Annotated in this window: 113 protein-coding genes (1 of these 113 running past the window's edge); 89 read left to right on the top strand and 24 right to left on the bottom strand. The window is 55.0% G+C overall.

Translation table 11 applies throughout. From position 1 onward, the window contains the following. Positions 1 to 961: 961 nt before the first annotated feature. Positions 962 to 2,047: an AI-2E family transporter gene (locus ACE6ED_RS05790; protein WP_410826145.1), complete on the bottom strand. Its 1,086-nt coding sequence runs from the start codon at positions 2,045 to 2,047 to the stop codon at positions 962 to 964. 169 nt (positions 2,048 to 2,216) lie between these two features. Between ACE6ED_RS05790 and ACE6ED_RS05785 the strand changes: the two genes are divergently transcribed. Next, complete coding sequence (locus ACE6ED_RS05785) at positions 2,217 to 2,693, top strand: general stress protein (RefSeq protein WP_410826144.1); 477 nt, start codon at positions 2,217 to 2,219, stop codon at positions 2,691 to 2,693. Between the two features lie 121 nt (positions 2,694 to 2,814). Here the strand turns inward: ACE6ED_RS05785 and ACE6ED_RS05780 are convergent, their stop codons facing one another. After that, the gene (locus ACE6ED_RS05780; RefSeq protein WP_410826143.1) at positions 2,815 to 2,979 is read right to left on the bottom strand and encodes a hypothetical protein; all 165 of its coding nucleotides are present in this window, start codon (positions 2,977 to 2,979) and stop codon (positions 2,815 to 2,817) included. A gap of 204 nt (positions 2,980 to 3,183) precedes the next feature. Between ACE6ED_RS05780 and ACE6ED_RS05775 the strand changes: the two genes are divergently transcribed. Both ACE6ED_RS05775 and ACE6ED_RS05770 read left to right on the top strand, forming a co-directional pair. Further along, positions 3,184 to 3,684, top strand: a complete 501-nt coding sequence (locus ACE6ED_RS05775; RefSeq protein WP_410826142.1) for a Crp/Fnr family transcriptional regulator — start codon at positions 3,184 to 3,186, stop codon at positions 3,682 to 3,684. Between the two features lie 357 nt (positions 3,685 to 4,041). Further along, on the top strand, positions 4,042 to 4,731 hold the full coding sequence (locus ACE6ED_RS05770) for a YitT family protein (RefSeq protein WP_410826141.1): 690 nt from the start codon (positions 4,042 to 4,044) through the stop codon (positions 4,729 to 4,731). 159 nt (positions 4,732 to 4,890) lie between these two features. Here ACE6ED_RS05770 and ACE6ED_RS05765 read toward each other — a convergent pair whose 3' ends face one another. Continuing rightward, positions 4,891 to 5,904, bottom strand: a complete 1,014-nt coding sequence (locus ACE6ED_RS05765) for a hypothetical protein (protein WP_410826140.1) — start codon at positions 5,902 to 5,904, stop codon at positions 4,891 to 4,893. 400 nt (positions 5,905 to 6,304) lie between these two features. On the opposite strand from ACE6ED_RS05765, the gene ACE6ED_RS05760 reads away from it, so the two are divergent. The 9 genes from ACE6ED_RS05760 to ACE6ED_RS05720 all read left to right on the top strand — a co-directional run bounded on the left by ACE6ED_RS05760 (position 6,305) and on the right by ACE6ED_RS05720 (position 17,960). Further along, positions 6,305 to 7,099 carry a TIGR00266 family protein gene (locus tag ACE6ED_RS05760; RefSeq protein ID WP_410826139.1) on the top strand — a complete coding sequence of 265 codons (795 nt, stop codon included), beginning with the start codon at positions 6,305 to 6,307 and terminating at the stop codon, positions 7,097 to 7,099. Positions 7,100 to 7,303: 204 nt separating this feature from the next. Next, positions 7,304 to 8,005, top strand: a complete 702-nt coding sequence (locus ACE6ED_RS05755) for a response regulator transcription factor (RefSeq protein WP_410826138.1) — start codon at positions 7,304 to 7,306, stop codon at positions 8,003 to 8,005. Next, positions 8,002 to 8,970, top strand: coding sequence for a sensor histidine kinase (locus ACE6ED_RS05750; RefSeq protein ID WP_410826137.1), 969 nt, complete (start codon positions 8,002 to 8,004; stop codon positions 8,968 to 8,970). The genes ACE6ED_RS05755 and ACE6ED_RS05750 overlap by 4 nt, the downstream gene beginning before the upstream one ends. Before the next feature lie 328 nt (positions 8,971 to 9,298). Beyond that, positions 9,299 to 10,069: an ABC transporter ATP-binding protein gene (locus tag ACE6ED_RS05745; RefSeq protein WP_410826136.1), complete on the top strand. Its 771-nt coding sequence runs from the start codon at positions 9,299 to 9,301 to the stop codon at positions 10,067 to 10,069. Beyond that, positions 10,044 to 11,996: an FtsX-like permease family protein gene (locus ACE6ED_RS05740; RefSeq protein ID WP_410826135.1), complete on the top strand. Its 1,953-nt coding sequence runs from the start codon at positions 10,044 to 10,046 to the stop codon at positions 11,994 to 11,996. Before ACE6ED_RS05745 ends, ACE6ED_RS05740 begins: the two co-directional genes overlap by 26 nt. Before the next feature lie 9 nt (positions 11,997 to 12,005). Continuing rightward, the gene (locus ACE6ED_RS05735) at positions 12,006 to 12,626 is read left to right on the top strand and encodes a DedA family protein (protein ID WP_410826134.1); all 621 of its coding nucleotides are present in this window, start codon (positions 12,006 to 12,008) and stop codon (positions 12,624 to 12,626) included. 179 nt (positions 12,627 to 12,805) lie between these two features. Further along, positions 12,806 to 13,666: an undecaprenyl-diphosphate phosphatase gene (locus ACE6ED_RS05730; RefSeq protein WP_410826133.1), complete on the top strand. Its 861-nt coding sequence runs from the start codon at positions 12,806 to 12,808 to the stop codon at positions 13,664 to 13,666. 279 nt (positions 13,667 to 13,945) lie between these two features. Beyond that, complete coding sequence (metE, locus tag ACE6ED_RS05725; protein WP_410826132.1) at positions 13,946 to 16,321, top strand: 5-methyltetrahydropteroyltriglutamate--homocysteine S-methyltransferase; 2,376 nt, start codon at positions 13,946 to 13,948, stop codon at positions 16,319 to 16,321. 169 nt (positions 16,322 to 16,490) lie between these two features. After that, a complete protein-coding gene (locus ACE6ED_RS05720; protein WP_410826131.1) occupies positions 16,491 to 17,960 on the top strand; it encodes a DUF4349 domain-containing protein in 1,470 nt (489 codons plus the stop codon). A 514-nt stretch (positions 17,961 to 18,474) separates the two neighbouring features. Here the strand turns inward: ACE6ED_RS05720 and msrA are convergent. Further along, positions 18,475 to 19,455, bottom strand: a complete 981-nt coding sequence (gene msrA / locus ACE6ED_RS05715; protein WP_410826130.1) for a peptide-methionine (S)-S-oxide reductase MsrA — start codon at positions 19,453 to 19,455, stop codon at positions 18,475 to 18,477. 313 nt (positions 19,456 to 19,768) lie between these two features. Next, positions 19,769 to 20,395, bottom strand: coding sequence for a TVP38/TMEM64 family protein (locus tag ACE6ED_RS05710; protein ID WP_410826129.1), 627 nt, complete (start codon positions 20,393 to 20,395; stop codon positions 19,769 to 19,771). Between the two features lie 342 nt (positions 20,396 to 20,737). On the opposite strand from ACE6ED_RS05710, the gene ACE6ED_RS05705 reads away from it, so the two are divergent. The 9 genes from ACE6ED_RS05705 to ACE6ED_RS05665 all read left to right on the top strand — a co-directional run bounded on the left by ACE6ED_RS05705 (position 20,738) and on the right by ACE6ED_RS05665 (position 29,030). Then, complete coding sequence (locus ACE6ED_RS05705; protein ID WP_410826128.1) at positions 20,738 to 21,676, top strand: Gfo/Idh/MocA family protein; 939 nt, start codon at positions 20,738 to 20,740, stop codon at positions 21,674 to 21,676. Beyond that, positions 21,669 to 21,983, top strand: coding sequence for a hypothetical protein (locus tag ACE6ED_RS05700; protein WP_410826127.1), 315 nt, complete (start codon positions 21,669 to 21,671; stop codon positions 21,981 to 21,983). Before ACE6ED_RS05705 ends, ACE6ED_RS05700 begins: the two co-directional genes overlap by 8 nt. Positions 21,984 to 22,241: 258 nt before the next feature. Continuing rightward, positions 22,242 to 22,562, top strand: coding sequence for a winged helix-turn-helix transcriptional regulator (locus ACE6ED_RS05695; RefSeq protein ID WP_410826126.1), 321 nt, complete (start codon positions 22,242 to 22,244; stop codon positions 22,560 to 22,562). A gap of 270 nt (positions 22,563 to 22,832) precedes the next feature. Next, a complete protein-coding gene (locus ACE6ED_RS05690) occupies positions 22,833 to 23,573 on the top strand; it encodes a hypothetical protein (protein ID WP_410826125.1) in 741 nt (246 codons plus the stop codon). Positions 23,574 to 23,668: 95 nt separating this feature from the next. Continuing rightward, on the top strand, positions 23,669 to 24,373 hold the full coding sequence (gene ric, locus ACE6ED_RS05685; RefSeq protein ID WP_410826124.1) for an iron-sulfur cluster repair di-iron protein: 705 nt from the start codon (positions 23,669 to 23,671) through the stop codon (positions 24,371 to 24,373). A 138-nt stretch (positions 24,374 to 24,511) separates the two neighbouring features. Beyond that, complete coding sequence (locus ACE6ED_RS05680; protein WP_410826123.1) at positions 24,512 to 25,222, top strand: hypothetical protein; 711 nt, start codon at positions 24,512 to 24,514, stop codon at positions 25,220 to 25,222. 206 nt (positions 25,223 to 25,428) lie between these two features. Continuing rightward, positions 25,429 to 27,852: a nitrite reductase large subunit NirB gene (gene nirB, locus ACE6ED_RS05675; RefSeq protein WP_410826122.1), complete on the top strand. Its 2,424-nt coding sequence runs from the start codon at positions 25,429 to 25,431 to the stop codon at positions 27,850 to 27,852. A gap of 31 nt (positions 27,853 to 27,883) precedes the next feature. Further along, positions 27,884 to 28,204, top strand: a complete 321-nt coding sequence (gene nirD / locus ACE6ED_RS05670) for a nitrite reductase small subunit NirD (protein ID WP_410826154.1) — start codon at positions 27,884 to 27,886, stop codon at positions 28,202 to 28,204. Between the two features lie 37 nt (positions 28,205 to 28,241). Further along, positions 28,242 to 29,030 (top strand): formate/nitrite transporter family protein, encoded by a 789-nt coding sequence (locus tag ACE6ED_RS05665; RefSeq protein WP_410826121.1) that lies wholly within the window; start codon positions 28,242 to 28,244, stop codon positions 29,028 to 29,030. A 252-nt stretch (positions 29,031 to 29,282) separates the two neighbouring features. Here the strand turns inward: ACE6ED_RS05665 and ACE6ED_RS05660 are convergent, their stop codons facing one another. After that, positions 29,283 to 29,999: a Crp/Fnr family transcriptional regulator gene (locus tag ACE6ED_RS05660; protein ID WP_410826120.1), complete on the bottom strand. Its 717-nt coding sequence runs from the start codon at positions 29,997 to 29,999 to the stop codon at positions 29,283 to 29,285. A gap of 313 nt (positions 30,000 to 30,312) precedes the next feature. Between ACE6ED_RS05660 and ACE6ED_RS05655 the strand changes: the two genes are divergently transcribed. The 5 genes from ACE6ED_RS05655 to pflA all read left to right on the top strand — a co-directional run bounded on the left by ACE6ED_RS05655 (position 30,313) and on the right by pflA (position 38,939). Next, positions 30,313 to 31,107, top strand: coding sequence for an alpha/beta hydrolase (locus ACE6ED_RS05655; RefSeq protein ID WP_410826119.1), 795 nt, complete (start codon positions 30,313 to 30,315; stop codon positions 31,105 to 31,107). Between the two features lie 198 nt (positions 31,108 to 31,305). Further along, positions 31,306 to 32,625, top strand: a complete 1,320-nt coding sequence (locus tag ACE6ED_RS05650; protein WP_410826118.1) for an outer membrane protein assembly factor BamB family protein — start codon at positions 31,306 to 31,308, stop codon at positions 32,623 to 32,625. A 257-nt stretch (positions 32,626 to 32,882) separates the two neighbouring features. Next, positions 32,883 to 35,504, top strand: coding sequence for a bifunctional acetaldehyde-CoA/alcohol dehydrogenase (gene adhE / locus ACE6ED_RS05645; RefSeq protein WP_410826117.1), 2,622 nt, complete (start codon positions 32,883 to 32,885; stop codon positions 35,502 to 35,504). Positions 35,505 to 35,758: 254 nt separating this feature from the next. Beyond that, complete coding sequence (gene pflB / locus ACE6ED_RS05640; RefSeq protein WP_410826116.1) at positions 35,759 to 38,020, top strand: formate C-acetyltransferase; 2,262 nt, start codon at positions 35,759 to 35,761, stop codon at positions 38,018 to 38,020. A gap of 181 nt (positions 38,021 to 38,201) precedes the next feature. Continuing rightward, the gene (pflA, locus tag ACE6ED_RS05635; RefSeq protein ID WP_410826115.1) at positions 38,202 to 38,939 is read left to right on the top strand and encodes a pyruvate formate-lyase-activating protein; all 738 of its coding nucleotides are present in this window, start codon (positions 38,202 to 38,204) and stop codon (positions 38,937 to 38,939) included. A gap of 203 nt (positions 38,940 to 39,142) precedes the next feature. Here pflA and tlp read toward each other — a convergent pair whose 3' ends face one another. Next, positions 39,143 to 39,379 carry a small acid-soluble spore protein Tlp gene (tlp, locus tag ACE6ED_RS05630; RefSeq protein WP_410826114.1) on the bottom strand — a complete coding sequence of 79 codons (237 nt, stop codon included), beginning with the start codon at positions 39,377 to 39,379 and terminating at the stop codon, positions 39,143 to 39,145. 338 nt (positions 39,380 to 39,717) lie between these two features. Here tlp and ACE6ED_RS05625 point away from each other — a divergent pair, with 338 nt between their 5' ends. From ACE6ED_RS05625 to ACE6ED_RS05590, 8 genes are all read left to right on the top strand, one after another. Continuing rightward, positions 39,718 to 42,000, top strand: coding sequence for a copper amine oxidase N-terminal domain-containing protein (locus tag ACE6ED_RS05625; RefSeq protein ID WP_410826113.1), 2,283 nt, complete (start codon positions 39,718 to 39,720; stop codon positions 41,998 to 42,000). 139 nt (positions 42,001 to 42,139) lie between these two features. Further along, complete coding sequence (locus ACE6ED_RS05620; RefSeq protein ID WP_410826112.1) at positions 42,140 to 42,604, top strand: Fur family transcriptional regulator; 465 nt, start codon at positions 42,140 to 42,142, stop codon at positions 42,602 to 42,604. After that, complete coding sequence (gene yidD, locus ACE6ED_RS05615) at positions 42,604 to 42,867, top strand: membrane protein insertion efficiency factor YidD (RefSeq protein ID WP_410826111.1); 264 nt, start codon at positions 42,604 to 42,606, stop codon at positions 42,865 to 42,867. The genes ACE6ED_RS05620 and yidD overlap by 1 nt, the downstream gene beginning before the upstream one ends. 406 nt (positions 42,868 to 43,273) lie before the next feature. Continuing rightward, on the top strand, positions 43,274 to 45,298 hold the full coding sequence (gene metG, locus ACE6ED_RS05610; protein ID WP_410826110.1) for a methionine--tRNA ligase: 2,025 nt from the start codon (positions 43,274 to 43,276) through the stop codon (positions 45,296 to 45,298). A 311-nt stretch (positions 45,299 to 45,609) separates the two neighbouring features. Next, the gene (locus ACE6ED_RS05605) at positions 45,610 to 46,713 is read left to right on the top strand and encodes a metal ABC transporter solute-binding protein, Zn/Mn family (RefSeq protein ID WP_410826109.1); all 1,104 of its coding nucleotides are present in this window, start codon (positions 45,610 to 45,612) and stop codon (positions 46,711 to 46,713) included. A 33-nt stretch (positions 46,714 to 46,746) separates the two neighbouring features. Further along, positions 46,747 to 47,496, top strand: a complete 750-nt coding sequence (locus ACE6ED_RS05600) for a metal ABC transporter ATP-binding protein (RefSeq protein WP_410826108.1) — start codon at positions 46,747 to 46,749, stop codon at positions 47,494 to 47,496. Positions 47,497 to 47,511: 15 nt separating this feature from the next. Further along, positions 47,512 to 48,315, top strand: a complete 804-nt coding sequence (locus tag ACE6ED_RS05595; protein WP_410826107.1) for a metal ABC transporter permease — start codon at positions 47,512 to 47,514, stop codon at positions 48,313 to 48,315. Between the two features lie 155 nt (positions 48,316 to 48,470). Beyond that, the gene (locus tag ACE6ED_RS05590; protein ID WP_410826106.1) at positions 48,471 to 49,184 is read left to right on the top strand and encodes a cytochrome c biogenesis CcdA family protein; all 714 of its coding nucleotides are present in this window, start codon (positions 48,471 to 48,473) and stop codon (positions 49,182 to 49,184) included. 18 nt (positions 49,185 to 49,202) lie between these two features. On the opposite strand, the gene splB is transcribed toward ACE6ED_RS05590, so the two are convergent. Continuing rightward, on the bottom strand, positions 49,203 to 50,273 hold the full coding sequence (gene splB, locus ACE6ED_RS05585; RefSeq protein ID WP_410826105.1) for a spore photoproduct lyase: 1,071 nt from the start codon (positions 50,271 to 50,273) through the stop codon (positions 49,203 to 49,205). 325 nt (positions 50,274 to 50,598) lie between these two features. Between splB and mntR the strand changes: the two genes are divergently transcribed. The 3 genes from mntR to ACE6ED_RS05570 all read left to right on the top strand — a co-directional run bounded on the left by mntR (position 50,599) and on the right by ACE6ED_RS05570 (position 53,886). Further along, entirely contained in the window at positions 50,599 to 51,024 is a 426-nt protein-coding gene (gene mntR, locus ACE6ED_RS05580; protein WP_410826104.1) for a transcriptional regulator MntR, read from the top strand. Between the two features lie 168 nt (positions 51,025 to 51,192). Beyond that, positions 51,193 to 52,884, top strand: coding sequence for a family 10 glycosylhydrolase (locus tag ACE6ED_RS05575; protein WP_410826103.1), 1,692 nt, complete (start codon positions 51,193 to 51,195; stop codon positions 52,882 to 52,884). Between the two features lie 75 nt (positions 52,885 to 52,959). After that, complete coding sequence (locus ACE6ED_RS05570; RefSeq protein WP_410826102.1) at positions 52,960 to 53,886, top strand: patatin-like phospholipase family protein; 927 nt, start codon at positions 52,960 to 52,962, stop codon at positions 53,884 to 53,886. A 63-nt stretch (positions 53,887 to 53,949) separates the two neighbouring features. Here the strand turns inward: ACE6ED_RS05570 and ACE6ED_RS05565 are convergent, their stop codons facing one another. Both ACE6ED_RS05565 and ACE6ED_RS05560 read right to left on the bottom strand, forming a co-directional pair. Then, positions 53,950 to 54,294, bottom strand: coding sequence for a hypothetical protein (locus tag ACE6ED_RS05565; RefSeq protein WP_410826101.1), 345 nt, complete (start codon positions 54,292 to 54,294; stop codon positions 53,950 to 53,952). Positions 54,295 to 54,301: 7 nt separating this feature from the next. Then, positions 54,302 to 55,249 (bottom strand): DUF1385 domain-containing protein, encoded by a 948-nt coding sequence (locus ACE6ED_RS05560; RefSeq protein WP_410826153.1) that lies wholly within the window; start codon positions 55,247 to 55,249, stop codon positions 54,302 to 54,304. A 213-nt stretch (positions 55,250 to 55,462) separates the two neighbouring features. Between ACE6ED_RS05560 and ACE6ED_RS05555 the strand changes: the two genes are divergently transcribed. The 5 genes from ACE6ED_RS05555 to ACE6ED_RS05535 all read left to right on the top strand — a co-directional run bounded on the left by ACE6ED_RS05555 (position 55,463) and on the right by ACE6ED_RS05535 (position 59,993). Then, complete coding sequence (locus tag ACE6ED_RS05555) at positions 55,463 to 55,951, top strand: YqhR family membrane protein (protein WP_410826100.1); 489 nt, start codon at positions 55,463 to 55,465, stop codon at positions 55,949 to 55,951. 225 nt (positions 55,952 to 56,176) lie between these two features. Then, positions 56,177 to 57,241, top strand: a complete 1,065-nt coding sequence (locus tag ACE6ED_RS05550) for a M24 family metallopeptidase (RefSeq protein WP_410826099.1) — start codon at positions 56,177 to 56,179, stop codon at positions 57,239 to 57,241. 151 nt (positions 57,242 to 57,392) lie between these two features. Then, the gene (efp, locus tag ACE6ED_RS05545; protein ID WP_410826098.1) at positions 57,393 to 57,950 is read left to right on the top strand and encodes an elongation factor P; all 558 of its coding nucleotides are present in this window, start codon (positions 57,393 to 57,395) and stop codon (positions 57,948 to 57,950) included. Between the two features lie 213 nt (positions 57,951 to 58,163). Continuing rightward, positions 58,164 to 58,532, top strand: coding sequence for a four-helix bundle copper-binding protein (locus ACE6ED_RS05540; protein ID WP_410826097.1), 369 nt, complete (start codon positions 58,164 to 58,166; stop codon positions 58,530 to 58,532). Between the two features lie 207 nt (positions 58,533 to 58,739). After that, positions 58,740 to 59,993 (top strand): aspartate kinase, encoded by a 1,254-nt coding sequence (locus ACE6ED_RS05535; protein WP_410826096.1) that lies wholly within the window; start codon positions 58,740 to 58,742, stop codon positions 59,991 to 59,993. A gap of 192 nt (positions 59,994 to 60,185) precedes the next feature. Here ACE6ED_RS05535 and ACE6ED_RS05530 read toward each other — a convergent pair whose 3' ends face one another. Next, positions 60,186 to 61,052 carry a YitT family protein gene (locus ACE6ED_RS05530; protein ID WP_410826095.1) on the bottom strand — a complete coding sequence of 289 codons (867 nt, stop codon included), beginning with the start codon at positions 61,050 to 61,052 and terminating at the stop codon, positions 60,186 to 60,188. Between the two features lie 337 nt (positions 61,053 to 61,389). Here ACE6ED_RS05530 and ACE6ED_RS05525 point away from each other — a divergent pair, with 337 nt between their 5' ends. The 28 genes from ACE6ED_RS05525 to ACE6ED_RS05390 all read left to right on the top strand — a co-directional run bounded on the left by ACE6ED_RS05525 (position 61,390) and on the right by ACE6ED_RS05390 (position 86,642). Continuing rightward, complete coding sequence (locus ACE6ED_RS05525) at positions 61,390 to 61,653, top strand: YqhV family protein (RefSeq protein ID WP_410826094.1); 264 nt, start codon at positions 61,390 to 61,392, stop codon at positions 61,651 to 61,653. Between the two features lie 82 nt (positions 61,654 to 61,735). After that, positions 61,736 to 62,731 (top strand): stage III sporulation protein AA, encoded by a 996-nt coding sequence (gene spoIIIAA / locus ACE6ED_RS05520; RefSeq protein WP_410826093.1) that lies wholly within the window; start codon positions 61,736 to 61,738, stop codon positions 62,729 to 62,731. Beyond that, positions 62,724 to 63,242, top strand: a complete 519-nt coding sequence (spoIIIAB, locus tag ACE6ED_RS05515) for a stage III sporulation protein SpoIIIAB (protein WP_410826092.1) — start codon at positions 62,724 to 62,726, stop codon at positions 63,240 to 63,242. Before spoIIIAA ends, spoIIIAB begins: the two co-directional genes overlap by 8 nt. 13 nt (positions 63,243 to 63,255) lie before the next feature. After that, positions 63,256 to 63,459 carry a stage III sporulation protein AC gene (spoIIIAC, locus tag ACE6ED_RS05510; RefSeq protein WP_410514690.1) on the top strand — a complete coding sequence of 68 codons (204 nt, stop codon included), beginning with the start codon at positions 63,256 to 63,258 and terminating at the stop codon, positions 63,457 to 63,459. A 7-nt stretch (positions 63,460 to 63,466) separates the two neighbouring features. Then, on the top strand, positions 63,467 to 63,856 hold the full coding sequence (spoIIIAD, locus tag ACE6ED_RS05505; RefSeq protein WP_410826091.1) for a stage III sporulation protein AD: 390 nt from the start codon (positions 63,467 to 63,469) through the stop codon (positions 63,854 to 63,856). A 165-nt stretch (positions 63,857 to 64,021) separates the two neighbouring features. Continuing rightward, positions 64,022 to 65,218 carry a stage III sporulation protein AE gene (spoIIIAE, locus tag ACE6ED_RS05500; protein WP_410826090.1) on the top strand — a complete coding sequence of 399 codons (1,197 nt, stop codon included), beginning with the start codon at positions 64,022 to 64,024 and terminating at the stop codon, positions 65,216 to 65,218. A gap of 19 nt (positions 65,219 to 65,237) precedes the next feature. Next, complete coding sequence (gene spoIIIAF, locus ACE6ED_RS05495; protein WP_410826089.1) at positions 65,238 to 65,978, top strand: stage III sporulation protein AF; 741 nt, start codon at positions 65,238 to 65,240, stop codon at positions 65,976 to 65,978. Positions 65,979 to 66,021: 43 nt separating this feature from the next. After that, positions 66,022 to 66,672: a stage III sporulation protein AG gene (spoIIIAG, locus tag ACE6ED_RS05490; RefSeq protein ID WP_410826088.1), complete on the top strand. Its 651-nt coding sequence runs from the start codon at positions 66,022 to 66,024 to the stop codon at positions 66,670 to 66,672. Positions 66,673 to 66,707: 35 nt separating this feature from the next. Continuing rightward, positions 66,708 to 67,658 carry a SpoIIIAH-like family protein gene (locus ACE6ED_RS05485; RefSeq protein ID WP_410826087.1) on the top strand — a complete coding sequence of 317 codons (951 nt, stop codon included), beginning with the start codon at positions 66,708 to 66,710 and terminating at the stop codon, positions 67,656 to 67,658. Between the two features lie 171 nt (positions 67,659 to 67,829). After that, positions 67,830 to 68,345: an acetyl-CoA carboxylase biotin carboxyl carrier protein gene (accB, locus tag ACE6ED_RS05480; RefSeq protein ID WP_410826086.1), complete on the top strand. Its 516-nt coding sequence runs from the start codon at positions 67,830 to 67,832 to the stop codon at positions 68,343 to 68,345. A 109-nt stretch (positions 68,346 to 68,454) separates the two neighbouring features. Next, a complete protein-coding gene (gene accC / locus ACE6ED_RS05475; RefSeq protein ID WP_410826085.1) occupies positions 68,455 to 69,798 on the top strand; it encodes an acetyl-CoA carboxylase biotin carboxylase subunit in 1,344 nt (447 codons plus the stop codon). Between the two features lie 110 nt (positions 69,799 to 69,908). Further along, a complete protein-coding gene (locus ACE6ED_RS05470) occupies positions 69,909 to 70,316 on the top strand; it encodes an Asp23/Gls24 family envelope stress response protein (RefSeq protein ID WP_410826084.1) in 408 nt (135 codons plus the stop codon). Between the two features lie 77 nt (positions 70,317 to 70,393). After that, a complete protein-coding gene (gene amaP / locus ACE6ED_RS05465) occupies positions 70,394 to 70,939 on the top strand; it encodes an alkaline shock response membrane anchor protein AmaP (protein ID WP_410826083.1) in 546 nt (181 codons plus the stop codon). Positions 70,940 to 70,953: 14 nt separating this feature from the next. Continuing rightward, a complete protein-coding gene (locus ACE6ED_RS05460; protein WP_410826082.1) occupies positions 70,954 to 71,187 on the top strand; it encodes a DUF2273 domain-containing protein in 234 nt (77 codons plus the stop codon). Between the two features lie 649 nt (positions 71,188 to 71,836). Continuing rightward, positions 71,837 to 72,292: a transcription antitermination factor NusB gene (gene nusB, locus ACE6ED_RS05455; protein ID WP_410826081.1), complete on the top strand. Its 456-nt coding sequence runs from the start codon at positions 71,837 to 71,839 to the stop codon at positions 72,290 to 72,292. A 99-nt stretch (positions 72,293 to 72,391) separates the two neighbouring features. Continuing rightward, positions 72,392 to 73,249 carry a bifunctional methylenetetrahydrofolate dehydrogenase/methenyltetrahydrofolate cyclohydrolase FolD gene (folD, locus tag ACE6ED_RS05450; RefSeq protein ID WP_410826080.1) on the top strand — a complete coding sequence of 286 codons (858 nt, stop codon included), beginning with the start codon at positions 72,392 to 72,394 and terminating at the stop codon, positions 73,247 to 73,249. Positions 73,250 to 73,256: 7 nt separating this feature from the next. After that, entirely contained in the window at positions 73,257 to 74,636 is a 1,380-nt protein-coding gene (gene xseA, locus ACE6ED_RS05445; protein ID WP_410826079.1) for an exodeoxyribonuclease VII large subunit, read from the top strand. Next, on the top strand, positions 74,614 to 74,874 hold the full coding sequence (gene xseB, locus ACE6ED_RS05440; protein WP_410826078.1) for an exodeoxyribonuclease VII small subunit: 261 nt from the start codon (positions 74,614 to 74,616) through the stop codon (positions 74,872 to 74,874). The genes xseA and xseB overlap by 23 nt, the downstream gene beginning before the upstream one ends. Before the next feature lie 37 nt (positions 74,875 to 74,911). After that, positions 74,912 to 75,787: a polyprenyl synthetase family protein gene (locus tag ACE6ED_RS05435; RefSeq protein ID WP_410826152.1), complete on the top strand. Its 876-nt coding sequence runs from the start codon at positions 74,912 to 74,914 to the stop codon at positions 75,785 to 75,787. Positions 75,788 to 76,170: 383 nt separating this feature from the next. After that, positions 76,171 to 78,075: a 1-deoxy-D-xylulose-5-phosphate synthase gene (gene dxs / locus ACE6ED_RS05430; RefSeq protein ID WP_410826077.1), complete on the top strand. Its 1,905-nt coding sequence runs from the start codon at positions 76,171 to 76,173 to the stop codon at positions 78,073 to 78,075. Between the two features lie 130 nt (positions 78,076 to 78,205). Then, positions 78,206 to 79,084 (top strand): TlyA family RNA methyltransferase, encoded by an 879-nt coding sequence (locus ACE6ED_RS05425; protein WP_410826076.1) that lies wholly within the window; start codon positions 78,206 to 78,208, stop codon positions 79,082 to 79,084. Positions 79,085 to 79,151: 67 nt separating this feature from the next. Continuing rightward, positions 79,152 to 79,625 carry a hypothetical protein gene (locus tag ACE6ED_RS05420; protein ID WP_410826075.1) on the top strand — a complete coding sequence of 158 codons (474 nt, stop codon included), beginning with the start codon at positions 79,152 to 79,154 and terminating at the stop codon, positions 79,623 to 79,625. Positions 79,626 to 79,687: 62 nt separating this feature from the next. Beyond that, positions 79,688 to 80,137 (top strand): transcriptional regulator AhrC/ArgR, encoded by a 450-nt coding sequence (gene ahrC, locus ACE6ED_RS05415; RefSeq protein ID WP_410826074.1) that lies wholly within the window; start codon positions 79,688 to 79,690, stop codon positions 80,135 to 80,137. 57 nt (positions 80,138 to 80,194) lie between these two features. Next, positions 80,195 to 81,931, top strand: coding sequence for a DNA repair protein RecN (gene recN / locus ACE6ED_RS05410; RefSeq protein ID WP_410826073.1), 1,737 nt, complete (start codon positions 80,195 to 80,197; stop codon positions 81,929 to 81,931). A gap of 104 nt (positions 81,932 to 82,035) precedes the next feature. Next, positions 82,036 to 83,193, top strand: coding sequence for a SpoIVB peptidase (spoIVB, locus tag ACE6ED_RS05405; protein ID WP_410826072.1), 1,158 nt, complete (start codon positions 82,036 to 82,038; stop codon positions 83,191 to 83,193). A 181-nt stretch (positions 83,194 to 83,374) separates the two neighbouring features. Beyond that, a complete protein-coding gene (spo0A, locus tag ACE6ED_RS05400) occupies positions 83,375 to 84,193 on the top strand; it encodes a sporulation transcription factor Spo0A (RefSeq protein WP_410826071.1) in 819 nt (272 codons plus the stop codon). A gap of 413 nt (positions 84,194 to 84,606) precedes the next feature. Beyond that, complete coding sequence (locus ACE6ED_RS05395) at positions 84,607 to 85,050, top strand: hypothetical protein (protein WP_410826070.1); 444 nt, start codon at positions 84,607 to 84,609, stop codon at positions 85,048 to 85,050. Positions 85,051 to 85,208: 158 nt separating this feature from the next. Next, a complete protein-coding gene (locus ACE6ED_RS05390; protein ID WP_410826069.1) occupies positions 85,209 to 86,642 on the top strand; it encodes a glycoside hydrolase family 1 protein in 1,434 nt (477 codons plus the stop codon). Between the two features lie 100 nt (positions 86,643 to 86,742). Here the strand turns inward: ACE6ED_RS05390 and ACE6ED_RS05385 are convergent, their stop codons facing one another. After that, a complete protein-coding gene (locus tag ACE6ED_RS05385) occupies positions 86,743 to 87,630 on the bottom strand; it encodes a LysR family transcriptional regulator (RefSeq protein WP_410826068.1) in 888 nt (295 codons plus the stop codon). 138 nt (positions 87,631 to 87,768) lie between these two features. Between ACE6ED_RS05385 and ACE6ED_RS05380 the strand changes: the two genes are divergently transcribed. Continuing rightward, the gene (locus ACE6ED_RS05380) at positions 87,769 to 88,359 is read left to right on the top strand and encodes a LysE family translocator (protein ID WP_410826067.1); all 591 of its coding nucleotides are present in this window, start codon (positions 87,769 to 87,771) and stop codon (positions 88,357 to 88,359) included. A 143-nt stretch (positions 88,360 to 88,502) separates the two neighbouring features. Here the strand turns inward: ACE6ED_RS05380 and ACE6ED_RS05375 are convergent, their stop codons facing one another. Continuing rightward, positions 88,503 to 89,027 carry a hypothetical protein gene (locus ACE6ED_RS05375; RefSeq protein ID WP_410826066.1) on the bottom strand — a complete coding sequence of 175 codons (525 nt, stop codon included), beginning with the start codon at positions 89,025 to 89,027 and terminating at the stop codon, positions 88,503 to 88,505. 216 nt (positions 89,028 to 89,243) lie between these two features. On the opposite strand from ACE6ED_RS05375, the gene ACE6ED_RS05370 reads away from it, so the two are divergent. Further along, positions 89,244 to 89,699, top strand: coding sequence for a GNAT family N-acetyltransferase (locus ACE6ED_RS05370; RefSeq protein ID WP_410826065.1), 456 nt, complete (start codon positions 89,244 to 89,246; stop codon positions 89,697 to 89,699). A 510-nt stretch (positions 89,700 to 90,209) separates the two neighbouring features. Here the strand turns inward: ACE6ED_RS05370 and ACE6ED_RS05365 are convergent. From ACE6ED_RS05365 to ACE6ED_RS05340, 6 genes are all read right to left on the bottom strand, one after another. Continuing rightward, positions 90,210 to 90,386 carry a YjfB family protein gene (locus ACE6ED_RS05365; RefSeq protein WP_410826064.1) on the bottom strand — a complete coding sequence of 59 codons (177 nt, stop codon included), beginning with the start codon at positions 90,384 to 90,386 and terminating at the stop codon, positions 90,210 to 90,212. A 152-nt stretch (positions 90,387 to 90,538) separates the two neighbouring features. Then, entirely contained in the window at positions 90,539 to 90,715 is a 177-nt protein-coding gene (gene sda / locus ACE6ED_RS05360; RefSeq protein ID WP_410826063.1) for a sporulation histidine kinase inhibitor Sda, read from the bottom strand. 308 nt (positions 90,716 to 91,023) lie between these two features. After that, positions 91,024 to 91,701: a deoxyribonuclease V gene (gene nfi / locus ACE6ED_RS05355; protein ID WP_410826062.1), complete on the bottom strand. Its 678-nt coding sequence runs from the start codon at positions 91,699 to 91,701 to the stop codon at positions 91,024 to 91,026. Positions 91,702 to 91,958: 257 nt separating this feature from the next. After that, positions 91,959 to 92,321: a LytTR family DNA-binding domain-containing protein gene (locus ACE6ED_RS05350; RefSeq protein WP_410826061.1), complete on the bottom strand. Its 363-nt coding sequence runs from the start codon at positions 92,319 to 92,321 to the stop codon at positions 91,959 to 91,961. Between the two features lie 137 nt (positions 92,322 to 92,458). Continuing rightward, positions 92,459 to 92,983 carry an accessory gene regulator ArgB-like protein gene (locus ACE6ED_RS05345; RefSeq protein WP_410826060.1) on the bottom strand — a complete coding sequence of 175 codons (525 nt, stop codon included), beginning with the start codon at positions 92,981 to 92,983 and terminating at the stop codon, positions 92,459 to 92,461. Then, complete coding sequence (locus ACE6ED_RS05340; RefSeq protein WP_410826059.1) at positions 92,964 to 93,632, bottom strand: hypothetical protein; 669 nt, start codon at positions 93,630 to 93,632, stop codon at positions 92,964 to 92,966. The genes ACE6ED_RS05345 and ACE6ED_RS05340 overlap by 20 nt, the downstream gene beginning before the upstream one ends. Here ACE6ED_RS05340 and ACE6ED_RS05335 point away from each other — a divergent pair. Then, complete coding sequence (locus ACE6ED_RS05335; RefSeq protein WP_410826058.1) at positions 93,631 to 94,299, top strand: DinB family protein; 669 nt, start codon at positions 93,631 to 93,633, stop codon at positions 94,297 to 94,299. The genes ACE6ED_RS05340 and ACE6ED_RS05335 overlap by 2 nt on opposite strands. A gap of 181 nt (positions 94,300 to 94,480) precedes the next feature. Here ACE6ED_RS05335 and ACE6ED_RS05330 read toward each other — a convergent pair whose 3' ends face one another. Beyond that, entirely contained in the window at positions 94,481 to 95,050 is a 570-nt protein-coding gene (locus tag ACE6ED_RS05330; RefSeq protein WP_410826057.1) for a thymidine kinase, read from the bottom strand. Between the two features lie 343 nt (positions 95,051 to 95,393). On the opposite strand from ACE6ED_RS05330, the gene ACE6ED_RS05325 reads away from it, so the two are divergent. The 3 genes from ACE6ED_RS05325 to ACE6ED_RS05315 all read left to right on the top strand — a co-directional run bounded on the left by ACE6ED_RS05325 (position 95,394) and on the right by ACE6ED_RS05315 (position 99,356). Beyond that, entirely contained in the window at positions 95,394 to 95,600 is a 207-nt protein-coding gene (locus ACE6ED_RS05325; protein WP_410826056.1) for a hypothetical protein, read from the top strand. Between the two features lie 155 nt (positions 95,601 to 95,755). Next, positions 95,756 to 97,516 (top strand): ABC transporter ATP-binding protein, encoded by a 1,761-nt coding sequence (locus ACE6ED_RS05320; RefSeq protein WP_410826055.1) that lies wholly within the window; start codon positions 95,756 to 95,758, stop codon positions 97,514 to 97,516. After that, complete coding sequence (locus tag ACE6ED_RS05315; protein WP_410826054.1) at positions 97,497 to 99,356, top strand: ABC transporter ATP-binding protein; 1,860 nt, start codon at positions 97,497 to 97,499, stop codon at positions 99,354 to 99,356. Before ACE6ED_RS05320 ends, ACE6ED_RS05315 begins: the two co-directional genes overlap by 20 nt. Positions 99,357 to 99,583: 227 nt before the next feature. Here ACE6ED_RS05315 and ACE6ED_RS05310 read toward each other — a convergent pair whose 3' ends face one another. Beyond that, positions 99,584 to 99,889 carry a DUF2627 family protein gene (locus tag ACE6ED_RS05310; RefSeq protein WP_410826053.1) on the bottom strand — a complete coding sequence of 102 codons (306 nt, stop codon included), beginning with the start codon at positions 99,887 to 99,889 and terminating at the stop codon, positions 99,584 to 99,586. A gap of 167 nt (positions 99,890 to 100,056) precedes the next feature. Here ACE6ED_RS05310 and lpdA point away from each other — a divergent pair, with 167 nt between their 5' ends. The 4 genes from lpdA (at position 100,057) to ACE6ED_RS05290 (ending at position 105,225) form a co-directional block, all read left to right on the top strand. Then, positions 100,057 to 101,478 (top strand): dihydrolipoyl dehydrogenase, encoded by a 1,422-nt coding sequence (gene lpdA, locus ACE6ED_RS05305; protein ID WP_410826052.1) that lies wholly within the window; start codon positions 100,057 to 100,059, stop codon positions 101,476 to 101,478. Positions 101,479 to 101,655: 177 nt separating this feature from the next. Continuing rightward, positions 101,656 to 102,681 carry a thiamine pyrophosphate-dependent dehydrogenase E1 component subunit alpha gene (locus ACE6ED_RS05300; protein WP_410826051.1) on the top strand — a complete coding sequence of 342 codons (1,026 nt, stop codon included), beginning with the start codon at positions 101,656 to 101,658 and terminating at the stop codon, positions 102,679 to 102,681. Positions 102,682 to 102,684: 3 nt separating this feature from the next. Next, complete coding sequence (locus ACE6ED_RS05295; RefSeq protein WP_410826050.1) at positions 102,685 to 103,671, top strand: alpha-ketoacid dehydrogenase subunit beta; 987 nt, start codon at positions 102,685 to 102,687, stop codon at positions 103,669 to 103,671. Between the two features lie 54 nt (positions 103,672 to 103,725). Next, entirely contained in the window at positions 103,726 to 105,225 is a 1,500-nt protein-coding gene (locus ACE6ED_RS05290; protein WP_410826049.1) for a dihydrolipoamide acetyltransferase family protein, read from the top strand. A 423-nt stretch (positions 105,226 to 105,648) separates the two neighbouring features. Here the strand turns inward: ACE6ED_RS05290 and prli42 are convergent, their stop codons facing one another. Beyond that, positions 105,649 to 105,750, bottom strand: a complete 102-nt coding sequence (prli42, locus tag ACE6ED_RS05285) for a stressosome-associated protein Prli42 (RefSeq protein WP_410826048.1) — start codon at positions 105,748 to 105,750, stop codon at positions 105,649 to 105,651. Between the two features lie 97 nt (positions 105,751 to 105,847). On the opposite strand from prli42, the gene ACE6ED_RS05280 reads away from it, so the two are divergent. Beyond that, positions 105,848 to 106,978, top strand: coding sequence for a tripeptidase T (locus ACE6ED_RS05280; RefSeq protein ID WP_410826047.1), 1,131 nt, complete (start codon positions 105,848 to 105,850; stop codon positions 106,976 to 106,978). A gap of 206 nt (positions 106,979 to 107,184) precedes the next feature. On the opposite strand, the gene ACE6ED_RS05275 is transcribed toward ACE6ED_RS05280, so the two are convergent. Continuing rightward, positions 107,185 to 107,430, bottom strand: a complete 246-nt coding sequence (locus ACE6ED_RS05275; RefSeq protein WP_410826045.1) for a hypothetical protein — start codon at positions 107,428 to 107,430, stop codon at positions 107,185 to 107,187. Positions 107,431 to 107,506: 76 nt separating this feature from the next. Between ACE6ED_RS05275 and ACE6ED_RS05270 the strand changes: the two genes are divergently transcribed. From ACE6ED_RS05270 to spoIIM, 3 genes are all read left to right on the top strand, one after another. Continuing rightward, positions 107,507 to 108,079, top strand: a complete 573-nt coding sequence (locus ACE6ED_RS05270; RefSeq protein WP_410826044.1) for an NUDIX domain-containing protein — start codon at positions 107,507 to 107,509, stop codon at positions 108,077 to 108,079. Next, positions 108,070 to 109,332, top strand: coding sequence for an endonuclease Q family protein (locus ACE6ED_RS05265; protein ID WP_410826042.1), 1,263 nt, complete (start codon positions 108,070 to 108,072; stop codon positions 109,330 to 109,332). The genes ACE6ED_RS05270 and ACE6ED_RS05265 overlap by 10 nt, the downstream gene beginning before the upstream one ends. Positions 109,333 to 109,452: 120 nt before the next feature. Continuing rightward, on the top strand, positions 109,453 to 110,079 hold the full coding sequence (gene spoIIM / locus ACE6ED_RS05260) for a stage II sporulation protein M (protein WP_410826041.1): 627 nt from the start codon (positions 109,453 to 109,455) through the stop codon (positions 110,077 to 110,079). A 139-nt stretch (positions 110,080 to 110,218) separates the two neighbouring features. Here the strand turns inward: spoIIM and ACE6ED_RS05255 are convergent, their stop codons facing one another. Then, on the bottom strand, positions 110,219 to 110,635 hold the full coding sequence (locus ACE6ED_RS05255; RefSeq protein ID WP_410826039.1) for a GNAT family N-acetyltransferase: 417 nt from the start codon (positions 110,633 to 110,635) through the stop codon (positions 110,219 to 110,221). 210 nt (positions 110,636 to 110,845) lie between these two features. On the opposite strand from ACE6ED_RS05255, the gene fur reads away from it, so the two are divergent. The 5 genes from fur to ACE6ED_RS05230 all read left to right on the top strand — a co-directional run. Then, the gene (gene fur, locus ACE6ED_RS05250; RefSeq protein ID WP_410826037.1) at positions 110,846 to 111,313 is read left to right on the top strand and encodes a ferric iron uptake transcriptional regulator; all 468 of its coding nucleotides are present in this window, start codon (positions 110,846 to 110,848) and stop codon (positions 111,311 to 111,313) included. A 168-nt stretch (positions 111,314 to 111,481) separates the two neighbouring features. Then, positions 111,482 to 111,724, top strand: coding sequence for a DUF4227 family protein (locus ACE6ED_RS05245; RefSeq protein ID WP_410826036.1), 243 nt, complete (start codon positions 111,482 to 111,484; stop codon positions 111,722 to 111,724). A gap of 140 nt (positions 111,725 to 111,864) precedes the next feature. Next, positions 111,865 to 112,755 (top strand): site-specific tyrosine recombinase XerD, encoded by an 891-nt coding sequence (gene xerD / locus ACE6ED_RS05240; RefSeq protein ID WP_410826034.1) that lies wholly within the window; start codon positions 111,865 to 111,867, stop codon positions 112,753 to 112,755. A 95-nt stretch (positions 112,756 to 112,850) separates the two neighbouring features. Further along, positions 112,851 to 114,041, top strand: a complete 1,191-nt coding sequence (deoB, locus tag ACE6ED_RS05235) for a phosphopentomutase (RefSeq protein WP_410826033.1) — start codon at positions 112,851 to 112,853, stop codon at positions 114,039 to 114,041. A gap of 4 nt (positions 114,042 to 114,045) precedes the next feature. After that, positions 114,046 to 114,112, top strand: the start of a protein-coding gene (locus ACE6ED_RS05230) for a purine-nucleoside phosphorylase (protein WP_410826032.1). 758 nt of this gene lie beyond the right edge of the window; 67 of the gene's 825 nt are visible here — the first part of the coding sequence; it begins with the start codon at positions 114,046 to 114,048; the stop codon falls past the right edge of the window.

The raw sequence follows: 114,112 nt of genomic DNA, 5'->3' as shown, positions 1-114,112 counted from the left end.
ACCCAACCCAACCCAACCCAACCCAACCCAACCCAACCCAACCCAACCCAACCCAACCCAACTCAACTCCAAACCGGTCAAACCCAGCCTCCCAGCAACTTTATCTCCCCACAAAAAAACGGCCCCGCCGCGATCTGCGGAGGAACCGTTTAACTGTTGAGCTAACTGAAAGTTAACTACTCAACTTTCGCAGCTATATAGATTGAATTAAAGAAGGACAGGTGGGGCGGAGCCTCCACTGCGGCCAATTGGAGACTTCCGGCCCGCTGTTATTATCGGAGTTTTTGACTGGAAGTCTCCTCTCCGTTAACGGGAGAACTCCGAAAATAAAGCAAGAAAACTAAAACATAAGGAGGGAGGCAAACGCGTTCGCTCCTCCATCTCCACATTGCCTCCGCTTGTGTTTCCTCTTTCCTGTCATTCAATGATTCAGTCTATGTAGAAAATTGACATAGACCCTTGGGTGAGCAAGAAAAATTCAATGGATTTACTTGTATGGACAAAAAACACCTCACTTGTTTGGTATCATGGTAATGCGACCAACCATGCCAACTAGAAAGGTGCGTAACTCTGTTGTTACAGCAACATTCCCTGCCTGAACACCGTCTCAATTTTTCAAACTTTGGAGGCCTTTTGAAGCAGCTCAACATTGACCTCCTCTTTGACTTTCTCACCGACTCAGAAGGCCTCCCTCTGTTTATTTGCTGATGTTCCGTATTTTGGCAAAGTGGCGGACTCAGATTCCCTTATTTGCTGATTATTCCGTGTTTTGGCAAAGTGACGGACTCAGATTCCCTTATTTAAGCGGAAAATCCATCGTTTGGATGTTTTCGGTACGAATAACGGATCTGTAGTCCGCAAGGCAACCCAAAAACCCAGGAATTTCAGAAATAACGTCCTCTGAGTCCGGAAAGACCTGGGTATCGCGTGCTGTGGTACACTGGCCACAGATAACCAAACCTCAGCCCGCGGCTTCTTCCTCTTTTTCGGCAATGATCCGTTCGTATACATGCATGAAGGTAATTTTGAGGATCATATAGACCGGCAGCGCAATCAGGACACCGACAATGCCGTAAAAATCGCCGCCCACCAATACAAGCACCACTGTTGTTAGCGGATGCACGTCCAGGGACCGCCCATATACAATTGGAGACAGCAGGTTGTCCTGGATTTGCTGCGCAATAAAAATTACAACCACCGACCACAAGGCAGTCATCGGCGATTCGATGAATCCGACAATGACAACCGGAATAGCGGCCAGAATGGAACCTACATACGGAATGAAGTTCAGCGGAATGGAGATCAGTGCGAGCAGCAGGGAATAAGGCAGTCCGATAATTAAAAAACCGATATAAAGCAGCACGCCCAGCGCCACATTCAACAGCACCCGGGTTACAATAAAGCTGCTCAGCGCGCTGTCGATTTCCTTCAGCGTCTCCAGCCCTTCTTTTTTGAACCGGCGGGGCAGCAGGCCCAAGAGGATAGGCGGGAGTTTATGCCCGTCTTTCAGCATGTAGTACAGGATAATCGGCAGCGTGGCAAGTACGATAAAAATATTTGAGATCACGCCGATCAGATTGCTCATCGAGTCCGTTACCCAGGTCACCGCATTGTTCAAGTAGGCGTATATGCGGGTCGACAGATCGGACTCCTGTCCGAGAAACCGCTCAAAGGACGGATTTTGTCTAAGGCTGTTGAACTGCTCCTGCAGGTCCCGTACGAGAAACGGTGCGTTCCGGACAAAATTCTCAACCTGCTCCCGCAGCGTCGGCCACACCAGCACGGCAAAAAGGGCGATCAGTCCAGCAAATACGAGATAGATCAGCAGAATGGAAAGCATCCGGTTCAGTTTGCGTTTTTCCAGGAAATCGACGAGCGGCCGAAGCAGGTAATAAAAAAATCCCCCAAGCATCATCGGCACAATCAGCAGATTGATCACCGACCAGACTGGCCGGAACAGGAACATTACTTTTGAACCGAGATAAAGGATAAGCAGGAAGGCGATAATTCCCAGGCTGGTCCGAAAATATTTATGCTGCATAAGCATGGCGGTCCCTCCCTATTCAACTTTGTTTATGTATCGAAACGGCCTACAAGTATAGTAAACTCGATTTTGTGTTTATAACCTGACCGTATGAAATAGAGCGGTCGAAACCTCCAAATCGGGTTAATAACTTTATATTGCAGGAACGGCAGGAGAAGAGGAGGGCGCACAAATGGCGAAACTGATGGCAGGATTATTTGGACATGAATCGGACGCGAGCCTTGCGGTAGAGGCCTTGAAGGAAGCCGGGGTTGATAAAAAACGCATCGCCGTCGTATCCAAACATAGGCTGGCGGTAAACGAGATCGCACGGGAAAATGAACTCGGCGAGGCCGAAGAGGGACTCGCGAGCGAAGGCTTGTTCGGCACCGCCAAAGCGCTGGCCGCCGCCTTGGACCTGGAGCCGGAACGGGTCTCCGCCGCGGGAGGCGGAGCCGCCAGACTGGCCGGCGCGTGGATCGGCGGAGCAAAAGGTGAAGACGGCGTGTCGGTCACGCTTATCGGCATGGGCATTCCCGAAGAGGATGCCAAACGATACGCGGAGCAGGTGGAACACGGCCGGATTCTGGTGCTGGCGGAGCTGAAGGAGCGAGAGCAGAGCGGCGCAGAGGCGGCGTTCGTGCAGCATGGCGCACTCCCTCTGGAATAAGAGGATGAACGGCGGGCGGTTCTAGCGGAGAACGGACCTTCCGGAGTCCCGCGGACCTCCTGCGGACTTCCTGCGGACTTCCTACGGACTTCCTACGGACTTCCTACGGACTTGCTTTGCCTCAGCCGGATCCGCTCCCGTCATCTTCTTCTTCGTTTCTGGCCTTCACCAGCGCCAATAAAGCGAAGAAGTCGCCAAGTGTGGTTAGAGCAGCGCCTAAAATGGCGTAGTCATCGGCACTAAGCTCATCTTTTTGCTTGTTGGCCGGTTGTTTTTTGCGTGCCATAGCTTCACCCGCTTCACAGATTGGTGTCGTTACCATAATCTATGACAGAACCTCCATGGCCGCCCTAGGCGGACCGGAGGGAATTCCTACATGCCAAAAAATCCGGTAACCCGCGTGCTTCTTTCGCAGGCCGGGTTTCTTTTTGTATAATGGATAGACGGGCTTGATCCGCCTGTTCATGTACGGAGTAAAGGAGAGGGCGTTATGATGTTGCACAAAGGGGAGGTTCTGTTTCGCCAGGGGGACGCTTGCCACACGCTGTATCATGTGAAAAGCGGGCTGTTTAAGGTGACCAGACTTCATGAGAACGGCAATATGGTGCTGTTCAACATTTTGTATCCGGGGGAGACGGTTCCCCATCATTCCCTGATTACGCCAAAAGAAACACATGGTACGGCGACCGCAATGGTCCGGAGCGAGGTGGAGACGATTCCCGCCGCCGAATGGTACCGCCAGCTGCAGGAGGAACCCGGCAAAGCGCTGGAGATTGCGATGCTGCTGCAGGAGAAGGTGCGTTTTATGCAGACTCGCATCGACCATTTGACCGCAGGCACGCCGGGGGAACGGCTGGAGCTGCTCACGCGCTGGATGAACGAATATTCGCACGGCGTACCGCTGACGGAAATGCTAACCCAGGAGGAAATTGGACAGCTGATCGGTGTCCGCCGGGAGACGGTTAACCGGCTGCTTCGCGCGCCTTCGTAAACCCTTTGGAATGGGACGTCCCCGGACGAAATACACTATTACAGAAGAAAAGAATCCCGGCCGGATTCTTGCCTGTTTAGAAATATCGTTCGGCGTGGTATAATAGTATTGGAACTTATCCAATAAAAGAAAGGATCAGGATACCATGAGTCCCCGAAGGACGAATCCCCAAAGGACGATCTGGAAACGTTATGATCTCTCTTATACTTAGCTTCCCCGTAGATGGTGCGTGCTGTCGCTAGGACTACTACCGCCACTACGAAGGAAGGGAAAGATATGCGAAGGACCAACTCAGGTTCTTCCCGTCGTAGCGGCTGGTGGGACGTCTAGCCCGCCAATACGATAAGGGGAATCTGTATGAGAACGAAAACCGGCGTCCCGACGATGCCGCTGAAACAACTGTCGATTATTTTGTTTGGAACGTTTCTGCTGTCATTTGCTTATTATCACATCAACTATCAGAACCATCTAACCGAGGGCGGATTTGTAGGCTTGTCCCTCCTGGGCAAGTATGTTCTCGGGCTGTCTCCTTCACTGACGGTTCTGCTGCTGGATCTTCCGGTACTGCTGATTGCCCTCTGGCTGAAAGGCAAGGCGTTTGTTCTGAACACCTTCATCTCCGCCGGAGCCTTCACCGTCTTCTACGGACTGATGGAACGCTATTCGCCGCTTGTCGTCGATCTGCGTGACAATCTGGCCGTGGCTGCGCTTCTTTCCGGACTGCTGACCGGTCTTGGACTTGGTCTGGTGCTTCGGGCCGGCGGCGCAAGCGGCGGCGACGATATTTTGTCGCTGCTGATCAGTGAATGGAAGGGAATCAAGGTCGGCACCGTTGTCTTCCTGATGGATGTTGTCGTCTTGGGAATTTCGCTTCTGTATATGCCGCTAAAAGAAACGCTGTACACCGTGATGGCCGTCGCCGTTGCCGGACAAATCATTACGCTTACGACTTCTTACGGCAAGCGCCCTGCTGCGCCGAAAACGCGCCGTGCAGCCCGCGCCGCCGTAGCCGTGGAACTCGAGAAGCGCAAAGCCAGCATGTCATAATGCGCAAATATCAGCAGGAATGTATTAGCGTTGTTGATCTGAGAAAAAGACGACACCGATTCGGTTCCTCCGAATGGGTGTCGTCTTTTTGATATGTGTTTGTACTTTTTCTAAAAAGGCTAGTTTTTCAGTGGCCTCCATACTTGGAAGGGAGTTCTTTCACTTAATATCTATACTCCATTGCCCATCGGCCTGAATGGAAAATACATGCGGACCATCATATTCTATAGTTTCAGCAACAGATCCGGTATAGTTTCCAATTTCATTAACTAATGAACTCTCCTCATTTAAGCGAACTATAAAGTTCGATTCTCCCGTATGTTTAAAACTGAATCGTGTGAGTTTTGATTGAAGATTTACAAACACGACATCATTTCCTTTTCCGCTTATCTTTGTAGGAGCAGTTGAAATGTTCTCGGGCACTGACTGAGAGATAGAGAACTTCCATTTTCCTTCAGACTGCAGGTTAAGTAAGTACTCCCCATCCTTCGGAATTACAACTATACTTTTCCCTTTATAAGGCCCAATCTCGTTAACTACAGAGTCTTCATATTCCCCTGATTCGTCTAATATGTGAACTATGAAATTGGAGTCACCTGTGTCGGATGCCTCAATGACGGCAAATCCTGAATGAAGTGAAAAAAATTCTGTTGCGGTGTCTCCTGTCCCGTTTATTACAATTGGTTTTTCAGGTTCGGGCTTAGATGTTGGAGATGGCGAAGGTATTGGCGATGGTGAGGAGGAAGGCACGCTTGATGGTAAATTATTAGCTCTAAATGTAGGAAGAATTCCTCCAAGTTCGCTGAAAATCAGGCTAGCTTTTTTAATGTCTTCTTTTTCGATAAATTCAATTAATGCGAGAATGTCAGTCTTTTGCTCCCCATCATATTGTTTAGATAATTCGCGTATAGCATCGGCTGTTTCCTTCGATCTTTCTGTATTCCAGTAGTTTGTTCCGTAGGATTTAAGAAAACTTTCTGCTTCTTTTAGTATCTTATCTTTTTCACTTTGTTTCTTATCCTGGCTTGTTGTTTTAGAGGTAGGTACACTTGTTGCGGAAGCAAAATTTTGTTTTGTTTGAGTTGAGTCACTTGATGATGAGGTACAACCTACCAAAGCAGAAAAAGCTAGAAATACACAAGATGCTGTTAGGCCTATAGGCTTAATTTTCATTTCCTTACTCCTCCATTAACAATAATAAACAGGACCAGTTTATCAGAATTAGGGAATATTTACTATTAAAATCGAAAAATGATAAATTGTGTCTTATTCAGCACCTTTTCGTCAAAGTTTAGAATTGACTTGTTATACAATGTGCAGGACTAGTGGAAAACCGATCAGATATCTATTGATCAGTCTCTTCCTGGAAAAGCGGATCCATAGGCGGATATGATGAACGAGACGAAAAAAGCATGCTTCTATGTCACCCTGCCGGTCACGACTCCGGCTCAGTAATTCTTCTTTCTAGAACAAGATTTTTCCTGATATAATGCAGATACCGGCAGTCGATTCAGGTGCCGCAAGATAGGCAATGTACATACTTTAGAGGAATGATCACGGGGAGGATAACCTAATGAACGCGCATGAAATTGATTACACAATTCTGGGCGAAGAAATGCAGTGTGTTGAGATTCAGCTCGATCCAAGCGAAAGTGTCGTAGCCGAAGCGGGCAGCTTTATGATGATGGACCCCGAGATCAAAATGGAAACGATTTTTGGCGACGGCAGCGGTCCAAGCGGCGGCGGCGGACTGATGGGCAAGCTGATGGGCGCGGGCAAACGGCTGTTGACTGGTGAAAGCCTGTTTATGACCGTATTTACGCACGGCGGCCACCATGGCAAGCGGAGTGTTACCTTTGCCGCCCCTTACGCGGGACGGATTATCCCCATGGATTTGTACCAATACGGAGGCAAAATTATCTGTCAAAAGGACTCGTTCCTGTGCGCGGCCAAAGGCGTCTCGGTTGGCATTGAGTTCCAGCGGAAGCTGGGCGTGGGCTTTTTCGGCGGAGAAGGCTTTATTATGCAGAAGCTGGAGGGTGACGGACTGGCGTTTGTTCACGCCGGCGGTCTGGTGCTGGAGCGGACGCTGCAGCCCGGCGAAGTGATCCGGCTGGATACCGGCTGTCTCGTGGCGATGACCTCCTCTGTAGATTACAATATTGAAATGGTGAAAGGTGTAAAAAGCGCGCTGTTTGGCGGCGAAGGCCTGTTCTTCGCTACACTGCGCGGGCCGGGCAAGGTATGGGTGCAGTCACTGCCGTTCAGCCGGCTGGCCGACAAGGTGCTGTCCGCCGCAGGCGGATCAGGCAGAAAAGAAGAAGGCAGCATTCTCGGCGGTCTCGGCAATCTGCTGGACGGGAAATAAGCCGCCCGCGCCTGGAGTGATATGCGCCTAAACGGCCCGAGCCGCTCTATATCGCAGCACTTTTTGAATCCTTATTACACCGCGTGTGCATACCAAATGCTAAACCATCCCCCTTCGGGTACGGAGGGGGATTTGACGTTGCCCGTGCCCGCTGTTTATAGTAGGGGCAAGCCGTAAGAAGACGGATTTCGGGGGAATGAGGGTATGTTCAAAATTTTTATCGTGGAAGACGACCGGACGCTGGTCCGGCTGCTTCAGGATTATTTGCATAAATTCGGATATGAGACACGGAGTGTAGAGCAGTTTGACCGGGTGAGGGAGGAATTTGCGGCATTTGATCCTCACCTCGTGCTGCTGGATATCAACCTGCCTAAATATGACGGATATTACTGGTGCAGACAAATTCGGACCGTATCCACTTGTCCGGTTTTGTTTATCTCCGCGCGTGACGGCAAAATGGACCAGGTTATGGCGCTGGAAAACGGAGCAGACGACTATGTGACGAAGCCGTTCGACTACGAGATCGTGGCGGCCAAAATCAAAAGCCAGCTGCGCAGAGCGTACGGCTCATACGCGGCTCAAGGCTCCGACCGCACTGTAACCGTAGGGGGATTGCTGCTGGATACGGAGCGGCTGCAGCTGACACGGGGCGGAGAACGGCTGGAGCTTAGCCTGACGGAGGTCAAAATTCTGGACGAGCTGCTGCAGCGGGCGGAGACGGTGGTCAGCCGGGACCGGCTGCTGGAGAAGATTTGGGACGACCAGGCTTTTGTGGACGACAACACGCTGAACGTTTATATGGCGCGAGTGCGCAAAAAGCTGGCCCAGCTCGGCATCGAAGACGGCCTGCAGACGGTCAGGGGACAAGGCTACCGCCTGACGCTGAACTGGGGGGAGACAGAATGAAGCTGTTTTTCCGTGAGCAGCAGCCGCTGATTTGGGTGTATCTGGCCCAGCTTGCGACTGTGACGCTTGTGTACAGGCTGGACGGGCACCAAGATTTGTCAGTCAATCTATACGCGGCAATTTTGAGCGGAGCGCTGCTGGCCGGTTATCTGGTGTACCGGTACGCGACCAACCGTTCGTTTTATAGACGGATGGAGAAGGCGCCGGAGTCACTGGATGAAGGAGGCCCGGCTCAGCGCTCGCCGCTTGCTGATAGCCTGCGCCGGCTGCTCACCGCGACCTCCCGGCTCTACAAAAACGACCTGCACAATTACCGCAGCAAGCTGGAGGAGCATATTCATTTTATCAATCAGTGGGTGCATCAGATGAAAACGCCGCTGTCGGTGATCCACCTGATGATTCAGGACAAAGACGGCCCTCCCTTCAGCGCCATCGCGGACGAGCTCGACCGGATGAAAAAAGGGCTGGAAACGGTGCTGTATGCCGCAAGGCTCGATACGTTTGAGCATGATTTGTATGTGGAGCGGCTTGGGCTGGAGCAGGTGGTCCGGTCGGTCGCTTCCGAGCAGAAACGGCTGTTCATCCGCTCCAAGGTATATCCCGCAATAGAAGTTCCGCCAGAGCTGAACGTCGTATCCGACGAAAAATGGCTGTCCTTTGTGCTATCCCAACTGATCACCAACGCGGTGCGCTACACGGCGGAGCCTGGACGGAACATCCGCTTTACCGGCGGCGAGCGGAACGGCAGAACGTTGCTGGAGGTGCGGGATGAGGGCATCGGTATTCCGTCCGGCGACCTGCCCCGGGTATTTGACGCCTTTTTTACCGGGGTGAACGGACGCAGTTATCAGGAATCGACGGGCATGGGGCTGTACCTGGTGAAGCAGATTTGCGGCAAGCTTGGGCATGAGGTCGAAATTGAATCGGAGATGGGGAAAGGAACTACGGTGCGGATTTTGTTTTAGTATGGTTTATCAGTTATCTCTGCAAAATAAAATACGCTTACGGTCCCGGAGCGCAGCGCTTCGGGTTTTTTAGGTTTTGGCCGTTCGGCGGACACCGTTCCTCCATGGCCAACCTCCCATTGGCAACTTCTTTCCTCCACTACCAACCACCCATTGGAACTTTCCATTGTCAAACTCACGTAGTAACCTCCCCTCAGGCGATCTCCCCTTGTCAACCTTTCCCGGCTTACAAACCTGTAAGGTAGCTGTAAGTTTCAGAAATTGTTGGCAGTGTGTATCCTTCTGTATAATGAAAACGATCAAACCCGGTGAAAGGAGCGGCAGAACGTTGACTGTGCTGGAAGTGAACCATTTGTCCAAAATTTATGAAGGCCTTGTCTCCACACAGGCGTTGAAGCCGATCCGCTTTCGGGTGGAGAAGGGCGAATTTGTCGGAATTATGGGCCCTTCAGGCAGCGGAAAAACAACGCTGCTCAACCTGATCTCCACCGCGGACGAGCCGACATCGGGCGAGCTGCTGATTAACGGCCAGAATCCGGCCCTGCTCAGCAGTGAAAACAAAGCGCTGTTCAGGCGCCACCGGCTCGGCTTTGTGTTCCAGCAGTTTCAACTGCTGGATTCGATGACTATCGAAGAAAATATCATTCTTCCGCTCGCACTGGCCGGAACACCGGTCCGGGAGATGGAACGCCGGCTCGGGGAGCTGGCGGATCGGCTGGGTCTTACGCCTCTGCTCGCCAAACGCCCCTATGAGCTGTCCGGCGGACAGCAGCAGACGGCCGCCATCGCCCGCGCGGTCATCCACCGCCCGGCGCTGATCCTGGCCGACGAGCCGACCGGCAGTCTCGACTCGGGTTCAGCCGAGGGCATCATGCGCCTCCTGGAGGATCTTAACCAGGAGGATGGCGCGACGCTGCTCATGGCGACCCACGACCCTGTGGCGGCAAGCTTTTGCAGCCGCGTCATTTTTATTAAAGACGGACGATTTGTAAATGAGATGTACCGTGGGGACAACCGGATGGCTTTTTTTGCGAATATTATCGACATGCTGTCATTGATCGGAGGGGCCGGTCATGACACTGCGGCGGCTCGCTATTAAGAATGTGACGCGCAGCCTCCGGAAGTACGCCGCCTTTTACCTGAGCAGCGCGTTTTCGGTAATGGTCTGCTTTTTGTGCGCCCTGCTGATTTTTCACCCTGAGCTGTCTGACGGCGATGTGGTTGGAAGGGTGGCGAAGCAGACGCTGTCGGCGGCGGTTGGAATCGTCTATCTGTTCTGCTGGCTGTTTGTGCTGTTTTCGGTCGCTTCATTCCTGCAGTCCCGCCGCCGCGAAATCGGCATTCTGCTGACCCAGGGGATGACGCCGCGGCAGCTGAAGCAAATGCTGTTTATGGAGAACATGCTGATCGGCACCGGCTCGATTGTGACCGGGCTTGGAGCGGGTCTATTGCTTGGCAAGCTGTTCCTGATGATCTTTGCGGAATGGATTGATCTGCCGGTTTTGCCGTTTTACGTGCCTTGGCGGGCGGCGGGGTTGACCGCGGTATTGTTTGCGTTTCTGTTTGCGCCAATCTCCGCGCTGGCCTTCCGCTGGGCGGAGCGGACGCCAGCCTTGGGGCTGGTTCAGGGCCGGCACCGGAGCGGACCGGCGGCAGGCGCATCGCGCGCAGGCGCCGCGGCTTCAGCGGTGCTGCTGCTGACGGCTTACGTATTGTCGGCGACAGCCAAAGCCGCAGCCGTACCGGTCCGGATGGTGCCGGTCGTGCTGATTACACTCGCCGGAACGTATCTGTTCTACACGCATCTCAGCGTGTATGCGGCTGAGCTGCTGCAGCGGCGCAGGAAAGTGTATTGGCGGAAGGCGCCGCTGATCGTGCTGTCGGGTTTGGCCGACCGGTGGAAGGACTATGCCCGGATGTTTTTTACGGTGACAATTGTGTCGGCTGTATCGTTTACGTCAGTGGGCATGTTTGCCTCGATCCATACCCTTGCCGGGCGGCTCACGCTGGATTATCCGGCGGCCATCGGCTATCTGGCCAAAGCGGGCGAGCCTGCCGCCGCCACGAACCGCCGCCTGGATACCATCCGCAGCGAGCTGAAGAACAAAGGGTTGGCCTATGAGACGCTAGAAGCCGACATCAAGTTTGCGGATGTCATGTCTTCTACAGGGAAGGACCGTCTTATGCAGCTGCCGCTGCTGTCCGAGTCCTCCTACCGCCAGCTGCTTGCATGGGCGGGTATGCCCGCGAATGAACCTCCGCTTGCAGACGGGGAAGGGCGGGTCATGATTGGTTCGCAGCGGGACAACAGTCTCATAAAAGACCGGTTCCTGACGGAATACCGGCTGCATAGCGGTTCCCTGACGCTGCGCGAGACGGGATACACCGGGCAGGTCGCGATCCCCGAATACGTGCTGCCCGAGATGGACGGCCGTGACGGCGGCGATTTTACCGGGCTTGTGGTCTCCGACGCTTTTTTTCAAGCAGTGGAGGCGGAGCGGACCGAACGTTATACCGCGTTTTATGTCCACGATTTCCGGCAGACGAGCGGACTTGCCGAATCGCTGGCTAAAGACGGCAAACAGCCGTACGAGTCCAAAGCCGGTTATTCGCTGGCGGTGAGCGGCACGCTGTTTGACGTCCAGCACACCCGGTACAGCACGATGCTGTTTGCGGCGCTGCTGGTCGGCACGGTGTTTTTTATGGCAGCAGGCAGCTTTCTTTATTACCGGCTGTACATGGATCTGGACGCGGACCGGGAACGGTATTTTACTTTAACCCGGCTTGGGCTTACCGGACGGGAGCTGTCCCGCGTCGTGTCGCTGCAGCTGGCGCTGCTGTTTTTTGTCCCGGTTGTTCTTGCCATCGTGCACAGCCTGTTCGCGTTCGCCGCGCTGCAGCGCCTGTTCTACCTGTCGATCGCGTTTGAGACCGGAGGGGTGCTGTTTGGGTTCCTGACGGCCCAGGTACTGTATTTTCTGCTGATCCGCCGGCGGTATTTGCGGAATTTGCTTAAACAAGGATAGGAGGTACTTATGAAAAGCTGGATAACGGATTTCATGGAACAATTCGGATACGTGGGGATCGCCGCGATGCTGGCGCTTGAAAATGTGTTTCCGCCGATCCCGTCGGAGGTTATTTTACCTTTTGGCGGATTCATGACGACGACCTCAAATTTGACGGTTCCAGGCGTGGTCATCGCGGCCACCATCGGCTCTTTGATTGGAGCAATTATTTTGTACGGCATTGGCAGGCTGCTGGACGTCAACCGGCTCGAAAAAATCATCGACCGCTGGGGCCGCGTGCTGCGCGTCAGCAAGGACGATCTGCGCAAGGCAGAGCGCTGGTTTGAAAAATACGGCTACTGGACGGTGCTGTTCTGCCGTATGGTACCGCTGATCCGCAGCCTGATTTCGGTGCCGGCCGGTATGGCCCGGATGAAGTTTGGTCTGTTCATGCTCTACACAACCGTCGGTACGCTGATCTGGAATGTCATTTTGGTTGTGATCGGCGCAGCGCTCGGTGAGAACTGGGAGGAAATCACCCATTTCATGGACGGGTATTCCAACGTCTTTTACGCCATTATCGCGGCAGCCCTGCTTGCAGTAGCTTATCTGTACTTCCGCAGACGCAAAAAGAACGCCAATCAGGCGTAGCCTGGAGTAGGTTGAAAGTAACCCGAACCAATCCCGAGTAAACTGGGGGATGGCGAAGTAAGCTGAAGCCAGCGGGTGTGGCCTAAGCAACCCCAAGAAAACTCAAATAACCCGCGATTACACGCAGCAGCAAAAAGCCGGAAAATCCGGTTAACCAACGCAGACAGGAGGCCCAGGCAATGGAAATCATTAATATTATCAAAGCTATCTTTTTAGGACTGGTGGAAGGTTTAACCGAATTTGCTCCGGTCTCCTCCACAGGACATATGATACTCGTCGACGACTTGTGGTTGAAATCGCAGGATTTTCTGGGCAAATATGCAGCAAATACGTTTAAAGTTGTCATTCAGTTAGGTTCGATACTCGCTGTTGTAATCGTTTTTTACAAGCGGTTTTTGGATCTGCTTGGCCTGAAAAAATACAGCAGCACTGAACTCAAGCAGGAAACCTCCGGCACGCCGGAAACGCACAGCGGCGGACGGCTGAAGCTTGGCCAGGTTATCGTTGGTTTGATCCCGGCCGGTATTCTCGGCGTGCTGTTTGAAGATTACATTGACGAGCATCTGTTTTCGGCGACGACCGTGATTATCGGCCTTGTGCTTGGGGCGATTCTTATGATTATTGCGGACCGGTTTGCCCCCAAAAAACCGAGGGCGGAGAGCGTCGACCAGATTACATACCGCCAGGCTTTTATGATCGGATTGGTCCAGTGCTTTTCGCTCTGGCCGGGCTTCTCCCGGTCCGGTTCGACGATTTCAGGCGGCGTCCTGCTTGGGCTCAGCCACCGCGCCGCAGCCGACTTTACGTTTATTATGGCGGTTCCGATTATGGCGGGAGCCAGCCTGATTTCGCTGGTGAAGAACTGGGAGTATTTTACCGCGGATGCGCTGCCCTTTTTTATCGCAGGTTTTATCAGCGCGTTTGTGTTTGCGCTGCTGTCCATCCGCTTTTTCCTGAAACTGATCAACCGGATCAAGCTGACGCCGTTCGCCATATACCGGATTGTGCTGGCTGCGGCGGTTTATATCATTTTCTTCTAACCGGCTATCGGATTTCGATATAACGGTATGGCCGCGATTCTATTGTGATTGAGCTGAGCTTCCTGTAAGATGACGGTAGCTGAAATCAACTCCTTCACAGCGGGACGCGCAAATGCCGGTGCACGGCGCTCTTGTCCCCGCTGAGGCGAACGGCAAGGGCGTCTTTTTGTACATAACGTCTTGTAAGGCGGCGGCGGGAATCGGCGCGCGATTTAAACCAAGTTTTTTAAGTGGATTAGTTGAATATTGAATTTATTCGTATAACAAGGAGGAAATGTGATGAGTACACCGCAAGTTATCGTCAGCAACCTGGGTTATCCGCGGATTGGCGCAAGCCGGGAGTGGAAAAAAGCGTTAGAGTCATTTTGGGCAGGCAAAACGGAGGAACCTGATTTCCGGGCGGAGATGCGGCGGATTCAGCTGGCACATTTGAGCCGCCAGCAGGAGCTGGGCGTCGAACTGATTCCAGTAGGGGATTTCACGCTGTATGATCTGATGCTGGATACGGCCGCCATGTTCGGGATCGTTCCCGCGCGTTATGCGTATGACGGGGGAGAGGTCAGCCTGAAGCTGTATTTCGAGATGGCACGGGGCAGCGGATCAACACCGGCGTGCTCGATGAAAAAATGGTTCAACACCAACTACCATTACATTGTCCCGGAGATCGGCGGCCGCGCTCCCGAATTGAAAAAAAATAAGCCGCTTGAGGCGTTCCGGTTAGCAAAAGAGGAGCTTGGAATCATCGGCAAACCGGTGGTCATCGGTTTGTTCACCTTCCTCAAGCTGTCCCGCGGCATAGAAGCCGGCCGGCTGGCCGAGACGGCGCGCCGCTTCCTTCCCGCTTATGCGGAAATGCTGAAGGAGCTGGAGCGGGAAGGCGCGGATTGGGTCCAGATCGATGAACCGGCCATTGTAACGGGGCTGGATGCAGGCGAACTGGAGCTGCTGCAGGAGATTTACAGCGAGCTGAGCCAGGCGGCTCCAGGACTGCGTCTTCTGCTGCAGACCTATTTTGAAGCCGCAGCGCCGCTGAACGAGTTGACCCGGCTGCCTGTCGCGGGCATCGGTCTTGACTTTGTGCATGACGGAGGCGCTTCGCTGGAATGGATCGAACGGTACGGCTGGCCGGACGGACTTGCGCTGGCCGCCGGGATTGTGGACGGCCGCAATATTTGGCGGTCGGAGCTTGGAGCAAAGCTGGAGCTGGTAGAGCGGCTGTCCGGGCTGGTACCGTCTGGCAAGCTGCTGCTCCAGCCATCCTGCAGCCTAATCCATGTACCGGTCACGGCAAAAAAAGAACGGAAGCTGAAGGCGGAAATCCGGGGCGCGTTGGCTTTTGCCGAGGAGAAGCTGGAGGAGCTGGCAGTGATCGGCCGGGGGCTTAGAGAAGGGCGGGCTGCCGTGGCAGCGGAGATTGCGGAAGCAGAGCAGGCCTTGTCCGCCTTCCGCAGCCTGCCAGAGCGCAGCCGCGGCGACGTTGCCGAGACGCTGCGCGGTGTGGAGGCGCTGGCTGCTCCAAGAGCGCTGGGCTTTGCGGAACGCGCGAAGCTGCAAGCGGCGCGCTGGCGGCTGCCGCTGCTGCCGACAACGACGATCGGCAGCTTCCCGCAGACGGCCGAGGTGCGCAAAGCAAGACAAAGCTGGCGGCTTGGCGTATGGAGCGAAGCGCGCTACCGTGAATTTATCCGCGGCCAGATCCGGGATGCGGTGGAGATTCAGGAGAAGCTTGGACTGGACGTGCTGGTTCACGGCGAATTTGAGCGGACCGATATGGTGGAATTTTTTGGCGAAAAGCTGGCGGGTTTCGTATTCACTACGGACGGCTGGGTGCAGTCCTACGGTTCCCGGTGCGTGAAGCCGCCCGTTATTTACGCCGACGTTGCGTATACATCGCCCATGACCGTGGAAGAGAGCGTGTATGCCCAGTCGCTTACCCGGCGCCCGGTTAAAGGGATGCTGACCGGACCGGTTACGATCCTCAACTGGTCGTTCGTCCGTGACGATCTGGCGGCCGAGACGGTGACGTATCAGATTGCGGCGGCGCTCAGACAGGAAGTGCTGGCGCTGGAGGAAGCGGGCATCGGGATGATTCAGATTGACGAACCTGCGGTCCGGGAAGGACTGCCGCTGAAAAGTGAGCAGCAGGCGCATTATCTGGACTGGGCCATCCGGGCTTTCCGGATCGCGGCGGGCGGCGTCTCACCGGAGACACAAATTCACACGCATATGTGCTACTGCGAGTTCTCCGACATGCTGGAGCCGATCCGGGCAATGGACGCAGACGTCATTTCAATTGAAAGCTCGCGCAGCCACGGCGAACTGATCTCCAGCTTTGAGGAGCAGGGCTACGAGAACGGCATCGGCCTTGGCGTCTATGATATTCACAGCCCTAGAGTCCCTTCCGCGGAAGAGATGACCGCGTACATTGACCGGGCGCTTCGGGTTCTGCGGCCCGAGCTGTTTTGGATCAATCCCGACTGCGGGTTGAAAACACGGGGATGGCCGGAGACGGAAGCGGCGCTTGCGGCTATGGTTGAAGCCGCGGAACGCAGCCGGCGGAAGCTGGGACAGCAGGAACAGGACTGGCGGTCTGGGGAGCTGGGGCAGCCAGAACAGGACCATCGGTCTGCAGAAGTTGAACCCGAGCGTGCTTGAATAGGGGACTTGATATTTTACCCGGCAAACCGATTTGGGTTGCCGGGTATCTTTCCGCATGCCTATGCAACTTTCCAGCCCCTGGAAACGTCAATAACCGAAAGCGGCGGCGCATAGACCGATAGATCCGCAGCCGGCGCTCAAAAAGCTAATAGCTGGAGGGGTACTCATGCGAAAGTGGGGTCAAGGAATCTGCGGGTTGATCGTATTGGTTATGCTGCTTACCGGATGCGGAAGCGCTTCAAATGATGCCGTCAGGACCAATTCGGATTCGGCTTCGGAAGCGGCAGTAGTAACAGAAATGAACGGAGGTGCAGCCGATCAGCTTGGCTTGGAAGGAAGCGCCGCCAATAGCAAGTCTGACAGCAGTGCAGATAACAAACCGGCGGGCAACCAAGCACCCGAACCTGCGGGCGGAGGGGGCACGGCACCGCCGGATGCGGATAAGGCGGCATCCGGACAAGGAGCGGGATTCGCGGCAGGCGACGCCTCGGCGGCAGGGCTGAACAAGAAGCTGATTTACCGCGCGAACCTCTCGATGGAGGTTAAAGATTACGGCAAAGCGGAGGATGAGGTGCGCCGGGAGGTTACGCAGGCCGGCGGCTACATCGTGGAATTCTCGGAGAACCTGTCGCAGCGGGAACAGGGCGGAACGCTGGTTGCCAAAATCCCCGCGGCGGGCTTCGCTTCCTTCCTCGACCGGCTGGAGCAGGTGGAGCATGCTTCGCTGAGACGCAATATCCAGGGTCAAGATGTTTCTGAAGAATATGTAGATCTGGAAGCCCGGCTGAAGGCGAAAGAACTGCTGGAATCCCAGTATATTGAATTCATGAACAAAGCGACAAAAGCGGCCGATCTGGTATCGTTCGCCAATGAGCTGGGGCAGATTCAGGAAGAGATTGAACGGCTCAAAGGCAGGATGCGCTATATTGACCAGAATGTTGCTTTCTCGACCGTGCAGCTCGATCTTTATGAAAGCGAAGAGATGTTTGCGGGCGACCCGGCCGCCTCTGGGCCGCTGATGCAGCGGGCGGGCGACGCGCTGAGCGGCAGTCTCCGGGCCTTGTGGACTGGGCTGCAGTGGCTGGTCGTGGCGCTGGCCTGGCTGCTTCCGCTGCTGGTAACCGGCGCCGTCGTCTGGCTTGTTGCCCGCGTGTTCCGCCGGCGGATGCCGCGCAGCCCCCGGAAAGGGGGCAGCCGGAACGCAGCCGGCCGGAACATACACGGTCCGTACGGCAACGGCCCGTTCAGCACTTCCGGCCCGGCAGGTCCGCCGCCTACGGGTGATCCGGGGCGTCCGTTCGCTTCGGACGTTCCGCCGTCGGCTGCGCCCTCGCCTGGAGGCTCGCCCGGATCGTCCGGTTCAGCGCCCGGTCTGCCCGTCCCAGCGGGCACTGCGGATGGTGCTGGCGACCCCTCCGGGGCAGGACAGCCAGGGGAGCCGGGCACCGGCCCAGGGGCAGGCACTGGCACACCGGCGGGCACTGGCCCAGCGGCGGGTACCGGTACACCGGCGGGCACCGGCTCAGCGGCGGGTACCGATACAACGGCAGGTACCGACTCGCCGGCAGAGAAGCGGGGGACCGATCAGCCGGGTCCCTTGAACGGGCGTGACGGCGAGCCTCCGGTTAAGCCGTAAGGGTACGGGAATCTTTTTGCAGAATAGGATAGCTGACGATATGTGAAATTGTATATGAATAACTGCGCAGGTCAAAGACCGGTTCCTAGTGGGGACCGGTCTTTGCTGTGTTTTTTTCAGGAGAAAATAGAAAAATACAGGGAATGCCCAAATGATTAGCTGCAAATTTATCTTTAGTTGTCTCATTGTATAACTGCTTTTCGCCAAGTGAATAAAGTCCCCCAACCAGCTTGTCTACTTGGGAGGAGATTCCGTTCCTGACCTGAGTTACGGAGAAGGTATGGTCTTCAATCTTTACAGCAGAGTCTGACAGCAAAAAAAGGATCGACCCTGCGCCGGACCGGCACGGATCAATCCCTTTTGTTATGCATAGAGGCGTTGTGTTTGCTTAATTGCATCCAACGTTAATTGTGGAAGGTCTAATAAACATACCCTCTTCCTCTGGATGTCTCAGGGCTGCCTTTTCGCAGGGCTAACCGCTTTTCCGCCGAACTCGCCCGCCAATATGCCTTGTCTACTCGAACAGCACCTTGTATTCGCCGTAGCCTTCTTTTTCCAAGTCCTCAACCGGAACAAAACGCAAGGCGGCCGAATTGATGCAGTAACGCAGCCCGTTTTCGCCGGGACCGTCGTTAAACACATGGCCCAGATGGGAATCGGCTTCTTTGCTCCGCACTTCCGTACGCACCATAAAGTGGCTCAGATCGGTTTTTTCCTTAATGACGTAGTCGCGGATCGGACGGGTAAAGCTGGGCCAGCCGCAGCCGGAGTCGTATTTGTCCCGCGAGCTGAACAGTGGTTCGCCGGAGACGATATCCACATAAAGGCCTTCTCCGTGATGGTCCCAAAATTCGTTCCGGAACGCGGGCTCCGTCGCATTATTCTGGGTGACCTCGTATTGGAGCGGCGTAAGGCGTTCTTTCAGACCGCTTTTGTCGACATTGCCCGACCAGTGCTGCTCAATAAAAGCATCCCGGCCGGAGCCTTTGCGGTAGCGTTTGTAATGCGCCGGGTTCTTGTGGTGATAGTCCTGGTGATAGGTCTCCGCAGGGTAAAAGGTTGTCGCCGGCACAATTTCGGTCACAATCGGCTTGGTGAACCGGCCGCTGGCCGCCAGAGCCTGTTTCGAGGCTTCCGCTTCCTTCCGCTGTTCTTCCGTGTGCGTGAAAATGGCGGTCCGGTACGAGCTGCCCCGGTCAAAAAACTGGCCGCCCGCATCGGTCGGGTCGATATTTTGCCAGAACAGTTCCAGAAGTTTGCTGTACGGGAAAATATCCGGATTAAACGTAATCTGCACCGCTTCGGCATGTCCGGTCGTTTCCGAGCACACTTCTTCATAAGTCGGATTTTCGGTATGTCCGCCGGTGTAGCCGGAGACAACGCGGATAATGCCGGGCAGCTCTTCAAAAGGGCTGACCATGCACCAGAAGCAGCCGCCGGCGAACGTGGCAAGTTCCGTGCGGTTTGATTTATCTTGAGAATGTAAATCGGACATTATAAACCCTCCAATTCTGCAAGGCAATTAAATAGATCACAATCTAATTATAAAACAATCATCCGGGTCACGCCAGTCAGTCAGCCGCCTGCAGGTCGTCCATTAGCATGCCCCCACGCATAACACACAATTAAGCAGTCTCTACTTAAATGTACCCGCTAAACCAACCGGCAATCCGCTTGTAACGCGGTTTCCCCCGAACATATCATGTGTATCGGCCCGTGCATATCAACCCACATCTGCATAGGTATCTATTTCGCCCGCAACACGCGGGCAGCCGGTTTGCTCCGTGATTTTGCCCGTCTTGGGCCGCTTATGCATCGTTTTTGCCGCCAGCATCCGCCGGCCGCCGGCGCAAGGTTAGCGCGCAGGCTCCTAGCACTGCTGCGTAGATCAGCAGCGCCAACACGGCCGCCCGTGGCCGGGTACTGAGGTTGCCGCCAAGAAAGGCAAACACAAAAATACCCGGGATTTTGCCAACGGCTGTAGCGGCCATAAAGCTGCCAAACGGCAGGCCTGCGGCTCCGGCGTAAGCATTGACGGCGGCCTGGGGAATGACGGGCAGCAGGCGCGCTGCAACGACAGCAGCAAACGGCCGCTTCCGCACGGCAGCCGTAAAGGTGCCCAGCCCGCGCACCGTGGTCAGGTACGCCTCGGCTTTGCCGCGGAAGCCAAAGCGCACCGCGCCGAACATCAAGGCGGCCGCCAGCGTGGTTGCGGACCAGGTGATCAGCGCGCCAGCCCCCGTCCCGTAAGCAAAGCCAAAAAATCCGATGACGGCTTTGTAAGGCAAAACGGGAAATATGGCGAGCAGCATGGCTGCCGCAAAGGACAGCGAAAGATGGCTGCCGTCCTTCAGCCAGTTCATCAGTTCATGCCGATAGGCGAAAGCGGCGCCGAGCAGGGCGGCATACAGCAGGAGGACCAGCCATTTTTTCATGAAATCGAATCCTTTCTGTCCGGCCCGGTTCACAGGCCATGCAAGCTGTTATGTCGAATTGTAAAGTGAATGGGGCCGGTTGGCAAATTCGTTTGCATTTGTTTCCGGTGCGGAATTTATTTTTCAATCGTCCAGGACAAGGTATAATAACTTCATACGATGGCCGATAAGATAGGTGCGTGACGCATCTCCAACAGGATAGAGCGCTAACCCGGCCGATGGACAACCGGAAACAGACCAACGTGGAGTATTCAAGACAACGCGTAACAGAAGTAAGCGGCGGGCCATAAATCCCCTGCGGAAGTGCCGGACATAACAGAATAGAGATAAGGGGTGTTGTGGTTGCGCAAAAAAGTGGCTTTGATTGGTCTAGGCGACATCGCCCGGAAGGTGTATCTTCCGTTTTTATCGGCCCATCCTGAAGCGGAGGTGTGCGGCGTGCTGAGCGCCTCGGACCATACCGTCCAGCGGACGGTCCAGGAATACCGGTTCCCCCGAGGCACAACGAATCTGGATGAGCTGTTGGGCTGGGGACTTGACGCAGTTTTTGTGCACAGCCCGACGCCGACCCACGAGTCCATCGTCACCCGCTGTCTGGAGCGGGGGCTGGCTGTTTATGTAGACAAGCCGCTGTCCTATGACTATGCTGCTTCGCAGCGGATGGCCGAGCTGGCGGAGAAACGGCAGGTGCTGCTTGCCGTAGGTTTTAACCGGCGGTTCGCCCCGATGTATATGGAAGCAAAAAAATGGCTGGACGCCGCAGGCGGCGCCGGATTCGCCTCAGCTGTCAAACACCGGACGAAGCTGCAGACGCTGAACGCCAGGGAGACGGTTCACGACGATCTGATCCATATGCTGGACCTGCTGCTGTGGCTCGGCGGTGGAGATTACGACCAGCTGCACGGCAGCCTGCTGAATACCGGCGGCGGGCGGCTGCTCAGAGCCCAAGGGATGGTTTCCATGCCCGGCATCAATGGAATGTTCGCCATGGCGCGTGATGCGGGAGCCGACATGGAGAAGCTGGAGCTCCACGGCAGTGGCCGTTCGGCCGAAGTCGTCGATATGGAGAACGCCGTGCTGTACGAGCGGGACGGCGCCCCGCGTACCTTGCGCTTCGGAAGCTGGGACACAGTGCAGCGGCGGAGAGGGTTTGAGGGAGCCGTTAATCACTTTTTGGCGTGCATCGACCGCCCGGAGGATTGCACGGTAAGCGCGGGGCGGGTGCTGCCTGCACACAGATTGGCCGATGAGCTCGGCGGAAAGGATTGTTTGCATGGATGACAAAGAATACCGCAAAGCGGTGGAAGAACAAATTGTGGAGAGCTACCGCCGGGAGGAAGAAATGATGATCCTCGTGTTCGCCCAGTGGTGCGTGAACAACGGGTTCGACCCGGAGGAGCTGTACCGGAGCGCTTATCCGGGGCAGGGAGACAACGAGGCGCTCCGTCATGCGCTGGAATTGACGGTGTCCAAAGAGGAAGCGGGCGATATCTCCGACGATACAGTGCTTGGCGTGCTGTCGCTGTACGGCAACGACGACCTCGCGTTTGTGGTGACGAATGCCATTTCCCGGCGGCCCAAGCCTTAAACGCCAGGCGGACAGCAGAGACATTTTTATCGTTTTTGCGAAATATCATATTCAGAACGGTTAAAATATGCTAAAATTATATATACTAACTAAACGTAAGTTTTTACTACGTCATTATGCAGCATTCGATACGGCGGCTTGTTTCAAGGAGATACCGGCGCGATTTCAGCCCTCGTTGCTCAGATCTTTCAGTCTCCCTGACAAAACTGTCCGCATCGAATCATGCGTAAATGCGCATACCACAAGAGGTGAATCGAAATGGAAGAACATCAGATGACGATGTGTCCCCGGTTTGAAACGGCCTTTTCTTTTCTTGGCAAACGGTGGAACGGTCTGATTATACAAAGTCTGATGAGCGGGCCGAAGCGGTTTAAGGATATTTCCGGACTTATTCCTTCAATGAGCGACAAAATGCTGTCCGAACGAATGAAGGACCTGGAGGCGGAAGGCATTCTCGTCCGTCATGTTTATCCCGAAACCCCGGTGCGGATCGAATACGAACTGACCGAAAAAGGCCGCGCCCTGGAGCCGGTCATGAAGCAGATTCAGAGCTGGGCCGAAATGTGGGTCACCAAATGATCTCAAACTGCACCCTTCTGTCTTCGCTAGGCGCGGAGCGGAAGGGTATTTTTTTGCGGAATTCCCGAAAAAAGGGTTGCAAAGCGTCTTCCCCTATGTAATATAATAGAAAAAATACGACACTAATTATCTGAAAGCGTTTTCTTTCGAAGATCAGAACTCTGATTTTGCTGCGATCCCGCATGCAGCAGACGCCGTTCGTAACTTTACCGCATAACGTAACATGGAGACGCTCCGCCAAGCCGCGGAGTCCGCGAAGGAGGCGATGGAATGACAACCCCTGTATTTTCCAATGAGATCCCTTATGCGAAAAAGGATGTAGCCGAACTGGAGCAGGCATCCGTCCGTGTTCACCGGATCTTCGGAAAGGTGGCGGCGATGCTGGAAACGCATCTTCCCGTAAGTCTGTGGGACGCCTGGATCGGCGTGCCTTATGCGGAGCTGTCCGCGCTGTACAGCGGCGAAACCTCAATCCCGCTCATGCAAAAATGGGTTCAGGGGCCGCAGGGCTGGCGCTGTATCGGCTATGAGGTCTATTCTCCGCCTCTAGGGAGCGGAGCTGCGGGGGCTTCGAGGGCTGCGGAGGCTGCAGGCGCAGCGGGTGCCGTGCCGCACATCCCGGCAGACCGCGTCCGCACCGGCAAACCGGGTCTTGTGCTGCAGGCGGCCGTCTGGTCGCTTTTCGACAATCTGCTCCGGTTCCATCCGCTGCTGGGCGGTGAGCTGTTTCTGGACGGCGAGGAACTGGAGACGGTAGCGTCCTATATTGTGCCGACTTATGTTGGAGAGCCCGGGCATACCCGGCCGTGCATCACTTTTGACGGCGGCGGGGTGCGGATCAGCCAGGAGTGGGTGAACGCTCCGACAATCGCGCTGCGGCGGGACGGCGCTTGGACCGAAGGCCGCTGGATGACGGGCGTGGTGCTGGAGCGTGCTCATTTTGCCGGACTTGGGCCGTATGTGAAGCAGCCGGATGGCGGGCGGACCTATATGCAGGCCTTCGTTCAATAAAGCGATGGATTTGCAGTGACTTGAATCACAAGGCCAGCGGGCAGGCGGGAGTAAGGTGAAAGAGAAGAAACTTCACCACTCAAGGAGGCCTACCCATGGCGACTCAACAACCTTTATTTCATAGTGAAGCGGCGGTCCGGGACATCGTGCTGCAGTTCCCGAAATCGGCCGATTATTTCAAAGCAAACCGGATCGACTTCTGCTGCGGCGGCGCCAAACCGCTGGGAACCGCGGCCGAGGAGCGCGGTCTGGATAAGGATGCGGTTATTCAAGAGCTTTACCGGCTGCTGGAAGAATACCCGGTGCTGGAAGAAGATCTCCGCTGGACGGAAGCTTCCACGCCGGAGCTGATTGATCATATCGTGAACAAACACCACCGTTATTTGCGGGAAGAGCTGCCGCTCATTCAGCAAAATGTGACCAAGGTCTTCCGCGTTCACGGCGGCGATTCCCCTCATTTGGCCGAGCTGCATGCCCTCTTTTCTTCGCTGAAAAAAGAACTGCTGGAGCATACGGCGAAAGAAGAAGAACAGCAGTTTCCGATGCTGCTCGAACTGGACCGGTTGGGAAGCGCTGAAGGCGTACAGGATGTTCAGGCTGCGCTGAACGAACTGGAAGACGAGCATGACCAGGCAGGCGAGCTGCTGCGTCAAATCCGCAGCGTGACCAATGACTTTACGACGCCGGAAGGCGCATGCACGACGTACCGTCTGACTTATGCCCGGCTGGAGGAGCTTGAAGGGATGACCTTTGAGCATGTTCATCTCGAAAACAATGTGCTGTTTCCAAGATATATTTGAGAACAGCAGGGGGCTTGGGTTATCCTAGAAGCAGCGGTATAGGAGCCCGGGAGAATGATCATGGACTCTCTGCCGCTTCATCAGTTCCGGCCGGTTTGTACGTGACGGCCCGCCGGGCGGGATAGGCAGGTGAGTTTAATGAAGAAAGCCCTTTTATGGCGCAATTACGTATTGATTTTTCTATTGGCGGGAATGCTTGCCGGCTGCGGAAACGAAACTGAAGCCCTGGCTCCTGTTCATGCCGACGTATCCGGCGGCCCGCAGCTGTCGCTGCAGGTGAACGGCAGCCCGCTGACCGGATTTCCGGACAAGACGGTAAACGTGTACCGTTCAGGAATGACGGTGCGCGAGCTGCTGGAGAGCGAAGGGGATGTGGTTTTTGCGGATGACGGGCAGGCGGTATCCAGCGTGGCCGGTGTAACCTTGTGTCCGGAGCTGAGCTGGGTGATCCGCTCCAGCGACAGCGGGGATCCGCTGAAGACGGCAGACTGGGGCAAACCCGTGCCGCGCAATGCCCATTACATTCTGTCCGCGGAGCTTGCCGAAGCGTATAAAGACAAGCTTTTTTCCATCCTTGTGGTGAACGGGGGAACCACCCGGCGGGAGCTGAATCATTCGTATGTTCTGCCTTATGAAGACGGCATATCGGTCAGAGATTTGCTGCTGGACAGCGGCATGGTGGAGCTGGAGAAAGACGGATGGTCAGTAGCTTCGGTTAAAGACTACGCGCCTGCTTCCGAGGAAATATGGAAAATCAAAGCCAACGGGAAGCTGCTGACGCGTGCCGGAATGGACATGAAGCTGAAGGCGCAGGATGAAGTTGAACTTGTGTTGTCGCTGCGGCGGTAAGGAGTCTTTCGGGAACATAGCCGTAACAGATCTCAACAGCCCTACCGAGGTGGGGCTGTTCGGCATGCGGCCAAAAGGGAGTTTTGTTCGGAAAAGTTGTGAAAATATTCACATTTGTTGTGATTACAATCACAAAGGTGTTTAAAATTTAAATTGTATAATTTAGTCAACAAGACAAAGTAACAGCTTCGAGGAGGCAATTAGCTATGACAGCGAATCGAAAAAAACTGGTACTGATCGGGAACGGCATGGCAGGGGTCGGTACATTGGAGCAGATATTGAAGCTTGACAGAGCCTATGACATCACGGTGTTCGGTAGCGAACCGCACCCTAACTACAACCGGATTATGTTGTCCTATGTGCTGGAAGGCAGCAAGACGATCGACGACATCATTTTGAACGATTTGAACTGGTACCGCGAAAACGGCATTACACTGCATACCGGTACGCCAGCTCTCCGGATTGATCACGAGAACAAACAGGTCATCGCGGAAGGCGGAATTACGGCGGATTATGACAAGGTCATTGTTGCCACCGGTTCGAACTCCTTTATCCTGCCGATACCGGGAAGCGATAAAGAAGGCGTAGTCGGGTTCCGTGATATTGCGGACTGTGAGCAAATGCTTGAAGCGGCGAAGTCGTACCGCAAGGCTGCGGTAATCGGCGGAGGACTCCTCGGACTGGAAGCGGCCAAAGGGTTGGTTAACCTCGGAATGGACGTCACGGTTGTTCACCTGATGGAGGATTTGATGGAGCGGCAGCTCGACCGCAACGCGGCTTCGATGCTGCAGGCGGAGCTGGAACGGCAGGGCGTGAAGTTTGCAATGGGCAAACAGACGGTCGCTTTGACCGGCGGCAGCCGTGTTGAAGGACTCCAGTTCAGCGACGGCACCGAGCTTGAAGCACAGTTCGTCGTAATGGCGGTCGGCATCAAACCGAACACCCAGCTGGCCCGCGAAAGCGGACTGGAAGTTAACCGGGGAATCGTCGTAGATGACTTCATGCGCACTTCTATGGAAGATATTTACGCCGTTGGGGAATGCGTCGAGCACCGCGGCCAATGTTACGGTCTGGTTGCACCGCTGTTTGAACAAGGATTTGTGCTGGCAAAACATCTGTGCGGTGTTCCGACGGAACCGTACGAAGGTTCAATTGTATCGACCAAGCTGAAAATTTCAGGTGTGGACGTATTTTCCGCCGGCGAGTTCCTGGATACTCCAGAGCATACGGTCATTTCGTCCAAAGACGAATGGAAGAAAACCTACAAAAAAATCCTGCTGCGCGGCAACACCATCGTGGGCGCAGTGCTGTTCGGGGATGTAACCGAATCGGCCTCCCTTCAGAAGCTGGTGAAGCAGGGCGCGCAAATGACCGACGAAATCTACGCACAGGTCATGGGCACAGGCTGCTGCGGCGGCGGAGAGAAAAAGCAGGCTTCCGTTGAAACGATGGCGGATGAAGAGATTGTCTGCGGCTGTAACGGCGTGACGAAAAAGACGATTGTTGACGTGATTCAGAACCAAGGTTTAACTACGGTGGACGAAATTAAAGCCTGCACGGGCGCTACCCGTTCCTGCGGCGGCTGTAAGCCGGTTGTGGAGCAGATTCTGCAGTATGTCCTCGGCGACGGATTCAAGCAGTCCGCCAAACAGGGAATCTGCGGCTGTACAACGCTTAGCCGGGATGAGATCGTGGCCGAAATTCAAGCCAAAGGCTTGAAAACGACGAAGGAAGTCATGAACGTATTGGGCTGGAAGCAGGAAGAAGGCTGCTCGAAGTGCCGTCCGGCGGTCAACTACTATCTTGGCATGCTGAACCCGGATACGCACGAAGATGAAAAAGAATCGCGGTTTGTCAACGAGCGGCTCAGCGCTAACATCCAGAAAGACGGCACGTTTACGGTTGTTCCGCGGATGTACGGCGGGGTAACGACACCGGAAGACCTGAAGAAAATTGCAGACGTATCCCTGAAGTACGATGTGAAAGTGGTAAAAGTAACCGGCGGCCAGCGTCTTGACCTGATCGGCGTCAAAAAAGAAGACGTCCCTAAAGTCTGGGCCGAACTCGATATGCCGTCAGGCTATGCTTACGCAAAATCGCTCCGTACCGTCAAGACCTGCGTAGGCTCGCAGTTCTGCCGCTTCGGCACCCAGGACTCGATGGGAATGGGCGCGCTGCTGGAACGCAAGTACGAACGGCTTGACTTCCCGGCGAAATTTAAAATGGCTGTCAACGGCTGTCCGCGGAACTGTGCGGAATCCTGCACCAAAGATATCGGCATCGTCGGCAACGACGGCGGCTGGGAAATCTTTATCGGCGGCAACGGCGGGATCAAGCCTCGGATTGCGGATTCGTTCTGCAAAGTGAAAACCGATGCCGAGTTGATCGAAATCTGCTCCGCTGTCATGCAGTACTACCGTGAAACTGGCAACTATCTGGAGCGCACCTCGGAGTGGGTGGAGCGTATGGGTCTGGCCCACATCCAGGAAGTGATTCTCGGCAACGAGTCGGAGCGCAAAGCGCTGGCGCAGCGAATCGAATTCGCGCTTGCACAGGTTAACGATCCGTGGAAAAAAATGCTGAACGACGAGCCGACAAGCGAAGCTCTGTTCCAGGAACTCAAAGCCTAATTTTGAGAGATAAGCAAAGGAGAGATCCATGATGGAGACCACGAAAGTACGTTATGCGCTAGGCCATGCCGGAGATTTTCTGCCCCAGATCGGGCGGGCAGTGGAAGCAGGCGGACGACACCTTGCGGTGTTCCGCCTCTCCGACGGACGGTTTTTCGCTGTAGAGAACAAAAATCCGCACCCTAAAGGCGGTCCGCTTGCCGAAGGAATCGTGTCAGGACATTATTTATACGATCCGCTGTACGACTGGAAAATCGATTTGACGACAGGTGAAGTACAGGCGCCTGACGAGGGTCGTGTCGCTACGTTCCCGGTTATGCTGGACGGCGGCGAAGTTATTGTAGAACTGTAGCAACGCTTTTATTTGATCTAGAGACGGAGGAAGTCGGATGTTTACGGAGAGCGTGGAAAACATCGCGCAGGCCGCTGTCGCCAAACGCGATAAAATGAACGAAAGCTTGCCCAGGTATATTCTGGCGGCGCTGCTGGCCGGTGCTTATGTCGGAATCGGCATTATTTTGATCTTTACCCTGGGAGCGCCGCTGGCGGCGGCCAAATCTCCCTTCCAGCCGCTGGTGATGGGCGGCACATTCGGCATTGCGCTGACGCTGGTTATTTTCGCCGGCTCGGAGCTGTTCACCGGAAATAACATGTTTTTTACGATTAGTACCTTGTCGGGACGCACGACGGTTGGGGATACCCTGAAGAACTGGGTTGTCGTCTTTTTCGGCAACCTGGCCGGGGCGGTACTGCTGGCGCTGCTGATCCAGGGAACGGGCTTGTTCAAAGCGGCTCCTCCCGAACACCTGCTGTTTGCCGCCTCCGCCAAAAAAATGTCGCTGCCTTTTTCGGAGCTGTTTTTCCGCGGCATATTGTGTAACTGGCTGGTCTGCCTGGCGATCTGGATGTCCTCCCGCGCCAAAAGCGAAGGAGCGAAGCTGATGCTCATCTGGTGGTGTCTGCTTGCCTTTATCGCCAGCGGCTACGAGCATAGTGTGGCGAACATGACGCTGCTGAGCGTGGCGCTGCTGCTGCCAAATCACCCGGAGACCATTTCGCTGGCCGGCTGGCTGCACAACATGATTCCCGTCACCTTGGGCAACATTATCGGCGGCGGCGTATTTGTCGGCATGATCTATTGGCTGATCTCGCCGGTACGCGGACCCAAACGCGGCTGATTGCCGCGGCTAAGCGAATAGGAACCTTTTTTAAAGGGTTAACAAGCGGTTATCTCAAGAGGCTGCTCCATTGCCGGAAGGCGTGGGGCGGCTTTTCGTATAATTAGGTCAGCCAGAGATTTCTGGCTGACCTATTTTTTTATGTTGCGGCATGCACCCATCAAAAAAAGACGTCCCGAAGGACGCCTAACTTTTTGCGGTTCGATATGATTCAAAGAGGAGAATAAAGGGTATAAATTAGAAAAGGTCCGGTTAGATTCGGCAAATCTCGTTTGGACACAGTTCGCAGTGGCAGATATCCTGCAGCATGCCCAAATCCTTGATCACAATCATGCCGTTTTCGTATTCCACGGCGTCTTTTTTGCGCAGATCGCTAAGCATGCGGTTGACGCTTTCGCGCGTGGCTCCGATCATATTCGAAAGGTCGGTATGCGTGATCTTTTTGTTAATCAGAATGGAATCTCCGTTTTTCTCGCCATACGTGTTGCTGAGACGGATCAGGGTCGAGCAGAGTGCGCCCGGCTTGCCGTACATCATCAGATCCCGGAATTTGGTTTGGGTCAGACGGTGATGAATCCCCATCCACTTCATGAAATCAATGGCAAAATCGCAGTGCTGGCAGATCAGAATCTCCAGGTCCTTTTGTTCAATGACGCCCACTTCACTATCCTCGATGACTTCGGCGGTGAAGCTGTGTTTTGTGCTGAAGAAAGGGTCGGCTTGACCTACCATGTCTCCCGCTTGGTACATATACAGAATGAGCTCTTTGCCTTCATCGGTTGATTTGGTCAGTTTGACCCGGCCGCGGCGGATGTAGAACAGTTTATCCGAATAGTCGCCTTCCCAGAACAAATGCGAGCCTTCCGGAATGACACGATCCTTCATTGTAACAAGAAGCCGGTTGAAGTTCTGTTCCGAGAAACAGTTCGTATTGCCATGGGCTTCGATAACATTGGTGTATTCGTTCATAATCGATATCCCCTTTATTCCCTCAGTTTTTCAATAAATTTTTAAATTAATTATAACCCGAAATTCCTCTTAATGGTTAATAGAAAAGCGGGAAAAAGTGTCGAATTTTTAACATTGTGATTATTTTCACTTCAAACGAGTGTTTTTCAGTGAGGTTTCTTGCACTAGGATTGCATGTCCATTCCACGCTTGGTAGACTTAAGGATGGAGTTGGAGAGAAGTCTTCCCTGCTGAAAGATCATTACCGGGGAAGGTGAGAGATACAGAAGATAATCACCGTTTTTCGGCATTTTAAGGGGATGAAGATGTGGCAATGGAGACGTTATTGCTGTGGCCGGGCGGAGCGCCAGGCGCCAAAGGCGCAGAAGATGAAGATTGTCCGGCGATCACGCCGTATCTCGTTGACGGGGAGAACAACCCCGCTGTTATTGTATGTCCAGGCGGAGGATATGGCGGAAGAGCGGGTCATGAAGGGGAGCCGGTGGCGTTATGGCTGAATACGCTTGGCATTTCCGCGTTTGTGCTGCGGTACCGCGTGGCGCCCTACCAGTATCCAGCGCCGGTTCTTGATGCGCAGCGCGCCATCCGTACCGTCAGACGGTACGCGGAGATGTTCCGGATCGATCCGGAACGGGTGGGGATTCTCGGCTTTTCGGCTGGCGGGCACCTCGCTTCCACGACCGGAGTTCATTTTGACGGCGGCGATGCGCGGGCGAACGACCCGGTTGAGCGCCATTCCAGCCGGCCGGATTTGATGATTTTGTGTTACCCGGTGATTTCCATGCTGGATCCCTACGCTCACGCAGGCTCCAGGCAGAACCTGCTGGGCGAGCAGCCGGATCCCGAATTGGTGGAATTAATGAGCACCGAACGGAACGTGAAGCAGGCAACCCCGCCCGTCTTTTTGTGGCACACGTCGGATGACGCTTCAGTTCCGGTTGAGAACAGCCTGCTGCTCGCTGGGGCGCTGAGACGGCAGGGGATTGCCTTTGATCTGCATGTGTATGAACACGGACGGCACGGCCTTGGTCTCGCGGAGGATGACGCCCATGTCAAGACCTGGAGCGGCGCCTGCGCTTCGTGGCTGAGATGCAACGGGTTTGCGTAATTTAAAAGTTTCGGAATCATAAATAGCAATGACGCGAAAAAGCAGCCGTCCGGCTGTTTTTTCTTGTTTTGTTTGAGGTAGGGGTTTGCAGTTGTTTAAACGGCTTTATGAACATGAATTGGCCTTACAACGGAGCTGAAACTTTTTACCAGATCACGCGTCTAATCAAAAGACCAATCAGTCGGGAGGCGATGTTAGATGAAACGAAAGCAATGGATATACGGAATGATAGCGGCAGCGGTGTTGGCCATGCCTCTTTCTTTATCAGCAGAAACTGCCAATGCTGCTCCGCGCACCACATTCATAGGAAGCAACTGGGGGTTGTCCGAAAAAGTCCCGGTGATAAAGCCATTTTGGACATTGGACATCGATAAACAAAACCAGAAAAGCAGCGATCCCGTATATGCGGCAGCAGCAGGAGGCAAGATCTTTACTCTGAAAAAAGGCCAGCTGCTTGCAGTCAATGCCAAAACGGGGAAAACCGTCTGGAAATCGGGCAGCGGGCTGAGCCGGGTGATCACGGTAGCGCAAAATCGGGTGTACACGGCATCGTCCGGAGGAAAAGTGAGTGCCTTTGATGCGGGCAGCGGCAAAGTTTTGTGGACATCTGCGGTCAAACTTAGCGATATTGGGCAGGTGGCCGTTAACACAGAGCGGATTATCGTCGCTGCAAATGGAGATCTAAAAGCGTTAAATGTAAAGGACGGCAAACTGCTGTGGACCGACAATTACGAGTGGCCGATTCAGGGACCGCTTCTCTTGGACGGGGATACTGTCTTAGCCGAGGGGTATGAATCGGGCGCTTATTCCTATACCGTTCTTCATGCCTTTAACGGGAAGACGGGAAAATCGATTTGGCGTAACTCCAATCAAGCTTTGCCCATTTATGTAGATGGCGGCAAGGCGATTGTGCAGAGACAAAGTACTTTGCTGGAGCAGCTTCCGCTGACGACGCTGGATACGCTTGATATGAAGACGGGCAAGGTGCTTCAATCGACGGCCTATAATCCGGAAAAAATCGACGTTTCCAAACTTGAACCCGGCGGCGGGGGCGGAGAAGCGTTGGTTGCCGACGGCAAGTTGTATATCATAACCGGGTCCAAGGTGTATGCCTATCCGTTAAAAGCAGATCCGTCCAAGACAAAGCCCGAGCTTTATACCCCCCAAGGTGTGGGGAAAAACCTGCAATATGCGGCCGGACCGCATGAAGGACGGATTCTTTTTATTGACGGGTATTCACTGTATGGGGTTAAGCTGGCCGACAAAATGACGGTGTCCTACTCGACTGGGCTCGATCTGCCGATTGCCCGTTTTGAACTGATCGGCCGGGGATTGTATGCTGCGCTTACGGATGGAAGTGTCATAGCAATCAGCCTTGCTAAGGCTGAGCCTGTACTAAAGCTGGAGGCAAGGGGAAGCGAATTCGGCCGGACGCTATCCGAAAGCGGAATGATTATCATACAGGCTAACGGCCGGCTGCTTGCCTTTAAAGAGCCTCAAAGCCTGAAGGCTCCTTAACCACTCGTTAGTTTAGCTCTCCTGAACATGCTGACAGATTTAACCTCAAGCGAACACATCTGAACATATCGAGCCTCCGGATTGCTTTCGGGGGCTCTTTAGCATGGAATGCAGCACGCTGGAAATGAAAGCGCTTTGAAAATAAATCAAAAAAATTTTATAGTTTGTGAAATAATTCACTATGCAAGACGACATAGATGTGTTATGATCAACGTGTAGAGAAAAACAAACATAAATTGACAGGAGGACGAGGGAAGATGGCAGTTAAGAATGAAGTGCCCGCCCAAGTAAAGCAGCCTACCGCAGAAGAATATGTTCAGACATTAGTTGATAAAGCTAAGAAAGCCGCTGAAGAATTCATGCAGCTCGACCAGGAACAAGTGAACAATATCGTTCATGCCATGGCACTGGCAGGACTCGACAAACACATGTATCTGGCCAAGCTCGCAGTTGAAGAAACCGGCCGCGGCGTATACGAAGACAAGATCACCAAAAACATCTTCGCCACTGAGTATATCTGGCACGGTATTAAATATGACAAAACTGTAGGCGTCATTGAAGACAACCCTTACGACAGCTTCCAGAAGATAGCTGAACCGGTCGGTATCGTAATGGGCATCACACCGGTAACCAACCCGACATCCACCACGATGTTCAAAGCGTTGATTGCAGCCAAGACGCGTAATCCTATTATATTCGGTTTCCATCCATCCGCGCAAGAGTGCAGTGCGGCAGCCGCCAAGATCCTGCACGATGCAGCCGTCAAAGCCGGCGCGCCTGAGAACTGCATCCAATGGATTGAAATGCCGACGATGGATAAAACCAACGCCCTGATGAACAATCCGGACGTAGCGCTGATTCTCGCAACAGGCGGATCGGCAATGGTCAAAGCGGCTTACAGCTGCGGCAAACCGGCTCTCGGCGTAGGCCCTGGCAACGTGCCTGCCTTCATTGAGAAGAGTGCGGATATCGACCAGGCCGTAACGGACATCATCCTGTCGAAGACCTTTGACAACGGCATGATCTGCGCATCCGAGCAGGCTGTTATTATAGAAGAAGCGATTTTTGACCAAGTGAAGAAGAAAATGATCGCAAACGGCTGTTACTTCGTCAACAAAGAGGAAGCTGCGAAGCTGACATCCGGCGCAATGAATGTAGAGAAATGTGCGGTTAACCCGGCAATCGTCGGTCAATCCGCTACGAAGATCGCTGAAATGTGCGGTATCCAAGTTCCTGCCGGAACAAAAATTCTGGTAGCCGAACTGGAAGGCGTAGGCCCGAAATATCCGCTCTCCGCTGAAAAACTGAGCCCGGTGCTTGCCTGCTACAAAGTGAAAAATGCCGACCAAGGCATCGAGCGCGCTGCGCAAATCGTTGAATTCGGCGGTATGGGACACAGCTCGGCGATCCACTCGAACAACGAAGAAGTTATTATGAAATTCTCGAACCGCCTGCAAACCGGACGTATTCTCGTAAATTCGCCGTCGACCCATGGCGCAATCGGCGATATTTACAACACGAACATTCCTTCGCTGACGCTGGGCTGCGGATCGTATGGCCGCAACTCCGTATCGCAGAACGTGACTGCCATTAACCTGATCAACGTGAAAAGGGTGAATCGTCGTACCGTGAATATGCAATGGTTTAAAGTGCCGGATAAAATCTATTTCGAAAAAGACTCGACGCAGTACCTGGCCAAAATGCCGGATATCACACGTGTTGCAATCATTACCGACCCGATGATGGTGAAGCTGGGTTATGTGGAGCGCGTTGAACATTATCTCCGCCAGCGTCAAACTCCTGTAGCAATCGAAGTCTTCTCGGAAGTTGAACCGGATCCTTCGACCACTACCGTTGAAAGAGGCACGGCCATGATGAACCGGTTCCAGCCGGACTGCATTATCGCACTGGGCGGCGGTTCGCCAATGGATGCTGCGAAAGGCATGTGGCTGTTCTACGAACATCCGGACGTTGATTTCAACAACCTGAAACAAAAATTCATGGATATCCGCAAACGGGTTTACAAGTATCCTAAACTCGGCAACAAAGCTAAATTCGTAGCCATTCCGACAACTTCGGGTACGGGTTCTGAAGTAACCTCTTTTGCAGTAATTACTGACAAAACTGCCGGTAACAACACGAAATACCCGCTGGCTGACTACGAACTGACACCGGATGTAGCGATTATCGACCCGGTATTTGTATACAGCCTGCCGAAGACCGCAGTTGCCGACACCGGTATGGACGTATTGACTCATGCGATCGAAGCTTATGTTTCCGTTATGGCGAGCGACTACACGGATGGTCTTGCAATCAAAGCAATCCAACTGGTCTTCCAGTACCTGGAGAAATCCGCGCTGACCGGCGACAAAGTTGCCCGCGAGAAAATGCACAATGCCTCGACGCTTGCAGGTATGGCTTTTGCCAATGCATTCCTGGGCATCAACCACAGCTTGGCGCACAAATGGGGCGGTCAATACCATACGGCTCATGGACGTACCAACGCCATCCTGATGCCGCACGTTATCCGCTACAATGCGAAAAAACCGACGAAGTTCGCTTCGTTCCCGAAATACAACCACTTTGTAGCTGACGAGCGGTATGCCGAGATCGCACGTATTCTGGGACTGCCGGCCCGCACGACCGAAGAAGGCGTCAACAGCCTGATCAATGCGATCCGCGAGATGAACAAAAAGCTTGGCATCGAGGAATCGTTCCAACAGCTCGGCTTCGATCCAGCCGACTTCGAATCCCGCGTCGACTACTTGGCTGACCGCGCATTTGAAGATCAGTGCACGACCGCCAATCCGAAGCTTCCGCTGGTTAGTGAACTGGCCGATGTATACCGGAACGCATTCTACGGCCGCTTTGACAACTAAAAATGTAATAAATGGGTAATTAAATAAAGAGTGGACGCTTTGGGACTGGATAGAAGTGACAAATATCACCGAAAAGGTGATATTTGTCACAGTGCTTTTTCAGAAAATAAACTAAAATGTTTATATAGCAACAAGGTCCCAAAGAGTTCATTACTAATTGTGAAAATTTGAACAAACAGCCTCTTGGGATCGCGAGACACGGGATCAACCTTCAAGCCCGCGTTCTCTACTAAATATAGATGGAGGGATTTTAAATGTCGGTGGTTGAAAGAGAAGTACAAGATGTGAAATCCGGATGGCGCGGCTTCAAGAAGGGTAAATGGTCCAAGAAAGTTAACGTTAACGATTTTATTGAACAGAACATCAAACCGTACGAAGGCGACGAATCGTTCCTGGTCGGTCCTACTAACAACACGAACGAGCTGTGGAAGATCATCTCCCAGCTGAGCAAGGAAGAAAGAGAAAAAGGCGGCGTGTGGGATGTGGACGTTAATACGGTATCCACCATCGTTTCCCACAAACCTGGCTATATCGACAAAGACAAGGAACAAGTGGTAGGCGTTCAAACTGACGCGCCGTTCAGACGTTCCATTCAGCCTTTCGGCGGCATCAAGATGATGATCGACGCTTGTAACGCTTACGGCTTCGAGCTTCCTCAAGGCATCGTCGACATGTTTACGAATATCCGCAAAACGCATAACCAAGGCGTATTTGATGCATATACAAGCGAGATGAGAGCTGCGCGCAGAGCCGGCATCATCACTGGTCTTCCGGACGCTTACGGCCGCGGCCGCATTATCGGCGACTACCGCCGCGTAGCGCTGTACGGCGTAGACTTCCTGATCAAAGAGAAGAAACAAGATCTAATCAACCTTGAAGTGGATTCGATGGTGGATGACGTGATTCGTCTCCGCGAAGAACTGTCGGAACAAATCCGCGCACTTAATGAACTGAAGCAAATGGCCGAAATGCACGGCTTCGATATTTCGAAACCGGCTAACACTGCCAAAGAAGCGTTCCAATGGGTATACTTCGGCTACCTGGCCGCAATCAAAGAACAAAACGGTGCGGCAATGTCCCTCGGACGCGTATCGTCTTTCCTTGATATCTATGTACAACGCGACATTGAAGAAGGCACGCTGACAGAAGAACAAGCGCAAGAGCTTGTTGACCATTTCGTAATGAAGCTCCGGATCGTTAAATTCCTGCGTACACCGGACTACAACGATCTGTTCAGCGGAGACCCGACTTGGGTAACGGAATCCATCGGCGGTATGTCCGTTAACGGAACAACCCGCGTTACGAAAAACAGCTTCCGCTTCCTGCACACGCTGTACAACCTGGGTCCGGCTCCGGAACCAAACTTGACTGTACTGTGGTCGGAACAACTGCCTGAAGGCTTCAAAAAATATTGCGCCAAAGTATCGATCGAAACCAGTTCCATTCAATATGAGAACGACGATCTGATGCGCCCGATCTACGGCGACGACTACGGTATCGCCTGCTGCGTATCCGCAATGCGTATCGGTAAACAAATGCAATTCTTCGGCGCACGCGCCAACCTGGCTAAAGCGCTGCTGTATGCTATCAACGGCGGTGTGGACGAGAAATCCGGCGTTCAAGTTGGTCCGGAATATCCGCGCATCACGTCCGAATATCTGGACTACGAAGAAGTAATGAAACGCTTCAAACCGATGATGGAATGGCTGGCTAAGCTGTACATGAACACGCTGAACGTGATTCACTACATGCATGACAAATATTCCTACGAACGTATCGAAATGGCTCTGCATGACCGTGACATCCTGCGCACAATGGCTTGCGGTATCGCCGGCCTGTCGGTAGCCACCGACTCCCTGAGCGCGATTAAATATGCGAAAGTTAAACCGATCCGCAACGAAGAAGGCATTGCCGTTGATTTTGAAATCGAAGGCGAATTCCCTTGCTACGGCAACAACGACGACGCTGTCGACAGCATTGCGGTAGACCTGGTAGAATCTTTCATGACAATGATCCGCAAGCATCACGCATACCGTAACGCACTGCCGACGCAATCGATCCTGACGATTACTTCCAACGTTGTATACGGTAAGAAGACCGGTACTACGCCTGACGGACGTAAAAAAGGCGAGCCGTTTGCACCTGGTGCCAACCCGATGCATGGACGCGACAAAAAAGGCGCGCTGGCTTCGCTGAGCTCTGTGGCTAAACTGCCGTACGAAGACAGCCTGGACGGTATTTCCAACACCTTCTCGATCGTACCAAAAGCACTGGGTAAAGAAGCTGAAGTACGGAAGAGCAACCTGGTTTCCATGCTGGACGGATACTTTGGCAGCAAAGGCCATCACCTGAACGTCAACGTATTTGACCGCGAACAACTGATGGACGCGATGGAGCATCCGGAGAACTATCCGCAGCTGACCATCCGCGTATCGGGTTATGCTGTTAACTTCATCAAGCTGACTCGCGAACAACAGCTGGACGTAATTAACCGTACGTTCCATGGTCAAATGTAATATAGTCGCCTAAACGACTTAAATAGTGTATCAAGGGGATTACCGCCCTGAACCTTGGGGCGGTAAATCCTTGTACTCGGATTGTTAAAATTTTAAATTTCGGAAGATCGGGCCGGACGGAACAGCGGCCGTGGATCTTGAGTGTCTGAAGTTCAGACCGATAGCGAAAGGATGACCTCATATGATAAAAGGCCGCATTCACTCCTTGGAAACCTTCGGTACCGTTGACGGGCCCGGTATCCGTTTTGTGCTCTTTATGCAGGGCTGCCTGCTGAAATGCCAATACTGCCACAACCCCGATACTTGGGCACTCGACGAAGGCAAAGAGATGACCGTTGAGGAAGTGCTGAACGAAATTGAACCTTATTTGAACTATTATCGTTCTTCCGGCGGCGGACTCACGGTATCCGGCGGCGAGCCAACCCTTCAGGCACACTTCGTAAAGCAGCTGTTCACAGAGGTCAAACAACGCTGGAACCTGCATACAACCTTGGACAGCAACGGATACAATGAAGGAGACAAAATCGTTGATCTGCTGAATGTAACCGATCTTGTGCTGCTGGATCTCAAGCATATTGATGATGAGGCACATATCAAGCTGACCGGTAAATCAAACGAACGTACCTTGAAGCTCGCCCGCTGGTTGTCGGATCATGGACGCAAAATGTGGATCCGCCACGTTTATGTACCGGGAATCCATGACCGGGAAGAAGATTTATTGAACCTTGGGCGGTACATCGGCACTCTGAACGGGGTCGAAAAATTTGAGATTTTGCCGTACCACCAGATGGGGATTTACAAATGGGAAATGCTCGGCAGACCGTATGAGCTGGAAGGCGTTCCTTCCCCGACGGACAAAGAAGTACAGCGCGCCTACCGGCTGATTGAAGAAGGACGTCAGCAGACGGCTTTGGTGTAAGCGCCAGAATCTTTAATTGGTCAGTAGGCTGCTAAAAATATAGGAAATATATCAGTAACGGGATTCCAGAGCGGAATCCCGTTTTTGGTGCGGCGATGCTTCAGGTCCCAAGTGTAAACGTCTTGGCGCGTTTTAGGCTTAAAGAGCTGCTTAACAATTACTGCTGTACGTGCTTATCAACTACTATTGTACGTGCTTATCAACTACTGCTGTTCGCGCTGGAACGCCGCCTCATCTTTTACTTCTTCCCGGAAGCCGCGGATGCTGTCCAGGCGGCGTTCGTTTTTAGCTTCGATTTGGCTTTTTTCCGCACCGGTGATTTCATCGGCATGCTCACTCAAATAATCCTGTGCTTCCCGGTAGTTTTCAATGGTGTTGTGGATGTTTTTTTGCAGATGTTTTACATTGTCGCTGCGATTGTCAGGTTTAGGATGATTCATGATTCATACGCCTCCCGTTTAAGTAATGATCGGCCCGGAGGACCTTTACCGTAACATCCCCCGATTGCTTCAAGCGTATGCGGCCGGGAGACGTGCAGGTTCTGCCAAGGGATAAAAACAGGCAATTCGTGCGTGCTGGGCAAAAAGGAGGGTCAGTTGAGGAATGATGTGGTTCACTTGGTTTTTGTTTATGAGGGGAAAATAGGTACAGGGAAACGTTTTAAAATTGTCCTTATCTTTTCCTTAACAATTCTGAAACTTTTTAATGCTTGGCGCGTCTAATAGTATGTTTTGTGTAAACAGACCAGATCTCATTATGGAGCAGAAGGAGTCATACGATGAATCTCAAACGCCTTACATTAGTTGCCGCGCTGGCGGTGACCCAAGCGGTCTCGGCCGTCCCGGTCTTCGCTGATCCGGTTGCCCCCGCGGTATCCCCGGCGCCAAGCGCAAGTACACTACCATCCGCTTCGACGGAAGCTACCCCTTCGCCGGCGGCGCCCGGCGCAACAGCAATACCTGGTCAAGTCACTGGCCAGCAAAATACCGCTACACCAGTCCCAACAGCTATTCCTGGCGAGGTAACCGGTGTTCCGTCCGCTACGCCAGTCCCTACGGACGGCACATTTGATCCTAATGCTACGCCGCTGCCAACAGACGGTACGATGGCTCCGGCGCAGACCCAGTCTCCGGCCCTTCAGCCGGCCTCTCAGCCTGCAGGTCAGCCTGCTATCCAAGCTGGACCGAATCAGCTGATTTTGCTGTATAACAGCAACAAGATGTACATGAACGGCAAAGAATATCTGGCCGGCCAACCGATGGCGGTCAAGAACGGCGTATCTTATGTCGCGATTCGTGCGATGGTGGAGCGCGTCGGACTTCAATTCAGATACGACTACCAGACCAAAGAAACCATTATCATGAAAGACGGTAAAGAACTCCGTTTCAAGACGGACAGCAAGATCTACACGGTTAACGGTGTGCCCACAACGATGAAAGGGCCTGCATACCAATTTAAGAATACTTTTATGGTTCCGTTAACTTCGATTACCCAAGCTCTGGGGATTAAATATTCGGTCGACAACATTAACAAACGCATTATTATGACACTGGGTGAAAATAGCAAGCCAAAAGCTTCGTTTTCGATTCCATCCGGTGATATTTACGCAGGCCAGACGATTGTTAACTATGTCACGAACAACACCCTGCCGTCCGGAACCCAACTTGCCAACGAAGAGTGGGTAGGACGCCAGGAAATTTACGATCAACCGGGCTTTTATACCATTACTTACCGGGTGCAGGATACAAATGGACAGTGGAGTGATCCCTTCTCCGTCACCATTGAAGTCAAACAACCGAACCAGCCGCCTGTGGCGAGCTTTATGACCGACAAGGATGAATACAAAATGGGCGAGCTGATTACCTTGACGGACCAAAGCTCCGATCCCGACGGCGACAAGCTTACCTATGAATGGACAAACCGCGCACTGGCCTTCTTTAATCCGGGTCCTGTAAACATTCAGCTCAAGGTTTCCGACGGCCATGGACATACAAGTACGTTTGAGAAAACCATCAACATTACAAGCGAGCAGCTCTACAACGAAGCGGATTTCTATAAGCTGTTTACGCCGATCGGTGACAGCTTTGATTTCGACGGCGGGCAGGTGCCGGCATGGAACAAGCTGACTTACAATACGTCCTCCGAGCCGGTTCGCCTGATCCGCGCAAACAGTCCGGAAAAAGTGAACCAAGAAGGCGTTGTTTACCGTGAATCGGCTATGGGAATGACTCGATTCCTTGTCCACCATGTAAATAATACGGCGACCAACAAAAAGATTTACGTTTTGGCTACCAATAATAATATGAACCCAGTCAAAATCACAACCAATTTCTCGGGATTTGCCGGACCAAGCCCTTATGCGGAAGCAACTGGCCAGCAATCATTGTTACGTTATTTCAATTCTATGGTAACAGGAGAAAAATATAGCGAGATCACCTTGCAGCCAGGACAGACCGTCCCGATTTTGACCGATATGAGCAACGCGGTGCTGAAGCCGCAGCAGGTTATTTCTTTAACTGCCGACCTGACAAGCGATTATAATGTTGATTACAACGTAATCGTTATTGATTCGACCAAAGACCCGATCGCCACGCTGCCCACGCTGCCTGTACTTGACCGTGACGGCGTGCATAACCGGGGGACTTACAATGATGCGAACCGTCTGATCCAAGTGAACGACGTCGTCGGAACGGCTCCAGTCCGTCTGGTACTGGGTTCGAATGCGGATGACCCGAACCTGGTCGGCTTCGATCCGATGGCCGGAACGGAAGCGTCCAATGCCGGCAACTTCGGCGTTCTGTACAAAATCCGTCTGGAACGCGTCGCACCAAATACGTTGATTACTTTCAACCCGCGCGGCGGCAATTACATGGGCCCTGTCTGGGTGAACGGCGCTGTCGTGGGCATGCCAAATGTCGGCTCGCTCAAGACGTCGAACCAGAACAGCGTTGTCTTCCGGTCCGGCGAGTTTGAAGGCCCGGTTGAAATTATGTTCACCGCGGCTTCGGGCAGCAACCTGCCGGTCAACTTCCTGATCCAGCCGCTGCCTGCAAAAAAATAATTCATAATCGCATGAAAGGGCGGGCGCCGGACGACGGTGCCCGCCCTTTTGCTTGCCGCGTTGACTTCGGTCCCGGATTTGGGGCATTATTAATAGAGGAATCATCGTATCCGAATTTACGATTCTAGGAGATGAGCGAATGCTGTCTACAGAGCAAATCCTGGACGTCATGTCGGGTCAGGGACTGCGAATTACCGATCAACGCAAGACGCTTGCCAAGCTGTTCGGCGACAATCCCGGCTATTTGACCGCCAAGGACGTATATAGTCACATGTGCCGGACGTACAGCGGACTAAGCTTTGATACCGTATACCGCAACCTGCGGGTAATGGAGGAGCTGGGTGTGCTGGAGCAGATTGTGTTTGAAGACGGGGTCAAATTCAAAGTCAGCTGCAGCCAGCATCACCATCATCATCATATGATCTGTCTGCAATGCGAAAAGACCTACCCGATATCCTTTTGTCCGATGAATATGACTGAGGCACCTGATGCGTTTCGCGTCGTGAAACATAAATTTGAAGTATTCGGGTATTGTAAGGACTGCGAGGAGAGCAGAGAAGGGACGGGCGGTCCAGCGGCTGCAGGCAAGGCGGGACGGTCCTGATGAAGGTGTCGCGCTCAGCGGTACAGGCGCCCATCCGTTTTTACCGCAAGTTCATTTCGCCGCTGAAGCCGGCGACCTGCCGCTTTTATCCAACGTGCTCCGCATATGCGCTGGAGGCGATTGAGGTGCACGGTGCGCTTTATGGCTCCTGGCTGGCCGCGCGGCGGATCGCCCGCTGCCAGCCGTTCCATCCCGGCGGGCTTGACCCTGTCCCCCCTCCACGGAAGCAGCCCTCCGAAGGAGGCACCCCGAAGCCGACTTGACAAGCGGGAGACGCTTTGGTTATATTTGCACTAATACGTTATATTTCCGAAGAACGGATGAGTAAGCCTTCCAACGAACAGCACAGAGAGCCGGGGCAGCTGCAAACCGGTCTGGACGTAAGGCTGAATATGGTCCCGGAGGAACCGCCGCCGAGCACGCAGGCTACTAGCCCTGCAGCGTAAGGCCGCGGCGTGATCCAGCGTTAATGGACAGTTCCCCGCATGATGCGGGAACTGATCAAGCCTTTGCCCGTGAGGACAAAGGGAACTTGGGTGGTAACGCGAGAGCTGGAGCTCCCGCCCCAATATTGGGGCGGGGGCTTTTTTTGGCGTATGCCCTGATGAAATGGTTACCGGAAGAAGGGGAGAAGCTCCCCGTCTCAAATCTAGAGAGGATGAGTTAGCAGTGAGCGAAAACAAGACGTTTTATTTGACAACCCCGATTTATTACCCGAGCGACAAGCTGCACATCGGGCATGCGTATTCCACGGTGGCTGGCGATGCGATGGCCCGGTACAAGCGGCTCCGCGGCTATGAAGTGCGTTATTTGACAGGAACGGACGAGCATGGCCAAAAAATCGAACGCAAGGCCAAAGAAGCGGGCAAAACCCCGCAGCAGTTCGTGGACGATATTGTCGTCGGCATTCAGGAGCTGTGGCGGAAGCTGGATATATCGAACGACGATTTTATCCGCACGACAGAGGAACGGCACAAGCAGGTGGTACAGGAGATTTTTGACCGGCTGCTGCAGCAGGGCGACATTTACAAAGGCGAATACGAAGGCTGGTACAGTATTCCCGATGAAACCTTTTATACGGAAACACAGCTTGTTGATGTGGAATGCAATGTCAAAGGCGAAATTGTCAGCGCAAAAAGCCCGGACAGCGGCCATCCCGTTGAATTGGTGAAGGAAGAAAGCTACTTTTTCCGGATGAGCAAATACGCCGACCGGCTGGTGAAATATTACGAGGAGAACCCGGAGTTTATTTTACCGGAATCCCGCAAAAATGAGATGCTGAACAACTTCATCAAACCGGGCCTCGAAGATCTCGCGGTCTCGCGGACGACGTTCGACTGGGGCGTAAAGGTGAAAGGCGATCCGAAGCATGTCGTTTATGTCTGGATCGATGCGCTGACGAACTATATCACGGCGCTTGGTTACGGCTCTGAGGATCCTTCGCTGTACAACAAGTTTTGGCCGGCGGATGTGCACATTGTCGGAAAAGAGATCGTCCGGTTCCACACCATTTATTGGCCGATCATTTTGATGGCGCTTGGCGAGCCGCTGCCCAAAAAAGTGTTTGCCCACGGCTGGCTGCTGATGAAGGACGGCAAGATGTCCAAATCCAAAGGCAATGTTGTTGACCCGGTGACGCTGATCGACCGTTATGGTCTGGACGCGCTCCGCTATTACCTGCTGCGTGAGGTTCCTTTTGGCTCAGACGGAACTTTTACGCCGGAGAGCTTTGTCGACCGGATCAACTATGATCTCGCAAACGATCTGGGGAACCTGCTGAACCGTACGGTCGCAATGATTGAAAAATATTTTGGCGGCGAGCTGCCTGCTTATGAAGGAGACGTCACGCCGTTTGACAGCCAGCTGAAAACAGCTGCCCAAACTGTGTACACGAAGGTCGAAGAAGCGATGGAAAAAATGGAGTTCTCCGTCGCGCTGACCGCGATCGGGCAGTTTATCAGCCGGACGAACAAATACATTGACGAGACCCAGCCTTGGGTGCTGGCAAAAGACGAAGCACGGAAAGCAGAACTGGCGTCCGTAATGCGCCACCTGGCGGAAGGACTGCGCACCGCGTCGATTTTGCTGCAGCCGTTCCTCACCAAAGCTCCGTCGCTCATTTGGGAGCAGCTGGGCATCCAGCCGGGCGAGCTGACGGAGTGGGATAGCGGCCGCACCTTCGGATTGATTCCGGCCGGCACGAAGCTGGTGAAAGGCAATCCGATTTTTCCGCGTCTTGATGTGGAGCAGGAGGTAGCCTATATCGCTCAAGCAATGGGCGGCGGCAAAGCAGCCGAAGAGACCGCGGGCGAAGCTGCCAAGCCGGCAGCGGCCGAATCAGCCGTTCAGGCTCAGGAAGCGCCGGCCAAGGAAGAAATCGGGATTGACGATTTTGCCAAGGTGGAGCTGCGGGTAGCACAGGTTATTGCAGCCGAACCGGTGAAAAAAGCCGACAAGCTGCTGAAGCTGCAGCTGGATCTCGGGTATGAGCAGCGGCAGGTTGTCTCGGGCATCGCCAAGTTTTACACGCCCGAAGACCTGGTAGGACGCAAAGTGATCTGCGTCGTGAACCTGAAGCCAGTGAAGCTGCGCGGCGAGCTGTCGCAGGGAATGATTTTGGCCGCTTCCATGGGCGACCAGCTGACACTGGCGACCGTGCCGGAGAACATGCCCAACGGCGCAATTGTGAAGTAGCAGGCAGGGGGACGGGTACGGCTGTCACGGGAACGTGCGGCTGTCCCAGGAACGGGCGTGGCTGTCCTGCGACGGCTTCTTAAAAGCAATAATAACAACCGGATTTTGCGGCGGAAGGAGTCTTCCACGTATGGTCCGGTTGTTTGCTTTTGTTAATGACAATGGGAGTTTCATACAAAGGTTAGAACGGTTGGTTTATCTCATGATCTCTGGTTTGTTAGGCTGAATTGTGCCGCGGAGTTGACTTATCGTAAGGATTACTATTATAATCCCTAATGTAAACTTTACGATTTAAGGAGCGAATATAACCAATGAAGTCTTGGCGTAGATGGATAAAAGGCTGGGGGCTGCCGGCCCTGATCACCGTTCTGCTGGTGTCGGGCTGCGGAACCGGCGGCGGAGGAAGCATACAGGAAGGCAAGGTTAATGTGATTACCACCTTCTATCCGATTTATGAATTCACCAAAGAAATTGGCGGCGAAGACGCAAATGTGATCAACCTGCTCCCGGCTGGCGTAGAACCGCATGACTGGACGCCGCGCAGCCAGGATATCGTAAATACGTCCAAGGCTCAGTTGTTTTTTTATAATGGAGCCGGACTGGAAGGCTGGGTGCCGGGCTTCCTGAAGGGGCTTGACGGCGACTCCAAAGTGCAGGCGGTTGAAATCAGCAAAGGCATCGACCTGATCCTGACCGGCGAGGATGATGGACATAATCATGGGGGCGCCGATGCTGATCACGCGGCAGAGGAGCATACGGACGCCGACCATGCGGCTGAGGAGCACACGGACGCTGACCATGCGGCTGAAGAGCATACAGATGCCGACCATGCGGCGGAAGAGCATACGGATACCGACCATGCGGCGGAGGAGCCCGCTGCCAGCAGTTCGCTGCACACAGACCCGCACACCTGGGTCAGCCCCAAATCGGCAATAGTGATGGCCGAGAACATCAAAAACAGTCTGGTGGAAGCCGATCCTGCTCACAAAGACGGTTATGAGCAGCGTTACCAGGAGCTGTCCGGCCGGCTGAAGGCGCTTGACGCTAAATTTCAGTCCGAGCTGTCCAAGCTGCCGGGCAAAGAAATTGTCGTGTCCCATCAAGCGTTTGGTTACCTGGCCCGCGACTACGGTTTGACCCAGCATGCGATTATGGGGTTGTCGCCGGACGCGGAGCCGCGCGGACAAGACCTGGTGAACCTGGCGGCGATGGTGAAGGAGGAAGGCATCCGGTACATTTTCTTCGAGGAACTGGTGTCGGATCGTTTGGCCAAGACGTTGGCGGAGGAAGCAGGCGTCGATACGCTGGTGTTAAACCCGGTGGAAGGTCTCACCAAGGAGCAGGAGAAAAACGGGGACAACTACTTCACGCTGATGGAGAAAAATTTGCAAAATCTGATTCTGGCCTTACAATAGAAGGGAAAGAGCGAAAGAAAGGGGGACGCCCGGATGATGCCGGAATCCCTGGATTGTCACCAGCATATTATAGATATTAAAGGGCTGTCCTTCTCCTATGGCACCCAGAAGGTAATTACAGATTTAAGCCTTACGGTGCGGGAACGCGATTTTGTCGGCATTATCGGCTCGAACGGTGCGGGCAAAACAACGCTGCTGAAGATGATCGTAGGCCTGCTGCCCGCGGCGGACGGCGACATCCGTCTGTTCGGCGAGCCGGTCCGGCGTTTCAAGGATTGGGAGCGGATCGGTTATGTTCCGCAAAAAAATGCCTTTAACCCGCTGTTCCCGGCAACGGTGCGGGAAGTGGTGCTCTCGGGCCTATTTAATAACAAAAACTTGATCCGCCGGGTATCCCGGGCGCATCAGCGCAAATGCGAAGACGCGCTGGAGGTTATGCGCATTCAGGAAATTGCGGGCAAACGGGTCGGCCAGCTGTCGGGCGGACAGCAGCAGCGGGTGTTCCTGGCACGGGCGCTGATCAACCATCCGGACCTGCTTATTCTGGACGAGCCGACGGTTGGAATCGACGCCGAAACACAGGCTGGATTTTTTGACTTGATCACTCATATGCATGCCCATCATCATATGACCTTCCTGATGGTGTCGCATGACATCGAGATGATCCGCAATTACTTGGGCCAAGAACCGGTTCAGCAGAACGGCAAAATCAACTTTTATGTGCGGCATTCGCATGACGTGCAGAACTGCGCCGAAAGCGATCTGCAGCACACTCTCACCTGATAGGAGATTCTTAGCGTGGAAATATTGTTCAGCGATTTCTTTCAGCGGGCGCTTGCGGGCGGCCTGCTGATTGGCATTACGGCGCCGCTTATGGGCGTTTTTCTTGTGCTCCGGCGTCTGTCGATGATTGGCGACACGCTGGCGCATGTTACAATTGCCGGGGTGGCGTTTGGGTTTCTGACCGGATTTTACCCGATTGGAGCTGGTCTCATTCTGGCAGTGCTGGCTTCGTTTGCAATCGAGAAGCTGCGTAAAGCGTATAAGACCTATGCCGAGCTATCGATCGCCATTATTATGTCTGGCGGAGTTGCGCTGGCGTCCTTGTTTTTTACATTGGGGATGGGATACAACGCGGATGTCATGAGTTATTTGTTCGGCAGCATCTACACCCTGGACCGGACCGATCTGATTGTTGTCGGCGTCGTGACCGTTATGGTTGTGACTGTAGTCCTGCTGTTCTTTAAGGAGTTTTTCCTGCTAACGTTTGAAGAAGACGCAGCCAGCGTGAGCGGACTGCCGGTGAAGGTGCTTAATATGCTGATCACCGTGCTGACGGCTCTGGTCATCAGCAGCGCCATCAAAATCGTTGGCTCCCTGCTGGTTTCCGCCCTGCTTACGATACCGGTCGCAATCAGCCTGCTGCTGGCCCGCAGCTTCAAGACCTCGGTTATTTTGTCCGTTGTCGTCGCGGAAATTGCGGTCGTGGCCGGGCTGGTCATCGCCGGCGTCTGGAATCTGGCGCCTGGGGCAACGATTGTGCTGCTGCTGATTTTCCTGCTAGGCCTGACTCTGGTCGGCAAAAGAGGGTTGACGGTCTAACCTGCCGGACAATGGGGCCGAGAAGGTTGCATATGCATCACCATGGTTTGCCCCTACCGGTGAAGCCCGGGGGAAGACAGAATCGGAACCGCCGCGTCTTATAGCGGATTCTTCAAACCTTGACTTACAGCCTGAGAAGTAAAGGAGAGGAAGTCTTGGCGAATATCAACGTGGGGCTTGCTTTTGCTGCGGGGCTTGCATCTTTCATTTCCCCCTGCTGTCTGCCGCTGTACCCTTCTTATTTGTCCTATATTACCGGATTGTCGGTGCAGCAGCTGAAGGCGGGAGGAAACCGGGGCGAGGTGCGCTTCCGGACGCTTACCCATACGCTGGCATTTATTTTGGGTTTTTCGGCGGTGTTTTACACGCTGGGTTATGGGGCCGGCTTGTTCGGAGAGTTTTTTACGGCTAGACGCGATTTGATCCGACAGCTGTCGGCCATCCTGATTATCGTGATGGGGTTGTTTCTGCTGGGACTGTTTCAGCCGCAGTTTCTGCTGAAGGAACGCAAGCTGGGACTCAAATGGAAGCCGGCGGGATACGCCGGCTCATTCATCTTCGGGATCGGGTTCTCCGCCGGATGGTCGCCCTGCATCGGACCCATTTTGACGGCGATTATCGCGCTGAGCGCCACCGAACCAGGCACCTGGTTTGCATTGATTACCGCCTACAGCATCGGGTTTGCACTGCCGTTTTTTGCCCTTTCCTTCTTTTTAGGCGGGGCGCGGAAGCTGCTCAAGTACTCCGGGATGCTGATGAAGATTGGCGGCGCGCTGATGGTGGCAATGGGGCTGCTGCTGTTTACCGACCAGATGTTCCGGATTACGGTATGGCTGCAGCAGATTACGCCGGAATGGATGATTTTTTAAAGTAGAAGATGGCGTTTTTTATGTGAAATAATCGATACCCGCTTCGGGAAAATGCTCAAAAATCCGCTCTGTGATGAACTCGCGCAGGGCGGTTTGCTGTTCATCGGGGTATACATATTTGTTTTGCCCCCAGCGGCCCCATTTTTTTTTGCGTTTTTCGATGTCCATTTCCAGCTTTGTCTTCGGATAACGTTTTTCGATGACCGCTTTTGCGGTCTTCGTGAAGCGGTGCTGGATCATTTCGAAGGTCAACCCGCTGCCGGTACCGGCGGGAAGGGCGTCGGAGAGCTTACGCAGCAGCTCTGCATAACCTTTTTCCCAGCCGTCATGCCAGATGATAGGAGCAATAATAAAGCCTAACGGATAACCGGCCCGCGCGACCTTACCCGCCGCTTCAATCCGTTCCTCAAACCTGGCGGTGGCCGGCTCGAAATTGCGGATGACATAATCGGCGTTGACACTGAACCGGATGCGGGTGTGGCCGTTGTGCTGAAGGTTCAGGAGCGGATCGACATGCTGGTATTTGGTCACAAAGCGCAGCCGGCCCAGCGGCTGCTCCGCCATAAAGGTGATCAGTTCGGCGAGCGAGCCGGTTATGTGCTCCAGGCCCAGCGGGTCGGAGGTACACGCCGCTTCGAATGTCGTGATGTCTGGCGCTTTTTCGTCGATATATTGTTTGGCCGCATCCAGAATCTCACCGGTATTGACGTACACCCTGATGTAAGGCTTTGCGCCAAGCGTCGTCTGCAGGTAGCAGTAATGGCAGTGTCCCATACAGCCGGTGGCGATCGGAATCGCATAGTCGGCCGAAGGTTTGGACTGGTCGAATTTCAGCGTCTTGCGCACACCGACGACTAATGTCCGTTTGGCGATTTTGTACTGTTCCAGCTCGCTGTCGCCGGGCAAATTCGTAATGCGGTTATGCGAGGTTGTCATCCGGTAAGGCAGACCTTGGGACTTGACCCATTCCATAATCCGGGCGCCCTTTGGATAGTCCAGCGCAGCTGGCTCAAAATAGACCAGCTCCGGAACGAACAAGCCGGTGCTTCTTGGTGCGTTTTTTGGCCTTGAGGGAGCGATTGTGCCCATCGGGTTACCTCCTCCTCCTTGGAAATGTCTTTTCTTTTTTCGTACGGATATCCGGTCGGCATCCGGATAGTATAGTGTGCCGGATCGGAGAGCGGGCCAGTCTGGGAATGTAGGGCAGGGTTCCACATGCCGTAAGGGCCAAAGACTTGCCAACGAATGGACGAAACATGTATCATGAATAGACAAGGTTACTGGCGGTCCCCACCTCAGCGAACTGGGCTTTCGGTAAGTGGACGGTTTGTTTTTTTATGACATCCGCATCTATTCCGCAGCCGCAAGGATCAGGGTAGACGCCAGGTTGAATATAAGAAAAGAGGTAAAGTTGATGCCAACACCCAGCATGGAGGATTATTTGGAGCGCATATATAAGCTCATCGACGAGAAAGGATATGCGCGGGTCTCGGACATCGCCGAGGGATTGGAAGTGCACCCCTCTTCCGTGACTAAAATGATCCAAAAACTGGACAAGGACGAATATCTGATTTATGAGAAATATCGCGGGCTTGTCCTGACCACCAAAGGGAAGAAAATGGGAAAACGGCTCGTCGACCGCCATCAGCTGCTGGAAGAGTTCCTGACCCTGATCGGCGTACGCGAGGAGAACATTTACAAGGATGTCGAAGGCATCGAACATCACCTGAGCTGGGATTCCATTACCCGGATCGAAACGCTGGTGGAGTATTTCCGCCGCGACGAAGAGCGCGTGCGCGCTCTATCCCAAGTGCACGAGGACATGCAGGGCGACGCGTGAAACCAGAAGTGAACGCGGACAGCGGCATGCGTCCAATACAACGTGCCAACACCCCGGCTGACGGGGTTTTTTTATTTTATGGGGAAAATGATATCTTATCCCGGCGCAACCTTTTGCCATTTTTTTCGTCCTAACAGTAGGTTATGAATTCACCCGGGGAGGACGAAAATGAAAGCAAGACAATGGTTGACGGGGATGCTGGCGATGATAATGTGTTTGATGCTGGCCGCTCCGGGCGCCTCGGCGGCGCCGAAGACGATTACGATTGATTTGGACGGGCAGACATTGGAAAGCGACGTGTCGCCTTATTTGACCGCAAAAAATGTAACGATGGTTCCAGCCGGCGTCATCAGTAAAGGACTGGGTGCTTCGGTCTCCTGGGATCAAGGCGCCAAAACGGCGACAATTACACAAAACGGCACGGTGCTGAAGCTGAAAAGCGGAGCCGGTAACGCACAGGTGGACGGAAAAAACGTAGCATTGGACAGCTCTGTGCAGGTGCGGCAGGGCAGGGTTATGGTCCCCATCCGTTTTGTCAGTGAAAATCTTGGCCTGCTGGTCGACTGGAACCAGGCTGCACAGCATATTTCCCTCAGTACCACCGCTGTAGGCCCTGAAGTTCCGGTCCCGGATCAGCCCAGCGTGCCATCGGTGCCCGCTCCGACGGTGCCAGCTCCAACGGTGCCCTCTCCAACGGTACCTGCGCCTTCGGCGCCTTCCATACCGTCAGTGCCGGCTCCGGGTCAAACAACAGCGAAACCCATGAAGGGCGTCTGGATTTCCACAGTCTACAATTTGGACTGGCCGTCGACCGGATCGGCAGGCAACGCGGCAAAACAAAAAGCCGAGTTCGACAGCCTGCTGGACAAACTGAAAGCGATCGGCTTTAATGCGGTTTTTGTGCAGGTCCGCCCATCCGGCGACAGCCTGTATCCATCCCGGATCGTCCCGTGGTCTAAGGTGCTGACCGGCACGCAGGGCAAGGACCCAGGCTATGATCCGCTCGCCTACATGGTCGATGCGGCTCATAAACGCGGCATGCAGTTCCACGCCTGGTTTAACCCGTTCCGGGCGACGCTGGACGGCAAGACGACAGGCCTTGCGGCCAACCATGTCGCCGTGGCCCATCCGGAGTGGACGGTAAACGCGGAAGGCAAGCTGTATCTTAACCCTGGCGTCCCGGAAGCCCGCCAGCATATCATCGACACGGTGATGGAAGTCGTAAACGGCTATGATGTGGACGGTGTGCATCTGGACGATTATTTTTACCCTTCAAACGTGACATTTGCCGACGACAACGCGTTCCGGACCTACAATCCGTCGGGAATCGCCTCCAAAGCGGACTGGCGGCGGGATAACATCAACCGTTTTGTCAAGGATTTAGGGGGGGCGGTGCATAGCGCGAAACCTAAAGTCAGCTATGGCATCAGCCCTTTTGGGGTATGGCGTAACGTCAAGACGGATTCGACCGGTTCGGATACGGCGGCCGGGGTTACGGCATATGACAGCATGTACGCGGATACGCGCACCTGGATATCGGAGCAGTGGATCGACTATATTGCGCCGCAGGTGTATTGGAGTTTGTCTTTTTCCCAGGCACGTTACGACAAGCTCGTAGATTGGTGGGTTAAAGAAGTCAAGGGCAGCGGCGTGAAGCTTTATATCGGGCAGGGCGCCTACAAGGTTGGCGACGTCAAACAGTCTGCGGAATGGCAGAGCGGGGAGCAGATTATCAATCAGCTCAAATATAATGAAAAATATCCCGAAGTGGAAGGCAGCATCATGTTCCGCGCAGCCGACCTGACCGTCCGCAACCCGGGCAATCTGGCCGGACTGTTAACTTTTTATTATAAGCAGTAGGTTGTCCCTGTGGCATGAATCCGCCCCCGCGCTCATAGATAAGCAGTAAATCTATGGGTGCGGGGGTTGTTTGTTATGGAAATCAACGCGGTATTTGAAGGCGGCGGGATCAAAGGGATTGCGCTGGCTGGTGCGGTACGGGCGGCGGAGCAGGCAGGCAGGCGGTTTGTGAAGGTGGCCGGAACCTCCTCCGGTTCCATTGTTGCTTCACTTCTGGCGGCTGGCTATACGGGCACGGAGATGGCGGATATCATCCGGCATACGTCTTTTTCCTCCTTTTTGCAGCGGGCGCCCATTTACAATACCCGTTATGTCGGGCCGGCACTACGCGTGTTAATTAAAAAAGGGCTGTACTCGGGTGACGCGCTGGAACAATGGATTCGCGAATGGTTGGGCAAAAAAGGAATTGTCAAATTTGGGGACCTTCCGCGGGGCAGCCTGCGCATCATTGCCTCCGACATTACGAACGGGCGGCTGCTGGTTCTCCCCGACGATCTGAAGCGGTATGGACTGGAACCGGATCGGTTTCAGGTGGCAAAAGCGGTACGGATGAGCTGCAGTATCCCGTATTTTTTTGATCCGGCCGTGATCCGGCTGAATGGCGAGGCGGCGCGCGGCAGGCGGTTTGCCGACCAATTCGTCTACATTGTGGACGGGGGGCTGCTGAGCAACTTTCCGCTTTGGCTGTTTGAGCAAGAAGAAAAACCGGCCGTAACGGGGCAACGAGTGATACCGACCGTGGGGTTCCAGCTGATCGGCCGGGCAAAACCGGAGCCGCACCGGATTACGGGTCCTTTCAGTATGCTGTCAGCTCTCGTAGGGACGATGCTGTCGGCGCATGATGAACGTTATATCGAGCGGGAAAAATTCAAACGTACGGTCAAAATCCCGTCGCTGGGTGTCGGGACCACCCAATTCGAGCTGCCGCCGGAGCTGGGGGAGGCGCTGTATGCAGCGGGGTATGAGGCGGGCGAGCACTTTTTTGCAAATTGGCGGGGATAACCGGACTCCGTCTTATAAAAAAACCTCCGCATCCCTTGCGGGAGCGGAGGCCGAACTTTGAGGCTAATGATATTTCGGAAGCTGTTCATCGTCATTTTTGCCTTTGCTGCCTTCAATGACCTGGAACGGGTACTGCTTGCGGGACTTGGCCGGCGTGCTCTGGCTCTTGCGTATTCCGCTCACCTTGGCCTGCGTCTTGCGCGAAGGCTTGATCTTAGGCGTTCCCCGGCCGATGCGGGCCGCAAACTTGCGGGGCGGAAATTTATACAGTAAAAACACAACTGCAATCAGGATAACCGGAACAGCAAGTCCTTGAGGTGACCAAAAGCCGTCTTTTGCAATCACGCTGAATAATCCGACCGCTCCCAGCAAAAGCGCGATCCCAAGGATCAGGCGCTGTTTAACCATAAGCTCTTCACCCCTTTACAGGATCGAGAATACCGTTCACAGGCTGTTCTACATAACCGCTTGCTTCAATCTGCGCATCCAGTTCACGCATCCGATTGAACGAAGCGATCGACACTTCGACCTGCTCGTCGTTAGGTTCTTTGGTCGTCAGGAGCTGCAGCCAAAGTCCGGGATAACCAAGATAACGCAGCACCGGAACTTCTTTGACGGCATTTGTGCCCTTCAGAACTTCAAACGAAACGCCGATAACCACCGGCAGCAGCACCAGCCGCTGAATGACGCGTTCCCATAGAGTATCCCAAGGGACAAGAGAATAAATAATAACCCCAAGCACAACTGTCAGCATCATAAAACTGCTGCCGCAGCGGTAGTGCAGGCGGCTGTACTTCTGCACGTTGCGGACCGTCAATTCCTCGCCGGCTTCAAATGCGCTGATAACTTTGTGCTCCGCGCCGTGGTACTGGAACAGGCGTTTGATGACGGGGGTCTGCGAGATGGCCCATAAATAGACAAGCAGCAGTATGAGCTTGATTACGCCTTCCACCAGATTATGCGCAATATAATGATCGAATACATTCTTAAATAAGAAGTTCTCAACGAAGACCGGTACTAGTGTGAAGACTACTTTGCCGAATAAAAAAGACAAAATCCCCATCACCGCGACGCCCAGCATCATGCCCAGGCTCCAGCCTTCCTCTTTCTTCTTGCCGCCGTCCTGCGCCAGCTTGGCGCGTTCTTCGGGCTCCAGCTCGTCTTCCGCGTAAGCTTCCGCCGAGTAATTCAAGTGCTTCGAGCCTTTGGCGCTTGCATCTATAATGCTTACGAGGCCGCGAAGCAGGGGAACCTTGCGCAGCTTCCGCACCCAAGTCTTGTCGCTCCGGGGAACCTCCAAAAATGTGATTTCCTGATTCTTCCGCCGTACGGCTGTTACGTTGATATGCTTGCCGCCGAACATCACGCCCTCGATGACAGCCTGGCCGCCGTAACTGGGAGTATTTTGGGACAACCCTTTCACCTTCCCGTATTGTTAAATTATTGATTGCTATTTTCATTGTAACGAATTTTTGAACGGTTTACCAGTTAGATTCAGCCTCCGCTGCGCATACTACACATATGGAAGATGTTGCGGCAGTAAGAGACCCTATCGAAGAGAGGCGCTGAGACAACAATGTCGAACAAATACCAGCCGAAGCGGAATACCAATGTGGTCTTATTCGCTCTGGAGCTCGGATTTTTTGCAGGTCTGATTTGGGGCGGGGTCCGCTGGATCTTGTACAGTCTGAAATTTACAAAGGTGGTGCCCGGTTTTTTGGCAGAGCCGTTTTTCAAGCATGACTTTTTGGTAAAAGCGGAAGGCCATTTAACGGGTTATCTGTTTTTTATCGTGTTTTCCATCCTGTCGGCGCTGCTGTATGCGCTGCTGTTCCGGAGGCTGAAAGGGCCGCTGCCGGGCTTGGTGTATGGCGTGTTGTGGTGGTCCGTGCTTTATTTGGCTTGTTCACGCCTGTTTTTGCTGCTCCCGCCGTTCAAACTGGACTGGGATTCCGCCGTCACGGATTTTTGCGTATTTTTGCTGTGGGGAATGTTTATCGGATATACGACGGCGTTCGAATATACGGACGAGCGAAAGCGGGACCGTCAGATGAAAATGGCATAAGCGATTCCTCGTCAAGGGAATGGGGGCACAGCATTAATTCCGTGTGAGGATTCGTGCGAGGAATCACGCAAGGATTCATGCAAGGATTCACGCAAGGATTCATGCAAGCAAAAAAGCGGCCGTTCTTTTTGGCGGATGCGCGTACTTGGAATGCCGGGGTGCTTCTCAAGGGCGATAGCGTTGTGTTAAAATAGCATGTGGCTATTTTCGAGAGGGGAAATGGATATGAGCGATCGCGTGAACAAGCTGCGCGGCGTACTGCAGGACAACGGACTGGATGCGTTGCTGGTGACCAGCGATATCAACCGCCGTTACCTGACCGGTTTTACCGGCTCGTCGGGGTATGTCCTGCTGACAATGGACAACCAATATTTTTTAACCGATTTCCGGTATATGGAACAGGCTTCCGAGCAGGCGGCCGGATGGACCGTCGTCCAGCACGGACCCAAGTTTATCGAAACGGTACAAGAACTGCTTCCGAAGGGAAATGCGCGTGTCGGTTTTGAACAGGATCACGTTACGTTCAGCGCGCATGCCGCTTATGCGGAAGCCCTGAAATCCGCCGAACTGGTGCCGGTATCCGGCGCAGTCGAGGATTTGCGGAAGTTCAAGAGCGAAGAAGAACTGAAAACAATGCGCCGCGCGGGCGAGCTTGCGGATGCGACATTCCGTCACATTCTGAATGTGATCAAACCGGGAATGACCGAGCAGGACGTCAACCTCGAAATGGAGTTTTACATGCGGAGCCATGGGGCGACCGGGTCGTCTTTCGATACGATTGTCGCATCGGGAGAACGGTCGGCGCTGCCGCACGGCGTAGCAAGCAGCCGCGTGATCCAGGGGAACGAATTTGTAACCTTCGACTTCGGGGCGCTTCTCGACGGGTACTGCTCCGATCTGACGCGTACAATTGCGCTTGGACAGCCGAATCCGAAGCTGAAGGAAATTTACGACATTGTGCTTGAAGCCCAGCTCTATTCGCTGGAGAACATCAAGCCGGGAATGACCGGACGCGAATGCGACGCGCTGGCGCGGGATATCATCACCCGCTACGGTTACGGCGAATACTTCGGCCACAGCCTGGGCCACGGCCTTGGCATGGAAGTGCATGAGGAGCCGCGCGTATCCAGGCTTAGCGGCGATGTAATGCAGCCGGGCATGGTGATTACGGTGGAGCCGGGGATTTATTTGCCGGGTATCGGCGGCGTGCGGATTGAGGACGACGTTGTTATCACGGAGAACGGCATTTCTCTTCTGACGCATTCGTCGAAGGAGTACACGGTACTGTAATTCTGTTTTATGAGGGCCGGAATTTTTGCCGGCCCTTCTAAAGCATTTTGCATCATTTATAGCCGGGAAGGTTAAATGTTCTCATAGGCTCTCGCTTCGGCGACCGGTGAACGGGCCGCCCGTCGAACTATCGATCCAGGAGGGATTTGCATTGATTTCAGTTAACGATTTGAAAACAGGCTTGACCGTAGAGGTGGAAGGCGATATCTTTACGGTTATCGAATTCCAGCACGTAAAACCAGGTAAAGGCGCGGCATTCGTTCGCACCAAGCTGAAGAATCTCCGCAACGGCAACACAACCGAGCGCACGTTCCGCGCAGGCGAGAACATTGGACGCGCCCAAATCGAAAACCGCGGCGTACAGTATCTGTATGCAAGCGGACAAGAGCATGTGTTCATGGACAATGAGACCTATGACCAGTTCAGCCTTGACCAGGATCAGCTGGAATGGGAACTGAACTTCCTGAGAGAAAACATGACGGTGAACATCGTCAGCTATCAGGGCGAAATTCTCGGCATCAACCTGCCGACAAGCGTGGAGCTGAAGGTTGTAGAAACCGAGCCGGGCGTAAAAGGCAACACCGCGCAGGGCGCAACGAAAAACGCGAAGCTGGAAACCGGCCTTAACGTTCAGGTTCCGCTGTTCATCAACGAAAACGACGTGCTGCTGATCGACACGCGGGAAGGCAAATACATCTCCCGCGCGTAAGGATTAACAGCGATCGGCACCATAACGTGCCGGAAGAAATCAGGCTTGTCCGCCGCAGTAACTCCTGCGGGCGGACAAGCCTTTTTGCTGTATATTTGAGTGTTGAAGAAGTGAACATCCGGGGAACAAACGCGTAAAAAGGTTTGCAATATACGGTGAGGGGGTATATGGATAAGGGGAATACCAACATTAGAGTCGAAAGGAGAGTTTCACATGAACCATTCTCATTCGAACACTAAGTCCTTGTCCGCCGCCCTTACTCCTGAAATGCAGGCCTGCATTGAGGCATGCCTGCGATGTATGACCGCATGTAATTTGTGTTACCGCGCCTGCCTGGAGGAGGAGCATTTGGAGATGATGCGGGATTGTATCCGGCTGGACCGCGAATGTGCGGAGCTGTGCGAGTTCGCGGCCAAGACCATGCAGATTGGCGCGGCCTATGCCAAGGACATTTGCCGCGCCTGCGCAGATATGTGCCAAGCCTGCGGCGACGAATGCGCCAAACATGAAGCCGCGCACTGCAAAGAATGTGCGGACGCCTGCTACGCCTGCGCGGAGGCATGCCGGAAGATGGCGGCGTAGAACTCATGTCTAGACATAGAACTTGTGCCTTGGTGTAAAAATTCATTCCTATTAATGCGGCGGAACCGCCCGGAGCAGAAATTACCGGGCGGTTCTTTTACCGTCCAAAATAAAACTTTAGCGCAATCCCGCATTTCGTATTATACTTGTTTAAAGCGGGAAACCGAAAATAGACTACATAGACTGAAGTTGGGAGTGAATGAGGCTTTGTCACTTTATGTCATGAAATTTGGAGGCAGCTCCGTTGGGGATATCGAGCGGATGCAGCGTGTAGCCAGACGCATTGCCGACAAGCAGGATGAAGGTCACCGCTGCGTCGTGGTCGTCTCGGCGATGGGGGATACGACGGACGATCTGATCGACCAGGCGAAGCAGCTGAACGCCTCCCCGCCCGCGCGGGAAATGGATATGCTGATGACAACCGGAGAACAAATCTCCATTGCGATGCTTTCTGTGGCGCTGCATGCGATCGGCCGCACGGCCGTGTCTTACACCGGCTGGCAGGCGGGCTTCCGCACAGATGAGGTGCATGGACGCGCCCGCATTACCGAAATTGTACCCCGCCGTGTGCTCGAAGCACTCGAACGGGACAGCATTGTGATTGTCGCCGGTTTCCAAGGCATGACGATCGACGGAGAGATTACCACGCTGGGCCGCGGCGGGTCGGATACGACGGCCGTAGCGCTGGCTGCAGCCATCAAAGCCGATGTCTGCGAAATTTATACGGACGTGGACGGTATCTACTCCACAGATCCCCGGATTGTGAAATGCGCCCGCAAGCTGCAGGCGATCTCGTACGACGAAATGCTCGAGCTGGCCAATCTGGGCGCAGCCGTGCTGCATCCGCGCGCGGTGGAGTACGCCAAACAGTATCAAGTCAAGCTGGTGGTCCGGTCGAGCTTTAACCATAATGAAGGAACGGTAGTGAAGGAGGAGGCAAGCATGGAGCAGGGCGTAGTGGTAAGCGGGATCGCGTACGATAAGAACGTGGCGCGGATCAGCATTTTGGGCGTAGCCGATATTCCAGGTGTGTTAGCCCAGGTATTCGGCAAGCTGGCCGATGAAAGCGTCAATGTCGATATTATCGTACAAAGCGGTGTGATGAACGGAGAAGCGGACTTCTCCTTTACCGTATCGCTGGAAGATCTGGACCGCGCCAAGCAGGTGATCGAGCAGATCCGCGGTGAACTGCCTTACCGTGAAGTCACCTCCGAGGATAACCTGGTCAAGGTATCGATTGTTGGCGCAGGCATGGTCAGCCATCCGGGTGTGGCTGCGCAGATGTTCGAAGTGATCTCCGAGCAGGGCGTAAGCATCAAGATGGTCAGCACGTCGGAAATTAAGGTATCGTGTGTGATCGACTCCGGCAACCTGCAGACCGTCATCCGTGCGCTGCATACCGCTTATAACCTGGACACCGACGAGCAGGCGTTTGTCGGCGGACCTCAGGACCGCAGATAACAGAGCCAGCGCGTACGCTGGCCAGGACTTTCATCAGCACTACTGTACGCGAAGGTTCGCATAAGGATATAGCATAAACACAAAGCCGGCCGGTCAGGGAGCAAATTATCCCCGACCGGCCGGCTTTGTGTTACCCTGTATTGTTCGCTGGCCGTTCCGCCCGCAATATCCATATCCTATCGAAACCCACCATCAGGCGAGCCTTCGGAACCGGCCCATAATTTCGACCGTCTCCAGCACATTCACAAAAGCGTGCGGATCGATTTCCTGAATCGCCCGCCGCAGCTCTGTCAGCTCATAGCGTGTCGTTACGGTCATCAGCATGGCGTTGCCTTCATGGCTGTATCCGCCTTCGGCATCGACCACCGTTACACCGTGCGGCAGCTTGTTCAGGCGTTCCAGCATGCTGCTGCGTTCTTTGGTCACAATAAAGCAGGTCAGTTTCACATGCCGGATATGGATCATATCGACCACCCGGCCTTTCACGAAGGTACACAGCATGGCGTACAGCGCGAGATCCCAGCTTTTGAAGAAGCCCAAAGTCAAGATCACGAGTCCGTCCATGACGAACAGCACATTTCCCATCGGGATGTCTCTTTTACGCGAGATAATGGACCCCAGAATATCGAAGCCGCCGGAAGAACCTCCAGCACGCAGCGAAAATCCAATCCCCCCGGCAATAATTACCCCGCCGAAGATCCCAGCCAGAATCGGGTCGCTGGTTACCTTTACAGCCGGTATGACCGTCAGGAACCAGGTAGTGCATCCGACGGACAGCAGGCTCAGCAGGATATACTTGCGGCCCACCGCAGCCAGACCCCAGATTATGATCGGTAGATTGATAAGAAAATAGTAAAGCGAAATGTACTTCGGGTTCGTTAAATAACCGAGCACCGAAGCCAGACCCGCCACCCCGCCGCTGAGCAGCTGATGGGGCACAAGGAACAGCTTCAGTCCGCAGGCAACCAGCAGTGCGGAAAAAATGATAACGACGACTTCCCGCCCCCGATTTACCACATTTTCCATACGCTGCGGCACCACGATACGGCCAATACCCATGACTATGATCCCTTCTTTTCTATGAGTTCTGTACTCTGCCAACCAAAAATATATTTTATCACATTGATGATATTTTTTTATCGATTCTTTTGCCGTGATTTCGCTCACGCCGGGCCTGTCCAATGTTGTAAGCCGGTTAGGAGCGCTTAGCAGGGTATATACGGCGTTTTTCGCGATCTGGAGGCGATTTCCATAAGGATTCTATGCTTCTTCCGATAGGTTGTCTAAATGAATGGCTGTCCGCATATCCATTATACAAACGAACTGCCGCCGGTCTGCCTTTTGATAGAGAGTCTGCCAGAGGGCCGGGGCGGCGGGGAAAAGGAGTGAAAACGGATTGGACAAGTACGTAAGCTGGATGGCAATCCTTCGGATTTTATCCGGAAGCGTGGAAATTACAGCAGCCCTGATCATGCTCCGGCTGAACCAGGTGGACAAAGCGCTTGCCGTGAATTCCACCCTGGCGCTGGTCGGTCCCACGGTGCTGGTCGCTACGACGGCGATTGGACTGACAGGCATGGCGCACGACCTCTCCTGGGGCAAAATTGCATGGATCGCGTGCGGCGTCAGCTGTCTCTTAATCGGGATTCTCAAATCTTGATAGATTCGCAGACATAATCCGTCCGGACAGGCATAAATATGGAATAAACCGAATCACAGGACAACTTGGGGGGCGTGTTTTGATGCCGAATGACTGGTTATCTTTGTTTCCGGAAAAAATCAGGCTCCCGCTGTCCCGTCTCCCCGCCTCTATCCGGGATATGGCCGAGGAAGTGCGCATCCGCGAGGAGCGGGCGCTCGAAATCAACGCGGCGGGCCGATACCATTTCGTCACCCCGGAGGGCGGGCTTACCGACGATCCGGAACAGGCGTACAAGCCCGACCGGGAGGACAGCAGGCGTCTGCTCGATTTTATCAGCAATCATTCGCTGTACACGATGGAAGAGGAACTGCGCAAGGGCTTCGTCACCGTGCCCGGCGGCCACCGGATCGGACTGGCCGGACGGACTGTGCTTAGCGGCGGAGGCGTCCAGCATCTGCGCGACATCGCCGGCTTTAATGTCCGGATCGCTAGGGAGATCAAGGGTGTCGCCGACGGCATTCTGCCTTATCTGCTGGAGCCGGGAAAAGGCCGTGTGCTGCACACTCTAATCCTCTCGCCGCCGCAGCAAGGCAAAACGACGCTTATCCGCGATCTGGCCCGCCAGCTGTCCGCCGGCGGACAAGGCCGGCGGGAGAGCAGACCCGGCTTCAAGGTAGGGATTGTTGATGAACGTTCCGAAATCGCCGGCTGCCGCAAAGGCGTGCCAACCTTTGATGTCGGGCCGCGGACGGACGTGCTGGACGGCTGCCCGAAGGTGGAAGGCATGATGATGATGATCCGCTCCCTGTCGCCCGATGTGCTCATCGTAGACGAAATCGGACGCCCGGAAGACGCCGACGCGGTTGCCGAAGCGCTCCATGCCGGGATTTCGGTTATCGCGACGGCCCACGGCCGGGAAGCGGCCGAGCTGAGCCGCCGCCCGGGACTTGGGCAGCTGATGGAGCACCGGCTGTTCGAGCGGTATTGCCTGCTGAACCGCACCGAGGCGGGACTGTCCTTCCGCATATTGGACGGGCAGCGGCGGGCGCTGCTGCTTGTGACCCCAGGCGACAAAGGAGGCGGCGTCCGTGCTTAAGCTGCTGGGAGCGATGCTGATTCTCGCGGCGGCGACGCTGGCGGGTTATCAGCGGGCGGCGCAGTATGCCGACCGTCCGCGCCAGATCCGGGGGCTGATTGGAGCGCTGCAGCGGCTGGAAACCGAAATTCAGTACGGCTACACGCCGCTGCCGGACGCGCTGAAGCGCATCGCGTCCCAGTCGCGTGAGCCGCTCCGGCGGCTGCTGGCTGAAGCGGCGGCGCAGATGGAGCCGCCGCAGGAGCGGACCGCGGAGGAAGCGGTCGGCGACGCGCTGGAGAAGCACTGGGGCGGGACGAGCATGAAAGCTGCCGAACGTGAAGCGGTCCGCCAGCTCAGCTGTTCGCTGGGGACGAGCAGCCGCCAGGATCAGGTGAACCATATCCTGCTTGCGGTCCAGCAGCTGAAGCAGGAGGAAGCGGCCGCGCGGGAAGATCAGGTCAAATATGAACGCATGAGCAAAAATCTCGGTCTGCTGCTTGGCGCACTGATCGTCATTTTGATCCTTTAGCGAGGTGCCATAAATGAATATAGAAGTCAACGCGATCTTCCAGATCGCCGGGATCGGCATCATCATCGCCATGATCCACACGGTGCTCAAGCAGATGGGAAAAGAAGACATCGCCCACTGGGTGACCGTCATCGGATTTGTCGTCGTGCTGTTCATGGTCATCCGCATGCTGGACGGGCTGCTGCAGGAAATCAAGTCGATTTTCCTGTTCCAGTAGGTTCGCCATGGAGATCATACAGGTTGTGGGCGTAGGGCTGATCGCGACCGTACTTATTCTGGTGCTGAAAGAGCAGAAGCCGATGTTTGCTTTTTTGCTGACAGCGGGCACGGGGATTCTGATCTTTCTGTTCCTGATCGATAAAATCGGCATGGTTGTCTCCACGCTGGAACGGCTGGCGGAGTCGTCGGGCATGAAGCTGGTCTATCTGAAGACCGTGTTCAAAATCATCGGCATCGCCTATATCGCGGAATTCGGCGCACAGGTGGTGCGGGATGCGGGCCAGGAATCGATTGCGTCAAAAATCGAGCTTGCGGGCAAAGTCCTGATCATGGTGCTGGCTGTGCCGATCATCGGCATCATCATTGAAACGGTGCTGAAGCTGCTGCCGGCCTAACGTGCAGGGGAAATGAATGTCTTGAAGCTGCAGGACACCGCAAAACGCCGCGGAAGGAAAGGCGGCAATAGCCCGCCGCACGATGCTGCGAAGGGCAGCTGGGAATCGCATTGAGGGGTAAGGAAAATCCGCCGGATAACGGAAAAAAAGAAAGGAGTGACGTTCATGCGAAAAGTGTTCCGGCCCCCGAAGCTTTTGGCGGCACTATTCCTGATTGTCCTGCTGTTCTTCCCGTTTTCAGAGGCAGAGGCAAAGGGCGCTTCCGCTTCTCCGGTGGATCAGTGGGTGAAGGAGCAGGTCGACGCGCTGCCCAAAGATCAGGTCGAAACGTACTGGAACCGGCTGATGAAGGAATATGGCGGTTTTTTCCCGGAGGGGGCGCCGCCAAGCCTGGCGGAAATGCTGGTGGGCGGCAAAGGCTTCAGCCTGCGGGATGCGCTCTCCGGTCTCGGCGCCTACATGTGGCATGAGGTGCTTTTTAACGGTAAACTCCTGGTCACGATTGTCATGATCAGCGTGCTGAGCATGGTGCTGGAGACGCTGCAGACTGCTTTTGAGCGAAAAACGGTCAGCAAGGTGGCGTACACAATCTGTTATCTGGTGGTGCTCGTCATCGCCGTTAACAGCTTTAATGTCGCCGTCGGGTATGCCAAAGAGGCAATCGACCGGATGGTCGAATTTATGCTTGCGATGATTCCGCTGCTGTTTGCGCTGCTGGCTTCGATGGGCGGCATTTTGACCGTATCGGTGACCCACCCGTTAATTGTGTTTATGATCCATACGATTGGCGGCATGATCCACCGCGTGATATTCCCGCTTCTGTTTTTTTCGGCAGTGCTGCATCTCGTCAGCGACATCTCGGACAAGTACAAGTTGACCCAGCTTGCGGGATTGCTGCGAAAAGTCGGCATGGGCGTGCTCGGTGTGCTGTTTACCGTTTTTCTGGGCGTCATTTCCGTCAGGGGGATCACCAGCTCGGTGACCGACGGCGTGACCATCCGGGCGGCGAAATACATTACAGGCAACTTTGTGCCGGTGGTCGGCAAAATGTTTGCGGACGCCACCGACACGGTGATTACCGCGTCGCTGCTGGTCAAAAACGCGATCGGGCTGTCGGGCGTTATTATCATCTTGTTTTTATGCGCCTTCCCGGCCATCAAGATTCTGGTGCTCGCTCTGATCTATAATGTGGCCGCGGCTGTGATGCAGCCGCTGGGAGAAACGCCGATTGTATCCTGCTTGTCCACGATAGGCAAAAGCATGCTGTATGTGTTCGCTGCGCTGGCTGCCGTATCGCTGATGTTTTTTCTGGCGGTTACCATCATGCTCACGGCGGGCAATGTCACCGTCATGATGAGATGACGAGAGGAGGGGGAGGAGAATGGCCTGGCTGGGCGGATGGCTGAGAGAAATCGTCATCATCGTGCTGCTTGCCGCTTTTGTGGACCTGCTGCTGCCGAGCCGTTCGATGGAGCGGTATGTCCGGCTTGTCCTGAGCCTGCTCATTCTGCTGACCCTGCTCAGTCCGGTCGTCTCCCTGCTCAAAGGCGACGCGGCCGCGGAGCTTAGCGCCGCAATGGGGCTTGGCGGCCCGGAAAAGGCAGCGGACGAGGAACTGGCCAAAATCATGGCGGAGGGCCAGCGGATTGAGGCTGCCCGCCAGACGGAGAGCCTGGAGCTGGTCGCTATGGAGGCTGCCAAGCAGATGAAAGCGCAAATCCGTGCGCAGACGGGAGAAGAGCCGGCCGATGTCGAGGTCAAGCTGAAGGCGGAGCCCGAAAGCGGCGGCCGGGGAGAGATCGTGCCCGTCATTGAAACGGTGCATGTCACGTTTCGCGCTAATCCGGCGAAGCCGAATGGCGGGCCGGACGATGCTCCCGAAACCGGGCAGCCTGGGATCCGGCCGGTGGAGCCGGTGGTCATTGAAGTCGGCGGCGCGCCGGCGGGAGAAAGCGGGCCGGATGACCGGGCGCTCCCCGCATCAGCGGAGGCGGCGGAGCAGGATGCGGCGGACGCAAACCGCCGGACTGCGGTTGTAAAGGCGCTTGAAGCGGCCTGGGGGTTGACGGACGGACAAATTCAGGTGTCGGATGGCGCAGCAAAGACTTTTGGAGAGGAATAACGGGGGATAGACAAGCATATGTTGACTTAGGAGGGACAAGGCCTTGGGTAAATGGCTGAAAAAACTGGAGCAGTGGGCCGGCGGAGGCTCGGACAGTCCCGGCCGGAAGCAGACGTTCCGCTGGCTGATCATTCTGGGACTGCTGGGCGCGGCGATTATTTTGTTCAATTCCTTCGTGCATGTGAAGAAGCTCGACACCGGCACTACGGGGCGGGAGCCGCCCGGCGGCGTATCCGCACAGGAAACGCTGGGACAAGGCCAGGGAGGCGAGCAGACACCCTCGGGAACCTTTGACGGAATTGAGCAGGCGATGGAGCAGCGCACTAAAGAAATCCTGGAGAAGATCGTCGGTGTCGGAACCGTGGATATTATGGTAACGGTGGACTCGACGGAAGAACTGGTAGTGCAGCGCAATATGAATGACTCCCAGCAGCTTAGCGAAGAAACGGACGCCAGCGGGGGCAAGCGCCATACGACGCAGTACACGCGGGACGGGGAAATCGTCACCTACTCGCAGTCCGGCAATGAAACACCAATTGTAACCAAACGCATTAAACCGCAGGTAAGGGGGGTGCTTGTCGTGGCCAAAGGGGCCGAAAACCAAACGGTGCGTACCCTGATCACACAGGCGGTGGAGAAAGGGCTGAACGTGCCCGAGTACCGCATCTCCGTCGTGCCGCGCAAGCAGGAGTAGTATTTATTATTGAAGAATAGAAGGAGGAAGTAACGATGAACGGCAAAAGACAGACAATCTGGTTGGTTTCCATGCTGAGCTTGATGGTCGTGCTGTCCGCTTACTATCTGTTTACGGAGGACTCCGGTCCCAAGACGGCGGTGGATACGGCGATCCAGGCGGAAAATACAACACCCGGGGCAGTAACGGTGTCAGAAGAGGACGGCATCGTTGTAAACGAAGTCGTCACAGACGGCCAAGTCGTACAGAATGCCGGACAAGAAACGGGAACTGCTGCCCCGAACACGACAGACGCCGCAGGAGCAACTGGAGAACAGATGGCTGCAGGCGGAGAGAACCAAACGGCCGATCCGGCAGCCGGAGAGAAAACCGCCTCTTCGGATAAAGAGGCGGCAGGCAAGGATACAGCTAAGGATAACGCAGGCAAGGATACCGCCGCTGCACAGGATGGCAAAGAGACAGCAGCGAAACCCGAGGATAACGCAGCCGGCGGAGAACAGACGGCTTCCGCCAAAGAGGAACCGAAAACCGGGGAGGCTGCGGAAGGCCAAACAGCCGCCGCTCCCGAATCCGATATGGCTAAAGACGACGCAGCCGTTCTGAAGGAAGTGGAGTCCCAAAGCGCTTCTTACAGCAGCATGTTTTCGGATTATCTGCTGGACCGCGAGCAGAAAAACCTGAAGGAACAAAACGACCTGCTCGCCGCCATCAACGATATGAGCAAAACGCCGGAAGACAACGCGGCCGCGCAGGAGAAACTCCGCTCCCTTGAAGAAAAGGAATCCAAAATCACCGGTATCGAAGAACAGCTTCAGCAGAAGTATGGTGAAGCGATCGTGAAGGAAGAAAACGGCAACAGCTACAAAGTGGTCGTACGCAGCGACAAACTGGATGTGAAGCAGGCGGTAGGCATCGTTGACCTGGTAATGAAAGAACTCAGCGTCGCCCAAAACCAGATCAGCGTGCAATACGTCTCGAAGCAGTAATCAACCGAATAGGCGCGGGGAGGGTCGTCCGTAGCGGGCGGACAAGCGCGGAAAATGGCGAAAGTGCTCGGGTTGTCCCGGGCTCTTTCCATTTCGCGCGTTTGTGATATAATACATAAAGTTATCCGCCCGAAGCGGTTTCGAGAGAAAGCTGAAGGAGTGAACCGATGCATGTTCAAGTTAAACGAGATAAAGGAATTGATCGAATTGCTCGACCAGACCACCTCCGTGCACGAGCTGGAGATTGACAGCGAAGGCATGAAGCTGGCGATCCGCAAGCCGAACCGGCAGGGAGCGGACAGTCCGCAAGCCCCTTCGGCCGTCTATTCCTATCCATTTACGCCGGTCCCGCAGCAGCAACAGACACCTCCCCCGCAGGTTCAAGCGCCGGTAGAAGGCGCAGGAGCGGCAGGGGCGCAGCCGCCCGCATCCGCCGCAGAGGGTTCTCTACATAAAATCGTCTCCCCTATGGTAGGAACGTTCTACACCGCCGCTTCACCGGACAGCCCGCCTTTTGTCGGCGTTGGCGACCGCGTGAACGAGAAGACCACCGTCTGCATCATTGAAGCGATGAAGCTGATGAATGAGCTGGAAGCGGAAGTCCGGGGCGAAATCGTCTCCGTGCTGGCCGAGAACGGCCAATTGGTGGAATACGGACAGCCGCTGTTCCTGGTCAAACCGGAATAACCGGCCGCTGGCCGGCGCTTGCTGCTTGACGCAGCCGCAGCCGGGCCTGCCGGACGAATCCGGCCGAGACAAGCGTGCCGGGCCTGACAGAACGTTTAGGAGGAAACGCATGAACATTCAAAAAGTGCTGGTTGCCAACCGGGGCGAAATCGCGGTGCGCATCATCCGTGCCTGCCGCGAGATGAACATCGCCACCGTGGCGGTCTATTCCGAGCCGGACCGCGATTCGCTGCATGTCCGGCTGGCAGATGAAGCTTATTGCATCGGACCGATGGCTTCCAAGGACAGCTATCTGAACTTTACGAATATTATGAGCGTGGCAACGCTTACCGAATGCGACGCCATCCATCCCGGTTATGGATTCCTGGCCGAGAATGCGGATTTCGCCGAAATTTGCGAGTCCTGCAACATTACATTTATCGGCCCATCGCCGGACGCCATTAACCGGATGGGGGACAAGGCTGTCGCGAAGGATACAATGAAGAAGGCCGGCGTTCCGGTTATTCCCGGCTCCGACGGTCTGATCGGCGATGTCGAGGAAGCGGTGATGCTGGGCCGCGATATCGGTTATCCGATTATCGTTAAGGCCACAGCGGGCGGAGGCGGCAAAGGCATCCGGATCGCAGAGAACGAAGAAGACCTGATCCGCCAGATCACCGCCGCCCAGCAGGAAGCGGAGAAAGCGTTCGGCAATCCAGGCGTTTACCTGGAGAAGTATCTGACCGGCATGAAACATGTCGAGATCCAGATTATCGCCGACAATCACGGCAACGTCGTCCATTTAGGCGAACGCGACTGCTCCGTGCAGCGCCGCCGCCAGAAGCTGGTCGAAGAAGCGCCCTGCCCGGTGCTTAGTCCGGAGATCCGTGAGGCGATGGGCGAGGCCGCCGTACGGGCCGCGCTCGCCGTCAACTATTCGGGAGCGGGAACGCTGGAGTTTCTGCTTGGACCTGACGGACAATTTTATTTCATGGAGATGAACACCCGGATTCAGGTGGAGCATCCGGTAACGGAGCTTGTAACCGGCGTGGATCTGATTAAGGAAATGATCTCCGTCGCCGAAGGTCATCCGCTGTCCTTCAAGCAGGAGGATATCGTGATGAACGGCTGGTCGATCGAATGCCGGATTAACGCGGAAGATCCGGCCAAAGGGTTTATGCCGTCGCCGGGCAAAATCAGCTTTTACCTGCCTCCCGGCGGTCCTGGAGTGCGGGTAGACAGCGCTGCTTACCCGGGCTACATGATTTCGCCGTTCTACGATTCCATGATCGCGAAGCTGATCGTGTGGGCGCCAACGCGCCGCGAAGCCGTCGCCAAGATGAAACGCGCTTTGGCCGAATTTGCCGTAGAAGGCATACATACGACCATTCCGTTCCATCAGAAGCTGCTGGAGCATCCGGTTTTCCTGGACGGCAATTTTGACATCAAGTTCCTTGAAGAAAATGAAATTTAGGACAGATTGGGCTTGTTTGTCATAAACTACGGCAAATGATATAGTATGTTTAATAAGAAACGTGCAAGCAGCGCTTGGTACATGACCATTGAAAGGTGTGGAGGCAAAAGATGAGTACACTGCCGACGGAATTCGAGCGGACCGAGATCGGAGAAATCCAGATCGCTCCGGAAGTGATTGAAGTAATTGCCGGTCTTGCGACGGTGGAGGTTAAAGGCGTCGCAGGCATGAGCGGCGGATTCGCCGGAGGGATCGTGGAGCTGCTTGGCCGCAAGAACCTGTCCAAGGGCGTAAAAGTCGAAGTCGGCCAGCGGGAAGCCGCCGTGGATGTGTCCGTCATTATTGAATACGGCTACCGCCTGCCCGAAGTGGCGTCCGAAATTCAGCGCAACGTCAAACGCTCGATCGAGACGATGACCGGACTTACCGTTGTGGAAGTGAATGTGCAGATTCACGACGTGCAGTTCAAGAACGCCGAACGAGCCGAAGAGCCCGACGCGGCCGGCCGCGTGAAATAAACACCGGAACCCCATGCTTAAACCCCCGACTGTATGTCGAGGGTTTAGTCTAATTTAAGGGAGGTTGCTTTCGTATCGTGGCCAGAATTGTTGACAGGATCCTGCTGTTTTTATACAGTCTTGCGGTTGGTACACTTACCGTCCTATACATTCTAGTTCTTACCGATTCCATCCCGGACAGCAGCCTGCAGTTCCCGGACAGAACCACCCAGCTGATTGTCGGCATAACGGTTGCCGTACTGCTGCTGCTTCTCAGCCTGCGGTTTCTGTATGTGTCGCTGCGCCGCGGCCGTACCGCCGCAGCCCCTTCTGTGGACCAGCGCACCGAATACGGGGATATTCAGATCTCCATGGAGACAATCGAAAATCTCAGCCTCAAAGCCGCAGCGCGGGTGAAAGGCGTAAGAGATCTCCGGTCGCGCATCCGCGTCTCGCAGGCGGGACTGGAGATTATGATCCGGGCCGTCGTGGACGGAGAGCATTCGCTGCCGGTTTTGACCGGTGAAGTGCAGCGGCAGGTGCATGAATTTGTACAGGAGACAACCGGTATTCCGGTAGCGGATGTATCCGTCTATATCGCGAATGTCGCACAGGCTCCCAGCTTTAAGAGCCGGGTGGAATAGAGGTGAATTTCCCGATGAACTGGAAGGCGCTGTGGGAAAGTCACGGGGGACGGATCGCCGGGGTGGCGTTTGGCCTGGTGCTCGGTCTGGTTTATCTGATTAGCGGTTTTTGGGATATGCTGTTCTTTGCACTGGTAGTGTTCATTGGATATTCGCTCGGCAAACGGAAGGACGAGCCCCCTGCCCCCGATTTTCAGTGGGGCGCGGTGTGGCGGCGCCTTACGGACCGCTGGCGCGACTTTAGATGAACCGCGATATCTTATTCCGGCGGCGATAACGGCAGAAGACCAGGCATCGCCCCGGAAAAAAGATACGCGGTTTTTTTATTTGCCGGGACCTGGCTGGACCTGCCCGCGATGCCGTGAATATCCGTTACTGTAGACTGAAAGATTGAATGACAGGAAAGAGGAGCAGGCATGGAGGTTATTTAGAATTGTGGAGCGGCAGCGTAAGCCTTATTTTCGGAGTTCTGGGTTCTATCCAGACTGAATTCTAGGATTACAGGATGGCGGGGATGGCACGGAGGGAATTTGGAGATGGAGGAGCGAACGCGATTGCCTTTATTTTCGGAGTTCTCCCGCTAACTTATATACCAATCAAGAACTCTGAAAATAACAGCAACCGGAAGTCCCAAATTCGCCGCAGTGGCAGTCCCGCCCCACCTGTACGTCTTTCGTTCAGTCTATACGCACTACCGTTGAACTCCGAAAATAACAGCAACCGGAAGTCACGAATTCGCTGCAGTGACAGCTCTGCTTCACCTGTCCTTCTAAAGTTCAATCTATATAGGACAAAGTTTTTGTTTTGCAGGATTATTTGGGGGTCAAACCTTTTATACTAACAGAAGATCATAAGCCGTTAACGCCGGTTCGGATCAGGAAAGCGAAGGAGGCGCACATGAAAAGACGTGTCGCAAGGGAAATCGTGGTACAGAGCTTGTACCAAATGGAAATGAATGAAGTTGAAGCCGGAGAAGCGGTGGATATGCTGCTGGAGGAAGCTCTGGATGAAAACGAGACGGACCGCGTGATCAGCGGCGGGCCCGAAGCCAAAACCTATGTTTTGTCGCTGGTGAACGGAGTTTGGGAGGCCAAGGTCGCCATTGATGATATGCTGGAGCATTATTTAAAAGGATGGCAGATCAGCCGCCTGTCCCGGGTGGACCGCCAGGTGCTCCGGCTGGCCGCATACGAGATGATTTACACCAGCGATGTGCCGGCCAAAGTGGCCGTCAATGAAGCGATTGAACTCGCCAAGCATTTTGGCACCGAAGATTCCGGCAAGTTCGTCAACGGCGTACTCGGCAAAATGATCCAGGACCTGGAGCAGCTTAAAGGAAACGCTTCGAAGTAAACCGACCAACCGTATAATGTGCATCAAACCTTAAGGGGAATCCTTCCCGCCCATATCGGGAGGACACTATATTATTACTATTCAGGGGGAGAGAAGGTCATGACAGCAGCTTTGATCAGCGGTAAACAAGTTTCGGAGGAAATTCGTGCTGCGATCGCGGTAGAGGTCGCAGAGCTTACGCGCCGGGGAGCGACACCGGGTCTGGCCGTCGTCCTCGTGGGTGAAGATCCCGCTTCGCAGGTGTATGTACGGAACAAAGAGAAAGCTTGTCAGGATTTGGGCCTGTATTCGGAAGTGCACCGTTTGGCCGCGGAAACGACACAGGAGGAGCTGCTGGCGCTGGTTCACCGGCTGAACGGGGACGCGAGCATCGACGGGATTCTGGTGCAGCTTCCGCTGCCCAAGCATATCAACGAAAAAGCTGTGATCGACGCCATCGCCGCGGAAAAAGATGTGGACGGCTTCCATCCGGTCAACGTCGGAAACCTGATGATCGGCGACGACAGCCTGCTTCCCTGCACGCCGGCCGGCGTGATCGAGCTGATCAAACGGACCGGAATCGACATGGCCGGCAAGCACGCCGTCGTCATCGGCCGCAGCAACATCGTCGGCAAACCGGTGTCGCTTCTGCTTCAGCGGGAACATGCGACGGTTACGATGTGCCACTCCCGCACGGCGAACATGGCCGAGCTCGCCCGCCAGGCGGATATTCTTGTGGTGGCGATCGGCCGGGCCAACTTTATCGACGCCTCTTATGTGAAGCCGGGCGCTGTCGTCATCGATGTCGGCATGAACCGTCTGGACAACGGCAAGCTCGCGGGGGACGTTGATTTTGAGAGCGCCCGTGAAGTCGCCGGTTATATCACGCCGGTTCCGGGCGGGGTTGGACCAATGACCATCACCATGCTGATCAAAAACACGCTGACCGCCGCCAAGCGTCTGCGCGGATTGGAGTAACATTCCGATGCGGGATCAGCGGCAGGTCTATTCGATCAAGGATCTGAACCGATATATCCGGATGAAACTGGATTCGGACGGACTGCTGTCAGACGTATGGATCCGCGGAGAAATCTCCAATTTTACCCATCATGGCAGCGGCCATATGTATTTTACGCTGAAGGACGAATCAAGCCGGATCAAAGCAATCATGTTCGCCTCGCATAACCGCGGGCTGCCGTTTGTGCCAAAAGAGGGCGCGAAGGTTATCGCCCGGGGCAATGTAACCGTCTACGAACGGGACGGGCAATACCAGTTCTACGCCACGCATATGCAGCCGGACGGGATCGGCAGCTTGTATCTGGCGTATGAACAGCTTAAGCGGAAGCTGGAAGTGGAAGGGTTGTTTGCGCCCGAGCGCAAACGCCCGCTGCCCGCGTACCCGCGGCGGGTCGGCGTGGTAACCTCGCCGACGGGGGCGGCGGTGCGCGATATTTTGATTACGCTGCAGCGCCGGTATCCTCAGGTGGAAGTGACGCTTTACCCTGTCCTGGTACAGGGTAAAGGCGCGGCGCCTTCCATCGTCAAGGCGATCCGGCAGCTGAACGAGCTCGGCGAAGCCGACGTGCTTATCGTCGGGCGCGGCGGCGGCTCCCTGGAGGAGCTGTGGGCGTTTAACGAGGAGGCCGTCGCAAGGGCAATCGCGGGATCGCGGATTCCGGTCATCTCGGCCGTAGGCCACGAGACCGACTTCACGATCGCGGATTTTGCCGCCGACCTTCGGGCCGCAACGCCCACCGCCGCTGCGGAGCTCGCCGTGCCGCATGCCGGTGAGCTGAAGCACCGGCTGCGCCAGCTCGAGGAGCGGCTGCGGCAGAGCCTCCGCCGGCGCGCCCAGCGCGGCCGCGAGCGGCTCGCGATGCTGCAGCGCTCGCCGGCGCTCACCCGCCCGCGCCGCAGCCTGCAGCCGCACGCGCAGCGGCTGGACATGCTGCGGCAGCGGCTGGAGAGCGCCGCCGGGCTTCGCGCCGCACGCGCGAAGGAGCGCCGCGCCGCGGCGCATCACGGGCTGCTGCGCGTGGGACCGCGCGAGCAGGCCGTAGCGGCCCGCCGCCGGGCGGACGATGCCCGGCGGGAGCTGGGGAGCGCGATGGAGGCGATTTTGCGCAGCGCGAAGACGCGTTTTACTGCCGAGGTGCGCCAATTGGACGCGCTCAGCCCGCTGAAGGTCATGGCCAGGGGATACAGCCTGGTGTATGACGAACAGGAACAGAAACTGATCAAATCGCTGGAAGATGTACAGCTGGGCGATGTTGTGGTCGTCAAGCTGAATGACGGACAGATGAACTGCCAGGTATGGGAGATGAAGGAGGAGGCGACGCGCGATGACGAAGGAAACGGAGCTTGATTTCGAGCAGGCGATGGACCGGCTGGAGGCCATCGTCCGCGAGCTGGAGCACGGCGACGTGCCGCTGGAAAAAGCAATCGATTTGTTCCAGCAGGGAATGCAGCTGTCGCAGCTGTGCGGAGCGAAGCTGGAACAAGTGGAACGCAAGATCGAAATGATCGTAGAAGAAGACGGAGAGCTTCGCCGCAAACCGTATGGCGCTCCGCTGGAGGGAGACGGCGATGCAAGTCTCGGATAACGCGGGTTCGTCCGGGCGTCCGGATTTTGCCGCTTATATGGCGGAAGTAGGCGAAGCGGTCCATAATGAGCTGTCCGCCCTGTTTCCCAGCCACTGGGAGGTGCCGCAGAGCCTGCGCGAGAGCATGAGCTACTCGCTGATGGCCGGCGGCAAACGGCTGCGTCCGCTGCTGGTTGTTGCCGCCTGCGAAGCGCTTGGCGGCAGCCGGGAAGCGGCGTTGCCCGTCGCCTGCGCGATCGAGATGGTGCATACCTACTCGCTTATTCACGACGATCTGCCGGCGATGGATAACGACGATTACCGGCGCGGCAAGCTGACTAACCACAAAGTGTATGGGGAAGCGACCGCTATTCTTGCCGGAGACGGACTGCTGACCCACGCGTTTTACATGGTGGTCCAGGCATCCCGCCAGCATGGAGTGCCGGCCGAACGTGTGCTGTCGATCGTAGAGGATCTGGCCGAAATGGCAGGACCGCGCGGAATGGTCGGCGGCCAGGTGGCCGATATGGAAGGCGAGCAGGGAGAAACTGACTTGGACCGCCTGCGCTATATTCATCTGCATAAGACGGGTGACCTGATCGTATTTTCGCTGATGGCCGGCGGCCGGATCGCGGGTGCGGACGACCGCCAGCTGGAAGCGCTGCGCACGTTCGGTATGAATCTGGGGCTTGCATTTCAGATTCAGGACGACATTCTCGATCTGATCGGCGACGAAAGCAAGCTCGGCAAAAAGACGGGCAGCGACGTGCAGCAGCAGAAAGTGACATACCCGTATTTTATCGGACTTGATGCGTCCAAAGAGGAAGTGCGGGGCTTGACGCGGGAAGCGCAGCATGCGGTGATGGAGGGCGGCTTCAAGGATATATCGAGGCTGGTTGAAATTGCGGATTATCTTATGGCGCGCGATCACTGAGGTGTGATTGCAGATGCGTGATTGCAGATGCGTGGTTAATGATGCATGAGTACTGATGCATGAGTACTGATGCACAGTCACTTACTCGCTAATCATTGATGCACAATCTCCGAGGAGCGATCACTGATGCGCAATCTCTGATGCACGCTCGCAGAAGCGCTCTCAGAGAGGTAATTGCTGATGTATGCTGATTGTTGCATGAACACTGATGCTCAATCACTGTTGCGCGCTTGCAGAGCGCATTCACTCAATGCATGCTCACTGGGCTTGGACGATGCGATCATTGACGAATCGCCTCGCTTTGTTTTCTTCCGAAAAGCGGATTATGTTATAATGTAGGCTATAGTCTTTTTTAACAACAACGAGGAAAGCGGGGAATCAACGTGCTGCTTCCATCAATACATGATCCTGAGCAACTGAAATCGCTGTCGGTCGGGGACCTGAACACGTTGGCGGAGGAGATCCGCCAGTTTCTGATCGAGAAGCTGTCCGTTACGGGAGGTCATCTCGCATCCAATCTGGGAGTGGTGGAACTCACGCTGGCCCTGCATTACTGCTATGACAGCCCCCGGGATAAGTTTATATTCGACGTGGGCCACCAGGCTTACGTACACAAAATTTTGACGGGCCGCCAGGACCGGTTCGATTCGCTGCGCAAGCTGAACGGCCTGTGCGGTTTCGTGAAACGCAGCGAAAGCGAACATGACGTCTGGGAAGCCGGCCACAGCAGCACTTCGCTGTCAGCGGCAATGGGAATGGCGTTGGCGCGCGATCTGAAAGGCGAAGACAACAAGGTCATCGCCGTGATCGGCGACGGGGCGCTGACCGGCGGCATGGCTTTTGAAGCGCTGAATCATATCGGGCACGAGAAGCGCAAGCTGATGGTTATTTTGAACGATAATGAAATGTCCATCGCTCCGAACGTCGGGGCCATGCACAACTACTTAAGTAAAATCCGGTCCGACCGCCATTACCTGCGGGCCAAAGATGAAGTGGAAGGGCTGCTGAAGAAGATCCCGGCCATTGGCGGCAAGCTGGCCAAGACGGCGGAGCGGATGAAGGACAGTCTGAAATATATGATGGTGCCGGGTGTTCTGTTCGAGGAGCTGGGCTTTACGTACCTGGGACCGGTGGACGGACACGATGTGGAGAAAATGATCGACACGTTCCATCAGGCGGACAATGTGCAGGGGCCTGTGCTGGTGCATGTGCTGACGACCAAAGGCAAAGGCTACAAGCCGGCGGAAGCCGACTCGTACAAGTGGCACGGCATCACCCCTTACAAAATCGAATCCGGACAGGTGCTGAAGGCTGTCGGGAACCCGATGTACACCGAGGTGTTCGGCCAAACGCTGATCGAGCTTGGTTATGCCGACAAACGTCTGATCGCCGTTACGCCGGCAATGCCGGGCGGGTCAGGATTGTTCCCGTTCGCCAAGGTGTTCCCGGACCGGATGATCGATGTCGGGATCGCGGAACAGCATGCCGCAACGCTGTGCGCTGCACTGGCGATGGAAGGCATGAAGCCGGTGTTTGCAGTGTATTCCACCTTTATGCAGCGGGCGTACGACCAGATTGTGCACGATATCGCCCGGCATAACGCCAACGTAATGTTTGCCATCGACCGCGCGGGTTTCGTCGGAGCCGACGGGGAGACGCATCAGGGCGTTTACGACATCGCTTTTATGCGCCACATTCCGAATATGGTTTTGATGATGCCAAAAGACGAAAACGAGCTGCGGCATATGATGAAGACAGCGCTCGACTACAACGACGGGCCAATCGCTTACCGCTATCCCCGGATCAATGGTACGGGCGTGGAACTGGACAGCGAGCTCCGCAGCATTCCGATCGGCAGCTGGGAGCGCCTGCGTGCGGGCGACGAATATGCCGTGATCGCTTGCGGCCCGATGGTGCAGGTTGCGGAAGAGGCGGCCGAGCAGCTGAAGCGTGAAGGCATCCAGCTTGGGGTCGTGAACGCGCGGTTCCTGAAGCCGATGGATGACGCGATGCTGCTGGAGCTGGGCCGCACAGGCACCCGGATGATTGTGCTGGAAGAAGGAAGTCAGGCCGGCGGACTGGGCGGAGCGGTGCTGGAGTTTTTTGCCGAGCATGGCATGAATCCGCAGATTCAGCTGATGGGCGTGCCGGATATTTTTGTGGAGCATGGATCGATTAAGGAACAGCGGGCGCAGACAGGACTCACGGTAGAAGCGCTGTGCGGGCGCATCAAATCGATGATGGCAGTGCACGCTTATCCCTACGGCAAGACGACCAGCTCCTCCTGAGGAATAGGACCGAGCCTGGAGCGGCGGTCTGACCTGTGAGCGTTCTGAGCGTTAAGCGGGACCGTAAACCGCAGCTATAGGCCTGATTTTTGCAGCTAGGTATTATTTAACGGTCAACTGGGAGATGAAGATGGAACAAGGCAAAGAACGGATTGACGTCCTGCTTGTGGAGCAGGGATTTTATGAGAGCCGGGAGAAGGCGAAGGCGGCGATTATGGCCGGCCTCGTCCTGGCTGACGAAGAACGGATCGAGAAAGCCGGGATGAAAGTATCCCGGGCGGCGGTCCTGAAGGTAAAAGGGAATGTCCACCCGTACGTCAGCCGGGGCGGATTGAAGCTGGAGAAAGCGCTGAAGCAGTTCGGGATCGATCTCAGCGGCCGCACCATGCTGGATATCGGCGCGTCCACCGGAGGGTTTACCGACTGCGCGCTGCAGAACGGCGCAGCGTACGTCTATGCTATCGACGTAGGGTACAACCAGCTGGACTGGTCGCTGCGTAACGACGAGCGGGTTAACGTGATGGAACGGACCAATTTCCGTTACATGACCCCGCCCGATTTGAAAGGGCCGGCGCCGGACTTTGCCAGCATCGACGTCTCGTTTATCTCGCTCAAAATTATTTTACCTCCGCTGCTTGCGCTGCTGAAGCGGCCGGCCGACATCGCCGCGCTGATTAAACCGCAGTTCGAAGCAGGCCGGGAGAAGGTTGGCAAATCGGGTGTGGTCCGCGATTCCGCCGTGCATATCGAGGTGCTGAAAAATGTGCTGTCGATGGCTGAAGAGCTGGGTTACACCCTGAAGAACCTGACCTTTTCTCCCATTACGGGAGGCGAAGGCAATATTGAGTTTCTCGCCCACTGGAGACTGGAAGCGGACTCCGGCGGTGAGACGGCGGCGGCCGAACCGGCTGCCCGGCAGGATTATGCCGGAATCGCCGAGAAGGTTGTCAGGGAGGCATCCGGCACCTTCAGCGTGAACTCAACTCATGGAAACTCATCCAAGCGATGAGTTTCTTTTGCTGCCGTGGAAGGAGTTTGTTCGAGGCGGCGCGAATACATCACCGAGGTGATGAGCGGTGGCGGACGGTTCAACCCGGATCGTAATGGTGCTAATTGGCGTGGCTGTGGCGGTTTTTGTGGTGTACCGGTTCATCCTGTGGCTGCAAGCTTCGCCTAAGATCGGAGCGAATGCTCCCATCCCGCTGAACGAGGACATTGCTCCGCATCCTGCGGTGGATTTGCTGGAGGCCAGCGGGTATGAGGTGGTTGGCGGCAAGCTTCGTGTCCCGCTGTCTTTTGAGACGGGAGGGCAGCGGCTGTACAGCCGTTTGTTCATCGACTATGTCGCAGTGGACGGCGAGGAGCAGCTGTATCCAGTCCTGCTGGCCCGCCCGCGGCGGGTGGTGGAATGGACGGGCAGCGGCCTGCGGGATGCTGTGCTGCCGTATCTGCTCCTTTATCCGGACTGCGGCGGGGTACTGTATGTCGACGCTCAGGCGGGACAAATTCACCGGATCGCGCTGGCGCTGGATGACGGTGAATCGGATTAAAGATGCGCAAGAGATAACATGTGCGGCCATACGCGCCGCAACAACCCATCGGGAGGCAATGCATGAAAGGACAAAGGCATATCAAAATACGCGAAATTATCGCGCAGCGGGAGATTGAAACCCAGGATGAGCTGGTGGAAGCGCTGCGGGATTCAGGATTTCAGGTTACGCAGGCTACCGTGTCGCGGGATATCAAGGAGCTCCTGCTGATCAAGGTGCCGATGGACGACGGACGGTATAAATATTCACTGCCGACGGACCAGCGTTATAACCCGATCCAGAAGCTAAAGCGGGTGCTGGTGGATAATTTCGTAAATATCGATGCTTCGGCCAACCTCGTCGTCATGAAATGTTTGCCGGGAACCGCCAATTCGGTTGCGGCGCTCATTGACAATATCGAATGGCCGCAGATTATGGGAACGATCTCGGGTGACGATACGATCCTGATTATCTGCCGTAAGCCGGAAGACAGCGATACCGTTGTCGGGCAGATCATGGGGTACATTTCATAAATGAAGCGGAACTAACCGGACCGTAAAGCCCGGTTGGTCATCGGAGGTGTGGCAATCGTGTTAGAAATGTTGTCGATCCGCAATCTGGCAGTCGTGGAATCGGTGGATGTTCACTTTTATCCGGGATTCCATGTGCTGACCGGGGAGACCGGCGCGGGCAAGTCGATTATCATCGACGCTCTCGCGCTGATCGCCGGCGGCAGGGGTTCGGCGGATTCCATCCGGTACGGCTGCGACAAAGCCGAAATGGAAGCGCTGTTTAGTCTGCCGGAAGAGCATCCCGTGTGGGAGACACTGGAGCGTCTCGGCATCCGGGCCGACCGCGAGGAGCATTTGGTAATCCGCCGTGAACTGACCGCACAGGGCAAAAGCACCTCCCGCGTTAACGGACAAATGGTGAATCTCAGCATGCTGCGGGAAATCGGCGAACAGCTGGTCAATATTCACGGCCAGCATGAGCATCAGAACTTGCTCAAAGCGGAACGGCATCTGGGGCTGCTTGATACGTACGGCGAGTCCCAGATTGGACCGCTGAAGTCCATTTATCAGGAACGTTACAGCGCATTTGCGAAGGTGGAGAAGGAGCTGCGCGAGCTGCAGGAATCCAGCCAAAAAGCGTACCAAATGCTGGACATGTACCGGTTTCAGCTGGAGGAAATATCCGCCGCCGCATTAAAAGCCGGAGAAGATGAATGGTTGGCTGAAGAAAGGGTCAAACTATCCCACAGCGAGAAAATGATGGATTCGGTATCCGGCGCGTATGAATCGCTGTACGGCGGACAAGGCCTGGAGACGATCAGCAGCGTTATTTCCCGGCTGGAGGAGGCGGTCCGTTACGATGAAAAAGGATTGGGCCCTGTGCTGGAGCAGCTGCAGTCCGCTTATTATCAGCTGGAGGACGCCGCTTTTCAGCTTCGTGATTACCGGGAGGATATTGAGTTTAATCCCGGGCGGCTGGAGGAGGTCGAGAACCGGCTTGATCTGATTTCGGGCTTGCGGCGGAAATACGGCGACAGCATTGAGCAGATCTTAGCTTATTTTGCGCAGATTTCCAGAGAAAGCGAGCTGCTTGAGAACAAGGACGAGTACCTGGAAAAACTGACCGCGAAACGGAACGAACTGCTTGGAGGTCTGCTCGAAGCGGCGGGACGGCTCAGTGCAGCCCGGAGAAAATGTGCGGATGAGCTGGCCGCTCAAGTGGAGCTTGAGCTGAAGGACCTGCAGATGGAACGGACACGGCTGGAAGTGAAGCTCGAGCCGCTGGAAGACCCGCGCGGCGTGGAATGGGAGGGCAAACGGATTCGTCTGTCCCGTCAGGGGATCGACAGTGCCGAGTTCATGATTTCGCCAAACCCCGGAGAGCCGCTGCGCCCGCTCGGCAAAATTGCGTCCGGTGGCGAGCTGTCCCGGATCATGCTGGCGATGAAGAGCATTTTTGCCCGGACTGACGCCATCCCTGTTCTGATCTTTGATGAAGTGGATACCGGGGTAAGCGGCCGGGCCGCGCAGTCGATCGCCGACAAGCTGTACAAGCTGTCTGCTTCGTGCCAGGTGTTCTCCATTACTCACCTTCCGCAGGTCGCCTGTATGGCCGATCACCAGTACCTGATCCGCAAAAAAGTCGAAGACGGCCGGACGATGACCGAGGTCGAAGGACTGCTACAGGAGGAGCGGGTTAAGGAGCTGGCGCGTATGCTCGGCGGTGTCGAGATCACCGAAAAAACGCTGCATCATGCGCAGGAAATGCTGAATTTGGCGGAGGCCAGCAAGGAGGCCCAGCGTCTGCCGGGTTAATGTTTAACAGTTATAAAAGCCTGGGGGCAAGGTTATCTTATAGGTACGCAATTGGCGACCACCTTTTCGTCAAGCGAAAGAAGCAAAAGGGAGCGTGACAGCCATTGAAGCCTAACCTCAGGAAAGCACTTCCCGGTCTTTTTCTTGCCTTCTTTTTGAGTGTGTCCGGCGCTGCGGAACCGGTTCGGAGCCTTGCGGCGCCGCTTGCGTCGCTGTCAGGAGCGGAACCATCCTCGGCTGCGGCGGAGACGAACGGCTCGGGCATCGACCCGGATCTTCGGGTCATTCCCGGCGGTCAGACGATTGGTGTTAAAGTGAAATCCGCTGGTGTGCTCGTCGTCGGACATCATTATATCCAGGACGGCGGGGTCAAAATATCGCCGGGCGAGGACTCCGGTCTGCTGCCCGGCGATTTAATGGTCAGCATGGACGGGGTCAAGCTGGATGACGTGTCCAAGGTGAGCGGACTTGTCAAGCAGGCCGGAGAACAGGGGCGGCCGCTGGCGATCCGGTATCTCCGGGGCGGCAAAACGCACGAAGCCACATTAAAGCCCGCTTACGATGGCGGGGACAAAGTGTGGCGGCTCGGGCTCTACATCCGCGATTCCGCCGCGGGCGTAGGCACGCTGACTTTTTATGCCCCGAAGCAGGGGGTTTACGGGGCACTTGGACATGTCATCACCGATATGAACACGGGTACGCCGATTACCGTCGGCAGCGGCCAGATCATACAGTCCAGCGTGACTTCGATTGCCAAAAGCGAAGATGGCGATCCGGGCGAGAAACGCGCTCATTTTCTGAAGGAAAGCCAGGTGCTCGGCAACGTGGAGACCAACACGGAATTCGGCATTTTCGGGCGAATGAACCGCAGCCCTGGCCACAGTTTATACCGCGAGCCCATTCCCGTGGCTAAAGGGACTGAGGTCAAGGAAGGGCCGGCTGAAATTTTGACCGTCGTCGACGGCCAGCAAGTGGAACGGTTTAAAGTGGACATCATTCATGTATCCCGTCAATCGGAGCCGGCAACCAAGGGCATGGTCTTGCGCATCACTGACCCCCGCCTAATCGACAAGACCGGGGGCATCGTCCAAGGGATGAGCGGCAGCCCCATTATTCAAAACGGCAAGCTGGTGGGCGCGGTAACCCATGTATTTGTTAATGATCCGAAGTCCGGATACGGCTGCTTTATCGAATGGATGCTGCGCGATTCCGGCGCATCCGCACAGCTTGAACAAGCGGTACCTAATCTTAAGGCGATTTAGCCTTAAGATTTTTTTTGTCGAAACGTCCGGAATGAAATCGAATAATGAAATAAAATATTTCATTATAAAACAGGATTAAAAAAAAATAAAGAAAAATAATTTTCGACAGCAGGAAAAACAATCCAGGTGTCGAATTCATAAGCAAGGAAAACATGTTCCAGATATAAGGAGGAAGCAGACAGTGCAGAATATTGAAGTGTTGTTGGCCGACGATAACCGGGAATTCACCAACCTGCTTGCGGAATACATCTCGGAGCAGGAGGATATGACCGTTACCGGAATAGCTTATAATGGAGAAGAAGTGCTTCACATGCTGAGCGGCGCGCGCAAGGTTCCGGATGTGCTTATCTTGGATATCATCATGCCGCATCTTGACGGCCTTGGCGTATTGGAACGGCTTCGCGACATGGATTTGAACCCGCAGCCGAAGGTCATTATGCTGACGGCGTTTGGCCAAGAGAATATTACGCAGCGTGCAGTGCAGCTTGGCGCTTCATATTACATTCTTAAGCCGTTTGACATGGAAGTACTGGCTAACCGGGTCCGTCAGCTTGTTGGCACCCAAAATACGGTCACCTCGTCGTCTGCAAGCGCGCCTTCTTCCTACGGACTGTCGAAGTCCAATGTGGTTCCGCTGTCGAAGGGCAAAAATCTGGATGCCAATATCACCTCGATCATTCACGAAATTGGCGTTCCCGCCCATATTAAGGGTTATCAATATCTGCGTGAAGCGATCACGATGGTGTATAACAATATTGAAATCCTGGGAGCCATCACCAAGACGCTGTATCCGGCAATTGCCGAGAAGTTCAAGACCACCCCATCCCGGGTGGAACGGGCAATCCGTCATGCCATCGAGGTTGCGTGGACCCGCGGCAATATCGATTCCATCAGTCATCTGTTTGGCTACACAATTAATATCTCCAAATCCAAGCCAACCAACTCCGAATTCATTGCGATGGTGGCCGACAAGCTGAGAATTGAACATAAGGTGTCTTGAAAGCCTGGTGTTACGCGGGATAACGACGGAGAGTAGAAGGCTTTAGCTTTAGAGACAGCAGTTCATGTCCGCTCTTTGTCGTCAGTCGGAGAATCCGATTGATCGGTCGTCGGCGCGCGGCTCCGCAAATATTCCGTATTCACCCTTAGTTCAGCGCAACTTTCGTAATACTCTTGCTGAGTCCAGCCTATTGCTGTACCTGTTAGAACAACAGTCCTTTTTGGTCAACATCTATTTAGTGGACATTAAAAAATAGTAAGGCTGCAAACTGGCGTCGGGAATCTACCGGCGTCAGTTTTTTATTTGTCCGCAGTGTCTAGGCAATTGCCAGTGCCGGTATTTATTAAAAAGACCTCATTCCCGATAATAACTTTAATGGGATAAATAGTATTTTTTTGAAAGGAGAGATAGTAATGAAATGGATAAAGTCAATTTGCCAAGCCATCTTTTATGTATTCCTTGTCGTTGGATTACATCTGGTTGTTGTATCCCTTCTTGATATTAAAATAGAAAATTTTAATACAGAAGATATAAAGCCTTTAATTAAGGTATATATTCTGCCTGTTTTATTGAGTTTTATTAATGCTTTTATGTTTATCAGGACATTAAGAGGCAAATTCCATATTGTTTGGTTATTGGTCTCAATAATTCCAAGTGGTTTAATATTACTTTTTTTTAGGGAATTAGAAAGAACTAAAGTTGAAAGTGATTCTATGATTTCGCTTGAATTTCCCAAATATTCGCTTGAAATGTTTTATCTGTTTCCTAGGTGTGTTTTCGTGATCCAACTCTTTTTGACTGTATATTATCTAGTCCGTAGAAGAAAACCGGTTAACCGTTCGAAAAATCTCGCCTGAAATCTCCTGCTTAGAATTCATCTGTAACAGATCTTCAGCCTTCCTTCACCCCCTCAATAAAAAAAACCGTTCAGGGAATAATACGTTTATAGCGGCAGCGGAACAAGCTGCACATAATTCCGTGCAGCACAAATCAACCAACGAATGGAGTGCAGTCCATGAGCAGTAACCCTTTATCCGCAATCCAATTTCCGGATGGTTTTTTGTGGGGCGGCGCGGTGGCCGCAAACCAGCTGGAAGGGGCCTACAATGAAGACGGGAAAGGGCTGTCTACGCAGGACGTTGCGCCACGCGGGATTACAGGGCCCCGGACAGAAGCGCCGACGGCGGATAACCTGAAGCTGGCGGGGATTGATTTTTACCATCGTTACAAGGAAGACATCCGGCTGTTTGCGGAGATGGGTTTTAAGGTTTTTCGGACGTCGATTGCATGGTCCCGGATTTTCCCCAAAGGTGACGAGACCACACCAAACGAAGCCGGGCTGCAGTTCTATGACGATTTGTTTGACGAATGCCGCAAACACGGAATAGAGCCGCTGGTGACTCTTTCCCATTATGAAACTCCGCTGTATCTTGCCGAGCAGTATGACGGGTGGGTGAACCGGAAACTGGTGGACTTTTATAAACATTACGCCGAAACCGTCTTCCGCCGGTATAAAGGGAAAGTAAAGTACTGGCTAACCTTTAATGAGATCAATTCCATTCTAGAGGAGCCGTTTCTGAGCGGCGGCATCAATACGCCAAAAGAAAAACTCAGCAAACAGGACTTATACCAGGCGGTGCACCATGAGCTGGTGGCCAGCGCGGCGGCGGTAAAGTTGTGCCGGGAAATCCTTCCGGACGCAAAAATCGGCTGTATGATTCTGAGCATGCCCGCTTATCCGCTTACCCCTCACCCTGACGACGTGGTCAAAGTGATGGAGTTTGAGCACCGGAATTATTTTTTTGGAGATGTGCATGTCCGGGGTGTTTATCCCGGGTATATGAAACGATATTTTAAAGACAACGGGATAGAGATCGTCTTTGAACCCGAAGATGAGGAAATGCTGCGGCATACGGTAGACTTTGTCTCATTCAGCTACTATATGAGCGTGTGCCAGACGGCTGATCCTGAAAAAAATATCGCGGGTAAAGGCAACATCATCGGCGGGATCCCGAATCCTTTTCTGCGCGCAAGCGAATGGGGCTGGCAAATTGATCCGCAGGGACTGCGCATTGTACTGAACGCGTTTTACGACCGCTACCAAAAGCCGCTGTTTATCGTAGAGAACGGCCTTGGCGCAGTAGATCAGCTTATCGTTAATGAAGCGGGCGAAAAGACGGTGGAAGACGATTACCGCATTCAGTATCTGAACGATCACCTGGTGCAGGTTGCCGAAGCCATAGCAGACGGGGTGGAGGTCATGGGCTATACGGCATGGGGCTGCATTGATCTGGTCAGCGCCACAACAGCGCAGCTCAGCAAACGTTACGGCTTCATCTATGTTGACCGGAATGATGACGGTTCAGGCACGCTGGAACGATACCGTAAAAAGTCATTTTATTGGTATAAAGAGGTCATCGCTTCAAATGGCGTAAGCTTGCGGCGGTAAAGGGAGGGCCCGCAGCCTATCGGGCTGCCCGTTTAGTGAGCTGAGCAAGTTGATGGAACAGTAAACTATGATCCAGCCGCCCTATACCCGAAACTCCGCTTCACCCCCGCCATACCCTCTCCACAATCCGGCCCGTCTCCAGCAGGAGCGGGTCGTTTTTCTCCGATTTGGCATAACCGAAGTTCAGGCTGATCCGCAGATCCAGTCCATCCCACATCTGCAGCAGGCCGGAGGCCTCAAAGCTTCTTGCAACCGGCTCCGCCAGCAGGGAGCAGCCGATTCCCCCATATACCAGTTTTCCGATAAGCGCTTCGTCATCCACATACAGCACCCGGTTAGGCATGAGCCCGCACTTTTGAAAATAATCCAGCGACTTCCGGTAAAAGGGACAGCCCTGTGTTGTCCAAATCCACGGCTTGTCCGCAAAATCTTCAAGGTTTGGTTCCAGACCGATTTTGGCTGGCACCCACTCCTGGGGATAAACAACAACCATCGGATAAGAGGTTAATGGCAGTGTATGTACCGACGGGAAATGATCGGGGTCTCCATAAAAAAATCCCGCTGCAATTTTGCCGCTCTCCAGATCTGCAGCGGTATGCTCGCTTTTTGTCTCAATCAAATGCGGCTCGGCCTCAGGCAAATGCGCGGCAAGCTGTTCCAGCAGCAGCGGGATGCGCAGCAGCTGTCCGTCGGTGTTCAGTCCGATCCGCAGCAGCCTGGACGATACACCCCGCAGGGTATGCGCTTTTTGCTCGAACAGCCGGGCAGCTTCCAACAGAGCGCGGGCTTCGGGCAACAGACCGGCCCCCTGCTCCGTCAGCGTCATACCTCTGGCCGTCCGGAAAAACAGCGGAAACCCGACATGCTGCTCAAGCGTCTTCAGATGCGCGCTCGCCGCCGGCTGACTGGTGTGCAGGCGGGCTGCTGCTTCCGTTAAGTTGCCGGTTACGGCAACCTCAACAAATAGTTTGGCGAAATGCAGTTCCATGGCTGCGGCACCTCCGGGTGGTTATCAGGGAAGCCTTCGGTTTTGTGGATGGCTCCCATTTGTATTTGCAATTGGACGCCTGATTTTGGGATGGGCTATAGTTACTCCAGATGAATGATTACAAGGAGTGTGCTGAAGGTGTCCGTTTTTATTGCGATGTGTTTCTTTTCTTTATCCATGTCTATTACGCCAGGGCCTGTAAATCTGACGATTTTATCATCGGGTGTGAATTACGGGTTTTGGCGGTCGCTGCCGTTCGTGTCGGGGGCGACTATAGGTTTTACCGTCCTGCTGGCCGCTGTCGGTCTCGGTATTTCCAATCTTGCAGCACAATGGCCTGTATTTGACGAGGTGCTCCGTTATGCGGGAATGCTGTACATGATTTATATCGGGATTAAAATCATGGCATCCCGGCCGGAGGCCGGCGTGAAGGAGGAACAGCGGCCCCGCTGCCTGCAGGGCTTCCTGATGCAGTGGCTGAACCCGAAAGCCTGGATTGCTTGTCTGTCCGGCGTATCCGCATTCAGTCTGAACGGATCGAAGATAAGACTGGCCGCTTTTATAGGGATCTACTTTGTGATCTGCTACTTGTCTCTGGCAGTCTGGGCGTATCTTGGATCAAAGCTGCAGTTCCTGGCCAAGGTGAATAACGGGCTTCGAAGCTTCAATTTTGCGATGGGTGCGGCCTTGATTGCAGTGGCGCTGTACTTGTTCGTCTCCAGTCCTTAACCGTAAGGCTGTTCGTATCGCTTGAAGGCCCCTGCCAGATTTCAAAAACACCGCATTTTTCGAAAACATCAGCACCGGAAGTCCAAATTCGCCACAGTTACAGCTTAGTCCCAGCTATACATCCTTCGGATCGGTCGGCCGGTCTAACCTCTTAAATTGCGAAATGCGGTTTCCCACAGTCCAGCGACGAAGGCGGTCAAGCTGATAAAAATACCGGCAATCAGGCCGAAGGCGGCCATAAACGTATCTTCGCCGGGATAAGAAGGCTTCAGCACGGCCAGCATCCAGACGAACAGGATGACCAATAGCAGATAAAAGCTGCTTCCGATGAATCCAAGCCGGATTCGCCCGCCTTTGCTGCCGGCCCAGGCACGGCGTACGTACGTCCAGAACCAGTAGCTGGCGCCCACTGCCCCAATCATGATCACCAGGTGCAAATACGGGATCATCAGCAAAGAAACGGCATACAGCGCTGCCGCAGCAGCGGCGAACAGGCCGGCATTGACCAGAAAAACAAACATCCCCGCAAGACGGTAATTCTGAAACCAGGCTGCTTTACGCAGCCGGCTTGTTTGCGGACGTTTGCCAAATAGACGTTCGCGTACCGGCTCTCCGAAGAGAATGAGCAGGAGTACACCTACTCCGCCCGCGAGTAACAACATCGTCATGATGTAACCTCCTAAATCTCCAAGTTGTGCTGGATAACATTCGGATTCCAGGCGGCTCACCGCCTCTATCAAACTGTTGAAGGCAAAACAAAAAAGAGCATTCAGGTTGCCCTTGGAATCGAATTCCATTATGGTTATTGTAAAAGAACATCCCGGAAAGAAAAAGGGCGAACTTCGCACATTACCCGGGATACAAAATGAAGGAGTGCATAAAGGGTGCGGATTAGGCCAGCAACACCGGATGACCGGGTACGAATGACGGAGATTTGGCTGGAAGGGTCACGGCAGGCACATGAGTTTATCCCTGCCGCCTATTGGGAATCCAAAGTAGAGGAAATGAGAGAGCATTATCTGCCTATGGCGGATTCATGGGTTATAGAAGGTGCTGCGGCAGAAGGGGGGATCGGCGGGTTTGTATCGCTTGTTGGCGATTATTTGGCGGCGCTGTTTATTGATCCGGAACGGCAGGGAGAGGGATTGGGCGGGCGTTTGCTGAAGCAGGCTCAGGCGGAACGTTCCTCCCTAACCCTCAAAGTTTATGAACAGAACGAGAGAGCGGCTGCTTTTTATAAACGCCATGGATTTACCGAGCTGGAGAAAACGTTAGATGAAGCTACCGGGGAATCCGAGCGGGTCCTGCACTGGACCAGCACTGGTGAATCTCAGCAATAATTTATTTTGTTATATAGACTGGAATATTGAATGACAGGAAAAGGAGATGTCATGGAGGCAATTTGGAGATGGAGGGGCGGCAGCTGCCCTTATCTTCGGAGTTCGACGTTTAGTACAGACTGAACTGTAGAAATACAGGATGGCGGGGATGAAGCGGAGGCAATTTGGAGCTGTAGGAGCGAACGCGATTGCCTTTATTTTCGGAGTTCTCCCGCTATCTGGGCCTCCCATTCAAGAACTCCGAAAATAACAGCAACCGGAAGTCCCAAATTGGCCGCAGCGGCAGCCCCGCCTCACCTGAACGTTTTTCGTTCAGTCTTTACGTTCTATCATTGAACTCCGAAAATAACAGCAACAGGAACTCCCAAATTGGCCGCAGTGACAGCTCCGCTCCTCCTGTCCTTCTTTAAGTTCAGTCTATATAAATATAAATATGTATGACGAACAGGGAAAAGCGCTCTGCCGGCCCATTACGGGGCTACGCAGGGCGCTTTGTGTTTCGTTTGCAGGTTACACACGGATGTCGAGTTTGCTTCCCAGATTCGGATGAACGCTTTGCTGCAGGGCTTGAATCAAACCTTGCGTTTGCGTTTCCGCCTGGTCTTTGGCCAGGTTCATCACTCTCAGCCCCACAGCTTGGGACAAGGACATTTGGCTCAGCGATGTTGACAATGCGGCGATATCCATTTATGCACCTCCCTTTACGTTTATCGGAATGGGGGAGTGGATTCTTAAATTCGCCAGCTTGTGTCAGACAAAAAATCCGTCCCCCAGGGGACGGACCAAAACTTGCCGGGGGCTTGGAGACGCGGCTGCTGCCGGTATCCAGCCCCTAGAAATTAGGAGTGGTCGCACTCAATGTACACGCGCCGTTTGCTCAGCACATCCCGGATGATTTCCAGAAAATCATCGGACGCGTTGGCGCTCAGGGCCACGTCATAAATATTCAGCAGCTGTTCGTCGGACAAACATTCCAGGGATGACGGGCGCGGAGAAGGATGAAAGTAATTATTCATAGGAGTCCTCCAATAAGCTTAATTGTTGGGGTTATACATCATTTACAAATCGTACCATCTATTTTGACAAATGTCTCCCCGGATTCCCGCTGTCAATTTTTCTTTACAAGAGTGGAAGAATATGAGAAAATATAAAATTTGGAAAAAAGCAGGAATTATTAAGAGAATTGATAGAGCTGGACTCCGGCTTGTGGGAAATTGGAGGAAAAATAAGAGGGGGAAACAAGCAGCGTTCAGCATAGACTACGCCTTTGTACTTGTCTGTCCCAGGAAAGAGTCTGAGAAGAGAGCTTTCGCTGATTTAAACTTTATCTGCCGTGCCGCAAAACCTGATTCACCAAGTGATCGGCTTGGCGGGTTGTTTCGGGCAGACGATATTGTGGCGCAAGCTTAAGGACCCAGCCGCAGGCGGCAGGTAAAGAAATCCGATGGCCAACCGATACAAAAACGGGTTTGATGTTGGTTTGAGTCCGAAGCGCACAGCCTATGATCTGTCCTTCATGCAGCAGCGGAGCTGCCGCCCCTCTAGCTGAAGAAGGGTCGGCGAAGTCTCCCAGCAGCCGGGTTTTTCCGCAGCCAATGGCGGGCAGATCAAACAATACCCCTAAATGGCAGGCTAAGCCAAACCGCCTGGGATGAGCAAGCCCTTGGCCGTCGCAGATGACGAGCTGTGGGTTGACCGTCAGCTGACGGAAGGCTTCGATCACCGGAGGCAGCTCCCGGAATGAAAACAATCCCGGGATATAAGGGAACCCGGCCTCCGCTTCGACGACCGCGCTGTCCGCTACACTTAACGTCTCAACATCCAGAACGACCACAGCGGCAATCAAGCGGTCACTGTATTTGCTGTACGCGACATCCACCCCCGCGGCATAACGGACCGGATCCATGCGGTCTTCCTGTTCAACCCTCAAAGCCAATTCCCGCTGCAGACGCTCGGCTTCCTCGGGACTTATTTTCCATTGATGTCTGATTACAGGTTCCAATGCAGCTTCCTCCAGTTAAAGATAGGTTATCTGGCACACCCGGCTGCTCCGATATAAAAAGGCCACCGGTTTCTGCGATAGAGCGATGGTGCATAACGTATGTAAACCAGTTGTAAACCGGCACGGGCAACGCCACTTCGTCCCTCCGCCAAACAAGCCGGCAGCTCAAGGAGTATAAACCTTGAGCTGCCGGCTTGTCGTGTCCTCTGAGAAAATAAAGCGCTGGTCCGCGGCGCTGCGTTATACACGGCCGCATCCTAACGCTGTGCATCACCCGATGACCCGGACTCGGGCGGCTTGAGCGCCCTTTTGGCCAAATAGGTTTTGAGGCGGGATTCATTCGACTCCGATACGGTGGCAAAATGCTCGCCTTCCCCAAAAAGGACGACCTTCCGTTTGGGATCGTAGCCGGAAATATTGTTTACATTGACCACATTGCTTCTGTCCAGCCGCTCAAAGCCCTTTGAGCTGTAAGCGGCCGACAGATCGGAAAGTGTGATGGGGAGAACAAACTCGCCTTCTTCCGTATGGACGAATACCGTATTCTTATAATTTGAGAAATACAATATGTCTTCCTCCCGGATCTCCCGGGCGGAACCGTCTTTCATCAGAACACGCATGTTTTCCCCATCCTTGTTCAATTACTTACGCAGTTCTTTAGGCAGTTTGGGACTGTGAAGCGCCGGTTTCAGGATGGATGCAAACAGACGGGCGGAACCGGCCAGCGCGTTGGACGCGTATTTTGCAGCGGCTTTTTTCATAAGACAACCCTCCTTTGCCATGGAATTACTGTTAAGGCCTGGACGAAAAACGCCAAGGCAATGACAGACGACGGGACAAGCAGGATGATACAGATCAGGAGCAGCGATGCTATCTTGAGCGGCGTATATAAACGCCTCGGGATTTGTGAATGAGGATCGGGATTAGGCGCAAACCACAGTAAAATGAATCCTGAGATCAGGGTCAGCGCAAGCGTCCACGTTCCGTTAGGCTCTACGGCATACGGCACTATTGTGCTCAGCGCAATGGTCGCTAGATTGCAGGCGGCTGCGGTCTTCAAATGGAAACCGCCGGAGCAAAGCCGGAGTACGATAAAGCTGCCAAGAAACAGCAGCGTCTCACCCGCTGTGCCAAGCAGGATGCCGATGAGGGCAGACATGAGCACGATGAACAGGGTGTTCAGCAGAATCTCCAGGGCGTACCGCATCACTTCAATAGAAGCGGTCTGGTCCGGATTGGCGTTTTTGATCGAAACGGCGATTTTATTGGCCAAAAAATTCATCCAGCACACGATCCTTTTTGTAGGAAAGGTAGAGGTACTCGAACAGCAGCAGGGCATACATAACCGGCATGATAATAAAGTAGTGCATGAGATTCGTCGCAAAATAGGAGATGAGCGGAGACAGGAGGATGGAAGGGATATTCAGGATAAACAGTACCTTCTCCCGCTTGGTGATCGCAATCTTGCCGTCCGGCTTGTCCGGGACGAAATCGAAACCCTTACGCTTGACGCCTACCAGATAGCCCAGCAGCATAATCATGGCGGCGGTCAGGAATTGAAGAATGTAGGTGGGAACAATGAAGTTGGAGAAAACGTCGGAATAAAGTCCTGTGAATTTCATGACCAGATACAGAAACGACTGGATAAGCAGGTAGGTCTGGTAGGCTATGCCGGTCATGATGGCCGCGTAAAACACGTGTATCCGGAACAATATCCACAAAAAACAGACGGTTAACAGATACTGCAGAATAATATCGGCCTGAGGCAAGCCGTAATCATGCCGCAGCACGAAGGAAAAGGTGCCCATAATCAGGCTGGCGAACACCATTTCTTTCACATACAGGTCGATCTTGAACGCCTTGAAAGCCAGATAAAATAAAGCGAACGTCTCCATGACCGAAAAAGCGAGATAAAGAATAAACTCCTGCATGCCTACACTCCCGCTCCGCAAAATACTACGTAATCTTGGTAATCTTGAAAATATTATACCTAAACTGCTAGACTTCAACAACAATTATTGGCGGGAGCAGCCACTTATTTCTTATAATAGAAACAAAGGAGTGAGGACTATGAGCTTACGAGCACAATCTGGAGAATATGCCGAATATTATGCGCCTTATATCGCCAAAGTTCCGGCGGAGGGAGAACTAACGGAGATTTTGAGACAGCAGGGGGAGGAGACGGAGGCGTTTTTTGCCGGACTCAGCGAAGAGCAGACTGAATTCCGTTATGCGCCGGGCAAGTGGAGTATACGCGAGATTTTGGGCCACTTGACCGACAGCGAGCGGATTTTCGCTTACCGGATGCTGCGGATTGCCCGGGAAGACGCCACCCCGATGGCGGGATTTGAAGAAGATGATTACGTGCGCAGCGGGAATTTTGGCAGTGTAAGCATGGACCGGATGCTTGCCCATTACCGGGCGGTACGGGCGGCGAGCGTTGCACTGCTGGACACGTTTGGCCCGGAAAGCTGGATGCGGACAGGTACGGCGAACAGACAGCCCATTTCGCTGCGGGCGCAGGTCTGCGTGCTGATTGGCCACGAACGGCATCATCTGGAAGTGATTCGCGAGCGGTATTTGAAAACATCCGAATAACGCAATAACGCCAAATAATGCAAAAAAGCGAAGAAGCAGCCCTCTCGCGTCAGCCGCTCCATCAGACAACAGGATGGCGGGTCCTGCCGATAGTGGACGGGCAGTTTACGCAGCAGGGCCGGCTCCTTCGCTCGTGTTGTTTAACGTTTTTCCTCCGCGCTTCTTACGCAGCAGCGCTGCATTAAAGCGGCGGGTTTTTGTGGCATTTGCGGCAGACAGGGTAATACGCTTCGTTGCCGCCGATCTGAATCTGCTTGCCGCTGTATACCGGCTTGCCGTTTTCCACACGCAGCGCCATGGTGGCTTTGCGTTCGCAGAACCAGCAGATCGTCTTCATTTCCTCGATTTTATCCGCATAAATCAGCATGTATTTGCTGCCTTCAAACAAATTGTTCTGAAAATCGTTTTTCAGGCCAAACGCCATAACCGGAATATTGAGTTCATCCACAATCCGGACCAGCTGCAGAATGCTGTCTTTGTTCAGGAATTGGCATTCGTCGACCAGGACGCAATACGGTCTGGGCTGATGCGCCGCAACGATCGAATAAATATCGGTATGCTCGTCAATGGCGATGGCCTGCCTGCGCAGCCCGATCCGCGAGGAAATAAAACCGACCTCATCCCGGTTATCGATGGCGGAGGTGAAGATCAGCACCGGTTTCCCCTGCTCCTCGTAATTATGGGCCACCTTCAAAATTTCAATCGATTTGCCGCTGTTCATTGCTCCGTACTTAAAAAACAATTGAGCCACTGTCCATCTGTCCTTTCCCCGCAAGCGCCGCCGGTTCAAGCGTCCGTTCCGTGATCCCGGGCCGGACGTTTGTCTTGCCTGTATGTGTCATTAATCCGAAAATGCGACTTTAATAGGGTATCATATTCGGCCCGGTGGAAGCCAGTGAAAATCCTACATTTTTTAGACGGCCGGAGATCGGTTCGTAACCGGGTAAGGACCCGCTTCGGGTGTACAGGGGTTACGGCTGAAGGATCGGCCGTGCTCCGGTGCAGCGGCTTTCGGTTAACGGTATTCGGGATGCCAAGGCCTCTAATATCGGCTATAATAAAGAGATTACGGTCTGAAAGGAAGCATGCAAACCATGAACCAAAGCGAGGAATTTCGGGCGAAAGCCGAAGAATTGGAACGGGCGGGGAAGCTGTCTGCCGAAGCGGCGGAGTTGATCCGCGAAATGACGGAGGCGCTGGAGGAGGCTCTGCGGAGCAACCGGGCGCTGCGCCTGGCAGCCGTGAAAGCGGCGCATGCGTCGCCGATGTCAAGCCGTCTGCGGGATGCGCTGATGGAATAAACTTTTTCTCAGGGGAGCGCAGGATCAACTTCCGCAGAAAAGGGTAAACAAGATTTATGATTATATGGGGCAGAGACTATAACGGCAGCGGAGAAGAAAGCCGTGCAAGCGTTTACTTCATCATCCTCACACGCTGCCGCGACCGGAGGCGGAACATGCAGACAGTCCTATCGTTTCTAAAAAAATACCGCATCACTGCCGCCGTCGCGCTGCTGATGATGCTGACGGAGCTGACGGTGGAGCTGATGCAGCCGTTCCTGATCGCCAAAATCATTGACGAAGGCATCCGCCGCCATGACCTATCAGTCGTCTGGCTGTGGGGCGGCGTGCTGGTCGGCAGCGCGGTGCTTGCGTTTGCCGCGGGCATCCTCAGCTCTTTTTGGGCGTCCTATGCCTCGCAAGGGTTCGGCTATGATCTGCGGGCGAGGTTGTACGAGAAGGTGCAGTCGCTTGCCTATGATGTGTTCAGCCGTTTTGCAACCTCTTCGCTGATCACCCGGCTGACCGGAGATGTCAATCAGCTGCAGGAGACGGTATTTATGAGCCTCCGCTTTATGACCCGCGTCCCGCTGGTGGTGCTGGGCAGCATGGCGATGGCACTGGCCGTGGATTTGAAGCTGGGCCTGCTGCTGGCGGCGGCGGTTCCGTTCCTCGTCGTTTTTCTTGTGTGGGTGATGCGGAAGTCTTCGTCGCTGTTCCGGGGCGTGCAGAAGCGGCTGGATGCGGTTAACGGCGTTATCCAGGAGAACTTGACCGGCATCCGTCTCATCCGTGTGTTTGTCCGGATGCGCCGGGAAAACGAACGTTTTGCGGGAACCGCCTCCAGCCTGAAAGAGGGCACTGTCGGTGCGCTGCGCCTGACCGAAACGACAATGCCCATCATCCTGCTGGTGATGAATCTGGGCATTGTCGTCATGCTGTGGTTCGGCCGGATCGGCATAGAGGACGGCTCGGCGACACTGGGCGAAACCGTGGCCGTGATCAACTATACACTGCGCATCATTGGCGCACTGTCGGCGCTTTCCTGGATTGTGACCGTGTTCTCCCGCGCCCAGGCTTCGGCCCAGCGGGTGACCGAGGTGCTGGCGGCGGACGATGCAGGTGAGCCGGAACGGAACTATGAAGCGGAAAGGTCCGGCCGCACATTACGCCGCGAAGCGGTTCAAGGCGAGCTGGAATTCCGGGATGTCAGCTTTGCGTATCCCGGCGGCGGCGGTGAGGTGCTGGAACACGTGTCGTTCCGCGCCCCCGCGGGCGCCCGGGTCGCCATAATGGGCGCCACCGGATCAGGCAAAACCACGCTGGTCCAACTGATCCCGCGCCTGTACGAGCCAACTTCCGGCGAGATTTTGCTGGACGGACGGAACATCCGGCATATGGACGAACGTGAGCTGCGGGAGGCGATCGGCTATGTTCCGCAGGATGTGCTGCTCTTCAGCGGCACGGTGCGGGACAATATCGCCTGGGGCAGCCAGCGGGCGGACGAGGCGGATATTCGCCTCGCGGCAAAACGCGCCCAGATTCACGGCACGGTGATGAAGCTTCCGCAGGGCTACGATACTCCGCTCGGGCAGCGGGGCGTCAATTTGTCCGGCGGACAGAAGCAGCGGCTCAGCATCGCCCGCGCACTCGTCAAGGAGCCTGCGCTGCTGATTCTTGACGACAGCACCAGCGCGCTCGACGTTGCGACGGAAGGTGCGCTGCTGGATGCGCTGGAAGAGCTGAGCTGCACTACGCTGCTCATCACGCAAAAGATCAGCTCGACGGCGTCGGCCGATCTGATCCTGCTGCTGGATGACGGCAGATTGATCGCCTCGGGCAGCCATGCCGAGCTGCTCGCTTCGTCCGGTCTGTACCGGGCGATCCACGAATCGCAGGCAGGGGAGGAGGCGCATCATGCTGAAAGCTTTACTTGAGCCGTTCCGCCAGCCGGGACCCGGCCTAACAGCGCCAGCAGATTCGGCAGCAAAAAGCGGAAGCGGCCGGAAACCAAAAGCCAAAGCGAAGGATTGGTCCGGCACGCTGCTGCGCATCTGGAGTTATTTGGCCAAACGCCGCGGACGGATCGGGCTTGTGCTGCTTATGGTTGTTTTCAGCTCCGCTTTTGCGCTGCTTGGTCCTTATCTGCTTGGTGTCGCAGTTGACGACTATCTGGAAGGGGAGCGCGGCGGCTGGGGATGGTTTCTCCTCGGGCTCGCGTGCGTTTACCTGCTGTATTCCTTGACCTCCTGGCTGCAGAACATCTGGATGATCGAAGTGGCCCAGGAGACAGTGTACCGGATGCGGACAGATTTGTTCGCGCATCTGCACAGCCTGCCGATTCCTTTTTTCAACAAACGCCAGCAGGGCGAAATTATGAGCCGGCTGACCAATGACGTCGAGAACATCAGCTCGACGCTGAACAGCTCGGCGATTCAGATTTTTTCAAGCGTGCTGACGCTGGTTGGCACCGTCTCGATCATGCTGTGGCTTAGTCCGCTGCTGACGCTGCTGACGTTTCTGGTTGTGCCGCTGATGCTATTCGGCATGCGCTGGATTACGCGGCGCACCGGGCCGCTCTTTAAGGAGCGGCAGCGCAATATGGGCGATCTGAACGGGTACATTGAAGAGACGCTATCCGGCCAGCATCTGGTCAAAACCTTTTCCCAAGAAGAAAGGGTACTGAATGAATTTGGCGAACGCAATGACCGCATCCGGCGGTCCGGGTTCTGGGCGCAGTCGATTTCGGGTTTTATTCCGAAGCTGATGAACGGGCTGAACAACCTGAGTTTTGCGATTGTGGCGGGGATTGGCGGGTATTTGGCAGTGCGCGGCACAATTACGGTTGGTGTCATTATTGTCTTCGTTGAATACACACGCCAGTTCACCCGCCCGCTGAACGATCTGGCGAACCAGTGGAACAATCTCTTAAGCGCTGTAGCAGGCGCTGAACGGGTATTTGAGGTGCTGGATGAAGACGCGGAGGAACGGGATGAAGGACAAGCGGCGGCGGTGGACCGGCTGGATGGCGAGGTTAAGTTTGACAATGTCTCCTTTGGATATGAGGAAGGCAGTTATACGCTGCGAAACATCAGCTTTGAAGCCAAGCCGGGTGAAATGATAGCGCTGGTCGGGCCGACAGGTGCCGGTAAAACAACGCTGATTCAGCTCCTCTCCCGCTTCTACGAACCGTCGGCAGGCACAATTACGGTGGACGGGCGCCCGCTCTCTTCAATTACGCGCCACAGCTTGCGGACCCATATGGCGTTTGTGCTGCAGGAAACGTTCCTGTTTAAAGGAACGATCCGCGACAACATCCGCTACGGGCGGCTGGAAGCGACGGACCGCGAGGTGGAAGAAGCGGCGAAGCTGGCTAATGCGCATTCCTTTATTTTGCGGCTGCCGGGCGGGTACGATCATCAGCTGTCGCTGGGAGGCGGAGGAATCAGCCAAGGGCAGAAACAGCTGCTCGCTATTTCCCGGGCTATACTCGCCGATCCGGCCATTCTTGTACTGGACGAAGCGACCAGCAGCATCGACACGGTAACCGAAATCAAAATTCAGGAAGGGCTGCGGACGCTGATGAAGGGGCGGACGAGTTTTGTGATCGCCCACCGCCTGAACACGATTCGGCGGGCCAACCGGATTCTGGTGCTGGAGGGCGGAGAGCTGCGCCAGCAGGGCAGCCATGAAGAGCTGCTCGCACAGGGAGGACTGTACAGCGACCTGGTCCGGGGGCAGGACAAGCGGGGGACCGGAGGAGACGGGGCCGGATAGGCAGAGCGGAAGCTTGCACAGGATGCGCGCAGGTCACTATCATCTGCCGCCGGGCCTCTATGCCCGCCCATATATACTCAGCCCCACATCCGCAATGGAATGTGGGGCTGGTGCAGTTAAACGTGTGCTTTTTTTCGCAGTGGCTGGATGCCGGCTGCGGCGTTCTATTTTGCCGGAAGATCACTTTACCAATCGATAATCGTTGCAGAAGATTACGAGGCGTACCGTTACACCCGGAGATTGCGTCTGCCCCCAGTCTCGCTTGGAGCCTCCTTGCGGAACCGCGGGCCGAGGTAACCGCGTTTGTGGTCGCGGAAAAAAATCCAGCCGCCGAGGAACGACATCCCCGCCAGGAACAGCAGCAGGCCTCCGCCAAAATGCAGCCAGGCGAACACGGGAGCGGCGTCTTCCTCGCCGTGCATAGCAAAGTAATCAAACAGATCGTTTTTCATCATGAGAAATCCCGTCATCGCCATAAGGCCGGGAATCACCAGAATGACGATGGCGATAAAGCGGGATATGAGCAGCTTCATTGCGGATTCCTCCCAAGTGTGTGACTTTTGTTACTCAAATCATAACGTTTACATTCCTGGATGTCTACCGGAATACACGGGACAGGTTTTCCTTTTGGGTGCTTTACCGGGTACAATGAAGGAGGAGAATCAAGCGACTTGTCTTTATACGATTGGAGGATACATAGATGACAATCAATTGCGATGTAGCGGTGCTGGGCGGCGGCACCGGCGGGTATGTGGCGGCCATCCGCGCCGCGCAGCTCGGTAAAAGCGTAGTGGTGATCGAGCGGGACAAACTCGGGGGCACCTGTCTGCACCGGGGCTGTATCCCGAGCAAGGCGCTGCTGCGCAGCGCGGAGCTGTACGCCGAGATCGCGGAAAGCGACAGCTACGGCATTGAGACGGACGGGGTAAGGCTCGTGTTCCCCAAAGTGCAGCGGCGCAAGGAAGCGATTGTGGAGCAGCTGCACCAGGGCGTGCAGTATTTGATGCGCAAACATAATATCCAGGTAATCCGCGGTGCGGGCCGGGTGACGGGTCCGTCGATTTTTTCGCCCCGGAGCGGAGCGGTAGCCGTCGAACTCGAAGACGGGGAGATGGAAACGGTGGTGCCGGAGCACCTGATTATCGCCACCGGCTCACGGCCGCGTTCGCTTCCGGGTCTTGAGCCGGACGGCATCCGCATCCTGAGCAGCGAAAGCGCGCTTACCCTGGAGGAGCTGCCGGCATCGATGCTGATCTTAGGCGGCGGTGTAATTGGCGTGGAATGGGCGTCGATGCTGTCCGATTTTGGCGTGGAGGTCACGGTCGTCGAGATGGGCGATCAGCTGTTGCCATATGAGGATGCCGACATTGCCAAAGAGCTGCAGCGGCTGCTCAAAAAACACGGCGTGACCGTGCTTACCGGAATGAAGGTAGATACCGGCAGCGTATCGATTCAAGACGGCGTTGTCCGGTTAATAGCAGAGCGCGGCGGCGAGACGCGGGAGCTGACCGCCGAGAAGCTGCTCGTGTCGGTGGGGCGCCAGGCCAACATCGAAAACATTGGCCTCGAGAACACGGATATCCGCACCGAAAACGGATTTATTCAAGTGAACGGCAATCTGCAGACCCAGGAGCCGCATATTTACGCCATCGGCGATTGCATCGGCGGCCTGCAGCTGGCCCACGCGGCCAGCCACGAGGGCATCCGCGCGGTCAACCATTTGGCGGGCCAGACGCCGCATCCGTACCGGGAGCACCTGGTGCCGCGCTGCGTGTATTCACGCCCCGAGGTGGCCAGCGTCGGGTATACGGAACGGGAGGCCAAGGCGTTGGGGCATGACACGGTGACCGGCCGGTTTCCTTTTTCAGCAGTCGGCAAAGCTCTGGTATACGGCATGAAAGAGGGCTTCGCCAAGGTGGTGGCTGACCGTACAACCGGCGATATTCTCGGCGTGCAGATGATCGGACCGCATGTAACCGATCTGATCGGCGAAGCGGCCCTGGCCCAGGTGCTGGACGCCACGCCATGGGAGGTCGGCGAGACAATCCATGCCCATCCTACGCTGAGCGAGGTGCTTGGTGAAGCGATGCTGGCGGTGGACGGCAAGGCAATCGGCATTTAACTTCCGCTACGCTTCCTGCTGCCGGTCCGGCGGCGGATGCAGGCCGTTTTCCGCCTTTTACCCGGTTCACCCGGGACTGGCGCGGAAACGGCTTTTCTTTTTACCCGGAAAATGAGTATAATAGGTTTAGGTTAGTATTAGTACCTGGTTTTAAGATCAGGGTTAAGGAGGGTTCCCATGGATTCTCAGGAAACGGTGCAAACGGTGAACAGACATGAGCGGCTTGGGCTGAGCGACGGACAAGTGATCGACATGTACAGATATATGCTCTTGGCGCGCAAATTCGACGAACGGAATCTGCTGCTGCAGCGGGCGGGCAAAATCAATTTTCACGTTTCGGGGGTCGGACAAGAGGCGGCGCAGGTCGGAGCGGCATTTGCCCTTGACCGCGAGCAGGATTATTTCCTGCCGTATTACCGGGATTATGCGTTTGTGCTATCAGTGGGCATGACGACACGCGAGCTGATGCTGTCGGCTTTTGCGAAGGCGGAAGACCCGAACAGCGGGGGCCGGCAGATGCCGGGCCATTTCGGCAGCCGCAGGCTGAGAATCGTTACCGGCTCCAGTCCCGTGACGACACAGGTGCCCCACGCAGTCGGCTTTGCGCTGGCCGCCAAGATGCAGCGTAAGCCGTTTGTTTCTTTTGTGACGTTTGGCGAAGGCTCCAGCAATCAGGGCGATTTTCATGAAGCATGCAATTTTGCGGGAGTTAACAAGCTTCCGGTTATTATCATGTGCGAAAACAACCAATACGCAATTTCGGTTCCTGTCCACAAGCAGCTGGGCGGCCGTATTGCGGACCGCGCGCTCGGTTACGGGTTCCCGGGCATCCGGGTGGACGGCAACGATCCGCTTGAAGTGTACCGCGCCGTGAAGGAAGCGCGCGAACGGGCGCTGGCGGGCGAAGGCCCGACTTTGATTGAAGCGATGATGTACCGCTTGTCCCCGCACTCCACCTCCGACAATGACCTGGCCTACCGGACGAAAGAAGAGGTCGAGGAGAACTGGAAAAAAGACGGTGTGGCGCAGTTCCGCAGCTACCTCACCGGCCTGGGACTGTGGGACGATGAACAGGAACAGGATTTTGCGGCGCAGTGCAGCCTGGAGCTGAAAGCGGCTATTGAATATGCCGACAGCGCCCCGTTCCCGAAACCCGAGGATACGCTGCTGCACGTGTATGACGAATCCAAAGGGGGAGCGTAAACCATGGCGGTTATGGAATATATCGATGCCATCCGGCTGGCGATGAAAGAAGAAATGCTGCGGGACGAATCCGTATTCGTCCTGGGCGAGGACGTCGGCGTCAAAGGCGGCGTGTTTACAACGACCAAAGGTCTGCAGGAGCAGTTTGGCGAACAGCGGGTAATGGATACGCCGCTGGCCGAATCGGCGATTGCGGGCGTGGCCATCGGTGCAGCAATGTACGGCATGAAGCCGATCGCCGAAATGCAGTATTCGGATTTTATGCTGCCGGCGACCAACCAGATTATCAGCGAAGCGGCCAAAATCCGCTACCGTTCCAACAACGACTGGACCTGTCCTGTGGTGATCCGGGCGCCGATCGGCGGCGGAATCTTCGGCGGGTTGTATCACTCGCAGTGTCCCGAGTCGATATTTTTTGGCACACCGGGCCTGAAAATTGTGGCTCCGTATTCGGCGTATGACGCCAAGGGGCTGTTGAAAGCGGCGGTCCGCGATCCCGATCCGGTGCTGTTTTTCGAGAATAAAAAATGCTACAAGCTGATCAAGGAAGATGTGCCGGAAGACGACTACACCGTGCCGATCGGTAAAGCGAACCTGCTGCGCGAAGGCGCGGATATTACGGTGATCGGCTACAGCCTGCCGCTGCATTTTGCGATGCAGGCGGCGGCGGAGCTGGAGCGTGAGCAGGGCATCACGGCCCATATCCTGGACCTGCGGACGCTGCAGCCGCTCGATACGGAAGCGATTGTGGCCGCCGTCCGGCAGACGGGCAAGGTGCTGATTGTGCATGAAGACAACAAAACCGGCGGCGTAGGAGCCGAGGTTGCGGCGATTATTGCGGAGCAGTGCCTGTATGAGCTGGATGCGCCAATCTTCCGGCTGTGCGGGCCGGATGTTCCGGCGATGCCGATCAGCCCGCCGATGGAGAAGTTTTTTATGCTGAGCAAAGACAAATTGAAAGCGGAAATGCTTAAGCTGGCACAGTACTAAGGGTTCCGTTGCGATGTGGAAACGGTATTCTTGTTAAAGATAAGGAGTGAACGTATGTCAGGCAACAAACGTTGGATTGAAGTGGCGATGCCGCAGCTGGCGGAATCGCTGGTGTCGGCTACGATCGGCAAATGGCTGAAGCGGCCGGGCGATCCGGTGGAGCAGTATGAGCCGCTTTGCGAGGTCATGACCGATAAAGTTAATGCGGAGCTGCCGTCCACCGTGGACGGTGTCATGGGCGAGATTATCGCCCAGGAAGGCGAAACGGTTGCGGTCGGCCAGATCATCTGCCGGATCGGCGTGCCGGAGGAAGCCGCTCCGGCAGAGCCGGCGACACAGGCAGCGCAAGCGGTGCAGCAGCCGGCTGGAGGCAGTGCGGCCGCGATCAGCGGCGGCGGCGTTCCGGCGGCACGTCCGGCAGCGGCTCAGGCCCGGCCGGTACAGCCCGCCGCGGACCCGGACGCGCCGATGCGCGCCCGCTATTCGCCGGCGGTGCAGACGCTGGCGGCGCAGCACGGCGTCGACCTGACGGCGGTGCCGGGCACCGGTATGGGCGGCCGCGTGACGCGCAAGGACGTGCTCGCCTACATCGAGGCGGGCGGAACCGCCGGTGCGGCGGCAGCAGCGGGCCAAGCGGCGAGCCAGGCGGCGGTGCAGCAGCCGCAGGCCGGCCGCGCGGAGCCAGAGCGCCAGGCGGCGGCAATTGCCTCCGGCTCGGCATCGTTTACGTCCGCAGCTTCGCCGTTTGCGTCCGCGCCTGCAAACGAGCCGCTGCCTCCGGTGCGCCAATCCGGCCTGCATTTGACCGAGACGCCGCGCATTCCGGACATTGAAGTGGAGCAGGGCGAAAACGGCCGGGGCGAATACCTGATCGATGTAACGCCGATCCGCAATACGATCGCTACGCGCATGCGCCAGAGCGTCGCCGAAATCCCGCACGCCTGGACGATGATCGAGGTGGATGTAACAAACCTGGTGCTGCTGCGCAACAAGCTGAAGGACGAGTTCAAGCGGAAAGAAGGCATCAACCTGACGTATCTGGCTTTTTTGATGAAAGCCGTTGTCAGCGCGATCAAGGATTACCCGATCATGAACTCCGTTTGGGCCGTGAACAAAATTATCGTGAAACGGGATATCAACATCTCGCTTGCGGTCGGCACGGAGGACTCGGTTATGACGCCGGTCATCAAAAAAGCCGATCAAAAGAACATCGCCGGCCTTGCCCGCGAGATCGACGAGCTGGCGATGAAAACACGCGAAGGCAAGCTGAAGCTGGACGATATGCAGGGCGGGACGTTTACCGTCAACAACACCGGGTCGTTTGGCTCGATTTTGTCCTACCCGATCATCAACTATCCGCAGGCAGCAATCCTGACCTTCGAATCCATCGTCAAAAAACCGGTTGTCATCAACGACATGATCGCCGTCCGTTCCATGGCGAACCTGTGCTTGTCGCTGGACCACCGGATTCTGGACGGCGTCATTTGCGGCCGCTTCCTGCAGCGGGTGAAAGACAACGTGGAAGGCTACACGCCGGACACGAAGCTGTATTAAACGGTTGCGGCACACATCAGCCGGACGATAACCGGCCCCGAAGAAGACGACGGTTCTGCCGTCCTTCGGGGCTATTTTCTTATCCTCCAGGTCTAATTCCGCTAACAGGCGGGGTTCCTTGCGGTTTCCTTTTGTTTTATGCGGATTGGTGGTAAGCTTGAGGGGTCCATTCCTGCGCGGGTGATGTGAGCGATGCGAGTGATGCAGGCAAAAGGAGAAGCCAAAGTCCTGAGCGGAAGCTCCCGCCTTGTCGGGGACGAGGTCGTACATACTTCCGTAACATTAGGGAGAACATAGTTTTTTTGTCCACGCAAAAGCCCCGCCATCAGGCAGGGCTTCGGTAAAGGCTGAGTCTTTGATGTATCATCCTGTATGCAGCCGCTTCAGCCGTCCGGTTGGGAGGGTGAAGCGTGAGGACGAAGACTAGCCGGCGAGCAGCGGCTCGACAACCATCAGCAGCGTGGACGCCACCATCGCGATCAGCATGAGAATGACGACGAATCGGAACCATTTTTGACGTTGCATGCGTGACTCCTTTGGTTTGGGTTTATATTATGGGCATAGAAGCTAATAGCACCAGATGTCACTATTGTACCGTATCCGTGAAAGAGAGGGAAGTCCAGTGATTGCTCAAGACCGATTGATTCAGGAATTTATGGAGCTTGTCCGCATTGACAGTGAAACTTCGCAGGAACGGCAGATCGCCGATGTGCTAAAAAAGAAATTCACCGCGCTCGGGCTGCAGGTGACGGAGGACGATTCGCAGGAGCGTACCGGACACGGTGCGGGCAACCTGTTCGCCGTCTGGCCGGCCGAGCATGGCGGCGCCGCGCCAAAGCTGCTGTTCACTTGTCATATGGACACCGTTGTTCCCGGCAAAAACATTCGTCCGGAGCTCGGCGAAGACGGCTGGATCCGCAGCGACGGGACAACGATTCTTGGCGCGGACGACAAGGCGGGGCTTGCCGCGCTGTTTGAAGCGATCCGGGTCATCCAGGAACAGAAGATTCCTCACGGCCAAATCCAGTTCGTTATCACGGCGGGCGAAGAGTCCGGGCTGCTCGGCTCCCGGTCGATGGACCCGAATCTGCTTGATGCCGAGCTGGGCTACGCCCTAGACTCAAACGGCGAAGTTGGTTCGATTGCGGTATCCGCACCAACTCAGGCGAGAATTACAATGCAGATTACGGGTAAATCCGCTCATGCCGGGGTGAACCCGGAGGACGGCATCAGCGCAATCCAAGTGGCGAGCAAAGCGATCGCCGCGATGAAGCTTGGGCGCATCGACAAAGAGACGACGGCCAACATCGGCAAGTTCTCCGGCGGCGGTCCAACCAATGTTGTCTGCGATTTTGTGCAGCTTGACGCCGAAGCGCGCAGCATTGTGCAGGAGAAGGTGGACCATCAGATCGCCCATATGCGGGAAGCGCTGGAGACGACGGTACGCGAATACGGCGCGGAATGCGAATTCCGCAGCGAAATTATTTACCCGGCTTTCAGCTTCAACGAACATGATCAGGTCGTTCAATTGGCGGACCGGGCGATCCGGTCGCTTGGCCTGACGCCACAGCTGTTCTCTTCGGGCGGCGGCAGCGATGCCAATGTGTTCAACGGGCTGAAGGTACCGACAGTGAACCTGGCGGTTGGTTATGTCGATATTCATACGACCAAAGAACGGATTAAGGCGGAGGATATCGTCAAGACGGCCGAGCTGGTAGTCGCCATCGTGAAGGAAAGCACGGTTAAGGCGTAAACGCATAAACCAGCTTGTCCGGTTGGCGGGATTAGGGAAGCCGGGTGCAGCTTAGACCACGGCACAAAAGAAATTATTCAAGGCTCAAGTGTAAGGCATGGAACAGCTCTGTTACGCTGTGCAGGCAGGCCCTTGGCAGTCCGGTCGGGACTTGCCGGGGGCTTTTTTTAATCAACGTAAATGGATAACGCCCTGCTCAGGGATTTCTATCTCCGCAGTGCTTTTAAGGCGGCGGAATCCGGGAGCATGGTGAGGGCGCGAAAGGAGAGGGCCGTCCCGGATTTTACCCGGGCTGTCCGGCGGATTGGAGCGCTGCCGCGGCCGGATGACAGATCGGCGAGCCGGAAGTCCGGACCATAACAACGGATATAAAAAGCAAGGCGTGCGCGGATTTGTGCACCTGTGCCGGCGAGCAGCATCACTTGACGGCCTGTCCGGGTTTGGGTTGCCATGGGCGTTTCCTTCTTTCCCCTGAAGTTTGATATAATACAGCGTATGCATACAAGAGACAAAGGAGACCTGAAAACGATGGACAAGCCGAATTTCGAAAAACGTCCCGGACTGGATGAAGAAACGCTGTCGACCCAGCCGATTTTTGACGGCAAAATCATCAAGCTGCAGGTGGATACGGTGCGGCTGCCCGACGGAAAAACGGCGACGCGGGAAGTGGTGAAGCATCCCGGCGCTGTGGCCGTGCTTGCGCTGAACGGCGGCAAAATGCTTGCGGTAGAGCAGTACCGCCAGCCGATGGGCCGGACCGAAGTGGAGATTCCGGCCGGGAAGCTGGACCCGGGCGAAGATCCGCTGGTTGCGGCGCAGCGGGAGCTGCAGGAAGAGACGGGATGTTTCGGCGGGGACCTCAGACACCTCCGGTCGTTTTATACCTCCCCCGGCTTTGCCGATGAATTGATACATCTTTATGTGACGGAAAATGCCCAAAAAGGCGAGATGGCGCTTGATGAAGACGAGTTTCTTGAGGTGTCGGAGCTGACGCTCGAAGAAGCGTTCCAATATATCGAGGACGGACGGATTGCCGACGCCAAAACCATCTTAGCCGTGTACGCCTGGCAGCTGTACACGTTAACCGGACAATGGCGCTAAAAAAGGAGCTGCGCGCGCATTTTGCCGATCTGCATGTCCACATCGGACGCACAACGGAGGGGCAGGCGGTCAAAATCAGCGGCAGCCGTGATCTGACGTTTGCCAATATTGCGGCGGAAGCCGCTGAACGCAAAGGCATCGGCCTGATTGGCATCATCGACTGCCATTCGCCTTCCGTGCTCCGGGACATTGACCGGTGCCTGGAGTCAGGCGAGATGAAAGAGATGCCGGGCGGCGGGATCGGATACCGGAACACGGTCATCATTCCCGGAAGCGAAATTGAAATCCGCGAACCGGGGCGCAGCGAATGCCATGTGCTGGCCTACATGCCAAGTCTGGATGCAATGAAGGAATTCAGCCGGTGGATGGAGCGGCATATGCGCAACATCAACCTCAGCTCGCAGCGGCTGTACGCGCCGGCCCGGGTGCTGCAGGAGGAGATTGTCGGCCGGGGAGGCCTACTGATTCCTGCCCATGTCTTCACGCCGCACAAAGGCTTGTACGGCAGCTCGGCGGAGCGGATGGCCGATATTTTTGATCTGGACGGGATCGCCGGTGTCGAACTGGGCTTAAGCGCCGATTCGGAGATGGCCGGCTATTTGTCGGAGCTGGACCGCTACACGTTTGTTACGAACTCGGATGCGCATTCTCTCGGCAAAATCGGGCGCGAATACAATGAGATGCTGCTGGCGGAATCGTCCTTTCATGAGCTGGCTTTGGCGCTGAGATTAGAAAATGGACGGAAAGTGAGCGCCAATTACGGACTAAATCCCCGGCTCGGCAAATACCACCGCACTTACTGCGCCAGCTGCGGCAGCATCATCGATGAAGCTGCGGCGACCGGCGAACGCTGCCCCTACTGCGGCGGGACGAAGCTCGTCCAGGGCGTGCTGGACCGGATTCTGCATATCGCCGACCGGGAGACCCCGGTTGTTCCGGCCCATCGGCCGCCTTACCGGTACCAGGTGCCGCTGGAATTCATCCCCGGCCTCGGCAAACGCAAGCTGGAGAAGCTGCTGGAGACCTTCGGGACGGAGATGAATATTCTGCATGCCGCCAGCGAAGCGGATATCGCCGCGGTGGCCGGACCTGTGCTTGCGGCGGATATCGCTGCGGCCCGCAGCGGGACGCTTGCGCTGTCCTCCGGCGGAGGCGGGACATACGGGCGTGTCATTCGGGAGGACGCGGCACTCGCTGAGGAGGACGCATCGGTCGCGAGCGAGGACGCGACGAAGGGGCGGCCGAAGAAATAAGCAGGTGGCGGGAAGCAAAAGCGAGGACTAGACGAACGTGCTTGTCCCGCGGGACAAGTCATAGCAGACGTTTTTCTCTCATAGAGTGAAAGTAGGTGAGAGAGAGGAGCGTGTCATTCCTTGCGAAGCTTCAGACTGCTGGTGAAGGACCAGACGCCGCTGTATGTGTTTGTCGCCGTGCTGTTTTTGGTCGGCGTTGTGTTCGGAGCGCTGATTGTGGGCAGCCTGACACTGGATCAGCAGCAGGAAATCGGCGATTATCTGGGCAATTTTTTATTAACAGTTGATCAGGACGGGCTGCCGGCTGCCGGCGATTCGTATTGGGGGATTGCCGGACTGCATTTAAAATGGATTGGGCTGATCTGGATTCTGGGATTATCCGTCATCGGACTGCCAGGCATCCTGATTCTGGATTTTCTCAAAGGGGCGCTGATCGGTTTCACTGTGGGCAGTCTGATCCACCAATACTCCTGGCATGGACTTTTGTTTGCCCTGGTGTCGGTCGCCCCGCATAATGTGGTGCTGATTCCCGTATTGCTCGTCTGCAGCGCATCGGCAATTGCGTTTTCCCTGCTCATGATCCGCAGCCGGGTGTTAGGCAAACGGCAGCGGCCCATCGGCCGGCCGTTCGCGGCTTATACGCTTTTGTCCGCCTCCATGGGGCTGATCATACTGGGCGTCGCTTCGTTTGAGACCTGGGTGACGCCAGTGATGATGAGATGGGTAACGCCGGCGCTGCTGCAATAACGCATCTCCCTGAAAAGAACATTCGGCGATATGCCGGGCTTGCACCAAGTACCAAGCACCAAGCACCAAGCACCAAGCACCAAGCACAAAGGGTGTTCCTCCAACCGTTTACCGGAATGGACGAACACCCTTTGTCTGTTCAGAGCGTTTTGCGCAAAAAATATTTGACATCGCCAGGGCGCGGACAGTCCCGGATTTCGCCAAATACTTCATAACCGCATTTCCGGTAAAAATCCGGCGCCTGCCAGCTCATCGTAGTCAGCGTGCTGACGATGCAGCCCTGCTCCTTGGCTGTGCGCTCAATCGTGTCAAGCAGCCGGGTACCAAGCCCCGTCCCCCGGGTGGCAGGGTCCACGGCGAGCAGGTTGACGTACAGCATCCGCCAGGCCATGTCACCGGTTACGCCGCCGACGCAGCGGTCACCATCAAATGCGGAATAACACAGCTTCCGGCTCTCGTAGGGCGGAACGCCGGGCGATTCGCTTTGGCTGTGCTGCTCCAGAAGCTCAGACAGCAGGCGTCCGCTTGAATCGTAATCCGTTTCTCTGATTTCCACTAGGCATCCTCCAATTCTCTTAGCTGAAGTAAGTATATCACTTCTTTGTTTAAGCAGGCTATGCAGACCGGCCGGACAGGACGCGTCAAGTCCGCCCGGGCGGCTGGTGTGACGGCAGCAAAACCGTTTGACTTCTCAAACAGACTCCCCCTATAATGATAGAAGCGGCTTTAGGCCCGGTGCGGTAATTTTCCTAGGGGGAGGGAGACAATGGAAGCAAGAATTGACAAGATCAAGCAACAGCTGCAATCCCAGGGATACAAGCTTACCCCCCAACGGGAGGCGACGGTCCGCGTGCTGCTGGAGAATGAGGAAGACCATCTAAGCGCCGAGGACGTATTTATGCTCGTCAAGGAGAAAGCTCCCGAAATCGGTCTCGCCACCGTGTACCGTACCCTGGAACTGCTGAGCGAGCTGCATGTCGTGGAGAAGATCAACTTTGGCGACGGCGTGGCAAGGTATGACCTGAGAACGGATACCGCCAAACATCACCACCATCATCTGATATGCGTACAATGCGGCAGCATGGACGAAATCCGCGAGGATTGGCTGGGCCCGCTGGAAGAACGGCTGGAGAAGGAATTTAATTTTTCCGTACTCGATCACCGGCTGGATTTCCATGGTATCTGCTACCGCTGCAAGGAGAAGAATAACCCGGACGGCAAGACCTCCGAGTAAACTTCCCGCCATTCATACTTAACTTTACCGCACAAGCCCTTCCGGTCACGCTGCCGGCGGGGCTTTTTTGCTTCGTTTCCCGGGATTACATATGGCTTTGCCTGCCGGAAAAATCATGGTCCGCCCGCTTTCCGCATATGGATAAAAGTGTAAAGGGGGAGGACGGCCATGATCGTATCTGTACGCAAATCGCTGCGGCGGCTTTACTGGTTCCTGCTGTTTGCGGCGTTAACCTGTCTATTTTATAATGTGATGAGTCTGCTGCAGGAGTGGTCCAATCCGCTGGAACGGTCCCGCGAAATTCCGGAGGGCTCGGCCGTGCGGGCGTTTAGGAGCGGAGCGGAAACCATCCCGGCCGGCGAAGGAAACGCGGGGGACCGGCTGCGTTTATTTTATTGGTACGGTGAATAAAATACAGCGGGCAAGCGCAAGCTGCGGAAGCGAAAACCGCAAGGCTTAAGGCCTCTACACGGGACAAGCAGGAATAGCCGCTTGTCCCGTCGAAGTTGTCTGACAGGAATTCGAAAGGCGGAAGTAAGGAGCGTGAACCGATGAAACGGTACCTGCAGCCTTTTTTGCATGATCTGTCGGATCATAAAGGACTGTCCCGCAATACGCTGGAGTCTTACGGCCGCGATATTTCACAGTTTCTGGAGTACGCGGAGCAACGCGGAGTGGAGGCGGAAGAAGAGATCCGCAGCAGCCACGTCGTCATGTACTTGTCCCAGCTGCGGCTGGATGGACGCGCGGCGTCGACGGTGAACCGGAACGCGGTTTCGATCCGGGCTTTTTTTCATTATTTGCTGAAGGAACGCCGGATTGTGCATGACCCGACCCTGGAGCTGGAGACCCCGAAGACGGAAAAAAAAGCGCCTATGGTGCTCAGCATCGCCGAAGTGGAACGGCTGCTGGCTGAGCCGCAGGCCGACAGCGCCCAGGGCAAACGCGACAAAGCAATGCTGGAGCTGCTGTATGCGACGGGGATCCGGGTGTCCGAGCTAATTTCGCTGAATGTCGGAGACGTGTATACGGATATGAAGTTTGTCCGCTGCACCGGCGCTTCCGGCAAAGAGCGGATCATACCGATCGGCGGCCTTGCCGCGCAGGCGGTGGAAGCTTACGTAAACGGGGAACGGGACAAGCTGCTTAAAGGAAAGACGGACGAGCCGGCGCTGTTCCTGAATAGTCTGGGCGGGCGGCTGACCCGGCAAGGCTTTTGGAAAATCATCAAAAAATACGCCCGCGAAGCGGGGATCGAGCAGGATATTACGCCGCATACCCTGCGGCATTCCTTTGCCGCTCACCTGCTGGAGGGCGGGGCGGACCTGCGTTCCGTCCAGCAGATGCTGGGCCACGCGGATATTTCCACAACCCAGATTTACAGCGGGATCGCCAAACGCAACATGAAGGAAGTGTACGAGAGCCATCATCCCCGGGCGTAGGCTTTTGCGGGAGGAAATTTCCCTAATCTGGCAAGCAATCCCGTGAAAGGGGTAAGATAGGGATAGGGCTCAACCAAGAAGGAGTGAACAGAAGGATGGCTTCATTTAAACGCATTGCTTTTATCGTTCTGGACAGTGTGGGCATCGGCGAAGCGCCGGATGCCGCTTCGTTTGGAGACGCCGGTTCGCATACGCTCGGTCATATTCTGGAGCGGGTGCCGAACCTTAAGCTGCCAAACATGCAGCGGCTTGGACTGGCCAACATTGCGCCGCTGCCGCCGCTGCAGCCTGTGGACAAGCCGGAGAGCTACTACGGCAAGATGCAGGAAGTTTCGGTCGGTAAAGACACGATGACCGGACATTGGGAGCTGATGGGGCTGAAGATCGAGGTGCCGTTTAATACGTACCCGGACGGCTTCCCGGAAGAGCTGATCCACAAGTTCGAGGAAGCGACCGGACGGAAGGTCATCGGCAACAAGCCCGCTTCGGGCACGGAAATTCTGGTGGAATACGGCGAAGAGCAGATAAAGACGGGAGCGTGGATCGTTTACACCTCGGCGGACAGCGTCTTCCAGATTGCTGCTCACGAGGAGATTATCCCGCTGGACGAGCTGTACAAAGCCTGTCATATCGCCCGCGAGCTGACGATGGCACCTGAATTTTCGGTCGGCCGCGTCATCGCAAGACCTTATGTGGGGCAGCCCGGAAAGTTCGTGCGGACGCCTAACCGGCATGACTATGCGGTGAAGCCGCCGGAGCCGACTGTGCTGAACGCGCTCAAGGATGCCGGCAAGGACGTTATCGCCGTGGGCAAAATCAACGATATTTTCAGCGGCGAAGGCATTACGGAGGCGTATCCGACCAAAAGCAACGAACACGGAATTGAAGTGACCATTGAACAGCTGAAACGGCCGTTCGAAGGGCTGCTGTTCACCAATCTGGTGGACTTTGATTCGCTGTACGGACACCGCCGCGACCCCGAAGGCTACGGCCGGGCGCTCGAGGTGTTTGACGCCGCGCTTCCCGAGATAATAAGCACGCTTGGCCAGGACGATCTGCTGATCATTTCCGCAGACCATGGGAATGATCCTATCCATGCCGGCACGGACCACACACGGGAATTTGTGCCGCTGCTTGTGTACGGACCGGGCCTTACGGCGCCTGAAAGCCTCGGGCTGCGCGAGACGTTTTCGGACGTGGCCGCGACGATCGCGGATAACTTCGGGGCAAAGGCGCCGAAGTATGGCACCAGCTTTTTGCAGCAATTGAACCAGGGAGGAAGATAACCCCATGAACGCTATCAATCAGGCAGCCATCGCGGAAGCGGCGGCGTATATTCGTCAAATCAGCCCGGAAC

Source organism: Paenibacillus nanchangensis, from assembly GCF_046543445.1.
Lineage (GTDB): Bacteria > Bacillota > Bacilli > Paenibacillales > Paenibacillaceae > Paenibacillus_AQ > Paenibacillus_AQ nanchangensis.
This window is presented reverse-complemented; position numbering and strand designations above follow the sequence as displayed.

Excerpts from the sequence above, each read along its gene's own strand:
- ACE6ED_RS05790 (WP_410826145.1), bottom strand. The coding sequence starts at position 2,047 with ATGCTTATGCAGCATAAATATTTTCGGACCAGCCTGGGAATTATCGCC.
- ACE6ED_RS05785 (WP_410826144.1), top strand. The coding sequence starts at position 2,217 with ATGGCGAAACTGATGGCAGGATTATTTGGACATGAATCGGACGCGAGC.
- ACE6ED_RS05780 (WP_410826143.1), bottom strand. The coding sequence starts at position 2,979 with ATGGCACGCAAAAAACAACCGGCCAACAAGCAAAAAGATGAGCTTAGT.
- ACE6ED_RS05775 (WP_410826142.1), top strand. The coding sequence starts at position 3,184 with ATGATGTTGCACAAAGGGGAGGTTCTGTTTCGCCAGGGGGACGCTTGC.
- ACE6ED_RS05770 (WP_410826141.1), top strand. The coding sequence starts at position 4,042 with ATGAGAACGAAAACCGGCGTCCCGACGATGCCGCTGAAACAACTGTCG.
- ACE6ED_RS05765 (WP_410826140.1), bottom strand. The coding sequence starts at position 5,904 with ATGAAAATTAAGCCTATAGGCCTAACAGCATCTTGTGTATTTCTAGCT.
- ACE6ED_RS05760 (WP_410826139.1), top strand. The coding sequence starts at position 6,305 with ATGAACGCGCATGAAATTGATTACACAATTCTGGGCGAAGAAATGCAG.
- ACE6ED_RS05755 (WP_410826138.1), top strand. The coding sequence starts at position 7,304 with ATGTTCAAAATTTTTATCGTGGAAGACGACCGGACGCTGGTCCGGCTG.
- ACE6ED_RS05750 (WP_410826137.1), top strand. The coding sequence starts at position 8,002 with ATGAAGCTGTTTTTCCGTGAGCAGCAGCCGCTGATTTGGGTGTATCTG.
- ACE6ED_RS05740 (WP_410826135.1), top strand. The coding sequence starts at position 10,044 with ATGACACTGCGGCGGCTCGCTATTAAGAATGTGACGCGCAGCCTCCGG.
- ACE6ED_RS05735 (WP_410826134.1), top strand. The coding sequence starts at position 12,006 with ATGAAAAGCTGGATAACGGATTTCATGGAACAATTCGGATACGTGGGG.
- ACE6ED_RS05730 (WP_410826133.1), top strand. The coding sequence starts at position 12,806 with ATGGAAATCATTAATATTATCAAAGCTATCTTTTTAGGACTGGTGGAA.
- metE (WP_410826132.1), top strand. The coding sequence starts at position 13,946 with ATGAGTACACCGCAAGTTATCGTCAGCAACCTGGGTTATCCGCGGATT.
- ACE6ED_RS05720 (WP_410826131.1), top strand. The coding sequence starts at position 16,491 with ATGCGAAAGTGGGGTCAAGGAATCTGCGGGTTGATCGTATTGGTTATG.
- msrA (WP_410826130.1), bottom strand. The coding sequence starts at position 19,455 with ATGTCCGATTTACATTCTCAAGATAAATCAAACCGCACGGAACTTGCC.
- ACE6ED_RS05710 (WP_410826129.1), bottom strand. The coding sequence starts at position 20,395 with ATGAAAAAATGGCTGGTCCTCCTGCTGTATGCCGCCCTGCTCGGCGCC.
- ACE6ED_RS05700 (WP_410826127.1), top strand. The coding sequence starts at position 21,669 with ATGGATGACAAAGAATACCGCAAAGCGGTGGAAGAACAAATTGTGGAG.
- ACE6ED_RS05695 (WP_410826126.1), top strand. The coding sequence starts at position 22,242 with ATGGAAGAACATCAGATGACGATGTGTCCCCGGTTTGAAACGGCCTTT.
- ACE6ED_RS05690 (WP_410826125.1), top strand. The coding sequence starts at position 22,833 with ATGACAACCCCTGTATTTTCCAATGAGATCCCTTATGCGAAAAAGGAT.
- ric (WP_410826124.1), top strand. The coding sequence starts at position 23,669 with ATGGCGACTCAACAACCTTTATTTCATAGTGAAGCGGCGGTCCGGGAC.
- ACE6ED_RS05680 (WP_410826123.1), top strand. The coding sequence starts at position 24,512 with ATGAAGAAAGCCCTTTTATGGCGCAATTACGTATTGATTTTTCTATTG.
- nirB (WP_410826122.1), top strand. The coding sequence starts at position 25,429 with ATGACAGCGAATCGAAAAAAACTGGTACTGATCGGGAACGGCATGGCA.
- nirD (WP_410826154.1), top strand. The coding sequence starts at position 27,884 with ATGGAGACCACGAAAGTACGTTATGCGCTAGGCCATGCCGGAGATTTT.
- ACE6ED_RS05665 (WP_410826121.1), top strand. The coding sequence starts at position 28,242 with ATGTTTACGGAGAGCGTGGAAAACATCGCGCAGGCCGCTGTCGCCAAA.
- ACE6ED_RS05660 (WP_410826120.1), bottom strand. The coding sequence starts at position 29,999 with ATGAACGAATACACCAATGTTATCGAAGCCCATGGCAATACGAACTGT.
- ACE6ED_RS05655 (WP_410826119.1), top strand. The coding sequence starts at position 30,313 with ATGGAGACGTTATTGCTGTGGCCGGGCGGAGCGCCAGGCGCCAAAGGC.
- ACE6ED_RS05650 (WP_410826118.1), top strand. The coding sequence starts at position 31,306 with ATGAAACGAAAGCAATGGATATACGGAATGATAGCGGCAGCGGTGTTG.
- adhE (WP_410826117.1), top strand. The coding sequence starts at position 32,883 with ATGGCAGTTAAGAATGAAGTGCCCGCCCAAGTAAAGCAGCCTACCGCA.
- pflB (WP_410826116.1), top strand. The coding sequence starts at position 35,759 with ATGTCGGTGGTTGAAAGAGAAGTACAAGATGTGAAATCCGGATGGCGC.
- pflA (WP_410826115.1), top strand. The coding sequence starts at position 38,202 with ATGATAAAAGGCCGCATTCACTCCTTGGAAACCTTCGGTACCGTTGAC.
- tlp (WP_410826114.1), bottom strand. The coding sequence starts at position 39,379 with ATGAATCATCCTAAACCTGACAATCGCAGCGACAATGTAAAACATCTG.
- ACE6ED_RS05625 (WP_410826113.1), top strand. The coding sequence starts at position 39,718 with ATGAATCTCAAACGCCTTACATTAGTTGCCGCGCTGGCGGTGACCCAA.
- ACE6ED_RS05620 (WP_410826112.1), top strand. The coding sequence starts at position 42,140 with ATGCTGTCTACAGAGCAAATCCTGGACGTCATGTCGGGTCAGGGACTG.
- yidD (WP_410826111.1), top strand. The coding sequence starts at position 42,604 with ATGAAGGTGTCGCGCTCAGCGGTACAGGCGCCCATCCGTTTTTACCGC.
- ACE6ED_RS05605 (WP_410826109.1), top strand. The coding sequence starts at position 45,610 with ATGAAGTCTTGGCGTAGATGGATAAAAGGCTGGGGGCTGCCGGCCCTG.
- ACE6ED_RS05600 (WP_410826108.1), top strand. The coding sequence starts at position 46,747 with ATGATGCCGGAATCCCTGGATTGTCACCAGCATATTATAGATATTAAA.
- splB (WP_410826105.1), bottom strand. The coding sequence starts at position 50,273 with ATGGGCACAATCGCTCCCTCAAGGCCAAAAAACGCACCAAGAAGCACC.
- mntR (WP_410826104.1), top strand. The coding sequence starts at position 50,599 with ATGCCAACACCCAGCATGGAGGATTATTTGGAGCGCATATATAAGCTC.
- ACE6ED_RS05575 (WP_410826103.1), top strand. The coding sequence starts at position 51,193 with ATGAAAGCAAGACAATGGTTGACGGGGATGCTGGCGATGATAATGTGT.
- ACE6ED_RS05570 (WP_410826102.1), top strand. The coding sequence starts at position 52,960 with ATGGAAATCAACGCGGTATTTGAAGGCGGCGGGATCAAAGGGATTGCG.
- ACE6ED_RS05565 (WP_410826101.1), bottom strand. The coding sequence starts at position 54,294 with ATGGTTAAACAGCGCCTGATCCTTGGGATCGCGCTTTTGCTGGGAGCG.
- ACE6ED_RS05560 (WP_410826153.1), bottom strand. The coding sequence starts at position 55,249 with ATGTTCGGCGGCAAGCATATCAACGTAACAGCCGTACGGCGGAAGAAT.
- ACE6ED_RS05555 (WP_410826100.1), top strand. The coding sequence starts at position 55,463 with ATGTCGAACAAATACCAGCCGAAGCGGAATACCAATGTGGTCTTATTC.
- ACE6ED_RS05550 (WP_410826099.1), top strand. The coding sequence starts at position 56,177 with ATGAGCGATCGCGTGAACAAGCTGCGCGGCGTACTGCAGGACAACGGA.
- ACE6ED_RS05540 (WP_410826097.1), top strand. The coding sequence starts at position 58,164 with ATGAACCATTCTCATTCGAACACTAAGTCCTTGTCCGCCGCCCTTACT.
- ACE6ED_RS05530 (WP_410826095.1), bottom strand. The coding sequence starts at position 61,052 with ATGGGTATTGGCCGTATCGTGGTGCCGCAGCGTATGGAAAATGTGGTA.
- spoIIIAA (WP_410826093.1), top strand. The coding sequence starts at position 61,736 with ATGCCGAATGACTGGTTATCTTTGTTTCCGGAAAAAATCAGGCTCCCG.
- spoIIIAC (WP_410514690.1), top strand. The coding sequence starts at position 63,256 with ATGAATATAGAAGTCAACGCGATCTTCCAGATCGCCGGGATCGGCATC.
- spoIIIAD (WP_410826091.1), top strand. The coding sequence starts at position 63,467 with ATGGAGATCATACAGGTTGTGGGCGTAGGGCTGATCGCGACCGTACTT.
- spoIIIAE (WP_410826090.1), top strand. The coding sequence starts at position 64,022 with ATGCGAAAAGTGTTCCGGCCCCCGAAGCTTTTGGCGGCACTATTCCTG.
- spoIIIAF (WP_410826089.1), top strand. The coding sequence starts at position 65,238 with ATGGCCTGGCTGGGCGGATGGCTGAGAGAAATCGTCATCATCGTGCTG.
- ACE6ED_RS05485 (WP_410826087.1), top strand. The coding sequence starts at position 66,708 with ATGAACGGCAAAAGACAGACAATCTGGTTGGTTTCCATGCTGAGCTTG.
- accB (WP_410826086.1), top strand. The coding sequence starts at position 67,830 with ATGTTCAAGTTAAACGAGATAAAGGAATTGATCGAATTGCTCGACCAG.
- accC (WP_410826085.1), top strand. The coding sequence starts at position 68,455 with ATGAACATTCAAAAAGTGCTGGTTGCCAACCGGGGCGAAATCGCGGTG.
- ACE6ED_RS05470 (WP_410826084.1), top strand. The coding sequence starts at position 69,909 with ATGAGTACACTGCCGACGGAATTCGAGCGGACCGAGATCGGAGAAATC.
- ACE6ED_RS05460 (WP_410826082.1), top strand. The coding sequence starts at position 70,954 with ATGAACTGGAAGGCGCTGTGGGAAAGTCACGGGGGACGGATCGCCGGG.
- nusB (WP_410826081.1), top strand. The coding sequence starts at position 71,837 with ATGAAAAGACGTGTCGCAAGGGAAATCGTGGTACAGAGCTTGTACCAA.
- folD (WP_410826080.1), top strand. The coding sequence starts at position 72,392 with ATGACAGCAGCTTTGATCAGCGGTAAACAAGTTTCGGAGGAAATTCGT.
- xseA (WP_410826079.1), top strand. The coding sequence starts at position 73,257 with ATGCGGGATCAGCGGCAGGTCTATTCGATCAAGGATCTGAACCGATAT.
- xseB (WP_410826078.1), top strand. The coding sequence starts at position 74,614 with ATGACGAAGGAAACGGAGCTTGATTTCGAGCAGGCGATGGACCGGCTG.
- ACE6ED_RS05435 (WP_410826152.1), top strand. The coding sequence starts at position 74,912 with ATGGCGGAAGTAGGCGAAGCGGTCCATAATGAGCTGTCCGCCCTGTTT.
- ACE6ED_RS05425 (WP_410826076.1), top strand. The coding sequence starts at position 78,206 with ATGGAACAAGGCAAAGAACGGATTGACGTCCTGCTTGTGGAGCAGGGA.
- ahrC (WP_410826074.1), top strand. The coding sequence starts at position 79,688 with ATGAAAGGACAAAGGCATATCAAAATACGCGAAATTATCGCGCAGCGG.
- ACE6ED_RS05395 (WP_410826070.1), top strand. The coding sequence starts at position 84,607 with ATGAAATGGATAAAGTCAATTTGCCAAGCCATCTTTTATGTATTCCTT.
- ACE6ED_RS05390 (WP_410826069.1), top strand. The coding sequence starts at position 85,209 with ATGAGCAGTAACCCTTTATCCGCAATCCAATTTCCGGATGGTTTTTTG.
- ACE6ED_RS05385 (WP_410826068.1), bottom strand. The coding sequence starts at position 87,630 with ATGGAACTGCATTTCGCCAAACTATTTGTTGAGGTTGCCGTAACCGGC.
- ACE6ED_RS05375 (WP_410826066.1), bottom strand. The coding sequence starts at position 89,027 with ATGACGATGTTGTTACTCGCGGGCGGAGTAGGTGTACTCCTGCTCATT.
- ACE6ED_RS05365 (WP_410826064.1), bottom strand. The coding sequence starts at position 90,386 with ATGGATATCGCCGCATTGTCAACATCGCTGAGCCAAATGTCCTTGTCC.
- sda (WP_410826063.1), bottom strand. The coding sequence starts at position 90,715 with ATGAATAATTACTTTCATCCTTCTCCGCGCCCGTCATCCCTGGAATGT.
- ACE6ED_RS05350 (WP_410826061.1), bottom strand. The coding sequence starts at position 92,321 with ATGCGTGTTCTGATGAAAGACGGTTCCGCCCGGGAGATCCGGGAGGAA.
- ACE6ED_RS05345 (WP_410826060.1), bottom strand. The coding sequence starts at position 92,983 with ATGAATTTTTTGGCCAATAAAATCGCCGTTTCGATCAAAAACGCCAAT.
- ACE6ED_RS05335 (WP_410826058.1), top strand. The coding sequence starts at position 93,631 with ATGCCTACACTCCCGCTCCGCAAAATACTACGTAATCTTGGTAATCTT.
- ACE6ED_RS05340 (WP_410826059.1), bottom strand. The coding sequence starts at position 93,632 with ATGCAGGAGTTTATTCTTTATCTCGCTTTTTCGGTCATGGAGACGTTC.
- ACE6ED_RS05325 (WP_410826056.1), top strand. The coding sequence starts at position 95,394 with ATGAACCAAAGCGAGGAATTTCGGGCGAAAGCCGAAGAATTGGAACGG.
- ACE6ED_RS05320 (WP_410826055.1), top strand. The coding sequence starts at position 95,756 with ATGCAGACAGTCCTATCGTTTCTAAAAAAATACCGCATCACTGCCGCC.
- ACE6ED_RS05315 (WP_410826054.1), top strand. The coding sequence starts at position 97,497 with ATGCTGAAAGCTTTACTTGAGCCGTTCCGCCAGCCGGGACCCGGCCTA.
- ACE6ED_RS05310 (WP_410826053.1), bottom strand. The coding sequence starts at position 99,889 with ATGAAGCTGCTCATATCCCGCTTTATCGCCATCGTCATTCTGGTGATT.
- lpdA (WP_410826052.1), top strand. The coding sequence starts at position 100,057 with ATGACAATCAATTGCGATGTAGCGGTGCTGGGCGGCGGCACCGGCGGG.
- ACE6ED_RS05300 (WP_410826051.1), top strand. The coding sequence starts at position 101,656 with ATGGATTCTCAGGAAACGGTGCAAACGGTGAACAGACATGAGCGGCTT.
- ACE6ED_RS05295 (WP_410826050.1), top strand. The coding sequence starts at position 102,685 with ATGGCGGTTATGGAATATATCGATGCCATCCGGCTGGCGATGAAAGAA.
- ACE6ED_RS05290 (WP_410826049.1), top strand. The coding sequence starts at position 103,726 with ATGTCAGGCAACAAACGTTGGATTGAAGTGGCGATGCCGCAGCTGGCG.
- prli42 (WP_410826048.1), bottom strand. The coding sequence starts at position 105,750 with ATGCAACGTCAAAAATGGTTCCGATTCGTCGTCATTCTCATGCTGATC.
- ACE6ED_RS05275 (WP_410826045.1), bottom strand. The coding sequence starts at position 107,430 with ATGGCAACCCAAACCCGGACAGGCCGTCAAGTGATGCTGCTCGCCGGC.
- ACE6ED_RS05270 (WP_410826044.1), top strand. The coding sequence starts at position 107,507 with ATGGACAAGCCGAATTTCGAAAAACGTCCCGGACTGGATGAAGAAACG.
- ACE6ED_RS05265 (WP_410826042.1), top strand. The coding sequence starts at position 108,070 with ATGGCGCTAAAAAAGGAGCTGCGCGCGCATTTTGCCGATCTGCATGTC.
- fur (WP_410826037.1), top strand. The coding sequence starts at position 110,846 with ATGGAAGCAAGAATTGACAAGATCAAGCAACAGCTGCAATCCCAGGGA.
- ACE6ED_RS05245 (WP_410826036.1), top strand. The coding sequence starts at position 111,482 with ATGATCGTATCTGTACGCAAATCGCTGCGGCGGCTTTACTGGTTCCTG.
- xerD (WP_410826034.1), top strand. The coding sequence starts at position 111,865 with ATGAAACGGTACCTGCAGCCTTTTTTGCATGATCTGTCGGATCATAAA.
- deoB (WP_410826033.1), top strand. The coding sequence starts at position 112,851 with ATGGCTTCATTTAAACGCATTGCTTTTATCGTTCTGGACAGTGTGGGC.